Raw genomic sequence first — 113,021 nt, forward strand, 5'->3', positions numbered from 1 at the left:
TGGTGCATGGTTGTCGTCAGCTCGTGTCGTGAGATGTTGGGTTAAGTCCCGCAACGAGCGCAACCCTCGTTCCATGTTGCCAGCACGTAGTGGTGGGGACTCATGGGAGACTGCCGGGGTCAACTCGGAGGAAGGTGGGGATGACGTCAAATCATCATGCCCCTTATGTCTTGGGCTTCACGCATGCTACAATGGCCGGTACAATGGGTTGCGATACTGTGAGGTGGAGCTAATCCCTAAAAGCCGGTCTCAGTTCGGATTGGGGTCTGCAACTCGACCCCATGAAGTCGGAGTCGCTAGTAATCGCAGATCAGCAACGCTGCGGTGAATACGTTCCCGGGCCTTGTACACACCGCCCGTCAAGTCACGAAAGTTGGTAACACCCGAAGCCGATGGCCTAACCACCTTGTGTGGGGGGAGTCGTCGAAGGTGGGACTGGCGATTGGGACTAAGTCGTAACAAGGTAGCCGTACCGGAAGGTGCGGCTGGATCACCTCCTTTCTAAGGAGCTAACCATTATTGGTTGCCCGTGTCTGTGCCCGAGTGTGGTGCAGGCGGGTTGCTCATGGGTGGAATATCAATGGACTCAGTACTGGAAAGCGTGCACGCTGGTGTCATCCCAATGTGGGTGGTGCGTTCGTGTGCGGGGTACTGGCTGTGGCTGCAGGGTGTTTGCGCATCTGCGAGTACGCGTTTGGGGAGTCTTTGGCTTCTTGGGTGCTGGAAAGCGGTGTGCGGGTGTTGTGCGGTTTGTATGGTTTGGCATGCTGTTGGGTTTTGAGGCAACAAGCCTCCGTGCCTGTGGGTTGGGTGTTGGTCGGGTTCTCCGCTTTGTGTGGGGGGTTTGGCTGGTGCGTGGCTTGTGGGTGGCGGGGTTCTTGGTGTTTCGGTGTTTGTCCTGTGTTTGCTGCAGGTGCGCTGGTGTGGTGGCGGTTTTGTGCTGTTGCCCGGGTGTGCTTGCGGGGGTGCGGGGTTGTTGTTTGGGAACTGTATAGTGAACGCGAGCATCTTGCAGATGAGATGAGCTTGGGGTCCTTTTCCTTGGATCCTTGGGTGTTTGAGTCTTGTCTGCGTGATTTTGTTAGATTGTTTTATTGCTCAATTCTGAGAACTTTGATTTGTGTTGAAGTTTTTAAGGGCGCACGGTGGATGCCTTGGCATCAAGAGCCGATGAAGGACGTGGGAATCTGCGATAAGCCTGGTGGAGTCGATAACCGGACGTTGAGACCAGGATTTCCGAATGGGGGAACCCCGCACCATGTTATGTGGTGTGACCTGCAGCTGAATGTATAGGCTGTGTGGAGGGAACGCGGGGAAGTGAAACATCTCAGTACCCGCAGGAAGAGAAAACAATAGTGATTCCGTTAGTAGTGGCGAGCGAACGCGGATGGGGCTAAACCGGTTGGTGTGTGATAGCGGATAGGCGTTGCATCATCGGGGTTGTGGGGTTGACATGTACCAGCGCTATCTTGCTGGTGGGATGAGGTGCAGGCGTATAGGTGAATCGGTTGGAATGCCGGACCAGAGAGGGTGATAGTCCCGTAGGTGTAATGCGTGTCTGCCGTTCTAGTGTTGATACCCGAGTAGCACGGGGCCCGTGAAACCTTGTGTGAATCTGCCAGGACCACCTGGTAAGCCTGAATACTACTTGATGACCGATAGTGAATCAGTACCGTGAGGGAATGGTGAAAAGTACCCCGGGAGGGGAGTGAAATAGTACCTGAAACCGTGCGCTTACAATCCGTTAGAGCCTGGGACTTGTTCCTGGGTGATGGCGTGCCTTTTGAAGAATGAGCCTGCGAGTTAGTGTTACGTCGCGAGGTTAACCCGTGTGGGGAAGCCGTAGCGAAAGCGAGTCTGAATAGGGCGTTTGAGTGGCGTGATCTAGACCCGAAGCGAAGTGATCTACCCATGGCCAGGTTGAAGCGCGTGTAAGAGCGTGTGGAGGACCGAACCCACTTCAGTTGAAAATGGAGGGGATGAGCTGTGGGTAGGGGTGAAAGGCCAATCAAACTTCGTGATAGCTGGTTCTCCCCGAAATGCATTTAGGTGCAGCGTTGCGTGTTTCTTACTGGAGGTAGAGCTACTGGATAGGCGATGGGCCCTACAAGGTTACTGACCTTAGCCAAACTCCGAATGCCGGTAAGTGAGAGCGCAGCAGTGAGACTGTGGGGGATAAGCTTCATAGTCGAGAGGGAAACAGCCCAGAACGCCAACTAAGGCCCCTAAGCGTGTGCTAAGTGGAAAAGGATGTGGAGTTGCTGTGACAACCAGGAGGTTGGCTTAGAAGCAGCCACCCTTGAAAGAGTGCGTAATAGCTCACTGGTCAAGTGATTCCGCGCCGATAATGTAGCGGGGCTCAAGCACACCGCCGAAGTTGCGTCATTCAAATATTTGCCTGGCTTTTGTTGGGCGTTTGGATGGGTAGGGGAGCGTCGTATAGCGGGTGAAGTCGCGGTGGAAACCAGCGGTGGACGCTATACGAGTGAGAATGCAGGCATGAGTAGCGAATGACGGGTGAGAAACCCGTCCGCCGAATGATCAAGGGTTCCAGGGTTAAGCTAATCTGCCCTGGGTTAGTCGGGACCTAAGGCGAGGCCGACAGGCGTAGTCGATGGACAACGGGTTGATATTCCCGTACCGGCGAAGGACCGCCCATACCAAGCTGTGGATGCTAACCATGATGGATCATGGCTGTTGCGGCCTTCGGGCTGCTGGTTGTGTGATGTGGTGGGAACCGATGCAGTGAGGTCAGCGTATTAACAGGTGTGACGCAGGAAGGTAGCCGAGCCAGGCAATGGAATTGACCTGGTCCAAGGGTGTAGGAAGAGTGGTTGGCAAATCCGCCGCTCAGATATTCTGAGACCTGATAGGCGCCCGCTTTGGCGGGTGATTCGGTGATCCTATGCTGCCTAGAAAAGCATCGGCGCGAGGTCCAAGTCCGCCCGTACCCCAAACCGACACAGGTGATCAGGTAGAGAATACTAAGGCGATCGAGAGAATCATGGTTAAGGAACTCGGCAAAATGCCCCCGTAACTTCGGAAGAAGGGGGGCCTGCCTCGTGATCGGCTCTTGCAGCTGTGAGCGGGTGTGGGCCGCAGAGACCAGGGGGAAGCGACTGTTTACTAAAAACACAGGTCCGTGCGAAGTCGCAAGACGATGTATACGGACTGACTCCTGCCCGGTGCTGGAAGGTTAAGAGGACTGGTTAGCACTTTGGTGCGAAGCTGAGAATTTAAGCCCCAGTAAACGGCGGTGGTAACTATAACCATCCTAAGGTAGCGAAATTCCTTGTCGGGTAAGTTCCGACCTGCACGAATGGAGTAACGACTTCCCCGCTGTCTCAACCATGAACTCGGCGAAATTGCAGTACGAGTAAAGATGCTCGTTACGCGCAGCAGGACGGAAAGACCCCGAGACCTTTACTATAGTTTGGTATTGGTGTTCGGTGCAGCTTGTGTAGGATAGGTGGGAGACTGTGAAGCTTGGACGCTAGTTCAGGTGGAGTCATCGTTGAAATACCACTCTGGCTGTACCGGTCACCTAACTTCGGACCATGATCTGGTTCAGGGACAGTGCCTGATGGGTAGTTTAACTGGGGCGGTTGCCTCCTAAAATGTAACGGAGGCGCCCAAAGGTTCCCTCAGCCTGGTTGGCAATCAGGTGTCGAGTGTAAGTGCACAAGGGAGCTTGACTGTGAGAGTGACAGCTCGAGCAGGGACGAAAGTCGGGACTAGTGATCCGGCGGCACCTCGTGGAAGGGCCGTCGCTCAACGGATAAAAGGTACCTCGGGGATAACAGGCTGATCTTGCCCAAGAGTCCATATCGACGGCATGGTTTGGCACCTCGATGTCGGCTCGTCGCATCCTGGGGCTGGAGTAGGTCCCAAGGGTTGGGCTGTTCGCCCATTAAAGCGGTACGCGAGCTGGGTTTAGAACGTCGTGAGACAGTTCGGTCCCTATCCGCTGCGCGCGTTGGAAATTTGAGAAGGGCTGTCCTTAGTACGAGAGGACCGGGACGGACGAACCTCTGGTGTGTCAGTTGTACTGCCAAGTGCATCGCTGATTAGCTACGTTTGGAAGGGATAACCGCTGAAAGCATCTAAGCGGGAAGCCTGCTTCGAGATGAGATTTCCATGCACCTTGAGTGTGAGAGGCCCCCAGCTAGACCACTGGGTTGATAGGCAGGATGTGGAAGCAAGGACTAAAGACTTGTGGAGCTGACCTGTACTAATAGGCCGATGACTTTCAACACACAATATTCACAATATTTTACTGGCATGATCATTATGCTGTTCGCGTTCACTATACGGTTACGAGACAACAACCTCAAACCGAAAAATACATGGCTTTTGCATGACACCGGAAAACATGACCAAGATGATTGGTTTGTGTGCTTCGTGATTGTTACGGCGGTCATAGCGTGGGGGAAACGCCCGGTCCCATACCGAACCCGGAAGCTAAGGCCCACTGCGCCGATGGTACTGCACTCGTGAGGGTGTGGGAGAGTAGGTCACCGCCGGACTTAACTTGAGTTGAATGGTTTGAGGCCCTGGAACACAATGCGTGTTCCAGGGCCTCACCTGTTTAACCCGCAAGACAGGTTGCTGGGATGGCTTGATGGTTGGTGGGGGTTGGGCTGGTGCCTGGCCCCCTTTTCCTGTTTAAGGGAGCAATAACTAGCTGGGTGTCCCTTGACGCTGGAGTTGTGGCGGCTCTAGAGTCGACCCACGCACTGGTGGTTGGCCGAGGAGAATCCACATATGGAGCATCTAACCTTCGCTATCAATGTCACCCTTGATGGCTGTATTGATCATAGAGTGGGGATCGCTGACGATGAGACTCACGAGTACTTCACCGGCTTGATGGACGAGCATGGAGCAATGCTGTGGGGCCGGACTACCTACGAAATGATGGAAGAGTACTGGCCGCTGGTGGCCAGCGGAGAAGTCGAGGCGCCCCAGGCGCTGCTCGATTGGGCACTGAAGTTGCAGGACAAGTCCAAATATGTGGTTTCCGCTCAGCGCGCCGACTTTCCGTGGAATAACAGCCACTATCTCATTGGCAACCTGCGCACGTCGGTTCAAGAGCTGATAGAGCGTGTGCCGGACGGCGTGCTTTTGGGCAGCGGCCAGCTGGCAACAGCATTGGACCAGCTGGGACTGATCGACGAGTACCGCTTTCTGGTTCACCCGATCATTGCCGGGCATGGTCCGCGGCTGTACGATGCGGGGTTGCCTGCTTCGCGCCGACTGGAGTTGGGGGAAACTATGAGCCTGGGCAATGGCGTTATTGCCGCCCACTATCGCCGCGCGCAATAAAGCCGGCCCGCTCGTGCAATGAGGTCACGAGCAGGCCGGCTTTGGCGCAGGTTTTTGATTAGCGGGTGGTGGCTTTCTGGCCTATGAGCTCAGCCAGGGTCGCAAGGGATCCGTGCTCATGCAGGGATTCCAAGGTCTTCAGGTACGGGGCGGTGAAACGCTCATCATCAACCACGTCCCCAAAGAGGTCGCGCTGGCGCAGGAATGCCAACGGGTCGTCGCTGTGATTGGACGCGGCAGCATGCACTTCCTCGGCCAGCCTGTCGACGATGGCGATTGCTTCGCCGGATTCATCGGTGCCCTCGGCATAACGCGCCCAGCTGGCCACGATGGCGGCCGATAAGGTGACGTCCCGATCGGCGGCGAGATTCTCGCGGACCACGGGCATGAGCCACTTGGGGATGCGGTCCGAGGAATCAGCGCACAGCCGTGCCACGGTGTCGGCCACATATTCATTGCTGTAGCGCTCGATGAGCTTGTGCTGGTACGCGTCCAGATCCACGCCGGGCAGCTCGCGCAGGGTCGGTTCGGCCTCGTTTTTCATGTAGCTCAACAAGAAATCGGCGAACAGGGCATTGCGCGCCACATCATGCACCGCACGGTAGCCGGCCAGGTGGCCGAAGTAGCACAGGCCCTGGTGGGTGGCGTTTAGCAGGCGCAGCTTCATCAGTTCATAGGGCACCACGTCATCGACCAGCTGCACTCCGGCTTCCTCGTAGGGCGGGCGGCCGGCCACGAACTTGTCCTCCAGAACCCACTGCTCGAAGTCCTCGCAGACCACGGGCCATCCATCCTCGATGCCGTAGCGCTCGGCGACATCGGCGCGGTCTGCATCCGTGGTGACCGGGGTAATGCGATCCACCATGGAGTTCGGGAAGGATACGTTCTCCTGCACCCAGTCGCCGAACTCGGGGTCCAGCGCCGTGGCGAAGGCGCCGAACATCTGGTGCGCAACCTCGCCGTTGCCCTGGATGTTGTCGCAGCTCATGACGGTGAAGGGGGCGATGCCACGTTCGCGGCGCAGCCTCAGCCCGGCGCTGATCAGGCCGAAGGTGGTGCGCGGGGCCCGCGGGTTGGCAAGGTCTGCGGCGATGGCCTGGTTGCCCAGGTCGAATTCGCCGGTGACCGGGTGCACGTTGTAACCGCCCTCGGTGACCGTGAGCGAGACAATGCGGATCGCCGGGTCCGCCAGTTGCTCAATGGCGGCGTCCAGATCGTCGGGTGCGTAGAGGAAGCCGAGGATCGAGCCGATCACCTCGACTTCACGGGAGCCATCGGGGTTTTTCACCACGAGGGTGTAGAGCCCATCGCTGGCCGACAGCACATCGCGCATGCGCTGATCGGATTCCATCACGCCCATGCCGATAATTCCCCAGTCCAGGGCCTTGCCCTGATTCATCAGCCGATTCAGGTACATGGCCTGGTGGGCCCGGTGGAAACCGCCGACGCCGAAGTGCACAATGCCGGCGGTGGCCTTGTTGCGGTCGTACTGCGGGGTGCCCACCTGCGGATCAAGCTGGGTCAGGGTGCGGTTGTTCAGTTTCATGGTTGATTGCTCCTTGGTCGGCAAGTTCGAGGGTGGATCAGTGTGCTGCGATGGTGGCGGGCTGCTGCACGCCGTGGAAGCCGGGCTGGGTGCCGCGCAGCGCGTGGGACATGATTGCCGCAACCAGGTAGAGCGCCGCGAAGAGGAAGACCATGCCCGAGGCCCCGAGGACGTTGTAGAGCAGGGCCACCAGCAGCGGACCGGCGAAGACGGCGGCGCCAATGCCCAGGTTGTAGGAGGCCATGGCAGCTCCGGGGTGCTCGGGCGCCAAGGAGACGGCGATGGCCGAAAGCGGAACGAAGCCTGCCAGGCCGATGCCGAAGACCGCACCGATAACCAGGGTCAGGGCATAGGCGAAGGAATAGCCGTGATCGACGGCCCAGGCAGGCACGAGGTAGAGCGCTGCCATGGAGATCGCGCAGAGCACCGCGCCAAACCAGACCACCACCTTGGACCAGCCCAGCTTGTCGCCCAGCGCACCGAAGAACAGGTTGAACGGGATGTTCACCGCGTAGATCACCGTGGTCAGGATCAGGAACTGGCCGACGCTCCAGCCGAATCGGTCCACGAACAGTGCCGGGAAGAAGACGGCCATCCCGTAGGTGGGGACGGAGTTGATAGTTCGGGTGAGCATCACCAGCAGCGCCTTGCGATTGCTCGCCAGCAGGCGCAGCCCAAAGCTCATGGTCTTGAAGACTTCTTCCGGGTTGCTGACCAAGGCGGCGCGTCCGGTTTTTTCCTTCACGCCAATCAGCGCGATTGCCGCGCCGATCACAACCAGCGCCAGGGAGACCCAGAGGGTCTGGTAGTAGCTCAGGGAGAAGATTTCCAGGCTGGCGCTGGCGGTCAGCGCGCCGAGGGTAGGAAGCCCGGAGCTGAAGGCCACATAGAACCAGCCGATGGCCACGGCCAGGCGCTTGGCATTGGCGGTGGCTGAAATCCAGACCAGGAAGCCGTAGGCGAAGAAGGGGTAGCCGAAGCCGCGAAGCCCGTAGGCGATGAAGATCAGCGGCATGCTCGAGCTGTGCAGGGCGACACCCAGGAAGAGCAGCTCGAAGACCACCCAGATGCCTGCGCCGATGAACATGACCTTGCGCGGGCCCCAGAGGTCGGAGAGCGAGGCGGAGAGGAAAGCGGCGATGGCCACGGCCACGCCGTAAATGGTGACCAGGGTTCCGGCCAGCGGAATGGAGAAGCCATGTTCGCCAGTCAGGTAGGGGGCGAGGATGTTCGTTTCCACGCCGTCGCCGATCATGAAGATCATCAGGCCCACGAAGCCCCAGAGCAGCGGGCGAGGCAGCCCGAGCTTATCGAGGATCGAGGTGCTCGTGCTCGGTGGTGCAGGCAATGGGTGGGAATTCATGGCGCTCCTTTGCGACGGCCTTGCAGGTGCGATCGATTGAACTAATCTAACACCAAAATAACAAACTCAACAGATTTTTTGTAAAAACTTGAAAAAATGATGTTTTGCAAGTGCGGGTGCAGCATCTATCATCGAAGTTGTGGCATATAACGAATCTGATGTTAAAAACGATGCTCCCGATGCAGTCCAGGGGCTGCCTCCGGAGACCCGCCGCGAGGAAATCACCGGGCATGTGAACAAGTCCCGCAGCTGCCGGGTGGAAGAGCTGGCCGAGATCTTCGGGGTTAGTGCCATGACCATCCACCGCGACCTGGAACAGCTGGCCAAGGAGGGCCGGGTGGAGCGGATCCGCGGAGGAGCCCGGGCCATCACCGCCCGGCTCGCCGAACGCGATGTGCGCCTGCGCCGGCACCTGAACGCCGAGGTCAAGCGCCAGCTCGCGGCCACCGCGGCGCAGCTGATCGAACGCAACTCGGTGATCGCACTGGATGACTCCACCACCATCGGGGCGCTGGGCAGCTATTTGGAAGAGCGCGAACCGTCCACCGTGATTACCCACTCGCTGGCGCTGATGGGCGCGGTTTCCGCGATGGCGCATATCGACATGGTCGGCCTGGGCGGACAGTACTATGCCGAAACCGATTCCTTCCTCGGCTCGATCGTGGTTGAGCAAGCCCAGCGGCTGATGGCCGACGCCGTTTTCGTGTCCACCACGGCCATCAAGAACCAGGCCCTGCTGCACCCGGATGCCGAAGCGGCGCGCACCAAGCGCAGCCTGCTGCAAATGGGCCGGCGCAAGATCCTGGTGATGGACTCCAGCAAATTCGAATCCGCCGGCATCTACCACGTCATGGACCTGGCCGAAATCGACGACGTGGTCATCGACGACCAGCTCGATCAGCGGCTCATGAGCGAACTGCAGGGCCTGGGCCCGCGCATCCACATCGTCCGCACCTCCGCAAAGGAACAGCCATGAAACCCACCTACGTCCTAGGCATCGACTCTTCCACCCAATCCTGCAAGGCCCTGCTGGTCGACGCGCAGAGCGGGGAAGTGGTGGCCGAGCAACGCAGCAGCCATCTGCCGGGAACCCAGATCGATCCGCAACACTGGGTCACCGCGCTGGAAACGGCCACCACGGGACTGCTGGAGCAGGCTTCGGCGGTGTCCATCGCCGGGCAGCAGCACGGCATGGTGGCCCTGGACGAACACGGGCAGCCGGTGCGCGAGGCCATGCTGTGGAACGATACCTCCTCCGCCCAGCAAGCCAAGGAGCTGACCGAGGAGCTCGGCGGCGCGCAGGCCTGCGCCGAGAAGATCGGCAGCGTCCCGGTGGCCTCGCTGACCGTGACCAAGCTGCGCTGGCTGCGCGATCACGAGCCGGAGAACGCGTCGCGCACCACCCAGGTCCTGCTGCCCCACGACTACCTCACCTGGCACTTGGGCGGGCGCAAGGAAGCGGTGACCGATCACGGGGACGCCTCGGGCACCGGGTACTACGATCCGGCCGCGCGCCGCTTCTTGCCCGATCTCGCGGCGGACGCACTGGGGCACAGCGTGCAGCTGCCGCGGCTGGCCCAGGCCAATGAGCAGGTGGGGCGGACCTCCACCGGCGCCGTGATCGGCGCGGGCACCGGGGATAATATGGCTGCCGCGCTGGGGCTCGACCTGCAGCCCGGTGATGTCTGCATCTCCATCGGCACCTCAGGGGTGGCCTCCGCGGTGGTCGAGGACAGCGTGCATGACGGCAGCGGAATGGTGACCGGCTTTGTCGCCGCCAACGGCAAATTCCTGCCGCTGGCCTGCACCCTGAACGGGGCGCCGGTCCTGGACTTCGGCGCACGCATGCTCGGGGTCGGGAAGCAGGAATTCTCCGACCTGGCGCTGGCTGCCGAGCCAGGTTCCGGCGGTGTCGTGCTGCTGCCGTACCTCGGCGGGGAACGCACCCCCAACCGGCCCGAAGCCACCGGCCTGTTGCAGGGGCTGCGCGGCACCACCACCCGCGAGCAGATCGCCCGCGCTTATGTGGAAGGGCTGCTGTGCTCCATGAAGGATGCGGTCGCGGCGCTGGAAGCGAGCACCAAGGTGGCCACGAAGCGGATCCTGCTGATCGGCGGCGGCGCCCAGGCCGAGGCGGTCCGGGTCATCGCCCCGCAAATTTTCGGGGTGGCCGTGGACGTGCCCAGGACTGCGGAATACGTGGCGCTGGGAGCCGCCCGGCAAGCGGCCTGGGCACTGGGCGGCCAGGAGCAACCGCCGGTCTGGGATATCGCCGAGTCAACCCGCTACCAGGCCCGGCCCCGGCCGGAAATCTATGCCGGCTACGCGAAGCTGCGCGATGCCACCGAAGGCTGGAATTAGGGCCGATATCGCGTAGCGTAGGAACCATGGATACGCTCTTTTTCGCCCACCGCGGCAGTTCGCACAAATACTCGGAGAATACCCGGGCCGCCTACCTGCAGGCCATTGACGAGGGCGCGGACGGAATAGAGTGCGATGTCCACCTAAGCAAAGACGGACTAGTCGTTTGCCATCATGATCCCACCGTCGACCGCACCTCTGATTCCACCGGGCTTGTTGCCGAATATACCCTGGCCGAGTTGAAAGCCATGGACTTCACTGGAGTTGTCCCAAGCGTGCTCCCAGCCGGGTACGGTGCGGAAAACGAGCAGCTGCTCAGTTTGGATGAACTCTTCGAGCTAATCGAAGCTCACGGCAAATCAGTAGGCCTGGCGATCGAGATCAAGCACCCAAGCCCATACGGACACCTGCTCGAGAAGACAGTGCTCCAGGTTCTGGCTGCGCACGGCTTCGACCCGCAAACCGGTACGGCAGGATCACGCGGGCAGATTTCCGTAACCCTGATGAGCTTTGAACCGAATTCACTGCGCTATCTGGCCCGTACGGTGAACACGTCGCTGCTGTGCCAGCTGATGACCGAGATCCATCCCGAACGTGTCCAGCAGCTTATCGATTCAGGAGACCTCGTACGAGCAGGGGTTTACGAAGTGCTGTACCGTTCGGTGGCTGAGGGAATCGAACTGATCAATGCCGGGGGAGCAGGCATCATAGGCTGCGGTGTCGCATGGACCCGCGCCAATGAGCATTTGGTGCGACGCTGGCTGGAGCAAGGCTTGAAGGCCCGGGTGTGGACGATAGACCGTCCCGCCGACGCACAATTCCTGGTGGGGCTGGGCGTTGGGGAATTGACCAGCAACCGCCCGGCAGAACTACGCAAAGAACTGGAGCAAGGCTAGAGACCATGAACGATCACGCGATCGAACAGGACAACTTGTACCTGCAAGACACCTACGTTTTCACCACCCGTGCCACCGTCATTGCGACAGGCAGCAGCGAAGATGGCCAGTGGATTGCGCTGAGCCCCAACATCTTCCATCCTCGGGGCGGTGGCCAGCCCGAAGACTCCGGTACCGTGGACGGGCAACCGGTGGCAGTCCAGCGTGACGAAGCTGGGCTGGTGGTCTTGTACGGTGCAGACACCAAGGCCGTAGGTGAAGAAGTCACCGCGGAAATTGACGCCGCATTGAGGCTTTCACACGCCGCGTTGCACACCGCTGGGCATGTACTGGGCTTCGCCGGCGAAGACCGCGGCTGGCAGCATAAGGGCCATTCGCACTTCCCTGGCCAGTCGCGCTTGGACTTCGACCCGGCCAGCGTTGATCTGCCTCTGGGCGATGAGCACGAGCGTGCCGCTGCACGAGAATGGATCCAAGCGCGCGTCAACGAACTCATTGCCGGCGGCGGAGAAATTGCCACCACCACCGATGAGCAGGGGATTCGAACCGTAAGCATCGCCGGGGTGAATGCCGAGCCGTGCGGCGGCACCCACGTGAAGCACCCGAACCAGCTGCGGCAGGTGGAAATCGGTGAGGCCAAGGTCAAGCGCGGGGTCTACAAGGTTAGGTACGATGCCCACGTCGGCTAGCAGGTTCACCCCGGCGACCAAGATGGGCCTGTCCATCGCGTTCGCCACGGGACTGTACGGCATTTCCTTTGGCGCGTTGTCGATCGCTGCAGGGCTGAATTTGTGGCAGACCGTCGCATTGAGTGCGCTGATGTTCACCGGCGGCTCGCAGTTCGCCTTTATTGGCGTGATCTCTGGGGCCGGTGCGCCTTCGGCAGCATTCTCGGCCGCTTCGCTGTTGGGAATCCGCAATGCGGTGTACGGCATGCAGATCAAGCAAACACTGCGCCCTTTGGGCAGGCATGTGCCATGGATGGCCCAAGTGACCATCGATGAATCTACCGCAGTTAGCCTGGGGCAATCGGATCCTGCTGAAAAGCGTCGTGGATTCTTCACTGCCGGGGTGGGTGTCTACGTCTTATGGAATCTCTTCACCCTTGTGGGTGCCCTACTGGGTGAACGCATGGGGGATCCGGCAGCTTGGGGGCTGGACGGTGCCGCGGTGGCTGCCTTCATCGGCTTGCTCTGGCCGCGCTTGAAATCAGTCGAGCCGATCATGATAGCGATTGCCGCCGCAATCCTCACCGCGCTGGCAGTACCGGTAACTTCCCCGGGCTTGCCGATTCTGCTTACTGCAGGGTGTGCAGCAATCTATGCGGTCGCCACCGGCAGGCGTGCGCCAGCCGCAACCGAGCATGGCGATTTGGAAAGCGTTGAAGAGGAGCGAGCATGAGCGAATTGAGCTGGTGGATTCTGGCTGCATGCCTCACCGCCTATGCGCTCAAGCTCTGTGGCTATTTCGTTCCGCGCAAGGTTTTGGATTCTCCGACGATGTCCAATGTCGCCGCGACGCTGACCATCGCGTTGCTGGCCTCGCTGGTGACGGTTAATGCTTTCACTTCGGGGCAGGAACTTGTTATCGATGCCCGAATCGGTGCTCTTGCGGCCGCTATTTTAGCACTTTCCTTCAAGGCTCCCTACCTCGTCGTGGTGGTCACCGGTGCTTTGGCCGCGATCTTATTGCGGGCAACCGGCCTGGCTGCTTAATTATTGGCTGAAGGCAGATGACAAGCCTGAGGAGCAGTGAGACAGTGGAAGCATGATTGTAGCTTTCAGCGTAGCCCCGAGTAATGACAACCCCAATGGTTCGGTCCACGATGCTGTGGCCGAGGCGGTGAAAGTCGTCCGCGATTCAGGGCTTCCCAACCGCACCAGTTCCATGTTTACCGAGATCGAAGGCGAATGGGATGAGGTGATGGAGGTCGTCAAGCAGGCCTCGATGGCCGCTGGACGTTTTGGGTCGCGCGTTTCACTGGTGTTGAAGGCCGACATCCGCCCAGGCTACGAGGGCGAGCTCGACGGGAAACTTCAGCGGCTGGAGAAGGCTATTGAAGATAGTGAGGAGAGAGCGTCGTCATGATCCACCATTCAGCCGACCATCACGCGGCGGCAGTCGACGAATATTTGGAACAGCGCCTGGGACTTCGTATTGATGCCCTGGAAGCAGGCCGCGAGCATGCGCACAATGCCGGGTTGCCGCGGATTGAAGTCAGCCCGGCACAAGGCAAGTTCCTCCAGCTGCTCGTCGAGATCACCGGTGCACGTCGAGTGCTGGAAATCGGAACGCTCGGTGGCTACTCGACCAGCTGGCTGGCCAAGGGTGTTGGAGAATCCGGTACCGTGATCAGCTGCGAATTCGAACCGCTGCATGCCTCGATTGCCCGTGAGAATCTGCAGCGAGCCGGCCTTTCGGAACGTGTTGAAATCAAGCTCGGTGCAGCCCAAGGGTCCATGGAATCGTTGATTTCCAGGAAGAGCGCACCTTTCGACCTGATCTTTATCGATGCGGATAAGCGTAATAACGTGCGCTATCTCGAACTTGCCATGGATCTGGCGCGGCCAGGCACGGTGGTGGTGCTGGATAACGTGGTGCGCAGCGGAGCCATATTGGATGCCGTGGCCGATCATGGGACGCAAGAAGCGGATGTGCGCGGAGTCCAGGATTCATTGCAGTGGTTGCGTGATGACCCGCGTGTTTCAGCTACCGCGCTGCAGACCGTAGGGGCCAAAGGCTGGGATGGGTTCGCGCTGGCACGAGTGCTGTAAGAGGCTAGCGAATCCGGTGATGGTCGTGAAGCTCGATTTCGAGTTCTTCGCTTTCCTCCGGTTTGAACGGCGGAGACTTCATGATCAGGAAGTACACGCCGAGCCCGCAAAGCACGCCTATCGGCGGGCCGACCCACAGGGCAAAGTCGGTATTGCGCACCAGGCCTGCGACTACCGGACCAACGAGCATCGGGATGATGTAGTAGTAATGGTCCGGTTCAGCAGGTCCCCAGAAACGTTCGAATCTGGCCAGAATGCTGAAGCCAGCAGCTAGCAGTACACAACCGAGCAAAATTACCCAGAAGGTCGAAGAAAGGCTGATAGTTAGGGTCAGGGAACCGACTAGGCCACCGGTCAAAGCAGCGTATTTTATATTTCGGTTCAAGCCCGACCCCCTTTTCGCACAATATTTACTACCAGATAAGCATTTTTTCAAACATTTGGAGAGTCCGCAATACTACTTTAGTAGGAGGGCAACCGGGTGCGTTGGAGGAAATTAGCCAAGGCACTGCCGTAGGCTAGAGGTGTGCCGCAAATGAACGACTACCGAATACGACTAGCTGCCGAAGAAGACGTCCGCCCAGCGCTGCAAATGAAATTGCAAGCCTGGCGGGAAGCCTACGCGACACTACGCGATGAATCCTTTTTCGCCCACCACGAAGGCCAGCTTGATGGCCAAGTTGCTTGGTGGGAACGCGGACTGGCCTCCGGAGCGCAATTCTTCATTGCCGAAGACCGCGATGGACGCATCATCGGACTGGCCGGGGGAACACCGGCCATTGAAGAAGACCAAGATGCCGGGGTAGGCATCGAAGTGGGCATGCTCTACGTCCTAGCGGAGTACTACGGTACCGGTCTGGGCAAGCACCTGTTCGATGTGGTGATCGGCGAACAAGATGCGCTGGTCTGGGTCATGCAAGGCAACGACCGGGCCCGTTCCTTCTTTGCGAAGCAAGGTTTCACCCATGACGGAACCAGCGAAGCGCTGGTTGGCAGCTGGCAAGGCTTAATCGAAGAACGAATGGTGCGCGCACGTGGCTAGGGATACCAAGGATTCAATGCTCGGAGAATTTCCGATTGACACCGGGACCGCGATCATTGAGGCAGATGCCTATGGCGCCAGCCGCTATATCCTGAAGGTCAACGGAGTACCGTCCTCCCATGTGGATCTCGAAGACCCGAACTACCTCGACTTCGAATACATGCGCTGGATGGAACCGGTGTTCACCATCGGCATGCCAGCCGAACAGTTCGACGGACGCGCACGCAAGCTGCGGGTGCTCCATCTAGGCGGTGGCGGCTGCTCCATGGCCCGCTGGGTCGCAGCCAATTACGAGAATGCACGCCAGGTCGTGGTGGAATTGGATGCCAAGCTGGCCGAACTGGTCCGCGTGCACTTTGAAATTCCACGCGCCCCGCTGGTGCGCCTGCGCGTAGGGGATGCCGCCCAGGTCCTGCCCACGCTCAGCGATGCAAGCCGCGACGTGATCATCCGCGATGTCTTCGCCGGAAGCACCACCCCGCGCGAGCTGACCACCGTGGCCTACGCCCGTGAAGCCCAGCGCGTGCTGGATGCCGGCGGGGTGTACCTCATGAATTGCGGGGATACCGCAGATCTGGCCGGCGCCAAGGCGGAAGCCGCAACGCTGCTGGAAGTCTTCGAGCATGTGGCAATGATTGCCGACCCGCCGATGCTCAAGGGGCGCCGCTATGGCAACATCGTGTTCTTGGCCAGCGACGAACCGCTCAAGCTCGGCCCGGCATTCGAACGCAGCCTGCGCACCGCACCGCTGCCAGCGCAGCTGGTGGCCGGCGACGCAGTACGGCGCTTTGCTGTCGGTGCCACTGCGATCACCGACTAGTTCTCGCTGCCCTTCCGGTAACCCGACCCGTCAGCGGCGCGCAGCAGCAGGCTGTGGTCCACCATGTAGCGGCGCAGCAGCGCCACATCCGGGTGGAAGACCCGCAGCCGCTCATTAATTTGCTCCTCGCGCAGTTCTTCCTTCGCATCAATGACCGCATTGCGCAGGTAGACCAGTACTTCATGGCGGTCCGCTGGCTTTGCCGGCAGGGTATGCAGCCGGTGCCCGTCGAAGTAGCGGCGGATACCGGTGCGATCGGCCTTCGCAGCCGCGGCGGATGCCAAAGTCTGTTCCAGCAGCTCGTCGTTGAGCACCCAGCCGGAAGGCTCCTGGCGCAAAAGCCCGATGCTGGCCCAGCGCTCCAAGTCCTTGCGTTCGGACTTGCCAGGTGCTTCTCCGGTTCCTTCCCCGCTCAAGACCGCACCCAGAAGCCGGCGCATCGAGGGGTTCTTCAATCCTGCGGCCACCTGGATCCACTGCCCGGTGGTGTTCAGCTGCTGGTTCATACTGCCCATCCTAGCCAGTTCCTGATGGCTAAAATGAAAAACGCTCCGCCGCTGCCGAAGCAGTGGCGGAGCGTTTGACTCGTTTCGAGGCTACTTGACCCCGACCCACATTTCGATCAGGCCGATACCGAAGAACAGCACGAACGCAGCGGAAACAACCCACATCAAGGGGTGGATTTCCTTGGCGCGGCCCTGGGTGGCACGGATGAAGACGTAGGAGATGAAGCCAGCACCGATGCCGTTGGCGATCGAGTAGGTGAATGGCATCAGGGTGAAGGTCAGGAAAGCCGGCAGCGCAATGCCCCAGTCATTCCAGTCGATCTTGGAGACCTGGGTGATCATCATGAAACCGACGACTACCAGCGCCGGGGCGACGGCTTCGAAAGGCACCAGATAGATCAGCGGGCTGAGGAACATCGCTACGATCATCAGCAGGCCGGTGACTACCGAGGCCAGGCCGGTACGTGCGCCCTCGCCGATGCCGGCACCGGATTCCACGAAGATCTGCGCCGAGGAGCTGGAGGTACCGCCGCCGACGATCGCACCGGCCGCGTCGACCAGCAGGACCTTGTCCACGTCGGGGATCTGGCCGTTCTCGTCCATGGAGCCGGCCTCGGAGGCCAGGCCCACCATGGTGCCCATGGCGTCGAAGAAGATCGAGAGCAGGATGACGAAGGCCAGCAGCGACGCGGCGGTGACGCCGATCTTGCTGAAGGCACCGAAGATGCTGACCTGGCCGATCAGCGACAGGTCAGGTAGGGTCCAGTCCGGCATGGAAGGAACCACCAGCGACCAGGAGCGGGACTCGAATTCGCCGATGTGGAAGACGGATTCGAGGATGTTGGCCAGTACGGCCGAGACGACGATGCCGATCAGGATCGCGCCCTTGGTCTTGCGGACCACAAGGGTCATGGTCAGCAGCAGGCCGACGATGAAGACCAGGATCGGCCAGCCGAGCAGCTCGCCGTCAAAGCCCAGTCCCACCGGTACGGTGGTGTTTGCGGCATCCGGAAGGCGCTGCACGAAGCCGGCGTTGACCAGGCCGATGAGCGCAATGAACATGCCGATACCCACCACGATCGCGGTTTTCAGCCCGGCCGGAACCGCATTGAAGACCGCGGTTCTGAAGCCGGTGAGCACCAGTCCGAACATGACCACGCCGGCGATGAGCACCAGACCCATGACATCCGCCCAGGTGAGTTCGGGGTTGGTGGCCACGGTGATCGCGACGAAGGCGTTCACGCCCAGGCCGGTGGCCATGGCAAACGGGTGGCGGGCCCAGATGCCCATGATGATGGTTAGGATGCCGGCCACAAAGGCCGTGACAGCGGCAACGCGCTGGATGCCCAACTCGCCGCCCGAGGAGTCGGCCCCGGAAAGGACCAGGGGGTTGAGGACGACGATGTAGCTCATCGCGAAGAACGTGGCGATGCCGCCGCGGACTTCGGTGGAGAACGTTGAACGCCGTTCCGAAATCTTGAAGTATCGGTCGATGCGTGCGCCCATAGTAGTCCCGGACGCGGTCTTTGTGGAGGAGGACATGGGAAAATTCTATGTCGTTTCAGTTGCCGATTCATATCGGAGCTCGCGGCCAGTAGGCTGTACGCGAAATCTTTAGACCCAACTCACACCAAGAACTGCGGAAGCAAGTACATTGGTGGTAAGGGAAATCATATCCTGTCATACCTGAGGTAGTTGAGGAGCGAGTCTGATGAGTGACGAAGCACCAGTCGCAGCAGAGAAGATTGAAGGAATTGTCGTCGGCGTGGACGGCTCCCAGCAGAGCAAATGCGCTTTGCGCTGGGCCGAACGCGAAGCGGTACGACGCGGGAGCGTATTGAATATCGTCTCCGCCTACACCATCCCGGTATTTGCCGCGTCCTCCATGGACGCGGGCTACTCGACCTTGGATGATGATCTGATCCGCGGGGGAGCCGAAGACATCGTGCGCCAGGCCCGCGCAGACCTGGAAGGCAGCACGGCAACCATCCGCACCTATATCGAATCCGGCGACCCATCGGGGGTGCTGCTGGATCTGAGCCAGGATGCAGAATTGGTAGTTGTCGGAACTCGCGGCCGCGGCGGCTTCGTTGGGCGCCTGCTTGGCTCGGTCTCCTCGGCACTGCCAGCGCACTCCAAGTGCCCGACCGTGGTGGTCCCATTGGCGATGGCCAAGGAGCAGGAAGATGCTGGTGCCGCCGTTGCGTCGGATCGCAACTGCATTGTGGTGGGCGTTGACGGTTCTGATCGTGCTCGTTCAGCCGTGCTGGCGGCCGCGGATGCGGCCATGGCCGGTAGCCTGACACTGCGCTTGATCTGCGCGGTGCCGCCGATGGGAGCAGCGCTGGCGTGGATGCCGGCAACTGTGGACCAAGAAGCCGTCCTTGAAGATGTGCGCTACCAAATGAGTGTGGGCACCAAGTGGCTGGCATCGCACTACCCTGACCTGAAGATGGAAACCGACGTGGTTTCCGGTCCTCCTGTCGAGGTGCTGATCCGCGAATCCGAGCATGCGGTGCTGACCGTGACCGGTTCGCGGGGCCGTGGTGGATTTACCGGGATGCTGCTGGGTTCGACTTCGCAGGGCGTTCTTCACCACTCAAAGGGGCCAGTGATGGTCGTACCAGACTCCGAGGACCCTCGTCTGGAGGACCGCAAGGATTTCGATACGCGGGCGCAGGAGCAGTAGCAGCGCCCTTGCAGGCTGCATGCAAGAAGGCCACACACCCATTGGGTGTGTGGCCTTCTTGCTGAAAGGTCCTGCGCTTAGTAGCGAGCGGCCTTCGGGTAGAGGTTATTGACGTAGCTCAGCGGGGTCACCGAGATGCCGACGCTCGGGTTGCGGGCATGGACTACCTGGCCGTTGCCGATGTAGATGGCTACGTGGTAGAACGAGGAACCGCCGTTGGAGGACGAGAACACCAGGTCGCCTACGCGCAAGTTGCTCAGCGATACGTACTGCGGTGCGCTGGCGAACTGCTGGGACGAGGTGCGCGGAAGGTTGATGCCGGACTTGCCGAACGCCCGCTGCGAGAAGCTCGAGCAGTCAAACGCATCGGGGCCATTGGCGCCGTAGACGTAGTACTTGCTCGGATCCGCTGCGGTGTTCAAGGCCCAGGAGATGGCTGCAGAGTAGTTGCTGGACTGCGGAGCAATCTCAGGCTTCGGCTCTGGCTTCGGAGTTGGCTTTGGCGTGGCCTTAGGGGTGACCTTTGGCTTCGGCTCTGGCTTAGGTTCAGCCGTCTTGGTTGGCTTAGGCTCAGCGGACTTCGTTGGCTTTGGCTCGGCCGTTTTGGTTGGCTTAGGCTCAGCAGTCTTCGTTGGCTTAGGTTCGGCCGTTTTGGTTGGCTCAGGTTCGGCCGTCTTAGTCGGCTTAGGTTCGGCCGTCTTGGTTGGCTTTGGCTCGGCTGACTTAGTCGGCTTAGGTTCGGCCGTCTTGGTTGGCTTTGGCTCGGCTGACTTAGTCGGTTCCACGGACGGAGCCGGCTTAGGCTCTGCAGCTTCCGCTTCGACCTTTTCAGGCTTTGGCTTGACCGATTCCGTTTCAGGTTCGGTCTGCTCCAGCTCCTGCGGCTTTTCAACCGAGAGCGGCTGAACGGAATCTTCAGTTGGCTCCGGAACCTTGGTGGTTTCTTCCTCGGCGATAGCTTCCTTGAGAGCTTCTTCTTGCTCTTGGGCTTCGCGCTTTTCAACGGCCTTGCGAACCTCGGCTTCTTCCTTCTGCTTCAAAGTAGCAAGGTGGCCGATCAATTCGTCGCGCAGCTGCTGCTCAGGTTCAATCGCGGCTTCATAGGTGGACAGGGTGCTGTTCGCGGTCGCTGCTGCGGCATCGTAGTTTGCTGCAGCTTCCTCGGCGGCGCTCTGTGCGGCGTCAGCGTATTCCTGCCAAGCTGAAACGAGGCCTTCGGCTTCGGTAGCGGTGTTGACGGACTGAACTTTCTGCTCGCTCAATGCGTCGATGGTAGCGGCCTTGTAGAACAGGTCGCCTTCTTGATCGTCATCCAGAAGCAGGCTCAGGGTCGAAGTGCCAGCGCCGTTGCGGTAGATGTCGGAAGCGATCGCTCCCAAGTCTTGGCGGCTCTGCTCCAGGTAGGTCTTTGCGTAATCGAGCTGCTCAACGGCCTTCTCGGCTGCGGCGGTGCGCAGATCGCGCTCTTCGCCTGCGGTGAGCAGAGATTCCTGGGCTTGAGCAGCCTCGGTCTCAACGCGCTGCAGTTCAGCGCGGCTGGAAGCAAGCGAAGCTTCGATGCGCGCAATCATCGCGTTAGTCGAAGCCTTGTCCTTCTTAGCTTCCTGAACTTCTGCCTCCGAAGGCAATGCGGAAGAACTTGGTGCGGCGGCGATAGCCACAGACGCAGGGAATGAAGCTGAAGTAGATGCGGAAGCGGGCAAAGCGCCTGCAAGGCAGGACACCGCTAGGGCTAGGGTGCTTGCAGCAACACCGAGCGTGTGGCGAGTAGCCATATCGTTCCTCACTAAGTACTTGGATGACAGGAGCGCTTGAGCCGTGACATTCGCGCGTGCGTAGGTCACGATTCGGATAAGACTCCAAATAGCACATTAGGCCAATTAAGACACGCTTGGCAACACTGTTCACATCAGTCACATGAATCCCATCTATGTAATTCAATGCGGAATTTTCATGGTGATCTGCGCAGATAGTGGTAATTGTGCTCTCGGGTGCCTGATAAATGAGGCTGAAAAATAGCCCAGACTTATTTCTTCTGCTGTTACCGGATCGGTGACGAGCATGACGGTTCGGTAACGCGCAGCAGAGGGTGGAGGAAGGCCTTCAAAACGGTGACTTTAAAAGGTATAGGTTTTCAGCAAGCTGCCGGAGTCGTTTGGGCACTCGATTTGCCTGCTCTCTGGGCCCGCACTTTCGCTCCCGGCGGGGAGCAGGGATCCAAGAACTCGCACGTCGGGTGAATGTGCTTTTGGCAACCGCTCGCTCAGCGGGCCAAGGAGTCGGACTGCGGAGTGCGGCAACGCTAAAGCTTCCAGCAAGGAAGGGTGAAGTGCGTGGCCGGGTGATCCTGTTTCGTCGGTCCGAGAAACGTTCCGCCGAGAATACCCGAAGAAACCCACTATTTTTGTGAGGCAGATCTCAAGACTAATTTTTCTGATTTCGCGGCTATGACCACCCTAAATCATGCAATTTGGCGTCGTCGATGCCGAAGTGATGAGCCACCTCGTGCATCACGGTAATGCCAATTTCTCGCACCACATCTTCTCGAGTTTCGCAGGCCCGGAGGGTCGGATTTTTGAAGATGGTAATCCTGTCCGGCAAGGCGCCGGCGCCCCAGTCCAGATCTCGTTCGGTAAGCGCAATACCCTCGTATAGGCCTAAGATTTCGGGGTTTTTGGGCTCACCGGGAAGCGGTGTGTACTCGTCCTCGATGAAGAAAATAACGTTGTCCATCATCGCGAATGCGGCCTTGGGGATGGCCTCGATAGCCTGCTCCACCAGAGCCTGGAATTCGTCGTCGCCCATCTCGAAAAGCATGCTTCCAGACTAGGCGCGCGCACCCGATTTGGCATGGGTGAAACTCGTCCAGGTGTCGATTTTGCAAAAGCAAAAAACACTGCGTATAGTTATTGGAGTCCGCTACGGAGAGCAAGAAAACGAAGCGAACAACTTAGGCCCCCATCGTCTAGCGGCCTAGGACACTGCCCTTTCACGGCAGCGGCACGGGTTCGAATCCCGTTGGGGGTACAAACAACCATTTATGGTTGTCAGATGGAGAAATCCATTGGCTTGCGAAAGCAAGGCCCTGTAGCGCAGTTGGTTAGCGCGCCGCCCTGTCACGGCGGAGGTCGCGGGTTCAAGTCCCGTCAGGGTCGCTCAATTTACTATTCTAATAGTAAATTTGGTGTCCACTTAGTGGTGCCAGGCTCTGTAGCTCAGTTGGTAGAGCGTTCGACTGAAAATCGAAAGGTCACCGGATCGACGCCGGTCGGAGCCACGCAGGCCCTCGGTTTATCCCGAGGGTTTTACTGTGTGACTTGAATTTATTCAAAACACTAGGCCCTGTAGCGCAGTTGGTTAGCGCGCCGCCCTGTCACGGCGGAGGTCGCGGGTTCAAGTCCCGTCAGGGTCGCTCAATAAACAGAAGCTCCGGTTATCCGGAGCTTTTGCTGTTTCTAGAGCAAGTTAGTTTGCGCGGCCAAGCTGCCGCGGCCCAATCCACCGATTGCTCAGCCTGCGATACGCAGCCGCAGCGCTGGTCATGTCTTCGTCTTCCAACGCCTGAATGCCGTGCATCAGATCGCTCGCGGAATCGTCGGGCCATACGATTTCTGCCAGCAGGCCATAATCCAGTTCAATGAGCGAACGGCTGTCGAAGGCCTCCAGCCAGCTTCCGAGGTTGCCAAGCTCTTCAAAGAGCTGTGATTGGGGCGCGTGGGTTGCCAGGGCCTGAACAGCCCAAGCCAAGCGGTCGATGGCCTGCTCGTAGCTGGCGTAGATCCGAACGGTTTTGAGATGCTCTCCGTTGGGCACCACGTCGTGCTCATCATCCTCGCGGAAGAGGGCAAACCAGCCCAGCGGGATGCCCCAGGATGACGTTCTCGTGTGCAGGTGTGTCAGGTCATTGGCCAGGCGGTCGGTATCGACACGTTGCGAATTGGCCTGCCGTGCGACCGGGGGAACCAAGAGGTCGAATACTTCAGCTCGCATGGCTTCTTCGGCCTGCTCAGCGGCCAGTAAGCTCCGTGCCTGCAGCTGACCCGGGCAGTAGCGAGTGTGCTCGGTGCCTTGGTAGTCCAAGATCTTTGCACTGCGGAAGAACTCTGGCTCGTTGTGCGGGTACGGGTCCGAGACATTGCGCAACGTGCGGCTCCAGAGCCGCTCGTTTTCAAAGGCATCCCACTGCTCGGCGGTGCGTTGCGGGGTGCGCAGAATGATGGACTGGGCCCAATCCTCGAAAGTGTCCAGCGGCTCATAGACGCGAAGGTGCGCTGTGGCGGCGGTCAGCTCTGCGGCGGGCCCAGTCATCTTTGGCGTCATGGCTAGTCGGCCAGCTCCACGATAACTGGCGCGTGGTCGCTGGCGCCCTTTCCCTTGCGTTCTTCGCGGTCGATGCTCGCCCCGATGACGCGTGCCGTTAAGGCAGGTGAGGTCAGCGAGAAATCGATGCGCATCCCTTCACCCTTGGGGAAACGCAGCTGCGTGTAATCCCAATAGGTGTATTCGCCTTCGGTGTGCGGACGCACGACATCGGTGAATCCCAAATCCTCGAAGGCAGCGAAAGCAGCGCGTTCAGGCGCGGATACGTGGGTCAGGTTGTTCTCGACGAAGAAGTCGATATCCCAGACGTCCTCGTTCTTTGGCGCGATATTCCAATCGCCCATCAGAGCAATCTGGGCCTGCGGGTTTTCTTCCAGCCAGCCCGCGGATTCCTTTTTTAGCACATCCAGCCAATTCAGCTTGTAGCCCATATGCTCATCGTCCAAGGCACGTCCATTGGGTACGTACAGGCTCCAGATACGCACTCCGCCGCAGGTTGCGGCAATGGCGCGCGGCTCTTGGATCGGGTTCTTTCCACCCTTGCCGAATTCCGGCTGTCCAGGGAAAGTGCGTTCAACGTTCTCAAGACCGACACGAGAGGCAATGGCAACGCCATTCCACTGGTTGACGCCGAAATGCGCTACCTCGTAGTCGTTATTCTCAAACAATTCCCAAGGGAAATTATCGTCCTTGCACTTCGTTTCCTGAATAGCCAGGACGTCTACATCGGTACGTCGCAGCCAATCCTCAACACGGTCGGCGCGGGCTCGAAGCGAGTTCACATTCCAGGTTGCAATCTTCACTAGTTCAACCTATCAAGTTTGCTGTCTTGTGCCACTTCAATTTAGTTGGAAGTCCGAGTATATTCGACACTAGTAGGTGACCTCAATCACTCAAAGGAGAGCTAGTTGCCTGAGATTTTAACCGAACGCCGGGGGCTTCTAGGGCTCATTACGCTGAATCGTCCAAAGGCACTGAATGCGCTGAATGCAGACATGTGCCGCACCATTCTCGATGCCCTGCTGGAATGGAAAGATGACCCGAATATTGCCCAGGTGGCGGTTATGGGCGCAGGTGAACGAGGACTGTGCGCAGGCGGAGACATCGTGGCGATCCACCGCGATATCTTGGATCGAAGCGGTGCTTCGGCTGACTTTTGGCGCATCGAATATCAGCTCAACGTCATGATTGACGAATACCCCAAGCCCTACATTGCGCTGATGGATGGAATTGTCCTTGGCGGAGGCATTGGCATCTCGGCCCACGGCAGCCATCGAATCGTGACCGAAACCAGCCGCTGCGGCATGCCAGAGGTTGGCATTGGATTCTTCCCCGATGTCGGCGGAACGCATCTGCTGGCTCGCGCACCACATGCTGCCGGCCGCTTGGCGGCGTTGACCGGGATCAAGTTCGGGGCGGCCGACACCATTTCCTTGGGGCTTGCCGACTCCTACGTGCCGCGCGATCGGCTTGAAAGCTTGCTCGCGGACCTTGAAACCCGTCCCGTGGTGGACGTGCTGGCGAACTATGCAGAAATCCCGGAGCCTGGCTTCTTGCAGGAGGAATGGGTGCAGGCCTTCGAAGAGCCAAGCACCCCGGCGGTCTTGCTGGCCCTGGAGCAGTACGGCACTGCGCCAGCGCGCGACGCGCAGCAGGCGTTGAAGGCCGCATGTCCGAGCTCGGTGCGCCTGGTTGAGGAGCTCATGCGCCTTGCTGGAGCGGATTTGCGGACAGATCTGCAACGCGAATACCGCGCGGCCGTGAACCGGCTTGATGATCCGGACCTGGCCGAAGGTATTCGGGCGGCAGTTATCGACAAGGACCGCAACCCGCAGTGGACCGACGCGATTCCCTCAATGAGCCATGAGCAACGCACGCAACGGCATCTGGCACCACTGCCGGGAGCAGAACTGAACTTCGCACTACTCGGTAAAGATCTAGAGGAAAAGAGCCGCTCATGAGCGCAAAACCAGTCATCGGATTCCTCGGCATGGGTCATATGGGCCTGCCAATGGCCATTAACCTGCACAAGGCCGGCTACGTTCTCAAAGGATTTGACGTGGTCCCAGCTGCGGTGCAAGCCGCCCAAGACGCTGGAATCCAGACCGTAGCTACCGGAGCCGAGGCGGCTGTCGACGTGGATATCGTGCTCACCATGTTCCCTTCGGGCAAGCATGTGCTCGATGCTTATCGCGAGTATTTGCTTGAAAGCGCCAAGCCCAACACGCTCTTCTTGGAATGCTCGACCATCGATGTATCCCAGGCGCGCGAAGCTGCTGCGCTGGCAGTTGAAGCTGGGCATCGAAGCGCTGACGCACCGGTGTCGGGAGGCGTGGTTGGAGCTGAGGCCGGGACCTTGACCTTCATGCTCGGTGCCCAAGGCGAGGACCTGGAGGAAATTACCTCGGTACTGGATCATATGGGCAAGCGAATTGTGCACTGCGGCGGCTACGGCGCAGGCCAGGCCGCCAAAGTTTGCAACAACATGCTGCTGGGCATCTCGATGATCGGGGCCGCTGAAGCCTTCGTGCTGGGCGAACGTCTGGGGCTGGAGCATCAGGCTCTCTATGACGTCATTTCCTCGGCTTCGGGGCAGTGCTGGGCGGTAACCACCAATTGCCCGGTACCCGGACCCGTGCCTGCATCGCCGGCCAACCGTGATTACCAGCCGGGGTTTGCCGCGGCGCTGATGGCCAAGGACCTGGGCCTTGCCTCGAGCGCGCTGGAGCATACGGATACCGACGCCCAGCTGGGTTCACTGGCTGCGGCGCTATACCGGAAGTTCAGCGAAGAAGGCAATTCCGGAACCGATTTCTCGGGGATCATCAACGCGATTCGTGATGGGTCGCTATAGGAAATCTCCGGAGGCCTTGCGCAAGCGGGCCAGGATTTCGAAAAGTTCGGTGGCATCAGTGCCAGAGAGATTGCTTTGGGCGAAGAGCTTTTCGTTGAGATCATCGCGTGCCGCAGACAGCACCTGCTGGCCTGCGGCCGTGAGCTCCAAAAGCCGGGTACGCCCGTCCGTTGGGTGCGCGATGCGCCGTACCAGCCCGGTTGCCTCCAGCCGGTCTACCGAGTTGGTCAGACTGGTTGCATGAACCTGCAAGAGTTGGCTGGCCCGGCTCATCGGGAGGGAGCCGCGCTTGGAGAAGCCAAGCAGAGCGAGCACTTCAAACCGGGCAAAAGTCAGTCCGTGCGGCTTGAGGATAGCATCGGCTCGCTGCAAGTAAATTGATGCTGTGCGCATCACCGCGGTAATTGCGGCCATGGAGTCGGCCTCGGCTGTCCAACCATGAGAAATCCACTGTTCTCTCGCTTGCGCGATTGGATCGCGAGGCAGCGGTGAAGTCATTGTGTACCCCCAAAAGAAGACTTAGACCAACAATATACTTGGACTTCCTAATGTTTGGAAGCAAGTTCCTCACCCGCAAGCTAGGCATTGGCAAAAGGTATCCGCAGTGGACGGTCAAGGGAGGGCGTGATGCCTTATGCCTTGAGGGATTGAATTTTCAGGATTGCTGGAATTGGGCACAAAAAGTACTTTCTAAACTGGAAAGTACTTGTTATGCTGGGAGTGTCCGGAAGATTCAAGTCGAAGGAGCAGGACAATGAAAATGTCATTCAACGGGTGGTACTCCGCGATCGTCATTGCCGCAGGTTTGGGTTTCGCGGCGATCGCGTTGACTGCCTACGCCACCGGCCAGAACTTCCTGATTTTCGTCGGCATGGGAATTTTTATGGCGATCTGCATGACCATGACTTCCATTCAGGCCCAGCGCCAGCACAAGCTCCGTAAGGCGTCCGGCAAATGAGTGATGACAAGCAAATGAGTCCAGAGGAGCAGCTGGCCGCACTAGGCATAGCGCAGCGCTCGATGCAGCATGCATCGGAATTCGGGGCCAGGCTGCTGGGTACCTATGTCATTATCTTGGGATTGCTGTTCGGCGCTTTGGCCGCCCTGCTGCAGGTCTATTCTCCTGAGGCGAACTTCGTCGGATTCATGGTCATCACCGCGTTGTTTGTCGTAGGCGTTGTAGCAATGTCCTTGGCCTATGCCCGGCTATACCGTTCATTGCCGAGAGGGTACTCCAAGAAGTACCTCCGCGGATTTATCTTGAGCTTGGTGCTTTATGCAGTCGCAGTGGCTCTGATTGCAGCCGGTCCGATGGGCTGGGGCATGACGGTTCTCATCGGTCTCGTTGTCGCCGCGCCTTTGTGCCTGACCGGAATTGCGATGGTGCGCAAATGAGTGCGCATGCTCGCGAACGGTTGAATGACGATTTCTCAAACCCCGTTCGGCTGTCCCTGATGGGTTCCTTGCACGCGGTGGATGAGGCGGATTTCAAATCGTTGAAAGAAGCCATTGGAATTTCTGACTCCGTGCTATCCCGCCACCTGAGTGCACTGGAAGCTGCCGGTTATGTCCACATCAAAAAAGGGTATGTAGGCAAAAGGCCTCGTACCTGGGCGAAGCTGACTTCATCCGGGCACCAGGCCTTTGCACAACATGTTCAAGCACTGAAGGAAATTACCGGTCTGGTCTAACCGCTAGGAGCGCCACCACTTGTCCCAATACGTTGCCGGAACGGTGCGCTTGTGGCGTGAGCCGGTAAAGCGGCGTTCAATGGCCTCAGCCGCAGCAGGATCAATTTCTCGACCCTCCAGGTAATCATCGATCTGTGGATAGGTCAGGCCCAGCTCGTCTTCATCTGCACGCAGCGGCTGGCCATCAAGCAGGTCCGCGGTGGGTTCCTTGGCCCACAATTGCTGCGGGGCCCGCAGTTCGCGAAGCAGTGCCTGGTTCTGGCGCTTATTCAGCCCTGCCAGCGGCAGGAGATCGGCGCCGCCATCACCAAACTTGGTGAAGAATCCGGTCACTGATTCGGCCGCATGGTCGGTACCCAAAACCAGCATTCCGCGGTCACCGGCCAAGGCATACTGCATGATCATGCGGGCACGGGCTTTGACATTGCCGCGATTGAAATCGCTTAGTGCCTTGTGGCCGGCATCAGCCAAGGCTTCGTCGAAAGCGGCGACAGGCTTTTCGATATTAATTTCGAACTGCTCGTCGGCAGCCACGAAATCCATCGCGGCCTGGGCGTCGGCGGCGTCGCGCTGTTTGCCATGGGGCAAGCGGGCAGCCACAAAGCGGGCATTCCCGCCAGCTTCGCGCACTTCTTCAACCGCCAGCTGCGCCAAGCGGCCGGCCAGCGTCGAATCTATGCCGCCGGAGATGCCCAGCACGAAACCCTTGGCCCCGGTAGCGGCGAGGTAGTCCTTGAGGAAATCGATGCGACGGCGGATTTCTTCGGCGGCGTCGATTTCCGGGCGCACGCCCAGCTCTTCAATGATCTTTGCTTGCAGTTCACGCATGCTTCTAATCCTAGGCATGCGTCATCGCACGAGGGTAGCGCTACGCAGGGGACTCCGCGAAAGTTAATCTGTTCTCAATAATTCCCCGAGGGGCTATTGCTGATCCTGCTCCGGCTCCCAACCCAGGTTCCGGGCGATCTTCTCCAAGGTTTCGACAACCGCGTCATATTCGGAACCATCCAGATCCTGCCCGAACTGCGTGCGGATCTTCTCCACGAGTTCACTGAGCTTGAGCAGTGAGGTGTGGCCTCGATCGGTGATCGAGTACTCGCCATTCTCGGCTGCAATCCAACCGGATTCCACCAGCTCGGCCAAGTGCTCTTTCAATGACTGCGGCTCATCAGGAGATGCGAAGAATGGGGAAAGGCCAGCGCCTAGCTGTGCCTCGGTGGCCGGCTGCTGCTCAAGCAAGTTGAGCACCTGCCACTGCCGGCGTGTCACACCGTGTTCTTCGAGAGTCGCTGCAAACTGCTCGTCAATCAGCGAATCCACCAATTTCAACCAGTAACCCAAGGGGCGTTTTGCGTTCATGAAATCAGCCTAGCCATGATCCCGACTAGAATCGAGGGTATGAGCGAAACCAGCGCCCGTGAGCGACTAAAAGAACTGATCCAAGAACTAGCCATTGTGCGCGGCAAGGTCACCTTGTCCTCGGGCAAGGAAGCAGATTACTACATCGATCTGCGCCGAGTGACCCTGCACCAGGAAGCCTCGGGCCTGGTCGGCGAGGTCATGCTCGACTTGCTTGATGAAGCCAAGCTGGAATTCAGCAACGTTGGCGGTCTGACCATGGGCGCGGACCCAGTGGGTACCGCCATCATGCACACCGCACGCGCCAAGCAGCGCGCTGTTGACGCCTTTGTGGTCCGCAAGGCGCAGAAGTCCTACGGCATGGGCCGCCAGGTCGAAGGCCCGAGCATTGAAGGCAAGGATGTCATCGTGCTGGAAGATACTTCCACCACCGGTGGCTCGGCGCTGACCGCAGTCGAGGGCGTGCGCAAGGCCGGAGGCAACGTGATTGCCGTTGCCGTGATCGTGGACCGCGACACCGGCGCGAAGGAACGCATCGAATCTGAAGCTGGCGTGCCTTACCTGTTTGCCTATGGCAAGGATGAGCTGGGCCTGTAGCCCTTCAGTCCTGGATTTTCACGCAGAAATGCTGCCCTCCACGCATGGAGGGCAGCATTTTTATTGCATTCAGCCGCGGTCAGGTGCGGCAGTGGTCTTGCGCGGAACCAGCACCGCCGGGAATTCGCCCGGAGACTCGACCTCTTCCCCGGCGAGCAGGCCCAGCAGCATTTTCACCGCGTGGGCACCCATTTCGTGCAACGGCTGGCGTACGGTGCTCAGCGGGGGAGTGGACTGCGCGGCGGCCGGGATGTCATCAAAGCCGATGATGGACAGGTCCTCGGGGATGCGCAGCCCGTGCTCGCCGGCCACCTGCAGGGCGGCCAGGGCCGAAAGGTCATTGGCGGCGAAAATGGCCGTCGGCGGATGCGGCAAATCCAACAGGTCATGGGCCGCTAGCACTGCAGCTTCATGCTGGTAGTCGCCGTGGTGGACCAGCTGTTCTTCAATCTCCACTCCGGCATCTTCCAGTGCTTGGCGGTAGCCCTGTTCGCGCAGGTGCGCAGATTGCAGATCCTCGCGTCCGCGAATATGGGCGATGCGGCGATGGCCCAGTTCCAGCAGGTGCGAGGTGGCGGTGTAGGCGCCGCCGTAGTTGTCGACATCGATGGAAATCGGCATATCCGCGCCGGTATGCGGATCAATTGAGATCACCGGGACCGAACTATGCGGGATTTCCACGGTAGGGGTGACGATGATGGCACCGTCGATGAGCGTTCCACCCAATCGGGACAGCGAGCGGCGTTCCCAGCCGGCGTGGCCTTCGGGGCTCAGGTTGCCCGCGTAGGCCATCAGGTCATATTGGGTCCCGCGCAGGGTGGCGGAAATGCCGTTGAGCAATTCCAGGGAGAAGGGCTCGAATTCGGCAACGAGGATGCCAATGATGTTGGTTCGGGTGCTGCGCAGCGAGGATGCCACCAGCGAGGTCTCGTAGCCTAGTTCATTGATGACCTGATGGACTTTGGCGATCGTCGCCGGAGCTACCCCGTACCGGCCATTGACCACCTTGGATACGGTGGACACCGAAACCTTCGCAACGCGTGCCACATCGTTGATGGTTGCGCGCCCGGTCGACGTTTCGACGGGCTTCCGGCCCTGCAAGGTCTGGGCCATCTCGGGGTTTGAGGTCTCAGGGGTCATCACTCGACTAACAGTAGCGCAAACTCTCGCGTAATTCCGGGACATTCAGCGCTCATGACGTTTTATTCAGAGGGTATCGATAACGTTTTCGCAAAGGATTTCGAAAACGTTATCGAAAACGATTGACATGACATGCATCACAGTGCAATTCTTGGTGAAGCCATTCGCCTGCCGCACCTTGTGGACAGGTCATCATCACAGCTGAGGAGCACGAGCATGTTATCCGAAACCCGAGGTGCGCAGATCCTGGCGCTGGCCGCCACCACCGCCTTGCTAGCCACCGGCTGCGCCGCTGGCGCAGGCGGAGGTGAAGGTGAGAAGCCGGCCGATGGAAAGACCACCATCACCTGGTGGCACAACTCCAACAACGGAGATGGCAAGGCCTATTACGGGAAGGTCGCCGCCGACTTCGAAGCCGCCCATGAAGGGGTGGACGTTGAAGTCAACGCCATGCAGCACGAGGACATGCTCACCAAGCTCGATGCAGCTTTCCAGAGCGGCGATGCCCCGGATGTCTACATGGAACGCGGCGGCGGAGAGCTGGCAGCTCACGTGGCCGCCGGACTGACCAAGGACCTGACCGAAGCGGCATCCGAGGAGATCGCCTTCCTCGGCGAGAACGCCGGCGGCTGGCAGCTGGAGGGCAAGACCTACGCCTTGCCATTCTCGCTGGGCGGGGCGGGGTTCTGGTACAACAAGGCACTGTTCAAGGAAGCCGGCATCGACAAGGCTCCACAGACCTTCAGTGAGCTCATTGACGCTACCGAAAAGCTGAAGAAGGCCGGCATTGATCCGATTTCAGTTGGTGCAGGCGACAAGTGGCCAGCAGCGCACTACTGGTACTACGCCGCGGTGCGCGAATGCTCGCAGCAGACCATGGCTGACTCCATCGCCAACCTGGACTTCAGCGACCAGTGCTTCACCAAGGCAGGCGAAGACGTGGACAAGCTGATCAAGGCCGAGCCATTCAACCCCGGATTCCTCTCCACCCCGGCGCAGTCCGGACCGACCTCCGCCTCCGGCCTGCTGGCCACCGGCAAGGTCGCCATGGAACTGGCCGGCCACTGGGAGCCAGGCGTCATGCAGGGCCTGACTGAAGATGGCAAGGGCATGGGCGATGACACCGGCTGGTTCCCATTCCCGGAAATTGAAGGCGGCCAGGGAGACCCTGCTGCCCAGCTCGGCGGCGGCGACGCGTGGGCCGTATCGGAGGGCGCACCGGATGCAGCAGTGGACTTCGTGAAGTACATGCTCTCCGACGAGGTCCAGCGTGGCTTCGCCGAATTGGACATGGGCCTTCCAACCAACCCTGCGGCCAAGGGCGCCATCTCGGATCCTGCCCTGGCTTCGCTGATGGACGTGCGCGATAAGGCCCCATACTTCCAGCTGTACTTCGACACCGCCTTCGGCGCTTCCATCGGCGGCGCGATGAATGACGAGATTGCCCTGCTCTTCGCCGGCCAGTCCGACGCCCAGAAGATCGTCGACGCCAGCCAAGATGCCGCTGACCTGGAGAAGTGATCCCCACCGTGGCCCAAGAAGTAACCTACGCAGCTGACGCATCAGCACGCGGCACAAGCGAGCTGCCGGAGCGTGAACGCGCCAAGGCGGATGCGCGGCAACCGCAAAAGGGCGCGAAGCGCCCACGCAAGCCGGCAGATAAGCGCAAGAACCTGGAGATCTTCTTCTTCGTGTCTCCAGCGCTGCTGCTGATCGCGGTCTTCATGCTCGTACCCATCATCCAGGCCGTGCGCTTCTCGGTGTACAACTGGAAGGGCTTCGGCCCGCTGGTGGACTTCGTGGGCCTCAAGAACTACGTGCGGGTGCTGGGCAATGAGGTGTTCACCGATGCGCTGGTCCACAACCTGATCATCATCGGCGGCTCCATTGCCCTGCAGCTGCCCATAGGGTTGGGCATCGCGCTGCTGCTGAACCGGAAGATGAAGATCCAGTCCCTGCTGCGCACCATCATTTTCGTGCCCTATGTGCTCTCCGAAGCGATTGCCGGCGTTGTCTGGTTCCAGTTGCTGCAGCCGCAGTACGGTGTCATCGACACCATCATGAACAAGCTCGGGATCGACGGGCCGGCCCAAGGGTGGCTGGGCACTCCGGAGCTGGCCTTGTGGACGGTGCTGGCGGTATTGACCTGGAAGTACTTGGGCCTAGCAGTGATCCTGTTCCTCGCCGGGCTGCAGGGCGTGCCCTCCGAGCTCTACGAAGCAGCCGAAATCGACGGGGCCTCCTGGTGGCAGATCCAGCGCAAGATCACCATCCCGCTGCTGGGTCCCACGCTGCGCACCTGGGGGTTCTTGTCCATGATCGGCTCGCTGCAGCTGTTCGACATGGTCTGGATCCTCACCGGCGGCGGCCCGGCCAACGCCACGACCACGATGGCCACCTTCCTGGTTTCGGAAGGGACCAAGCGCCAGAACTTCGGCATTGCCGCGGCCGCCTCGGTCATCTTGTTCGTCGTCGCCCTGGTCCTGGCCATTTCCTACCAGCAGTTCATCCTCAAGCGGGATACGCAGCCAGATGACGAGCGCCCGAAGCAGAAGAAGGTCAAAGCATGAGCGCCAGCTTAGCCACCCGCCCGCAGCACACCCCCGCCCAGGCAAAACGCGCCAAGAAGCGCAATGGCAGTCAGGGCAGAAATGTCCTGGTCTACGCCATCGCCCTAGCAGTCGTGGCGATCACCCTGGGGCCAGTCCTCTACGGAGTGCTGGGGGGATTCCGCACCAATGCGCAGCTGGCCGAGAACCCCGCAGGGCTTCCCGCACCGTGGGTGCTGGATAACTACGCAGGGGTACTTAAGAACCCGGACTTCTGGCAGTACGCGCTGAACTCCACGATGATCGCGGTGATCACCACCGTGGTGGTTGTGGTCTTCGGAATCATGGCCGCCTATCCACTGGCCCGCTACCAGTTCCGCCTGCGTGAACCGATCTTCATGGTCTTCGTGCTCGGCCTGCTGTTCCCGGCGACCGTGGCGATCGTTCCGCTGTTCATCCTGATCTCCCGCGACCTGAACATGGGCAACACCTGGTGGGGCGTCGCCCTGCCCCAGGCCGCCTTCGCGCTGCCGATGACCGTCGTGATCCTGCGCCCCTTCCTGATGGCGCTGCCCCAGGAACTGGAAGAAGCCGCCCAGCTCGATGGCGCAAGCCGCATCGGCTTCTTCTGGAAGATCCTGCTGCCGCTGTCCGGACCGGGAATGGTCACCGTCGGCGTGCTGGCCTTCGTCGGCTCGTGGAACGCCTACCTGCTGCCGCTGCTTTTGCTGCAGGGGGACATGCGCACCTTGCCGCTGGGCGTGGCCGACTACTCCAGCGAGCACTCGGCCGATACCGCCGGCGTCTTCGCGTTCACCGCACTGGCGATGATCCCGGCGCTGATCTTCTTCCTCGCCATGCAAAAGCGCATCGTCAACGGACTGCAGGGCGCAGTCAAGGGCTGATCCGGCCCGCCTGAAGCACTAGACAACTTTGAAGACAAGGAACAGCCATGAAAACCGTCGAGCAAACCTGGCACGACACCTCCCTTCCTGCCGAACAGCGCATCGCCGCGCTCATGGAGGAAATGACCCTGGAAGAAAAAGCCGGGCAGCTGGGCTCATTCTGGATCCGCCCGGAGGACGAGAACCAGGACGGTGAAAGCAATGTCGCGCCGATGGCCGATACCTTCGCCGGCGGCCCCAGCTTCGAAACCGCCATCAAGGACGGCCTGGGGCATATCACCCGCGCCTTCGGCACCGTCCCGCTGACTCCGGCCGAGGGCCGTGAACGCCTCGTGGAGCTCCAAGAACAGGTCATTGCCGCAAACCGGCTGGGCATCCCGGCCATTGCCCACGAGGAATGCCTCACCGGCTTCACCACCCTGGGCGCTACCTGCTACCCGGCATCCATCGCCTGGGGCGCCACCTTCAATCCGGATCTCATCGGCTCCATGGCCCAGCGCATCGGAGCCGATATGCTCAAGATGGGCGTGCACCAAGGCCTGTCCCCGGTCCTGGACGTCACCCGGGACTACCGCTGGGGCCGGGTGGAAGAAACCATGGGCGAGGACCCGCACCTAGTGGGCGAACTGGCCGTGGCCTACGTGCGCGGATTGCAGGATTCCGGGGTGCACGCCACCTTGAAGCACTTCGCCGGCTATGCCGCCTCCCAAGCAGGACGCAACCACGCACCAGTCTCCATGGGTCCGCGGGCGCTGGAAGATACCGTCTTCCCGCCATTTGAACGCGCCGTGCGCGAAGCCGGCGTGAAATCCGTGATGAATTCCTATGCCGACGTGGACGGCGAAGCGCCAGCTGGCAGCCACCGCCTGCTCACCGAGGTGCTGCGCGGCCGCTGGGGCTTTAACGGCACCGTCGTAGCGGACTACTGGTCGGTCAGCTTCCTGCACAGCATGCATGAAGTAGCTGAAGACGAGGACGCGGCAGGACTGCTGTCCTTGGAAGCGGGCATGGATGTAGAGCTTCCCGAGACCACCGCCTTCGCCAACCTCGCCCGGGCCGTACGCTCCGGAGCCCTCGACCAAGAAGTCCTGGACACCGCGGTGCGCCGCGTGCTGGCCCAGAAGCTGCAGATGGGCCTGCTGGATCCTGACTGGAACCCGCGCAAGGCCTGGCTGGGCGAAGACGTGGAACTGGACTCGGCCGATAACCGGGCCCATGCCCGCAAGATGGCCGAGGAATCGATCATCCTGCTGCGCAACGAGCAGATTCTTCCCCTGCGCAATCCTGCACGCCTGGCAGTTATCGGCCCCAGCGCCTCGCAGCCGCGCACCCACCTGGGATGCTATTCCTTCACCAACCACGTCTACTCGCGCTTCGCCGAGCAGCAGGACTATGGCGTGCCGATGGTTTCGATCCTCGAGGCGCTGAAGCAGGAACCTGCGCTCGCCGGTTCGCAGATCGAGTACGCCCGCGGCGTGGACTTCACCGACCTGGATGATTCGGGCATCGATGAGGCCGTCGAAGCGGCCCGCAACGCCGAGGTCGCGGTAGTGACCGTCGGAGACCTGGCCGGCCTCTTCGGCCGGGGCACTTCAGGGGAAGGCTGCGATGTCGTTGATCTGAGCCTGCCCGGGCGCCAGGGCGAGCTGGTGGAAGCCGTGCTGGCTACCGGAACCCCGACCGTGCTGGTGATGGTGACCGGACGCCCGTACTCGCTGGGCAAGTTCGCCGATCGAACCGCCGCCATCATCCAGTGCTTCATGCCTGGCGTAGAGGGTGGGCCGGCGCTGGCCGGCGTGCTGACCGGAGACGTCAACCCCTCGGGCAAGCTGCCTGTGCAGATCCCGAACCATGTCGGCGGGCAGCCGGGCACCTACCTGGCCTCCAAGCTGGCATGGCATACCGAGGGCGTGACCAACCTGGATCCCCGCCCGCTGTACCCCTTCGGCTACGGAAGTTCCTACACCGGCTTCGAAATTTCCGAGCTGGAACTCTCGGAGAAGGAAATCGCCACCGACGGCACGATCCAGATCAGCGCCACCGTAGCCAATACCGGAGCGCGCGGCGGGGCTGAAGTGGTGCAGTTGTACTTGGGTGATGCGGTGTCGCAGGTGGTGCGTCCACGCCGCTGGTTGGCCGGTTTCGCCAAGGTGCAGCTGGAGGCGGGGGAGTCCAAGCGGGTCGCTTTCACGGTCCACGCGGACCGCACCTCGTTTACCGGTCTGTCCGGAAAGCGGATTGTGGAACCGGGCAAGTTCACCGCGCTGGTGGGCTCCAGCAGCGAGGACCTCGCGGCGCGCGAGGACTTCTGGATCACCGGCAAGGTGCGTGAAGTTGCAGAGGGCCGGGTGATGGACACCCCGGTGTCCATGTCCTAGCCGCTAGGCGGTTCGCCGGCGCAATGTCAGCGAGCCGATCAGCAGCGCGGCGGCAATCCATGCGGCGATAAGCAGCATGTTGATTGCCGTCGCCGAATCCGTGGTTCCGGCTGCGGCATCGGAGAGAGCATCGATGGCGGGGGACAGCGGAAGCCAGTCCCCAATGGCTTGCAGCGCTCCGGGCAGCTGTTCTCGGGGCAGGATGATGCCGGCCAGCAGGAACTGGGGGATGACCAGCGCCGGCATGAACTGCACCACCTGGAATTCGGTGTGCGCGAAGGCGCTTGCCATCAGGCCCAGGCTGATGCCCAGCAACGCATCGAGGGCGGCCACTGCGAAGAGCAGCCAGAGCTGGCCTTCGATATGCAAGCCGCAAACCCAGATCGCGAAGCTGACCGCGATGACCGTCTGCACGATGGCAACCAGAGTGAATGCCAGCGTGTAGCCGAAGATGAATTCCCCCTTGGCCATCGGCATGCTCAGCAGCCGTTCCAGGGTTCCGCTGCGCCGTTCGCGCAGCGTGGCGATGCTGGTTACCAGGAACATGACCACGAATGGGAACAGCGCGATCATTGCCGGGCCGATGCGGCTGAAGGCATCGGTCTCGGTGAAAATCCATGCGATCAAACCGATCAGCAGGCTGGGCACCAGGAGCATCAGCGCGATAGTCCGCGGGTCGTGCATCACCTGGGCCAGGACCCGCCCGGCGGTGGCCAGTGTCCTGTTCATCGCTCTTCGCCTCCTGACGTTGCCCGATGCCTCGGCGCGGGCGCAGGCTGCGTTGGGCACCTGCTTGGTTCCGCCAGCGGCGATGAGGGAAACGAAAGCATCTTCGGGATTTTCCGCACCGGTTGATTCCATCAGCGCTGCCGGGGTCATCTGGCCCAGCAGCTTTCCCTCGCGCAGCAGCAGGATCTCATCGCAGCGCATGGCCTCGTCCATGACATGGCTGGAGACGACCAGGCACGAGCCGGTGGCCGCCAGCTGCGAGAACATTTTCCACAAATCCGCACGCAGCACCGGATCCAAACCCACGGTGGGTTCATCCAGGATCACGATTTCCGGGGATCCGAGCAGCGCGATGGCCAACGACACCCGGTTGCGCTGGCCGCCGGACAGGTCCCGGCCCAGGTGGCCAGCTTGGCCGGCCAGATCCGTGGTGTGCAGGACGCGGTCCACTTCAGCTGATGGCTGCCTGAGGATCTTGGCGAAATACGCGATATTCTGCCGGGTGCTCAAATCCTCGTAGATGCTCGCTGACTGGGTCATGTAGCCGACGCGGTTGCGCAAGGACTTGTGCCCCGCTGGTTTTCCGAGAACCGTGACGGCTCCGTCGCTGGTTATCTGGTTGCCCACGATGCTGCGCAGCAAGGTGCTCTTGCCGCTGCCGCTGGGGCCGAGCAAGCCGATGATCCGTCCGGGCGAGAGCTGGAAGTCCACTTGGTCCAGGACCAATGACTTTCCACGTCTGACGTCGAGGCGCTGCACATCGACACAAGTCGATTTATTCATCACATAATGAATTAGAGGCTCATGCCGGCGGCATGTCAATGGTTCAGCGCAGGCAATTCTCCGGTCAGGTAGCGCTGGATGGTGGGAGCCACCAGTTCGATAACCTGCTGGTCCTCCATGGAAACCAAAGGCTCCAAGTCAATGATGTAGCGTGAGACAATTAGGCCGATAATCTGGCTGGCCACCAAGGCCACCCGCTGCTCGGCCTGTTCTTGAGGCAGGCGCGAGCCCAAGCGCGAGAAGATCTGTTCATGCAGGAAAGGGCGGAGCATGTTCGTTGCCCTGCTGCTGGAGATCAACCCCCGGACCATCGCCGTCGCCGCGGTACGGAAGGCCGGCTTGCGCCAGGTATCGAGCAAGGCGCGCGTCAGCGCCTCACCCATCTGATCCAGCGGCGCCGATGCCGCCTCGGCGATGATTCGTCCGGGGTTGATGGGGATGTGCATGCTCTGGACAAACAGGTCGCTCTTGTCCTTGAAATAATGGTGCACCAGCGCAGGATCGACACCGGCCCGGCGCGCAACCGAGCGTAGGCTGGCCGCTTCATACCCGACGTGGGCGAACTCCTTGGACGCGGCCTTGAGGATCATCGTTTTTGCGGCACCAGCGGTGCTGCCCTTGGGGCGTCCGCGTTTCCGTGCGCTAGGGACCTCGGCGGGTGCTTTCTCGTTCACAATTTCAGCATACGTCTGGAATCATGCTTCAACGCCGAAGGCCGGGCACAAAGCCCGGCCTTCGCTGCTGCGTTGGGTGCTACTTCTTGGCTGCAGGAGTTTCGGCCGCAGCCGCGCCCTTGGCAAGTTCCGCATGCAGGTTCGCCACCGAGGGGAACTGCAGGTCTGGACGGAACGGGAAGGCATCCATGTCTTCGCGGGCGGTGATGCCGGTGTAGACCAGCGCGGTCAGCAACCCGGCTTCCATGCCAGCGACGATGTCGGTATCCATGCGGTCCCCGATCATCGCGGTGGTTTCGGAGTGCGCATCGATGCGGTTCAGGGCAGAACGGAACATCATCGGGTTTGGCTTGCCCACCACGTACGGATCGCGGTTGGTGGCACGCGTGATCAGGGCCGCGATGGCACCGGTAGCAGGCATGATGCCCTCGGTGGATGGGCCGGTCGCGTCGGGGTTGGTCGCGATGAACTTCGCGCCGCCCTCGATCAGGCGAATGGCCTTGGTGATGGCTTCAAAAGAGTAGGTGCGGGTTTCGCCCAGCACCACGTAGTCCGGGTTCTGGTCGGTCATGATGAATCCTGCATCGTGCAGTGCAGTGGTCAGGCCGGCTTCACCGATGACGAAGGTGCGGCCGCCTGGACGCTGGCGAGCCAGGAATTCTGCGGTGGCCATGGCCGAGGTCCAGATGTTTTCTTCTGGAACGTCAAGGCCCGAGGCCAGCAGGCGTGCACGCAAGTCGCGCGGGGTGTAGATGGAGTTATTGGTCAGAACCAGGAAACGCAGGTTGTTCTCGCGCCAGTAGTTCAGCAACTCGGCAGCGCCCTTGATGGCCTGGTTCTCGTGAACCAGAACACCATCCATGTCAGTGAGCCAGCATTTGATGTCGTGGACTGTACGCGTACCGCGGATTGATGTAGTCACGAGATGTGGATCCTCCCTAGTGATTGTGTGGTGGGACCTGTCGACGCTGAAAGTTTCCCGTTCTATTAAGAGATTACACAGGCTCACCCGAATGCGCCGTGAACAAGGGCATGAATATAACGAACTAGGCTTAATACCGTGAACGAACAAACCGATGAACCAGTTAATGATCCGAGCATGCAGCACGTCATTGGAGTAGGCCCCTGGGAGGGGGAACTGCCAACCGATGAAAAATACGATCCGCGGCTGCTTGCCGAGGGAGATCGGCGCAACGTCGCGGACAAGTACCGCTACTGGACGATGGACGCCATCATTGCTGATCTTGATGAGCGCCGACACGACTTCCATATCGCCATTGAGAACTGGCAGCACGACATGAACATCGGCACCGTGGTGCGCAGCGCCAATGCCTTCCTGGCCAAGGAAGTCCATATCATTGGACGCCGCCGGTGGAACCGACGCGGTGCAATGGTTACGGATCGTTACCAACACGTGCGTCATCATGCGACGGTGGAGGAATTTGTTGCTTGGGCGCAAGAAGCTGGGTTGACGATCTTGGGGATCGATATCTTCCCGGACTCCGTTCCCTTGGAAACTTATGACCTGCCAAAGAACTGCGTTCTGGTCTTTGGCCAGGAGGGCCCGGGGCTCAGCCCGGAAGTCCATGCCGCCGCCAAGGACACCCTGTCAATCGAGCAATTCGGTTCGACGCGTTCAATCAACGCGGCTTCAGCGGCCGGCATCGCCATGCACGCGTGGGTACGCAGGCACGTGTTCGGGCAAAAAGTAGGTTAACAAGAAATTTGATACTGACGAGTTTAGTCGAGCATCTGGATTAGTTGTAAGTTTCAGCCTACGCTTGGATTTGGTTATGAAAATGTGATCTGGATCTGGGAGAGGGCTGTCGTGAAACGACGTCATCAAGTGAATCGTGACTTGCTGCTGCCGGGGCTGCCTCGACGCAGAAAGCCATTGGTTATCTGGTCGACTTCGGTAATCGCAGCATTGGGACTTACAGCGACCCTTTCGATTCCAATCATGGCGCAAGTGGGCGACTCCCGGCAGGGCGATATTCCTGTGGGCATCGACGCTGTAGCTGATCCGTCGATGTTCAACGGACCGGTATATGTCAGTGCTGACGCACCGCTGAATGCATTCGGCGGTTCCGGCAAAGAACTGGCCATTGATGGCCGTCCCGTCGGCATGATTGACGGTGCTGATGAGGAGTCCGAGTCAACCAGCGAGGACAATGAATCCACCGCTTTGCTCGCGGGCATGGTCGGAGAGCTGGGCAAGCTGCCTGGCGATCTCCAGCTGATGCACCCGGTCAAGACCCGCAGGATTTCCAGCCCTTATGGCTGGCGCTCCAACCCGACTGGCCCGGGCAACCAGATTCACATCGGCCAGGACTACCCAATTTCCTGCGGCTCGCCGGTCTACGCTTCTGAAGCTGGAACGGTGACCGTGTCTGCATGGGCAGGCCACTCTGGCATGCGCGTGACTATTGATCACGGAAGCAATGTCCAAACCGGCTACAGCCATAATTCGAAGCTGATTGCCAAAGTAGGCCAGCGGGTTGAACAGGGTGAATTGATCGCCTTGGCCGGCACCACCGGCAACTCGACGGGTTGCCACGTGCACTTCGAGGTCATCATTGACGGCCGTTGGCACGATCCGCGCAACTACCTGCCAACCATTGCGGGGCAGCGTCAGGCAATGATTAATTCCCAGCGGTTGACGGTTAACGCTGGTACCGCTCCGAAGGGCAACGGTTCGCGAGCTCCAGAACGCACGTCAAGCGGTCCGGATCCAGACGTCATTGTCCCTAAGGATGACACCCCAGTCATTCCTAAGCCGAAGCCGACCCCGTCTGATTCGCAGCGTCCGTCGCCAACCGAGAGCGAGACCCCACGCGGTTCGCAGTCGCCTGATGGTTCTAAGAGCCCTGATGGCTCGAAGTCGCCTGACGGGTCTAAGAGCCCGGATGGCTCGAAGTCGCCCGACGGGTCTAAGAGCCCGGATGGTTCGCAGTCGCCTGATGGCTCTAAGAGTCCTGATGCTTCGAAGAGCCCAGATGAGAACGAATCCACGACCTCTGAATCCCCGGAGGGATCCCAGGAAGACGATACGGTTACTCCAACAGTGCCAGAGTCAACGCCAGAGCCCGCGCCTGAGCCAGCGCCCGTCCCGACCCCGGATTCTTCTAAGTCGTCGTCGTCCGGATCCGAAACCTCGAAAGATTCCAGTAGTTCCGCGCCAGCTCCGAGCACAACTACGAAACTGGTAGCGCCGTCGGGAAGCGCAACCACCGAGTAAATAACTTAACAAGCCAACGGCCAGCCATGATGGGGTAGAACTTCATCAAGGCTGGTCGTTTGCTTTACCGTACGCAGGGTAATTTACCGTGTCACGATACGAGATTTAGAACTTAGTTAGTGACATAGCCGATAGGATGGATGGCGAACCGTCGTCAATGGAGACGCGTAACCTCGCTAATCACCAGGAGTGAAGCATGCCTATCGCAACCCCCGATAAGTACAATGCAATGATCGATGCTGCCAAGGCAGGCGGCTACGCCTTCCCAGCAGTGAACGTGACCAGCTCGCAGACTCTGAACGCCGCAATTCGCGGTTTCGCAGAGGCTGAATCCGACGGCATCATCCAGGTCTCCACCGGCGGCGCGGCATACTGGTCCGGTGCCTCCGTAAAGGATATGGTTATCGGCTCGCTGGGCTTCGCAGCTTTCGCGCGCCAGGTCGCCAAGAACTACGGCGTGAACATCGCGTTGCACACCGACCACTGCCCAGCAGACAAGCTGGACGGTTTCGTGCTGCCCCTGCTTGCCGCTTCTGAAGCAGAAGTTGCAGCCGGCCGCGACCCATTCTTCAACTCCCACATGTGGGACGGCTCGGCTGAGACCCTTGAAGAGAACTTGCGTGTCGCTGCAGAACTGCTGCCGCGTACCGCTGCTGCCAAGCAGATCCTCGAAGTTGAAATCGGCGCAGTGGGCGGCGAAGAGGACGGCGTAGAGAACGCAATCAACGACAAGCTGTACTCCACCGTTGAGGATGCTCTGGCAACCATCGACGCTCTGGGTGCCGGCGAAAAGGGCCGCTACATCACCGCATTGACCTTCGGCAATGTCCACGGCGTCTACAAGCCAGGCAACGTGAAGCTGCGTCCGGAGATCCTCAAGGACATCCAGGCCCAGGTTGGCGCCAAGATCGGCAAGGAAAACCCATTCGACCTCGTATTCCACGGTGGTTCGGGCTCGTCCGAGCAGGAAATCGCTGACGCGGTTGCCTACGGTGTCATCAAGATGAACATCGACACCGACACCCAGTACGCATTCACCCGTCCGGTCGCCGGGCACATGCTGGCCAACTACGACGGAGTGCTGAAGATTGACGGCGAAGTCGGCAACAAGAAGACCTATGACCCACGCGTGTGGGGTGCCAAGGCAGAAGAGTCCATGGCTGCACGCATCGTCGAAGCTGCTCAGCAGCTCGGCTCGGCCGGAAAATCGCTGAAGTAACCATGGTCGGAGAAAATCTGCTGGGCATTCCGGAAACGCTGCTCCCGGAAGAAACCGAAGTGCTGGCACGTTACGAAGCGGGCGATGAGGCCACTGACTTGGCAGCAAAGTTCCCTGCTTCGTCATTGGTTTGGGCATTGCTGGCAAATGAAGCGCACAGTGAGGGCCGCATCGTGGAGTCCTACGCGTTCGCACGTGTTGGCTACCACCGTGGTCTGGATTCGCTGCGCAAGGCCGGATGGCGTGGGCAAGGCCCAGTGCCCTGGCGCCATGAGCCGAACCGCGGCTTCCTGCGTTCGCTGTATGCGCTGGGCCGCGCAGCTGCCGCCATCGGCGAGACCGAAGAAGTCGATCGCATCGGCAAATTCCTGAACGATTCGGATGCTTCCGCCAAGGCTGAAATTGAAGCTGGCAATTAAGTAATCCTTCATTCGCAATCGGCGGCTCTCCTCGCAAAGAGAAGAGCCGCCGATTGTCATTTAATGCGTCGAAAGCGCGCTCATGATAATTAATGCTCGGGTTGGTCGCAGAAGAGACAGTCCCGCCAGACCTCCATCACTTCGTAGTCAGACGCCAAAGTCCCAGTTATGACTCATTAGGCAATATGAGTGCGTTCTCATCTTGCTCTACTTTTGTCTTCATTTCGTTCACCTAAAGTTCATCGTGAAGGAATCATCGCTTCACCACTTTGAAAGGGATAACCATGTTGTCTTTCTGGATGGGACTTGGGTCCAACCTCATCGGCATGACAGTGCTGGTGTACTTCGTATACTTCCGCCGCCACTTCCGCCGCGATCTCGTGCTGGCCTATATCGCTTTGAGCATGGGCATCTTCGCAGTCACCTTGCTGCTCTCGGGCAGCGGCGCAGGCATGGGGCTGGGACTTGGACTCTTCGGCATCCTGTCCATCATCCGCCTGCGCTCCGACACGCTGACCCAGGAAGAAGTAGCGTACTACTTCATTTCCCTGGCCATCGGTCTGGTCAACGGACTGCACCCGGAGCCAGCATGGCTGGCCCCGGCGGCTACCGCAGCACTTGTCTTGGTGATGTTCCTGGCCGATCACCCACGTTTCGCGCCACGCACCGAACGCCAGACCGTCACCCTGGAACGCGCCTACCCGAAGAAGGCTGAGCTGCAGGCCGCCTTGGAAGAGCTGCTGGATGCCAAGGTGCTGCGTACCGTAGTGGTGGAACTGGACATGGTCCGCGACCTGACCATCGTCGACGTGCGTTTCCGCACCCATGCCGTTGCAGGACAGGCTTCGGCCAAGGCCAGCTCATCCGAGAGCTTCTCCGGTACCTACGAATTGGCCAAGACCCCAGCGGCGCCGGCGGCACAGAACGGAGCCAAGCAGGAGACGTGGTCCTGATGACTGCGCTTTCAGCAATCCGTTGCGCAACCGGCACACCGAATGCCCGCGCCGCACTGGAAGCAGCGGTGGCAGCTCGTGCGCCGATCAGCCTTGAAGACGTGATTTCCGAAGCGGCGTTGCAGACACGTGTCGACAAGAAGTTCCTGCTGACCCCAGGAGAGTTCACGGCACTGTCGCAGAAGCTTGGGGACAAGTTCAAGATCATGCAGATCGACGGGTTGCGGACCTTCCGCTACGAGTCGGTATATTTCGATACCGAGGATCTCGACCAGTACCGCGCCCACCGCCAGGGGCGGCGCCGGCGGTACAAGGTGCGTTCGCGGACGTATGCGGATACCGGATTGTCGATGTTCGAGATCAAGACCAAGGGGCTGCGCGGTTCCACCGTGAAGCACCGCGTCGAGCAGGATTTGGATACCGCCAGTGAATTGACCGAGGCGAATCTGGAATTCCTCGAGTCGGTGCTGCGCAGCGAATACGGGCAGGAAGTCCCTGCACTGCAACCGGTCCTGGACAGTGCATACACTCGCGCGACCTTCGTGAACCCCATCGATGGTGAGCGGCTGACCTGCGACATCGAATTGGAGTATGCCAACGGGCACGGGCAGATTGATGGCCCGGACCTGATCGTTGTCGAAACCAAATCTGCCGACGGTCGCGGGGCCTCGGACCAGGCCTTGGCCGAACTGGGGATCCGCGAAGTCTCCATGTCCAAGTACTGCATCGGCATTGCCTTGCTCAATCCGCAGTTGCCGGCCAACCGCTGGAGCCGCCTGCTGCAACGCAGCTTCGTTCCGGATCCGACGTTGCGCTAGATCCGCTACCGGCTTGCTACCGTTCGGAAGCAAGCCGGTAGCCGAAGCCGCGGACGGTTTCGAAGCGTTCCGAGCCCAGCTTGTTTCGCAGGTAGCGCACGTACACATCCACCACATTGGATCCCGGGTCGAAGTCGTAGCCCCACACGCGGGAGAGCAGCTGCTCGCGGCTGAGCACCTGGCCAGGATTGCGCAAGAAGGCTTCAGCCAGCGCGAATTCGCGCGCCGACAGGTCCACTTCGCGTTCGTTGACCGTGACCCGGCGGCGCAGCAGATCCATATGCAGGTTCTCATGGGTCAGTGAAGACACTTCAGGGGCATTGTCTTCGGTGCGCAGCCTCAAGCGGACGCGAGCCAGCAGCTCATCGAAGTGGAAGGGCTTGGCCATGTAGTCATCCGCGCCATTCTGCAGGCCCGCCACGGTGTCTTCGACACTGCCGCGTGCGGTCAGGATGATCACCGGAGTGTCGATCTGGGCTACTCGCAGCCGGCGGAGCACCGAGAAGCCATCTTCATCGGGCAGGCCGAGATCCAAAATGATCAGTTCATGATCGCCTTCGATCGCCAGATTGAAGCCATCTTGGCCGGTTTCCGCGATGGATGAGGTCAGTCCCGCAGCGCGCAGCCCCTTGGCCACGAATGAGCTGATGCGGGGTTCATCTTCAATGATCAGGATCTGGCTCATGCTTCCTTGCTTCCTGTCGATAACGGCATATCAATGTAGAACGTGGAACCCTTGCCATATTCTGAATTGACCCACACGCGTCCGCCGTGGGTCTCGGCAATGGCTTGGACAATGTTCAGCCCCAGCCCAGAACCTGATGAGCGCACCGAGTTCTGGCCACGTCCAAAGCGTTCAAAAATTCTTTCAAGGTCCTCGGCTTGGATGCCGACGCCCGCATCCGATACCCACCAACGCAGCGTGGTGCCGCCGTGGGCGTCGCGAATGATCTCGTTGCCCAAGCCAATGCGGCTGTCCTCAGCAGAGAACTTCACCGCATTGGCGCAGAGCTGGAGCATGGCCTGGGTGGTTCTGATCGGGTCAAGCGCAACGGTGGCTTCGGTGCGATAGTCCACGCGCCACTGGCGCGCACCCAGTCCGCGGGCCTTGTCGAGAATGTCATCAAGCAACTTGCCGACTTCTACCGGCTTCACCTGGAGGAAATCGGTGCGGTTGGATTTTGCCAGCGTGACCAAGTCATTGATCAGCAATGACATGCGTCGCAGCTCGTCCACTGCGATGTCCCGGCTCTGGGCGACGTCCTCAGGATCGTTGGGATCCATCAGTTCCAGGTGCCCATTGATGATGGTCACCGGGGTGCGCAATTCGTGCCCGACATCGTCAAGCAGCTGGCGCTGGGCGCTGAGCGCGCCGTCGAGCCGATCCAGCATTTCATTGACGGTTACCGTCAACTCGGCAAATTCATCATTTCCGGAAACTTCAATGCGCTGGGAGACATCGGTCTCGGAAATCTGCTGTGCCGTAGTTTGCAGGCGGCGAATCGGCTCCAGCATGCGGCCAACTACCAGCCAGGCGGCCAGGGCCGCCACCAGCATCACCGAGCCGCCGACCGCACTGTAGATCATGAAGTTCCGGTCGTTGGCAATGGCCTCGGCCGAGTAGTCATAGGCCAGGACAAAGGCGCTGTGCTCATGATCTGCCGGAAGGCTAACCGGAACAACGACGGCACGGTAGGTCGTGATTTCCGTTTCGACAGTTCCCAAGCGGATGTGGTTGGTCCCCTGGACGCTTTTGGCCCATTCGATGAACTCGGGATCATCTTCCAAACGGGTTTGGACGATGTCTGGAGCGGTCCAACGCACCTTGTCTGCCACCAGGGAGAGCATGCCCTGCTTCGGGGAGGGCAAGGTGCGCTGCATTGCTATGTAGAGCAGGTCTTCGGCGTGCTTGAAGCGGTCCATGGTCCGCGGATCGACACCGGTTTCGGTGAGAACTTCGAATTCCTTGACGGTGCGGATCAGGGACTCATCCAGCCGGTCATTGAGTTCGTGCCGCTGTACCGCGAAGCTGGCGGTACCTGCTGCCACCAGCGCCAGGCCGACTAGGAGCATCATGCCGGTTAAGACTCGGGCACGGATGGACCACCGACGTTCTGGCGCCTTAGTCATCGTCGCCGTCATCGTCGTCATCATCACCGTAGTCGTCATCGTCATCGTCGTCATCGTCATCGTCGTCATCGTCGTAATGCTGGTTGCCCGAAGGCGGCAGCGGAACGACGGTCTTCTTTGGCGGTGCGGGTGCTACAGGCTTGGGCTTGGGTTTGGGCTTCGGCTTAGGCGACGGGGTTGCGCTGGTCTTGGGCTTTTCCGAGACCTCCGGCTTGGCGGACTTGCTCGGGCTGGAGGAGGGCGTTTGCGATTTGGTTGCCGATTCGGAAGGGGAAGGGGTGGGTCCCTTGGGGATGCCGCTGGTGGGAGAGGGTGCTACTTCTTCGAAGATGAACCCCTCCCCGAGGTCTTGGTCGGCTGGTCCTTCCAAGGCTTTGCTGATCCCGAATGCGCCAACTACCACAACTGCGATGACGGCAATCGTCGCGAGCGCGCGGCGCAATGCTTCCTTTCCCATGTGTTTCATTGTGGCCGAAATAAATGAGATGCAGATGAGAGATGCCGCAAGATGACGTACTGCTGGCTTCGCTAGGCCAAGTGCTCGAAGATAATGACCGTCTGGGTGGATGAGAATGCGCGGTTGGAACCCAAATGCGCGGCCACGAAGGTGCGCAGGTCCCCGATGCTTCGGGTAGCCACCCGGACCAGCAAATCCGGGGAACCGCCAAGAACGAACACTTCCTTGACCTCAGCGAGCTCTCTGAGCTGGTGGGCAGAGGAAAGCAAGCGGTCTCGGGCCGTGGAGGAGACGATAACGGAGATCATGGCATTGACGGCAACTCCTAGCAGTTCCTCGTTGATCGCCGCGTGGTATCCGGTGATCACCCCCGCCTTGGACAGGGCCTTGACCCGGCCCAGGCAGGTGGAAGGCGCTAGCCCGACTTTTGCGGCCAGGACATTGTTGGCAATCCGGGCATCCTTGCTCAGCTCGGCGAGGATGGACAGGTCCGTTTCATCCACGCGCACAGGATTCGGCACGGTGTCGCCTTGAACGCTCCACAATGAATCCACCACGGTTGATCAACTCAATTCTTTTGAAAAGTTCGGTATGTCTCGCATGATCTCGTATTCAATTCTACGATGTAAGCATCATGGAGAACTGAATGTTTTCCAGCTTTGAGCTTTGCCTGAACAGGAGACCCCTTGAGCACTGAATTGACCCGAGAGTCCCTTGCCCGGTTGGACGCGGCAGACCCGCTGTCGGCCTTTGGAGAACGTTTCAACCTTCCAGAAGGCGTCATCTACCTCGACGGCAACTCCTTGGGCGCGCTGCCCAAGGGGGCAGCAGAACGTGCAGCCCAGGTGGTGACCGAAGAATGGGGACAAGGCCTGATCCGTTCCTGGAATACCGCCGGCTGGTTTGAGATGCCGCTGAAGCTCGGCGACAAGCTGGGCCAGCTGCTGGGCGCGAAGCCCAACGAAACGGCGATCACCGACACCACGACCCTGAACCTGTTCAAGGCCTTGGCCTCGGCCCTGCGCACGCAGAAGGCCGATTCCCCGCAGCGCCGGGTGATCCTCACCGAACGTGATAACTTCCCGACAGACATCTACATCGCCGAGGGACTGGCCGACCTGGTCAACTCGCTCTCGCAGGAAACAGGTGTGGCCTATGAAGTGAAGCTCATCGATGGCGAGGCGTCGCTGCGCGCTGCACTGGACGAGACTGTCGCCGTGGTTGCCCTGTCGCACGTGAACTACCGCACCGGTTCCATGTGGGACATGGACGAGACCACCGCAGCAATCCACGGCTCCGGAGCCCTGGTGGTCTGGGACTTGGCCCATGCCGCGGGTGCAGTGCCGATTGACCTGAATGCCGCAGATGCAGACTACGCCGTGGGCTGCACCTACAAGTACCTCAACGGTGGCCCGGGCTCTCCGGCTTTCATCTGGGTCAATGCCCGCCACCATGAACGTTTCTGGCAGCCGCTGTCCGGCTGGTGGTCGCACAAGTCGCCCTTCGAGATGGCTGGCAGCTACACTCCAGCAAATGACATTCGCCGCTTCATGTGCGGTACCCAGCCGGTTACTTCGCTGGCCATGATCGAGGTCGGCCTGGATATCGCGCTGGAAGCGGACATGGACAAGGTGCGCGCCAACTCGCTGGAGCTGGTGGACCTGTTCATCGAGCTGGTTGAAACCCGCTGCGCCGGCTACGGCCTGGAACTGGTGACTCCACGCGAACATGCTGCTCGCGGCAGCCACGTCAGCTTCCGCCATGAGCATGGGTACGAAATCATCGCTGCGCTCATTGACCAGGGCGTTATCGGGGACTACCGCGAACCGGAAGTCCTGCGCTTTGGCATCACCCCGCTGTACCTGACGCGTACCGATATCTGGGACGCCGTGGAGAAACTGCGTGAAATTCTGCACACCAATGCCTGGCAGCGCGAAGAGTACGCCGTGCGTAATGCCGTGACATAACGCAAATTCCGCCGCTTTCGGGTCTTGGTGCGCCGAAGCCGGCGAATCTGCGCGAGAGTAACCTTAACAGCAGCACGGCATTTTCAATGCCGTGCTGTTCGCATAGGTCTAAAGGGAGCATCGTTGGGCAAGCAGCCGGTACGCGCCACTGAAGTCGGTTCGGGTTTTAAGAAGTCGTTGACACCAGGGCAGATGTCCATGATCGCCTTGGGCAGTGCCATCGGCACCGGCCTCTTCGCGGGCAGCAAGCTCGCCATTGCGATGGCCGGCCCTTCGGTGATCATCAGCTATCTCATTGGCGGAGCCGTAGCGCTGCTGGTCATGGGCGCGCTGGCGGAAATGACCGTCAAGCAGCCGGTGGCCGGATCCTTCGGGGTCTACGCCGAACGCTACCTGGGCCGTTTTGCCGGATACCTGACCAAATATCTGTACTGGTCCGCGCTGATCTTCGCCGTGGGCACCGAGGTCAGCGCCGTGGGCGAGTACATGCAGTACTGGTTCCCTGAAATCCCCGGACTGCTCTGGATCCTTGTCTTTTCCGCTGCGCTCTTGGGCGTGAACTTCTCCAGCGTGAAGATCTTCGGAACCACCGAATACTGGTTCTCCGCAATCAAGGTCTTTGCCGTCATCGCCTTCATCATCATCGCGCTGTGGCTGGTCTTCCACGACCCGCGCGACGAATTCGGATTCCATAACTATGCAGCCGATGGCGGCTTCTTCTCCAATGGCGTGTTCGGCATGTGGAGCGCGGTCATCGTAGCGATCTTCTCCTACATGGGCATCGAAGCGATCTCCATTGCAGCCGCCGAGGCCAAGAACCCCAAGACCGCGGTGCGCAAGGCGTTCAAGGTCTCCTTCCTGCGCCTGCTGCTCTTCTACGTCTTCACCATGGCCCTGATCCTCGCCATCGCTCCAACCAGCGAACTGGTTTCAGGCGGATCGCCCTTTGTCACCGTGATGTCCCAGATGGGAATCCCGCTTGCCGACTCGGTACTGAACTTCGTGCTCATCGTTGCCGCGCTCTCGGCCACGAATGCCCAGCTGTACGCAGCCACCCGCATGCTGCATTCGCTGGCTGATGCCGGGCATGCACCGCGGTTGGCGCATCGGACCAACAGCGCTGGGGCTCCCGTCCACGCGGTGTGGATGTCCGCCGGAGGCATCGCGGTGGCGGCCCTGGTCTACGCCCTGGTGCCGGAAGGCGGCTTTGGCATCATGATGTCGCTGGCTACCTTCGGAGCCCTGGCAACGTGGTTCATGATCCTGGTAACCCACGTGTCCTTCCGCAAGAAGGTCCGCAGTGAACAAACGACGCTGGAGTTCAAGCTGCCAGGCTACCCTGGTGCCTCGATTCTTGGCGCGGTACTGCTCGCCGGCTTGCTGGTGACCTCGTTCTTCGTGCCGGAATTCAAGTACACGCTGATCTTCGGCGTTCCTTTTGTCATCGTGATGTCGGTGCTCTACAAGCTGGTATTCGCCGGAAAGAGCCAGCGCGCACAGAAGTAGCGGGGACGGGTCCGCGGCGTTGGTTCAGCGAAGAAATCCGGCGCGGGCACTAAGATCGTAAAGGGCCTGCCAGCTGGCAGGCGCAGCAACCTTCAAGGAGCAATGGTGGCCAAGCTGTATTTCCGCTACGGGGCGATGAACTCGGGCAAGTCCACGAGCTTGCTTCAGGCCGCTTTCAACTACGAGGAACGCGGCCAGCGCATCCTGCTGGCCAAGCCCGGGGTGGACACCAAAGGAGAGAACTCCATCGTTTCCCGGCTGGGCATCCAGCGCGAAGTCGACTTCACCGTGGGGCCGCAGGAGAACGTGCGCGAGAAGTTCGCAGCGCATAGTTCCGGCGATGACCCTGATGCCCTGCTGCCGCATGTGGACGCGCCGCCGGTAGCCTGCCTGCTGGTGGACGAGGCGCAGTTCCTCTCGGGTGAACAGGTCGATGACCTGCTACGGATTGCTGTCATGGATGATGTTCCAGTGCTGGCCTACGGGATCCGCACCGACTTCCGCACCCGTGCTTTCCCAGGATCGGCACGCCTGATGGAATTGGCGCACTCACTTGAAGAGCTGAAGACCATCTGCCGCTGCGGGCGCAAGGCCATGTTCAATACCCGCCGGGTAGGGCAGTGTGTGGTGTTCGACGGAGACCAGGTCGCCATTGACGGCGACGACGTATGGTACGAATCGCTGTGCGCCACCTGCTATCTTCAAGCCTCCGGCGGCAAGCTGAGCTAGCCGACCAGGCCGGCCACGGCCCGCTGCAATCCCCAGTCGAAGCCATCGGCCAGCGGTGCGTCCACATCCAGCTGCACGAGGTTCTGGCGGAACGCGACGGAGCCGAGCACATGGTTCAGCAAGAGCTGCTGTCCATGGATGGCATGCTCTGCGGACAGGCCCGCAGATTCCAGCAGCGAGCGCAGCGCCAGCACCGGCTGGAGCTCAGTGGCCTGCATGGCGCTGGCGACCTCGACGACTTCAGGGCTGTCCTGGATGGGCAGCAGGGCAAGGTAGAGCTTGCGCGCCAAGTGCAGGATCGCATCTGCCGGGTCATCGAAGTCTTCTGCCTGCACAGCCAACGCAGGGGTGTTCAGCAGCTTGGCCGCGACCTGGGCCAGCAGCTCCTGCTTGTTCTTCACATGCCAGTACAGCGCACCGACCTGGACATCGAGTTCTTTGGCCAATCGGCGCATCGACAAATCAGCCAACCCGAACTGTTGCAGGATGCCGACCGCGGTGTCCACGACCGTTAACTGAGTCAATGCCATGGTGACAAGTCTAGTCGCAAGACGAGGGCGTGCTCAGGCGCCAAACACGGTGCGGTTCAGGAAGTCGTTGCGGAACTTCCCGGCCGGATCCAAACGCTGGGCCAATCCGATGAAGTCATTGAACTTCGGGTACAGCTCGTGCAGCTGGGCGCTGGTTGCCGCGAAGAGCTTGCCCCAATGCGGGCGTGCGGCAAATGGCGCCAGCGCTTCTTCGATCCGTGGCAGGAGCGCTTCGACCTCTTCTTGCTGCGGCTTCCAGGTGAAGTGCAGGGCAATGCCGTCGCGGCCGTAGTTTCCGCTGAGCCATAGTTCATCCGCGGCAATGGTGCGCACCTCGGAGACCAGCAGCAGGGGCGTGATCGTGGCAGAAAGCCCGCGGATCGCTTCGATGGCCTGAACTGCATATTCGCGCGGTACCAGGTACTCGGTCTGCAGCTCGTCGCCGGCGCTCGGGGTGAAATCCATGCGGAAATGCGCCAAGCGGTCGGACCAGGGTCCGGGCGCTCCGAGCTGTTCGCTGCAGATGGCTCCATCGGATTCGGGCAGCGGGTGCATCGCGGCGGTGGCCGGGAATCCTCCGAACTTGCCCTGGGCAATATCATCCCCCAGTCCGTCGCCGACACAACGCTTCAGCCAAGTCTGGCCCACGTTCTGCCCGCTCCAGTCGGTGAACAGGCTGATGCTGTAGGCAGAAGCCTGGAGCGCATCAAAGCCACCGAGCACCTTGTCCCAGGACAACTGCTCGAATACTGTTTGCTGAACCTCGAAACTCGGCACGATATCCAAGGTGAGATGGGTCAGCACGCCCAGTGCGCCAAGGGACACCACATAGCCGTTGAACTGCGCATCCCCGCGCCGCACCGCATGCAGCGAGCCGTCGGCCAGCACCAGTTCCACCCCGCGCACGGCGGTGGCCAGGTTGCCGTGGGCCTGCCCGGAACCGTGGGTGCCGGTGGAGACTGCCCCGGCCACCGAGATATGGGGTAGGGAAGCAAGATTGTGCAGCGCAAAACCGGCTGCCTGCAGGGTCTCCGCCAAGGCGCCGTAGGTGGTTCCTGCGCTGACTCGCACGCTCATGGCCTGCGCATCGATCTCGATGGTTTCAGGCATCTTGCTCAGGCAAATTAGGGTTGCCTGGGTGTCGGCAATGTCGTTGAAGGAGTGGCGGGAGCCCAAGGCGCGTGCCTTGTCCGATGCGCGAACCTGTTCTGCAAGCTGCTCGATGCTGGTGGGGTAGAGCAGTTCCCGGGCCTGGTAGGAAAGATTCCCGGCCCAGTTCAGTTCCTTGGCTTCCGGTTCCATGGTTAATCCCTACTTATCCAGCCACTGGCTCTTGACCAGTGCGCGGTAGCGTTCTAGTACCTGCGGGGTCGATTCCGCCGCCGGGACCTGCGTGGTGTCCCGGGTCCAGTCCGGGAAGGCTCCGGCCAGCACACCGGCAGCCTGGCGGGCCGCGCCATCGGCGACGTATTCGCCCGGGGCCGGGACCGTAATCGGCAGGCCCAGTACCTGGGCGGCGATCTGCTGGAGGGCGCGGGACTGCGCTCCGCCGCCAACCAAGATGATGCGCTGGGCTTCGACGCCCTGGGCTTCGAGTGCGCGCAGGCCGTCGGCCAGCGAGCAGATGACCGCTTCCACAGCGCTGCGGGCCAGGTTGGCGGCGGTGTAGTTGGCGCGGGTGATGCCGTGCAGCGAACCGGTGGCCTTTGGCAGGTTCGGGGTGCGCTCGCCGTCGAAGTACGGAAGCAAGGTCAGCCCATCCGAGCCGGGGTTGGCCGACATTGCCAAGTCGTTGAATTCTTCGAGATCCACCTGCATCAAGCTTGCGGTGGCATCGAAGATGCGGGTGGCGTTCAGGGTGCACACCAGCGGGAGGTAGTTGCCGGTGGCATCGGCGAAGCCGGCCACCAGGCCGGAGGCATCGGCCGATGGGGTATCGGCAACCGCGAAGACGGTGCCGGAGGTGCCCAGGGACATCACAACGTCGCCCACCTTGGCGCCCACGCCCAATCCGGCGGCGGCGTTATCGCCGGCGCCCGGACCGATGCTGGCCCCTGCCGGGGTGGTGCCGATGGAATCCAGCGGGCCGGCCACGGCAGGCAGGATCGGGATGTGGCCCAGATGCTGTTCGAGCGCTTCGAGGTCGTAGGCGTTTTCGGTGGCGCGGTAGTAGCCGGTGCCCGAGGCATCGGAGCGGTCGGTGGCCAGCGCGGCCAGGCCTTCGGCGCCGGAACCCGGACCGTAGCCGGCCAGGCGCCAGGACAGCCAGTCATGCGGCAGGCAGATGGCGGCGACCTTGGCCGCGTTTTCCGGTTCGTTGTCCTTCAGCCAGCGCAGCTTGGCCAGCGTGATGGAGGAGACCGGGAGGGTGCCGGTGCGCTGCGCCCAGTAGACGGCACCGGCTTCGGCATCGCCGTTGCCGGCGTCGGCGATGATGTCGGTGGCCGCCGCGGCGCTGCGGGTGTCATTCCACAGCAGCGCCGGGCGGATCACGGCGCCGGATTCATCGAGTACCACCATGCCATGCTGCTGCCCGCCCACCGAGATCGCAGCCACGTCGTCCAGGCCTCCGGCCTGGGCAATGGCTTCCTGCAGTGCGGAGAACCAGAACTGAGGATCCACTTCGGTGCCCTCGGGATGCGAGGCGCGTCCGGAGCGGACCAGGGCGCCGGTTGCGGCGTCGCGGATGACCACCTTGCATGATTGGGTGGACGAGTCGATGCCGGCAACGAGCGTCATTGTTCGGGCTGCTTTCTGCGGTGGGTGGGTGCGTAGCGGTTTAGCGGGCGTTGAGCAGGTGCTCGATAGCCAGCTGGTTCAGGCGGATGAACGCGAAGTTGCGCTGCGCCGCGGCGTTGGCGTCGAAGTCGGCGAAGCTGGCGGCATCGTTCATCAGCTGCGCTGCGGTTTCGCCCTCGTCCAGGGTGCTTTCGCCCAGTTCGAAGACGCCCGAGAGCTTCATGGCTTCCTGGACCTCTGGGTCTGCGCGGAAGGCCTGTGCGCGTTCCTTGAGCATCAGGTACATGGACATGTTGGCCTTGGCCGAGTCCCAAACACCGTCGTAGCCGTCGGTGCGCGAAGGCTTGTAGTCGAAGTGGCGTGGGCCGTCGTACTTCGGGCCGCCGGTTGGGAAGCCGTTTTCCAGCAGGTCAACGGTGAAGAATGCGCTGGTCAGGTCGCCGTGGCCGAAGACCAGGTCCTGATCATACTTGATGCCGCGCTGGCCGTTGAGGTCGATGTGGAACAGCTTGCCTGCCCACAGTGCCTGGGCGATGCCGTGGGTGAAGTTCAGGCCAGCCATCTGCTCGTGGCCGGTTTCAGGGTTCAGGCCAACGATGTCGCCGTGTTCCAGCTGCTCGATGAAGGCCAGGCCGTGGCCCACGGTGGGCAGGAAGATGTCGCCGCGTGGTTCGTTCGGCTTTGGCTCCAGCGCGATGCGCAGGTTGTAGCCCTTGTCCTTGATGTAGCCGGCTGCGGTGTCCACGCCTTCGCGCATGCGGTTCAGCGCTGCTGCCAGATCCTTGGAGCCGTCGTACTCGGCGCCTTCGCGGCCGCCCCACATGACGAAGGTTTCGGCACCCATCTGCGCAGCCAGATCGATGTTGTGCAGCACCTTGGACAGTGCGAAGCGGCGGATCGAACGGTCGTTGGAGGTGAAGCCGCCGTCCTTGAAAACCGGGTGGCTGAACAGGTTGGTGGTCACCATTGGGACTTTCAGGCCCGTTTCCTTGAGGGCTGCGCGGAAGTCTGCCAGGATCTGCTCGCGCTGGGACGCGGTGGCGTCAAAAGGAATCAGGTCATTGTCGTGGAAGGTGATGCCGTAGGCGCCCAGCTCAGCGAGCTTGTGGACAGCTTCCACTGGATCCAGGTTCTTGCGGGTTGCGACGCCGAATGGATCGGCACCGGTCCATCCCACGGTCCACAGGCCGAAAGTGAAGCGGTCGGCGGAGGTTGGCTGAAGAGTCATGAGATGCATCCTTGGATCGTTGGGGCGGCAAACGCCATTTAGTTTATGTCCTGAACTATATGGGTGCTGATGCGCTAGAGTCAATAGTGAAACCCGCAAAACCATTCCAAGAATTTCCACGAGGAGAAGGCATGCGCCAAGCAGCGTCGACCGCCCGAGCCGCAACGTCTTCGGCCCCGGGCAACGTCGGGGATGTGCGCAAAGCCAACCTGGCCCGGGTGCTGTCGGTGATTGCCGCCTCCGGGAATGACCAGCGGTTATCGCGTGCCGATATCGCCGGGCTCAGCCAGCTCACCAAGGCCTCGGTCTCCAGCCTGGTCGCCGACCTGCTGGCCGCCGGACTTGTCATCGAAATCGGCGTGCACCGCGATGGGGAGCGCGGGCGGCCGGCAGTAGGGCTCATCTTGAACCCCGCGCGCGTAGTGATGGGCATGGAAGTCAACGTCGACTACATCGCCGCCGGGCTGGTTGACCTTTCCGGCAAGCTGCTGGCCCATGAAATCCAGCCGCACGCCGACCACCGCTCGGCAGCCAAAGAAGTGCTCGCTGCCCTGGGGGAGCTGAGCCGAAGGCTCCAAGATGCCGCCGCGGCCCAAGGCCTGATGATTCTCGGCGGCGGATTAGCAGTCCCCGGTTTGGTCGACGACGAGTCCTTCACCGTGCTGCAGGCACCGAACCTTGGTTGGGTGGAGCAGGACCTCGATGTGGCAGCGCTGCTGCCCGAACCCAAAACCCGCTTCAGGCTCTTTAATGAAGCCAACGCCTCGGCGCTGGCCCAACAGCAATTGATGGATGCCCAAGAGCGTGACTTCCTCTTTGTCTCGGGGGAAGTGGGCATTGGCGGCGGATTGATTATCGACGCTGAACTCTTTGTCGGACCCCAGGGGCATGCCGGCGAACTCGGCCATGTCGTGATCGCCCCCGATGGCAAGAAATGCAGCTGCGGCGGGCGCGGCTGCTTGGAAACCATTGCCGGGCAGGACGCCATTCTTGCCGCTGCGAACCTCGGCGCGGTCGCCGATGGCGCCTCGCGCCAACAGCGGATCAGCCAGCTGTACCAGGCACTGGAAACCGGCACCGAACCGGCAGTCAGCGCGGTAGCCGAGGCTGGAAAATCCCTGGGGATCGCCGTGGCCTCGGCCCTGCGCCTGTACAACGTTTCCACCGTGGTCTTCGGCGGCCACTTCGCGGCCCTGGAGCAGTGGCTGCGCCCAGCGATGGAAGCCAGCCTGAAAGCGCACGCGCCGAGCATCGCCGGCCAGGCGCGCTTGCTGTGCTCGCCGCTGGGCCAAACCGGTGCCCTGGTCGGTGCTGCGCGCAGCGTGGTGGGAGACCTGCTGGAGGCTCCGCACCAGCTGGTGGGCTAGGGGGTGCCTACCGGCTGCTGAAGTTCGGTCACCCAGTCTGCCTGGTCTTCTGAAAGGGCCCGCACATAGACTTCGCGGCACGGACCGGTAGGTAACAAACCACGGGCGAGGACTTCTTCGTGCACGGCCTGCCAGCTTTCATGGATGGAGTCCATTGAGCCAAGGTGCACTCCGCAGATGGCTTCGGGCACCGCGGGAAGCACGATGATCTCGACATCGGCCAGGCTTTGGGCGCTCGTGGCGTATCCGGCAATGACCTCCACTCCATCCTCGGTGCCGTTGTATTGCGCGATGGGCGTAGCAAGGCTTTGGCCCTGAAGGGATTGCGCGATTCTGTCGAAGAGCGGGCCGATGCGACCGGCGATTTCAGGCTGCTCGGCCACCGTGAAGCGTCCGGCCGCCAAGCGCACCGCGGGCAGTGGCTTGTGGATGATTTCAATGTGCGACATGAGGTTCTCCTTGGAGATCAGTTGCAGACGCCGCTGCACGTCGGCCAAGCGCTGCGTGGCAAGCTGGTGCTCGGCCGCAACCTGCGCCTGGCGGATGTGCAGCAGTTCGGCTATTTTTCTTGCAGTTGCGCCCCGATCCAGGATCAAGGAAATCTCTTCGAGCCCGAATCCCAGATCGCGCAGGGCAACAATCTGATGCAAGCGCTGCAGCTGGGAGGGGTCATAGGAGCGATAGCCGCTGGACGGGTCCACCTGGGCAGGGCGCAGCAGGCCGGCAGTATCCCAGTGCCGCAGCATGCGGTGGGTAACCTGGCCGATCTGTGCAAACATCCCGATGGATAACATTCTTCAATTCTCCGCCCTCACACTGTGTCAGGGTCAAGTCTGAGTGAGAATAGCGTGAATATCCATGATTAACCTCGACTCCGTGACGCACAGCTCGAGATTCGCTAATCGTTTCGGTAAACTTTGGTCGTAAGAGCCCCTAACTCTTGCAACGAACCTTCGGGTTCAGTGAGCAGGACAGGGGCATATTTTTTGCCCGGCACCGTGCCGGGACAGCGCTAAGCACGCTGAAACCACTGCTTTAAGCAAGGGGGAGGATCCCATGCCAGCAATCGTGATCGTCGGAGCCCAATGGGGCGATGAAGGCAAAGGAAAGGCTACCGACCTGCTCGGTGGCAAGGTTGACTATGTAGTGAAGCCAAACGGCGGCAACAATGCCGGGCACACCGTAGTCGTCGGCGGCGAGAAGTACGAGCTCAAGCTCCTTCCAGCCGGCATCCTTTCGCCGAACGCCACTCCGATCATCGGCAATGGCTGTGTGGTGAACCTTGAAGCCCTCTTCGAAGAGATCGACGGCCTGGAATCGCGCGGCGCCGACACCTCGAAGCTGCGTGTTTCGGCCAACGCCCACCTGGTGGCTCCATACCACCAGACCATGGACAAGGTCACCGAACGCTTCCTGGGCAAGCGTGCCATCGGCACCACCGGTCGCGGCATCGGCCCGGCCTACATGGACAAGGTCGGACGTTTGGGCATCCGCGTGCAGGACGTCTTCGACGAATCGATCCTGCGCCAGAAGGTCGAAGGCGCCCTGCGCCAGAAGAACGAGCTGCTGGTCAAGATCTACAACCGCCGCAGCGTCGAGGTCGAGGAAATCGTTTCGTACTTCCTGTCCTACGCCGAGCGTCTGCGTCCGCTGGTCATCGACTCCACCTACGAGCTGAACAAGGCTCTGGACGAGGGCAAGGTCGTGCTGATGGAAGGCGGCCAGGCCACCTTCCTGGACGTGGACCACGGTACCTACCCGTTCGTGACCTCCTCAAACCCAACCGCTGGCGGCGCGTCGGTGGGCTCTGGCATCGGCCCGACCCGCATCACCCGCTCCATCGGCATCATCAAGGCCTACACCACCCGTGTGGGTGCCGGTCCGTTCCCGACCGAGCTCTTCGATGACATGGGCCTGTACCTGCAGAAGACCGGTGGCGAATTCGGCGTGAACACCGGCCGCCCACGTCGTTGCGGCTGGTACGACGCCGTTCTGGCTCGCCACGCTTCGCGCGTGAACGGCTTCACCGACTACTTCGTGACCAAGCTGGACGTGCTCACCAATATCGAGCAGATCCCAGTGTGCGTGGCCTACGACGTCGACGGTGTCCGCCATGACGAAATGCCGATGACGCAGACCGACTTCCACCACGCGAAGCCGATCTTCGAGTACTTCCCGGGCTGGACCGAGGACATCTCTGGCGCGCAGACCATGGAAGATCTTCCGGAGAACGCCCGGAACTACATCCTGGCCCTGGAGAAGATCTCCGGCACCCGCATCTCCGCCATTGGCGTGGGTCCGGACCGCGATCAGACCATCGTGCGCCACGATCTGATCCAGAACTAGTTTCCAGATTCGAGGAGCCGCCGCAGTTCATCAACTGATGAATTGCGGCGGCTCCTTTTCGTGCGCACGGTCCTGAGACGAGTCGGCCACCAGCGTCTGTCACGTCAAACGGAATTCCTACCTTGAGCTTCTGCAGGGTTGGCGCGAAGAAGACCGAAAGGAGAATGACTCCGGCGCCTATGGCGACGACGAGCCACATGCCTGAGATGCCCCATTTGTATCCCAGGCCTACGCCGCCAACGGTGGAGGCTCCGCCGAGCACGACTGCAGCCATGGTTCCGGTATACAGGAAAGGCCCGAGGCGACGGCCGGCGACTAGATAGTCGCTGCTGTTTTTGGTTCGGGACTTGCCCCACCAGCCAAAGGCCAGCATGGCCGCAAGATAGATGGCGACAATCGCGCCATTGATGAATTCCATGGAAACCTCGTTGTTCAGTTATCAAAGAATACTTACTGTAAGTAAACTTTTGTTGCTCAAAAGGCCACTAGTGTTGGGGGGGGGGAGTGATCAATGAGTGTTCAGCTTTGCGCTCCCTGGAGTGCCGGCGGGGTCGATATGTGACGAACCATACTGTCTTATTTGATGGAAATTTCTGGACATTTTGTTCTCAAATATGATTAATCGCCTACATGAAGTCACATTTGCGTAGTATTCGCCCGTCAATGTGTGCAATCCGTCCTTGTTTAGTACTGTTTCACGATGACGCAACGATGCATCACCGGCCAAACGGGCCACTTTCCTCGCTGTTGCGTCTGACGATTTTTCGAACCAAGAAAGACGCCTAAAAAATGAGTGAAAATGGTCAGGGTCTGACAAAGAAGTCGGCCGGACATGTCATTGTCGACACGCTTGCTGCGCACGGCGTGGAACGCGCCTACGTAGTGCCGGGCGAAAGCTACCTGGATGTCCTGGATGGACTGCATAATTCGCCAATCGAGACTGTGGTTTGCCGCCATGAAGGCGGTGCCACCTACATGGCTGAAGCTGAAGGCAAGATGCATCAGCGTCCCGGCATTGCCATGGTGACCCGTGGGCCGGGAGCGGCCAACGCCCATGTCGGTTTGCATACAGCTTGGCAGGACTCGACCCCCTTGGTGCTTTTCGTGGGGTTGATTCCATTTGAGCACCGCGAAAAAGAGGCCTTCCAGGAATTCGATCCCAAGGCATGGTTCGGTACCGGTGCCAAGCGCGTCATGATCCTGGACCACGCTGATCGAGCCAGTGAAGTTGTCGCCGAGGCAATGTTCGCTGCCATGTCCGGCCGTCCGGGCCCCGTGGTTGTCGGATTGCCAGAAGACATCATCCGCAACGAAGTTCCCGCCGAAGTCCATCCGGAAATCCCGGTGGCTACCGGCGGCATGACCGTTACGGACTGGAAGGCACTGAATGCTGCCTTGCAGGAAGCAGATAAGCCGCTGTTCATTTTCGGTGGCAATGACTGGTCTCATGAAGGTGCTGCGGATTTCACCCGCTGGCTCGAAGAGCATGACCTGCCGGCCGCCGCAGAATGGCGTTGCGAGGGCACAGTGCCTTTCAACTCCCCATCCTACGTTGGCCCAATCGGCTACGGCCGCCCCAAGCCAACCTACGATCTGTTGGAAGAAACCGATCTGCTGATCTTCGTTGGCACCGTTCCCGGTGACGTCATCACCGATGGCTTCAACGTCAGGCAGAACTGGGACAAGAAAAACTTCCTGGTCACTATCGACCCGTCGCTGCGTGGACGCTCCGGCCCGGTATCGCATCAGATTGTTGCAAAGCCGGATGTGTTCGTCCGCGACTTGCTGCTGATGGATATGCCGGTCAAGGATTCCTGGAAGGAGTGGACTTCCCGGATGCGCGCAGAGCAGGAGAAATTTGCTGAACTTCCTCCGGCTCAGCCTTCCGACGGGCAGGCGAAGATGGCAACCATGATGGCGAACCTGGTCAACTCCTTGCCCGAAGATGCTTTGGTGACCTTTGGCGCTGGCGAGCACACCAACTGGGCCCACCGCTATTTCCCAACCAACGGCTACGCTTCGATGCTCTCGGCGCGTAACGGTTCCATGGGCTACTCGATTCCTTCGGCAGTTGCCGCGTCGCTGAACTACCCGCAGCGCCGCGTCGTCACCATCGCAGGTGACGGCGAATTCTTGATGAACGGCCAGGAGCTGGCTACCGCTGCGCAGTACGGAGCCACACCGCTGGTGATCGTCATGGACAACCAGCAGTACGGCACCATTCGCACCCATCAGGAACGCCAGTACCCGGAACGCGTATCCGGTACCCAGCTGGCTAACCCCGACTTCGCGCTGATGGCACAGTCCTTCGGTGGTTTCGGTGTCCGCGTCGAGAAGGATGCCGATGTCCCCGCCGCGCTGGAAAATGCGCTGAAGGCAATCGACGAAGACAAGAAATTCGCGTTGATCCACCTCGTGGTAGAGCAGGGCGTCAAGGCTTACTAAGGCCTGTAAATGACGCGGACTGGGAACCTCGACCGCGTGATGAAATCAGTGGGCGCCCTTCGGGGCGCTCACTGATTTTTGCGTACGCCCAGCATGGGCATTTACTTGGAGGTGAAAGTCCTCTGGCCGGGAAGATGGTTTAAGGCCTAGCTGAAGGCAACTGCGTCACCGCGAGGTGGGGTGGGAAGGAAGCCGGAGGCAAACCTCTGCACTGAGGAACACGAATCACATGTGAGGCATGTCTGTCGGGGTAAGCCAGCGCAAGATGGTGAAGCCCGCTCCATCGAAACGGAAATTTTCAAGTCAAGTGAGACCAATGAGTGTTAACCAGCTTGCATTTCTTGTCCTTCCAACCGCTTCACCGGCTCATTGATCCACGCCGCTTCGGGCATCTGAAGCTTCTTCGGCAACCTGCGCCGCCCAAAACGCTCAGGATGCTCATCCCAAGCCCTCTGCAATGCAGCCAACCTCTGGTCATCAACATGCCCAGTCATCCCGAAATGAACATCAGCAGGCGTATGGAACCCAATCCCCGAATGGCGATGGTGCCCGTTATACGACTGAACAAACCGGTCCATGAAAGCCCGGGCATCAACAAGTGATCCAAACCGCTGCGGGAATGTCGGAAGATACTTCAAGGTCTTGAACCACGCCTCACTGAACGGGTTGTCATTGCTGACCTTCGGCCGCGAATGCGATTTGAGCACGTCCAAGTCCGCCAACAAAGCCGCCACGGGTTTCGAGGTCATCGAGGTGCCGCGGTCGGCATGCACAACTTTCGGCACCTGGGCTTTGGCGAACACCCCGGCAATGAAATCACGCGCCAGCTCCCCGGATTCACGAGTATGGACCTGGCAACCGATGATATAGCGCGAATAGATATCAATCATCACGTACGCGTCGAAATACACGCCCTTCGTCGGGCCGGCCAGCTTAGTGATATCCCAAGTGAACACCTCTCCAGGCTGATCCGCGACCAGCTCGGGGACCTTTCGTGCTGGATGACGGGCCTGTCGACGGCGTTCAGCCACTTGCTTCGCCCTCCGCAGCAACCGATACATGCTCGATACCGAGCACAGATATGTCCCTTCAGACAGCAGCGTGGCGTGGATCTGCTCTGGGGCTTGGTCCACGAACCGTTCGCTGTTCAGCGTTGCCAGAATCGTGGTTTCTTCCTGCGCGGTGAGCTTGTTCGCTGGTGCCGGGCGAGGAGCGGTAGCCCGCAGTGCTCGCCCTGCGCGGGCAGCGTTTTGGCGGCGGTTCATCGTCGCCCTACTGACCCCGGCCAGCGAGCTGGCCTGACGTGTTGATACCCCGCCGGTGACCAGTTGTTCATAAACGTGGGACAGGAGGTCCTGGGCTGCTATTTGGAATCCGCGCTCTTCGAGATTTGTTCCAAGAGCGCGTGTGCTTTTCCCATGATCTCCAACGCGGTTTGGGTGGTTGCAAGCTTCTGCTCGTTGGCAGCTAGCTGCTTTTTCAGTCGGGCGATTTCCGCTTGTTCCTTGCTCAGCCGGCTACTGGACCGGGCCGGGAAGCTGTTGCTGGTTGAATCTCCGAGGACTCCGGCGTCGCGTAGCCTGCGCCATTCAACGATCTGCGAGGAATACAAGGCGTTGGCGCGCAGGTAGCCTCGGCCCTCGCCGGTTTGGATCGCTTGTTCGTAGCCGTCGAGGTAAGCCAGTTTCTGGGCTGGGCTGATGCTCCTGCGGCGGGGCTGTTCTGGGCGCGAATCGATGGAGTCCATAGTTCCATTCTCCGGCATGTTCCCCGGGGTGGGGTGGATGGAATCGATGCTCATGATGGCGGTTGTACCTGTTCTCGCCCTGTCTGAGGGGAGGTTTACTTGCTATGAATCAGTGGTCTCACTCCAGCCTGACAGACAGGGAAACGGCAGATGTGTATATGTGGCGGGCGCAGGGAGAAAGTGAATGCTCTTATCTGGGGAGGTCTGTCCTAGTGCACCACCTGTCTTCTGACTGAGTGGGGCGGTTCTGGCCGCGAGGTCAGTAACTGATGGGGCAGAAGTCAGCAGAGGTTATAGTACCTGCCTAGGAATCGCGTCGGGTGAGGAACCTGATCGTTTGCCTGAGACCCATTGTGGTTGATGAGGGAGGCAGGGAAGGGCTGAACGCTGGGAATTGATGGACTGAAGCATGAGTTCTCGTGCTCACGTGATTATCGCAGAAAACCCACGGACGTGGTGGGGCAGAGAGGGGATGGTACCGGTGAATCCGGGAGAGTATTTTCTTGCGTGTAGCGTTGAGCCGGCGGCTGATGGGAAAGACATCAGGGATCAACAAGTTGATCTGTGGGAGCAAGTGTTCTCGCGAGGTAATTTGTTGATTGCATTGAAACGTGTTGAGCGGAATAAGGGTTCTGCTGGTGTTGATGGGCTTGAAGCGCATGAATTGCGTGATTGGTGCCGTGAGCATTGGATCGAGACTCGGAAGTCGCTTGATGCTGGAACGTATGCGCCGTTGCCGGTGCGTCAGGTGATGATTCCGAAGCCTGATGGTGGGGAACGGATGCTGGGTGTTCCGTCTGTGTTGGATCGGTTGATTCAGCAGGCTCTCGCGCAAGTGCTTTCCCCGATTTTCGATGAGGGGTTCGCACCGATGTCTTATGGATTTCGGCCGGGCAAAAGCGCCCATGACGCTGCTTCGATGGCTCGTAAGGTTATTGTGAGCTGTCATGATGTTGTGAGACACGCGTATGTAGGAGAATGAGTTCATGTCCAAACGTCAGAAATTCACCCCGGAATTCCGTGCAGAAGCGGTGGAACTGGTGCTTTCCTCAGGAAAAAGCCTGGTCGAGGTTTCAGAATCACTGGGAATCAACGAAGGCACCCTTGGGAACTGGGTTCGCGCCTACCGAACCGAGCATCCAGAGACCGAAACCGAGGAACGCGGACCGGTGGAATGGGCCCAGCACGAGAAGCTGCGCCGGGAATTGGCGGAGGTGAAACGGGAGAACGAATTTTTAAAAGATGTCAGCGCCTATTTCGCCTCGAAGGGCAAGAAATAAGCGCGATCTTCCGATTCATCATGGAACACAGCGCGAAGTATCCGGTGAACTGGATGTGCCAGCAGCTAGAGGTCTCGCGCGCTTCGTATTACCGGTGGTTGAACCCGTCCACTGAGCTCAGCGAAGCCAAGGCCCTGCGGGCTATGCGCACCGTTCTGGTCCTGACCGAGTACGAGGCTTCCAACGGGGTGGCCGGTGCCGGCCAATTAGTGGATTTGATTCGCAACAACCACAAGCAGTACGTGCCGAAATCCACGGTGCTGTCGATCATGAACGAGCACGGGCTCAAGGCTAAACGAGTGAGTGCTTTCAAAGTCACCACGGTGCATGACCAGCAAGCCAGGACCGCTCATATCAAGAATCACATGGTCGATAAGCTCGGCCGCCGTGATTTTCGTTCGTCCCGACCTGGAACCAAGTTGGTGGGCGATATTACCTACTTGCGAACCGGTGAAGGGTGGCTGTATCTGGCGACGGTGATCGACTTGTATTCACGTCAGATCGTTGGGTGGTCAATGGGTGCGAACATGCAAACGCAACTGGTTATCGATGCGATGCAGCTCGCGATGTCGCGTGGTTTCATCAGCGCTGGGACTGTTTTTCATTCAGACCGCGGAACTCAGTACACGTCAGATGCATTTCAAGCGTGGTGCTCTGAGAATGGTGTGCGGCAGTCAATGGGCCGTACCGGAGTGTGTTGGGACAATGCCGTTGCTGAGTCGGCGTTCTCGACGATCAAGAACGAGATGTACCATCATCGGGCGTTTACGAGCCGGGTTGCGGCGCGTACCGCGGTTATGGAGTTCATTGAGATTTGGTACAACAGGAAGCGTCCGCATACGACTAATGGCGGGTTGAGTCCTCAGATGTTGCTCGACTGGTATTGGGAGCAGAATTCTTTGGCTCTCGCGGCCTGAGTTTAATAAGAAAAAATCAAAGTTCGTGTCTCAGAAACTTGACCAGCTCATTGAGCAGGGGTATCGGTGGGTTGTGGAGGTTGATCTGGATGCATTCTTTGATCGGGTGAACCATGACGTGCTGATGTCCAGGATTGCGCGGAAGGTGAAAGACAAGCGGGTTCTGAAGCTTGTTCGGAAGTATTTGACGGCTGGGATCATGGCGCAGGGTGTTCGTCGGGAAACGGCGGAGGGTACCCCGCAGGGGTCGCCTTTATCGCCGTTGCTCTCGAACATCATGTTGGATGATTTTGATCAGGAGTTCTGGTCGAGGGATCACCGTTTTGTGCGGTATGCCGATGACATCAGAATTTTTGTGAAGTCGAAACGTGCTGCCGAACGGGTGTTGGATCAGGCGACGAAAGTCCTTGAACAGCGCCTGAAGTTGAAGGTTAATCGGCAGAAATCAGTGATCAATCCGGCGAGTGTTGCAACGTTGCTGGGTTTTGGTTTCTACTTCGTCAAAGGTTCGAAGGTCAGGATCAGGGTTGCTCCGAAGGCGTGGATACGCATGAAGGAGCGGATTCGGAGGTTGACTTCTCGGCGGTGGAGTGTGTCGATGGAGTACCGTATCGAGCAGTTGAATCGTTTTGTTCGGGGTTGGATGGGTTATTTCCGGTTGTCGATGACGGCGGATAAATTTGCCACACTCGATCAATGGTTTAGACGTCGGTTGCGTCAGATCCGTTGGGTTGAATGGAAGCGTCCTCGTACTCGGGTGGCGAATCTTCGCCGTCTGGGGATTGTCAAGGATAAGGCTTACCAGTGGGGAAACAGTTCACGTGCGTATTGGCGTGTGGCGAAGTCCCCGATTCTTCATCGTGCCTTGCCAACTTCTTATTGGGAGGAGTTGGGTGTGCTGTTCTTTCGCCGTGCTTGGGATCGTTTTCAGTGACTTGGTGAACCGCCGGATGCGGGCCCGCATGTCCGGTGGTGTGAGAGGCGGGGGCTAGACACCCCCGCCTACTCGATGTGTTCTGGCGCGTGGGAGCTTCATAGCATGAACGGGATTTCCAGCATGGCAGTTTCCCAACTTTAAAGATCACAACCCTTTGGGCCGTTCTGTCTTGGCAGGCGCTCGTTGAAGAAATAAGATGAATTGCTACCGAATCCCGTGAGCACTAGAACCCCAACACGAGGTGGATAATCTGATGGCACAGATGAGCGAAGAGCTCATTGAGCAGTGGGCCGACGCAACTGCTGAAATCTACAATGAGTCCCTGACCGGCATCAACCTGAGCCGCTTGCCAGACGCGATGGCCCAGTACGTCGATCTTTTCTCGCAGAGCGAGGACCTGACCTTCAATGCGGATGCCACCCCAACCGATTACTTTGATAATCACCCGTTTCTGGCAGTGACCGCGGTGCTCAACAACCCTGAGGCGATGGAGGTTCTGGATTCCGACGCGCAGGATGCGTTGGATGCAATGGCCGACTTCACCGAGGCCTGGTACAAGTTCGATCTTGAGAATGAACCTGAACTCGGTATCTCCGAAGCAGATGTCGACGACGTAGACGAAGACTGGTAAACCCCAGTATTACTAGAGCCGGCATCAAGCAGACCAACTGCTTGGTGCCGGTTTTGCCATTCCAAACCGCTGGCAGCTATTCCAATTGGGTCCGGGGAGTGGAACGATGCGGGTATGAGCCAGTTCAGTGTTTTTGAAAGCACCGTGGTTATCCATCTTCCGGTGCATCGTGTCTGGGAGTTGCTGACAGACTGGGCAGCAACACCCTTGTGGATCCATGGGATCGGCTCCATGCATTCCGATGACCCCGAACTCAAAGTGGGCACCAACCTCACTTATCGAGTCGCAGGGCATGAACGGTTGTACCGGGTTCATGAGCTGATCGAGAATCGCCTGCTGATTCTGCACACCTCAGAGAATCCCGATGGGCTGTCCTACCGATACGATCTCAAAGATGATGCCGGGCAGACCGAAGTAGTCTTGCAGGTGGCGATCATCAACCCTGATCTCAGCGTCGAGCAGTGCGAAGCGCTAGCCCAGAATATCCGCGAGAGCGAAGGCGACAAGCTCGATCAGCTACGGTTCTATGCCGAACAAGCCCCCTGAGCCATCAGTGCCGGCAGCATGATAGGCAACCGAGTTCTGCAGCTGGCCGGTGAAGAGCTCGTTGACGGTCACCGGGGTATAGCCAGCTGACTTCAGCGCCGCAACAAGGCGCGGGACGAGGTCGATGGAACTTTCATGAATGTCATGCATCAAGATCACCGACCCTGCTCTGGTCTGGTCCGTGGCAGTTCTGAAGGCCTGGTCCGCATCATGGTGCTCCCAATCGCGCGTATCAACATCCCACAGCACCAGCGGGTAGCCGATGAGCGCATCCTGGTGCGGATCGTGCAGCCCATAGGGCGGCCTGAAAACTTCAGGCCATATGCCAGCTGTGCCGGCAATCATGGCACTGCTGCGCTCCAGCTGTTCTGCGAGCTGCGTCTCGCTCAAGGTCCTGATATCCGGATGGTCCCAAGAATGGTTGCCGAGCTGATGCCCCTCGGCAACCATCCGTCGCACAGCTTCGGGATAGGCGCTGACGTTCTGCCCGATCATGAAGAAGGTGGCAACGGCTCCCGCCGCTTTCAGCGCGTCGAGAAGACGATGGGTATATTCGCCCGGCCCATCATCGAATGTCAGCGCAACCAGCTTGTTCATTTTCACTCCGCTCGTTTCACTTCCTGCAGTGCCGGCTCATCGCGCAATGGATGGGCGATCTCATCTTGGGCGAATTTTCCCGCCCGCCAGGCAATGATGCCGAACAGCGGCGACGCGATTCCGGCGATGATGAATATCGCCTGAAGGCTCATGACCTGGGTCAACGGCCCAGCCACCGCCATGGATAGCGGCATCAAGGCCAGTGAAACGAAGAAGTCCAGGCTGGAAATCCGCCCGAGCAGATTGCTTGGCACCCGGCGCTGAAGCAGCGTACCCCAAATGACCATGCCCACCGCGTCGGTGATGCCAAATGCCAGGAGGATGGCAAAGAGCATCCATGCTTCATCGACATAGCCGACGATAGCCAGCGGCAAGGTGCCCAAGCACCAGCAAGCGGTCATCAGGCTCAAATACCGGCGCGGGAATTTAGCAGAGGCGATGAGCAGTGAACCCACCGCTGCCCCGGCACCGAAGAAGGCCAAGGCGAAACTGAAAAGTTTCGCGTCCCCGTGCAGGTTATCGCTGACGATGAAGGGCAAAAGTACTTCGAAGGGGCCGATGAAGGTGAACACCGAAATAACCGAGAAGAGTAAGGTCCATAGCAGCCAGCGGGTGCGCACGGTGTAGCCGATGCCCTCGCGCAATTGGCGGAAGATGCCCGGCTGCGGTTGGCCATCGGCAGCACCCGGCCTGTTGTAGGCCTCGCGCTTCGGGATCCTGCGCAGCATCAGCAAGGCGAGCAAGTGAACCAGCGAAAGCCCGATGATCGCGTGCGCTGGTGACAGGGCGGCCACCAGGAAACCGGCGGTCATTGGGCCCAGCGCCGTGTGGACTACCGGGCGTATGGTTCCTTCCAGGCCGTTGGCGGCCAGCAGCTGGTCGGCTGGAAGCATCTTGGGAAGCAACGCCGAGTATGCGGGGTAGAAAAAGGCCGCCCCGGCGCCAACGAGGAATCCAGCCACCATCAGATGCCATAGTTCCAGGACACCGTTGATGGCCAGGATTGCGGTGGTGCTCATCAGCGCCAAGGAAAAGACTTCCACCAGCACTACGATGCGCCGGCAGGAATGGCGGTCGGCCATGATGCCGCCGAAGAGGACGAAGCACAGCAGCCCCACGGCATTGGCGGTGGCGACCATCGACAGTTCTACCGGTCCGCCGTCCAAGCGGCGCACCTGGTAGACCATAGCCACGGTCCACATGCCAGCGGCAAAGGTCGATAGGACAAGTGCGCTGGCCAGCAGGGCGTAATCGCGGATTGCGAAGGGCTTGATCAGGCGCAGCGCGGTGGTTTTGAGCGCGCTCATTCAAACTCCTACGTTAGTGCGTAGGTATTATCATCCGGCAAGTGATTGACTTCTGTCAATCAGTATTTTCGGACACAAAAACGGGGAACAAGCCTAGGCTTGTTCCCCGAATTTCTTAAGTTAAGAGCTACTCGGCGTCGTGGTCGGTTTCCAAGATAGCTACCAGCTGATCCAGTGCGGCTTCTGCGCCTTCACCCTCGGAACGCAGCACCACGGTGGTGCCGTATTCTGCGCCCAGGCCCATGAGCGAGAGGATGCTCGACGCATCCAGCGCCTCGTCCGCTGGCTCTCCTTCCAGGGCTATGGTGGCTCTTCAGAATTGAGAGTGTAGCCACCTAAACCCAACACCCCGGATCCCGGGCATGTCGTCAATGCATTAAAAAGTCGAGGCCTTCCAGAAGAATGGAAGTTACCACACTAACCATTTCTAGAGACCTCGACTGTGCACCATTCTATCTATACCCCCGCAAATCTCACGACTTTCACCAACCTTGACGGACTGGGACTCACCGCCATCGGGCAGCGCCTCACGCCGAAGAAAGCTGAGATCCTCTGCCAAGTGACCAACCCTGACCCATGGTGCCAAACGTGCGGAACGCCCGGAAATCCACGCGATACCGTCACCCGGCGCCTGGCCCACGAACCGTTCGGATGGCGGCCCACCGTCCTGGTGATCAAGCACCGCCGCTACCGCTGCAACCACTGCCAACGAGTCTGGCGTGAAGACCTCAGCCAAGCGGTAGCGCCACGACAGAAAATCAGCCGGACCGGGCTACGCTGGGCTTTGGCCGGGCTAGTCACCCAGCACCTGTCAGTCTCACGGATTGCCGAAGGGCTCGGTGTCACCTGGAATACCGCCAACGAAGCAGTGCTGGCCGAAGGCCAGCGCCTGCTGATAGATGACCCAACCCGGTTCAACGGAGTCAAAGTGTTGGGAGTTGATGAGCACGTGTGGCGGCATACCAAAAGTGGAGACAAGTACGTGACGGTCATTGTTGACCTCACCCCGGTGAAGGCTGGCACTGGCACCGCACGATTGCTCGACATGATTCCCGGACGTTCCAAGGCCGTGTTCAAGACCTGGCTTGCTGAACGCGGTGAAGCATGGAAAAACAATGTTGAGGTGGTCGCGATGGACGGGTTCACCGGCTTCAAAAGCGCTGCTGCTGAGGAACTGCCCCAAGCCGTAGAAGTCTTGGACCCTTTTCATGTGGTCAAGCTCGGCTCCGAGGCGTTGGACCAGGCCAGACAACGAGTTCAGCGTGAACAATATGGGCGGCGTGGCCGGAAAGATGATCCGCTGTATAAGTGCCGGCGTACGCTGACTACAGGTTTATCGCTGGCCACAGAGAAACAGAAACAGCGCGTTGAAGACCTGTTCAACGTTGCGAAGCACGAGCCTGTGCAATTGGTCTGGAGCGTTTACCAGAGGATGGTTGATGCCTACCGGCAGAAGAAGCCCGAGATCGGGAAGTGGGCCATGGAACAACTGATCAACGAGATCGGTACCAAAGTGCCGAAGGGTTTACCGGAGTTGAAGAAACTCGGTGGTACGCTGCGCAGGCGGAAACCGGATATCCTCGCGTATTTTGATCACATTGGCAGTTCCAATGGGCCTACTGAAGCACTCAATGGGCGGTTGGAGCACCTGCGGGGTATCGCTTTGGGGTTCACGAATTTGACGCACTATATCGCACGGTCATTGTTGGAAACCGGTGGCTTTAGATCGCGTTTACACCCTGAATCCTGAAGAGCCGCTATGGTGACCTCTACCGGAAGTTCTGCTGCGGCTTCGGCGAAGATTGCTGCCGGGCGGGCGTGCAGGCCGACTCGGCTGCCGATGATTGCTGTACGTTCTGCCATGGTGGCTCCTTTGGGATCTAGTGAGCGGTTGCTTGGGGATAAATTCTAATGGCCTACAGGCCGAAACGGTCCAACTCGCCCAGCTCTGCACGCACCGCGCTGCGGGCAAGCTCAGCCGACGGCGCGTCCAAGGCCAGTTTGGCCAAGCGCTGAGCCTTGGCCAGGTCCACGGTACGCAGTACCGCGGAGACTGGGGCCAGGGCCCGCTTGTTCATGGACAGGGTGGTCACACCCAGACCCACCAGCACCACGGCCAGGGCCGGGTCAGCCGCGGCTTCGCCGCACACGCCTACCGGTTTGCCATCGGCGCTTTGGGCGCCGGCGGTGGTCGCGGCCACCATGTGCAGCACGGCTGGCTGCCATGGATCATTCAGCTCGGCCAAGGTACCGAGCTGGCGGTCCGCAGCCATGGTGTACTGGGTCAAGTCGTTGGTGCCAATGGAAACGAAATCACAGCGCTGCAGGATCTGGCCGGCCAGAATTGCGGCCGATGGGACCTCGATCATGGTACCGGCGGTGGCAAAGCCAGCGGCCTTGGCCATCTGCGCGAAGTCTTCCGCCTCAGCCGGGGTGGAGATCATCGGGGCCATGACCCAGACATCTGCCTCATGCTCGCTGGTCGCCTGGGCGATGGCCTTGAGCTGGCGCTCCAGCACACCGGGGCTGGACAAGTCGGTGCGGTAGCCGCGAACACCCAGTGCAGGGTTTGGCTCGCTGGAATCGGTCAGGAATGGCAGTGGCTTGTCGGCCCCCGCATCCAGGGTTCGCACCACGACCTTCTGTCCGGGGAAAGCCGCGAAGACTGCGCCGTAGGCAGAAACCTGTTCCTGGTGGGTGGGTTCTTTTTCCTTGCCCAAGAAGCAAAACTCGGTGCGCAGCAGGCCAACGCCCTCGGCACCGGCGGCGGCAGCCAGCTGCGCGTCTTCGCCACTGCCCACATTGGACAGCAGCGGTACGCGGTAGCCGTCTGCGAGTTCTCCGGTGCCAGAGAAGTCCGGCAGGACCTCTCTGTTGGCGTAGGTGCTTGCCAAGTGCTCTTCGGCTTCGGTGGGATCGGTGATGACCAACCCGTCGATGCCGTCAACAAAAACATAATCGCCGTTGGCCAGTTCGGTGGTTTCCGGCGCAGCCACGATAGCGGGCAGGCCCAGCGAGCGGGCGATGATCGCGGTGTGCGACTGCGGCCCGCCATCGGAGGTGACCAGCGCCAGGACCTTCGCCGGATCCAGGGTTGCGGTGTCCGCCGGGGCAAGATCCACCGCGGCGAGGATGAAGGGCTGATCCGAATCCGGGATGCCTGGGGCAGGCACGCCACGCAGTTCAGCGACAATACGGGCGCGAACATCCAGTACGTCCCCGGCGCGTTCGGCCATGTAACCGCCCAGGGCGGCCAGCTGGGTGGCGACCGCATCGGCAGCTTCCCAGATGGCCGATTCTGCGCAGGTGCCACCGGTGACCAGCTTGGTGGCGGACTTGATCAGCGTGCGGTCGCTGGCCATCAGCGCGGTGGCCTTCAGCACGGCCTGCGCATCTCCGGTAGCCAGCGCTGCGCGCTCCTTGAGCCCGGTGGCCACAGCCTTGGATGCCTCGGCCAGGCGCTGGGATTCTTCCTCTGCGCTCATGCCCTGCGGCAACGGTGCGCCGTCTGCGGGTGGAAGGATTGGTTCGGGCATGCGGCGCACGTGTCCAATGACGCGTCCGGCACTGACGCCTACTCCGGTGAACTTCTTGCTCATGCTGCGACCTTTGCCGGATCAACGGCTCCCACGGGGGCCTTGCGGACGAACTTCTTCAGGACGATCACCAATGCTGCTGAGACCAGAGTACCGATGAGCGTGGCCAGCAGGAACATCGGCCAGGTGTTATCCATGGCGAAGAAGACGAAGATACCACCGTGCGGGGCCTGGCTGATCGCTTGGAAGCTCATGATCAGCGAGCCGGTGATGCCGGCGCCGACCATGGAGGCCGGGATGACGCGCAGCGGGTCGGCTGCGGCGAAGGGGATAGCACCTTCGGAAATGAAGGCGGCGCCCAGCAGCCAGGCGGCCTTGCCGTTTTCGCGCTCGGCCCCGGTGAATAGCTTCGGCGACACCGCGGTGGCCAGGGCCATCGCCAGTGGCGGAACCATGCCCGCTGCCATCACGGCGGCCATGATCATCAGCGGGGCCGGGTTCTCGGCCACCGAACCGGCGCCCAAGCCGGCTACCGCGAAGGAATAAGCGACCTTGTTGATCGGCCCGCCCAAATCGATGGCCATCATCAGGCCCAGGATCAGGCCGAGGATCGCCGCCGCGGTGCCGGACATGCCCGCCAGCCAGCCGTTGAGGGCTTCGGTGAGCTGGGCAATCGGCCCGCCCAGGAACAGGAACATCAGGCCTGAAGCGATGATGGAACCGAGCAATGGCACGATGACCACTGGCATCAGCCCGCGTAGCCAGCGTGGCACGGTCCAGGAATTGATCCAGCGGCAGGCCAGGCCAGCGATAACGCCGCCGACGATGCCGCCAATGAACCCGGCACCCATGAAGCCGGCCACCGCGCCTGCGGTGAAGCCCGGGGCGATGCCCGGACGGTCGGCATAGGCATAGGCGATGTAACCGCCCAGCGCCGGGACCAGGAAGCCCATTGACAGGCCGCCGATCTTGAACGCCACCGCGCCGAGGTAGGCCAGCAAGCCAGCTTCCGGCAGATTGAACAGCGTATTTTCGGTCAAGTACTGGTCTGCTACATCAGTGATGGCATAGCCGCCGAGCAGGAAGCCCAGCGCGATCAGCAGGCCGCCACCGGCGACGAACGGGATCATGTAGGAGACACCGGTGAGCAGCGCGCGCTTCAGTCCAGCGCCGAACCCCTCGGAGGCAGAATCCGTGGAGCGCTCGCTTGCCGTTTCGTTGCCGGCTGGTACCTTGCGGGCCGCCGGATCCTTGGCCGCGGCCAAGGCATCCTTGAGCAGCTTTTCGGGTTCATCCACACCGCGCTTGACCGGAACCTGGATCACTGGCTTGCCGGCGAACCGCGATTGGTCGCGCACGTCGACGTCCACCGCGAAGATCACCGCGTCGGCCTGGGCGATCAATGCCGGATCCAACGGCTTGGACCCGGAGGACCCCTGGGTTTCCACAGCGAAGTCAACGCCGAGTTCTTCAGCGGCCTGTGCCAGGGAATCGGCGGCCATGTAGGTGTGGGCGATGCCGGTCGGGCAGGCGGTGACGGCCACGATCTTCGGCCGCGCCGTGGCAGCGGGTGCTGCTGCTGCTGGTGCAGCTGGTGCGGCGGGGGCATCGGAGAGCACTTCGGAGACCAGTGCGACGATTTCCTCGTTGCTCCTGGCTGCACGCAGGGCCGCGGTGAAGGGTTTCTTCACCAGTGCGCGGGCCAGCTTGGAGAGCAGCTTCAGGTGCTCCTTGTCGGCGCCTTCCGGGGCGGCAATGAAGAAGACCAGATCTGCCGGGCCGTCCTTGGCACCGAAGTCCACCGGGGTGCCCAGCCGGGCCATGGCCAGAGTGGGAACGGTGACCGCTGCTGATCGGCAATGCGGAATCGCGATGCCGCCGGGCACGCCGGTGGCCGTCTTCGCCTCGCGGGCCAAGGCATGCTCGGCCTATTCGGCGGCGCTGGCGGCTCGCCCGGCCTGCGTGATCTGCTGGGCCAGGTACTTGATGACGTCGGTGCTCGTTGAACCTAGATGCGCATCCAGGGTGACGAGCCGGGTTTCGATCAGATCGCTCATGGTCAGGATCCTTGCCTTGGGGTGAGTTCGATGACGCTGACCGCATCGATGCGGAGGTCGGTTGGGGTGGGGATGCCGGAGCCGGGCAGCGAGGCCGCCGCGGTTCCGTAGGCGATGGCCTGGCGCAGCTTGAACGCCGGCAAGTGGCCTGCCGTGTCTGCCAGCAGATAGCCGGCCAGCGAGGAATCGCCGGCACCTACTGTGCTGCGCGGGGTGATCGGCTGCGGCCAGCCGTGCCAGCAGCCCTCGGCAGTGGCCAGTACCGCGCCGTGCGCACCCAGGGTGGTGAGCACCGCGGCCCCGGGACGGCGCAGCAGCTTGGAGCTGGCGCGAGCGGCCAGCCCGGGGTCCGCTTCGAGCTGAGCTTCGCCCAGGTCCTCGCCCAGCAGCTCGGCAAGCTCTTCGGCGTTGGGCTTGACCAGATCCGGGATGTGGATCTCGCCGTGGGCGAAGAGCTGGCGCAGCGGCTCCCCAGAGGTATCAACTGCAATCTTCGGGCACTTCGCGCCGAGCTGCTCGCGCAACGACGCGGTAAGCAGGGCGTAGTAGTTCGCCGGCACACCGGGCGGCAGCGACCCTGCCATGACCAGCCAATCGGCGCCGGCGCAGGAATCGCGCACCAGCTCCGAGAGCTGCTCCAACGTGGCCGCGTCCAGCTCAGGACCGGCCTCGTTGATCTTGGTGGTCGATCCATCCGGCGAGGTCAGCGTCGTGTTGGTGCGCAGCGGAGCATTGATTTCCAGCGCCCGGTAGGGCAACTGGTCGGCGGCCAGGGCGACGATGAGCGGATCGTTTCCGGCTCCGGGGAGTACAGCGAGGGTCCGCTGCCCGGCGGCGAGGATGACCCGCGCAACATTCACGCCCTTGCCTGCGGCCTGCAGGTGGCTGCCAGCGGCCCGCTGCACCGCACCGGGCTGCAATGCGGCGGCCAATTCGATGGTCTTGTCCAGCGCCGGGTTGCAGGTCAACGTCACGATCATGCGACCACCACCTCGACATCGGCCGCGTCCAGGGCGGCAGCGAGTTCGGTTCCGGGCTGCTGGTCGGTGACCAGAGTGTCAATGGCTTCCAGGGAAGCGAAGCGGACCAGGGTTTCCTGGTCGAACTTGGAGCTGTCGGCCAGCAGCACTACGCGGCGGGCACTGGCTACCAAGGCGCGCTTGACCGCTGCTTCCAGCGGGTCCGGGGTGCTCAGGCCGAAACCGGCATGCAACCCGTTGGTGCCGATGAAAGCGATGTCGGCCCGGTACTGGGAATACTCCTGCGCGGTGCGGGCACCGCTGGTGGCCCCGGTCAGGCCGCGGACGCGACCGCCGATGAGCTCCAGGGCGATGTCGGGACAATGGATCAGGGCCGAGGCGATGGGCAAGGCGTGGGTAATGACCACCAGTCCGGAGCCAGCGTTGGCCTTGACCATGCGCTCTGCGAGGATTTCGGTGGTGGTTCCGGCATCGATGATGACCGAGGCGTCTGAAACAGGAAGCAAGCCCAGGGCACGTTGCGCGATCCGGGCCTTGGCGTCGGAGTGGATGGTCGTGCGTACCACGTAGCTTTCCTCGCGGGTGCTGGCTTCGGACGTGGCCACCGCCCCGCCATGGACGCGACGCAGGCAGTTCTCGGATTCGAGCTGTGCCAGGTCGCGGCGGACGGTTTCCCGGGTGATATCGAAGCGCTGCGCGAGCTGGGCGACGGTTACTTTCCCGTCAGCTTCCAGCTGCTCAACGATCAGCCGGTGTCGTTCTTCGGCGAACATTCTTGCCTCCGCAATTCCTCATGACCTGCAACACATTGATCTGTGTTTCCATGACTTTATGCCCGATTGTGTGGCATCGTCAAGTGAAAATGTGGGGAATTTTTGGCTTTATTTGGTTTTGAGTGGGTTTGCTAGGGGTTATGCAGAATCAGCGCTGGGAGATATGCGTAACCAAAGCAGCGTGCGACTCGATCCTGTCCTCCGGAAATCGCCATCCGTGCGGCCTCAGCTGACGGGAAACCGCACCCAGGAGCAAGACCTCGGTATATCAGCTGCCTGCGGGCGTTCCCGGTTGTTCCCGACTCCTTCGCTCGACGCATGGCCGCGTTGGAAGCTCGAGATCCGCACCGCATCAGGACCCGGCGGTTCAGTCCGTGGCGTTTTCGGCAGGTGTTGCGGGTTCCTTGGGCGAGTTGGAGCGCGGGCTGGGGCGCACGTGTGCAGGTGTGCGGGCGGGGCCGGATTTTCTTGTGATCCACCAGATGGTGGCGGTGATGAGAATCAGTACTACGCTGGGGACCAGGTTGGCGATGGAACCTGAAATTTCTTCGCGGCTATTGAGTGCTCCACCGAGATCGACGTGAAGCGTGGTGCCCAGTACGAGCGCTGTGACGTTGTAGACGATGTGAAGGGCGATGGCGGTTTCGAGCCCGCCGGTGCGCCAGGTGGCGATCGCCAATGACCCAAAGAGCACGAGGTAGGAGGTGAGGGTATATGGGTCCAGTGAGCCGTGCATGAGTGAGAAGAGGACAGTGGGGACGATGATGCTGATGAGGGCGCCAGAGCGTGCGCCGCGGGCCCATCCTCCGACGATGCGGAACATGAAGCCGCGGAAGCCGTACTCTTCCCCGGCCGCTGCCAAAGGCGTCAGCAGCATGCCAATCACGAAGTAGGCCACCAAGTCGGCTGCCGTCCACGGAACCTGATCAGCCGGTGCCGCGAGAAAGCCGGCGGCAATGACGAGCAGCAGTGCAGGGCCGAAGGCGAGCAGGGAGCGGGCAAAGATGCCGTATCGGAAGATTCCGGCCACCGAATGCAGCGAGGAGAAGGGGATTCCGTAGAGCAGGCGTTGCAGCAGCATACAGTACGGGATGAGCAAGGCCAGAGAGAGTGCGCCGGCGGCCTGTTGGAGCGGCGTGAAGCCGGCACGCCCGAGGATTTCGGTGTCGATATGACGGGCGCCGAGGAGGGACAGCTGCGCGAAACCTGCAAAGCCCACGAGAAGCAGGGCGATCGCGAGGATCCCGCGCGGGATCCTGCGTTTTTCGCCCGCGTAGACGCGGTGGTATTCGGCGGCGGACGGAACGCGGGAAGCTGATATCGGTTCGTCGATTTGGAGGAGCCAGTTTGAGGCGGCGTTCGGCATAGTTGTTTTCCTTTCGCGGGCTTAGCTGGCGAGTTCGTCGATCCAGCTCGATCGCATCCGCAAGGCTCGTTCTGTGCTGCCAAGGACGGCCCCGAATCCGATGAAAAGGTTGCCCTGGAGCGGGAGTTGCACAGGAGAAGTGAAAGTGCCTATCGAATCGGCGATGGGAGGAATCTGGGATATCGATTCAATGATCTGAGGCACCGTGATGCACAGGCCGGCGAGGACCAGTGCGGTCGAGATGATGCCGATGAATCGGCTCAGGCCCGGAAGCCTGTGATGCAGTCTGGCACGGCGCCCTTCCGCGGATGCGGGATCTGGGGCCAGCTGCAGTTCGCTGCCGCCTGCAGGCATATAGTGGCAGCGCTTGAGTCCGAAGCCGTTGGCAGCGACTTCGATGTGGCCGCCTGGGACCGGGAAGCGCGCGGGCATCTTCGAGTACGAGTGCAACGATCCATTCACATAGAGGCGGGCCCTGATCACGCCATCAGTCATGTCGCCGCCGTGGCGAACATCAACAGTGTAGGTGGATGCTGTCCCATCGGGAGAGGGCAGAGCGATAGTGCGCAAGGACCTGCTGAATATCTGCCACCAGCGCAGGCGCTTCACCGGCTCGCCGGATCCGGCACGCACGCGATGGTTCAGCCACCTTTTGAACTTCATTTTCCGTCCTCGCTTCCAGACTAGTACACCGTAATAGTCAATAATGGGATAGACTAGCACACTGTAATAGTTTTGTAACGAGAGGACGCCATGGTCAGCCAGCCTGATGCATCGAGAGAGGTGGGCACGCGTGAGAAGATCCTGATCGCTGCGGCGACGATGCTCGGCGAGAATCCAACCGCGCGCTTGAGCGTTCGGGCGGTCGCCGCTCGCGCTGAAGTGAGCACGGGTTCGCTGCGGCATTTCTTCCCCACGCAGCGTGCCCTCGTCGACACTGTCATCGCCGGAATCTACGACGTCGACATTCCCGACGATCCGATCAACGATCGGGCTCTCATGCCGGCCGAGCGCCTGACCGCATGTTTGCGGCTGCTCCTCGCGCAATTCGGTGCCGGCGATCGCGCCCGGGAGCAATGGGGATTCTTGTATGAGGCGTACGTAGCCTCCGCACCGTCCGAAGATGAGACGAGAACCTACCTGGCGCTAGAGCGGATGGGGCGTCATCGTGTGGAGCGGTGGTTGGGTGCGCTTATTGAGGAAGGCGCAATTCCCGCCGGCCAGATTGAGCAGCGGGCACGATTCCTCGCGACCGTAATCAGCGGCCTCATGACGGAGCGTGCTTTGCCTTCCGAAGCGGTACGGGTTGAAGCTGAAGCGGAAACGCTCCGTCTTGCCGTACACGCAGTGACGACCACATGGAATGCGGCCTAAGTGGCTCCAGTGCGGGAATGCCTAATCGTCCGCAAGCGGAGCTTCAACAGTGAAGGCGCATGCCTTCGAACAGCCTCTGGCAAGTATCGGAGCTTGGCAAGGCCAGGACTGCCGATTTTGATTGCAGGCTATTGACCGTTGGAATGCAGCCGAGTATTAGCCGCGCCGCGCCATGCACGCCGCCACGATGCTTTGCGGGAGCCTCGATCACATCAGCCGCCGGATCGGAGGTCAACGTGAAACCTGCTTGCCAAGAGCCTCCATCGCCGTGTCATCAGTGGGACGAGCCGGCCACGTGTACACGAGGGCGATGGCCCGGCGATCCAAAGCCGCAGCCAGCAGCAGGCCGGCCAAGAGGTCGTGGCCTGCCGGGTCGAAATAGCAGCCGGTCTCAGCACCGGGGTCATGAGAGCCAGAAGCGAAGTGCTCGGCCAGCTTGGCCGCGCGAATTTCGCCAGTGACGTACGAGAGCGTAGTCCACCACCAGGCCGGTTCTTCCAAGGCAATCGGCAGGGGTTATGCCGGATTGATGGTGGGAGATACGCGCAACCGAAGCAGCGTACGACCCGAGTCTGTCCTCCGTGATTCGCCATCTGTGCGGCCTCAGCTGACGGGAAACCGTACTAAGGAGCAAGGCGTCGGTACGGCAAAGGGCCCGGGGCGAGACTGTCTTGAATTCGACAGGAATCCCAGGCAGCTTCGCGAGTGATTTGCGTCAGGGCAAAATTCCCGGATCCATTCATGCCGCTCTCCGTGCCTGAATGCGTTCGGGCGAGTTGGCTGACATTCAACAGTCCTTTGCGCATTCCTTTTCTCCTCGGATATCACTCTGCCAAAAGGATGGATTCTGCCAGAGCAGCGTGGAAGCGATCCGGGGATTAGTTGGAGTGAGCAAATAAGGTCGGCGTTCGCCATGGTCTCCTTCGTTGGTTCGGCGATTGGCGATGGGATCGTTGATGCGTTCGCCCTTGATTTCGAGTTCCATTCGGGCCAAAGCCACCATGCCGGAGAAAAGTAATGGTTCCGATCGGCAATCTCGTGGTGGGGTCACTGCCGTCGAGGCCAGCGACCCGCAGTTCGAGGTTGTATTCGAGAACTTCTTCGGAGAGCTTGATTGTTTTCTAGTTAGAGCGTCCCGACCGAACCAAGAAAGTAATCACCGGAGTTGCATCGGCGGAGTAGCGCGTCGAGTGCTGTATCGAATTCGGGCCGTCCTACCAGCGCACCGCGCAGCTCGTGATGAATCTAGAGGTCATCGCCGCGGACTTCAGCGACGAGGAAGTCCTGGGCGTGGCGGTCGGTGCCTTAGTCTTGGCCGATCAGCGAACGGATCCGATGAGACTGGTTGTGGAATCCTTGAAAAGCGTCTCGCAACTAGTGGGGCCCGCACGATTCAACGACATTAGTTGCGAGACATAGTTGGGAGATTCCAGGACTGGTGAGTTCTCAAGGATTCTCAGGGAAATAAACGTGATATTCCATTATTTGTTGGTGTAGTCAGAAAAACTCATCGCGACGAACGTTTGAGTCGCACAAAGCTTGATCATCGACCAGCAATTCTTCGACACGCTCTCGTCCGAACACATCGACTTACTGGCACAGCATGGTCGGTCGGGTCCTAGTAGAGTTCACCGAACGCCAAACCGGATCAACGCCTATCAGTGTCACAGTCTAAACATTTTCGACCTGTGCCCAGCCGAGGTCGAGTTCATATTCCACTTCTGGCACACCCTCATAGGCCGCGCGAGAGTCAACACTGACGGCACAACCAACTTCATGTTCAGGGACGGTTGCGAACAGACAGCAAGGGCTCGATGCTCACCCCGCTGATGTTTGTTGCCATTCTGGCTGAGGTTTACCGGCTCTTCAGGATTCAGGGTGTAAACGCGATCTAAAGCCACCGGTTTCCAACAATGACCGTGCGATATAGTGCGTCAAATTCGTGAACCCCAAAGCGATACCCCGCAGGTGCTCCAACCGCCCATTGAGTGCTTCAGTAGGCCCATTGGAACTGCCAATGTGATCAAAATACGCGAGGATATCCGGTTTCCGCCTGCGCAGCGTACCACCGAGTTTCTTCAACTCCGGTAAACCCTTCGGCACTTTGGTACCGATCTCGTTGATCAGTTGTTCCATGGCCCACTTCCCGATCTCGGGCTTCTTCTGCCGGTAGGCATCAACCATCCTCTGGTAAACGCTCCAGACCAATTGCACAGGCTCGTGCTTCGCAACGTTGAACAGGTCTTCAACGCGCTGTTTCTGTTTCTCTGTGGCCAGCGATAAACCTGTAGTCAGCGTACGCCGGCACTTATACAGCGGATCATCTTTCCGGCCACGCCGCCCATATTGTTCACGCTGAACTCGTTGTCTGGCCTGGTCCAACGCCTCGGAGCCGAGCTTGACCACATGAAAAGGGTCCAAGACTTCTACGGCTTGGGGCAGTTCCTCAGCAGCAGCGCTTTTGAAGCCGGTGAACCCGTCCATCGCGACCACCTCAACATTGTTTTTCCATGCTTCACCGCGTTCAGCAAGCCAGGTCTTGAACACGGCCTTGGAACGTCCGGGAATCATGTCGAGCAATCGTGCGGTGCCAGTGCCAGCCTTCACCGGGGTGAGGTCAACAATGACCGTCACGTACTTGTCTCCACTTTTGGTATGCCGCCACACGTGCTCATCAACTCCCAACACTTTGACTCCGTTGAACCGGGTTGGGTCATCTATCAGCAGGCGCTGGCCTTCGGCCAGCACTGCTTCGTTGGCGGTATTCCAGGTGACACCGAGCCCTTCGGCAATCCGTGAGACTGACAGGTGCTGGGTGACTAGCCCGGCCAAAGCCCAGCGTAGCCCGGTCCGGCTGATTTTCTGTCGTGGCGCTACCGCTTGGCTGAGGTCTTCACGCCAGACTCGTTGGCAGTGGTTGCAGCGGTAGCGGCGGTGCTTGATCACCAGGACGGTGGGCCGCCATCCGAACGGTTCGTGGGCCAGGCGCCGGGTGACGGTATCGCGTGGATTTCCGGGCGTTCCGCACGTTTGGCACCATGGGTCAGGGTTGGTCACTTGGCAGAGGATCTCAGCTTTCTTCGGCGTGAGGCGCTGCCCGATGGCGGTGAGTCCCAGTCCGTCAAGGTTGGTGAAAGTCGTGAGATTTGCGGGGGTATAGATAGAATGGTGCACAGTCGAGGTCTCTAGAAATGGTTAGTGTGGTAACTTCCATTCTTCTGGAAGGCCTCGACTTTTTAATGCATTGACGACATGCCCGGGATCCGGGGTGTTGGGTTTAGGTGGCTACACTCTCAATTCTGAAGAGCCGGTTTACCGAGCCAGTTCTTTACAGCGTGGCTAAATGCGGGATCATCAATCTGAGAGACTTCGTTACTCCGTTCACCGACGAGTATGTGGTTTCCCAGCATCCAGGCAAAGATATCCGCGAGGCTTCTTTGCCACCCCAGAAGATTGTTCGAGGCGTTTAGTTCTATGTAGTCCTTTACTACCTGTGAGCCGGCTTCTGATGCATGCAGTTTATAGATCGCGTAGGAATCTCCTCTGCCGATTTGGAATCCAGGTTCCGGGACTACAGTTCTAACGTTCGGGTCCATGCTGGTAATCGAAGACCACAGCCCTTCCAAACGCCCCACGAGTGGCATGAATCCCGAAACCCCACGACGATCTGCAATATCGTCAAATTGTAGTGCTGTGGCATCAATGAACTCATCATTCTCCGTCACTACGATGAAGTGACCGTTGGTGCTGCCATCAGGTTGAGTGACCGGGTCGCTGCTCCCTCGGACCACAGCGGACCAGGAAACATGCAGAGTTGCCGGGACAATCACTGACTTGGTGCCATATTGTGACAGTGCCCCGTGTATCGCTGCTGAAGCCGGGACACACTGATTCGCTCTGTCGCTTGGTGCTGCTAGCAGATAGAAAGTAGCAAGCCCTGCAGATTGCATTTTGCTCGCAGGTATTTTTTGTAGCAAGCTTTCCAGCTCGCTACGGACTTGACTATTCAGCTCGACCATTTGCACCGTTCTTACCCCATTTGCGCCACGTGCGTCGGGAACACGTAGCCGCCTCTAAGTTGTATCTTTTCCGGTTGGAGAGCGTCCAACAGGTGCGCGCTCTCATCCGTGAGCGACGCACTGAAGCGCTCTGTCAGCACATCGTTCACCGCACGCAGGATAAAGCCCACGTCCTCAAACGGAGTATACACAGTGTCGAAGCGTTTAGGATTCCACGGTGTAGGAACTCTCGGGCACACGTCTCTGACTCATCGCTGAGTCCGTGGACGGCCCCTGTTTGGTTGTAGATAGACGTAAGTACGCTCTACTGATCGGCGGATAAGGTTTCATCTCAAGCTCTCGTGCCGCATCGAATATTCGCAATAGATGTTGAACCATCGGGCAATCCTAAATTGCTCGCGTTGCGTATAACTACGCTATTACAGGTTGGGTATTGGCGCCGTCAATCTAGAGTGTTCTCGTTCCTCTGGGATGTGGTTACCTATGTTCCAGTACAGGTCCGCTAAGGCCGTGTTGAGAACATGCTTGGCCTGCACTTGCGAGGTAGTAACTCGAATTTTGAGACTTGCAAGGAACTGAGCATAGCCATCTGGCAGCAGCGCATCATTTGGGGACAGAAAACTTAGTTTATCTGCCCAGATAGGTAGATCTGGATAGACGGTGTAGCCAGTAGCATCGGGGATTCGTTCGGTGTGAGCACTCTGGGTCCTCGCGAGCTCGCATCCAGAGTGTATCGGGCGTCCTCTGGCGCGGCCGGCTGTTGGCCCGGACTTCGTCCGGTCTATTTTCTGTTTTTTGCTGCTGTCCTTCGGAGTGTACGGGCCACCTCCAAACCCACAAGCCGCTCGCTGCGCTTCGGGCGTGCTCCACCAGAAATTCTCGGGGCCGCGCTCCTTCGTCGCTTCTTTCGGCCCAAGATTTTCGTGGAATGCGCACCCCTGTCGGGTTGATGGGTTTCCGGCTGGCCCCGCTTCATTTCATTTCGCGAGCAGGCAGAAAAACAACCGGGGGAGGGCTTCGGCGGGAGGCTGGCAACCTGCCCCTCTTTCCGTGAAGCGAAAGGATGCAAAAACCTACGCAGACCACGACCAAAGACAGCCGCGAAACCGTTACCGTCCCGGCAATTGTCGAGCGCGATATGTACGGCGAAGGGTATGACTGGATGGAATCGCTGGCCGGCACCGGGTGGTACGAAGTTCCAGGGTGGGGACGCGACGGATGGGACCTGGGATCCTGGCCTTACATCATCTTCGCCGCGGCGAAGACGACCGATGAAACCGGGAAGCTGTTCGGATACACCACCTACGTGGAAGGCGACGTGACCGCGCGCTGGTACCGCAGCTGCGAAGCCCGCAACCTGGCCATCAGCAAGGAAGCCTTCTGGTACTGGGCCAGCGGTCAATCGGACGGACCGGAAGCGTTGGAAGGAATGAACCCGCAAGAGTTCAAACAGATCGACGGGCTATGCGAACCATACATCCCGAACTTCGGGAACTAACCCCGCCAGGAGACATGACTGGTCAAAAGAACTAGGCCGTCCGGCAGAGCGCTCCTATTATGGACAAGGGAAGCAACAGCTAGGAAGCCTTTTTGGTTTGCTTGGTAGCAAACCAGCCGGGCAAGCTAATCAGCAGTCCCACGACGCCAACAATCGCCACCACCCAAAGAGCCGGGGCAGGCCATGAGTCCAGGTTGTTCTCATCCATGATGACCCCCATCGAATACAGGGCAATCCCGCTGCATACCAAGGCAATCAAGCTCATCCCGAGGGCCACGGACCATAGGGTTCTTCGATTTGCATCCACTGTCTGCTCCTTCGTATCTCCAGTCGATTGGCGCACTTCCAAGGAGGCTTCTGCTTCCGGAGAATTCTGAATAGTGCGTCAACCCAGAGTACTGTATCCGATGCCTTTTAGCTGGGTGCCGCAGGGGGAATCCTCGCCCAGAGAAATTTCAACTCCGTGCAGCATCGAGGGTGCGGCACCATGCTATTGCGAGATGCTGGAATGTTCTCGGGCCAAGGGAATTGAGTTTTCATATGGCAGTGCGGGCGGGATTTTTTCTTTCGTTCGTGCTCGTAGCGAATCGAACTCGATTCTCCCTGCCTGTTTTAGGGTTTGGGTCGTTTGGCTTTGCGTTGCAGTGCTGTGGTTTGCAGATTTTTCGATCTGTGATTGAACGCGTCGAGCACTTCGGGGCCATACCCACGGCATGCCGTGGGCCAATTGCGTCGACCATGGGTCGGCAGAGGTCTTGTTCTTCCTTCGGAATGCTCCGTCCAAAAGTTCAGCGTCGTTGACCAAACCGGCCATTTCCGGGGAATTGCCGCAGAAAAATGAGTGCATGCAACGCGATGTTGCATGCACTCATTTCTTGCTGTCCAACACTTCCTAGGCGAGCACCTGGCGCTTGGAAGAAATCACGCCGGTGTTGAACCCAGCCAGGCGCAGGCCGCCGTGGAAGCGGGCGTGCTCGATCTTCACGCAGCGGTCCATCACCACGTTCATGCCGGCAGCCTCGGCCCGGTGGGCAACTTCCTCATGCCATGAACCCAGCTGCAGCCACAGGGTCTTCGCGCCTACGGCCAGGGCCTCATCCAGCACGGTGGGCAGGTCGTCGTGCTTGCGGAAGACCTCGACCAGATCCGGGGTTTCCGGAAGGTCGGCCAGCGACTTGTAAACCGGCTGGCCCAGGATCTCATCCAGGACCGGGTTGATGAAGTACACCTTGTACTTGGACGAGGACAGCAGGTAGGTCGCCACGAAATAGCTCGCGCGCGATGGCTTGTTCGAGGCGCCGACAATCGCGATGGTCTTGGTTTGGCGCAGGATCTCCAGACGCTGTGCGGCTCCCGGAGCTTCCCACGTGGTTTCAGCGGCGCTCATTAGTTCGCTCCCTTCGATGCTGCAGGAATGGCGCAGGCAGCGCCGTCATAGGTCGGTGCCGCAAATTCCTCGGTGGCACCAGCGACAGCTTCTTGCGAAGCGGTTAATGCCTGGTCCAGATCCCAGAGGATGTCCTCGAGGTCTTCCAAGCCCACCGATAGGCGGATCAGATCTTCTGGCACACCGGCGGAGACCAGTTGGTCGGCGCTGAGCTGCTGGTGGGTGGTGGAGGCCGGGTGCAGCACCAAGGTGCGGGCATCGCCGATATTGGCCAGGTGGCTGGCCAGCTGCAGTGCTTCGATGAACTTGGAGCCGGCTTCGCGCCCGCCCTTCACCCCGAAGCTGAAGACCGAGCCGACGCCCATGGGCAGCAGTTCCTTGGCTTGGGCGTACTGCGGGTGGGATTCCAAACCGGCGTAGTTCACGTAGGTGACGCGCTCATCGGCTTCCAGCCAGGCGGCTACCTGCTTCGCGTTGGACAGGTGGTTGTCCATGCGCTGCGGCAAGGTTTCCAAGCCCTGCAGCAGCTGGAATGCTGACTGCGCCGGCAGCGAGGGGCCGAAGTCGCGCAGCTGTTCGCTGCGCAGCTTGGTCAGGAAGCCGTATTCACCGAAGTTGTCCCACCAGGAGACGTTGCCGTAGCTGGCTACCGGTTCGGTCATTGTGGGGAACTTGCCGTTGCCCCAGTTGAACTTGCCCGATTCGATGACCACGCCGCCCAAGGTGGTGCCGTGCCCGCCGATGAACTTAGTGGCGGAGTGGATGACGATATCCGCGCCGTGCTCGATGGGACGCAGGATGTATGGGGGAGTGAGGGTCGAGTCGACGACCAGCGGGAGATTGTGGCGGTGCGCCACCTCGGCCAGGCCCTTCAGGTCGGCGATGTCGCCCGATGGGTTGGCCACGATCTCGGTATAGACCGCCTTGGTGTTCTCCTGGATGGCCGCTTCGAAATCGGCTGGGTCATTGGAGGAAACGAAGGTGGTGTCGATGCCGAAGCGCCGCAGCGAGACATCGAGCTGGGTGATGGTGCCGCCGTAGAGCTTGGAGGACGCCACGATGTGGTCTCCGGCCTGCGCCAGCGCGGCGAAGGTAACGAATTCTGCGGCCATGCCTGAACCGGTGGCTACCGCGCCGATGCCGCCTTCCAGCGATGCCATGCGCTCTTCAAAAGCGGCCACGGTGGGGTTGCCAATGCGCGAGTAGATATTGCCGTACTTCTGCAGGGCGAAGAGGTTGGCTGCGTCGTCGGCGTCCTTGAACACGAATGAGGTGCTCTGGTAGATGGGCACTGCGCGGGCGCCGTGCTCGGCATCGGGGGTGCCGCCGGCATGCAATGCGCGGGTGCGGAATCCAAACTTGTGATCTGCCATGATGGCGTACGACTCCTTGTCGATTGGGTGTTCGCGCTCGCCGCACTGCGGGTCGCGATCGAGGCAGGAATCCCGGAATCAATGTCGCTTCCTGCCGTGGGACAACGGGTAAGCGGCTGCATCGTTTCTGGCGGTAGCACCGTTGCCACCGGATGTGGCAGGTTGCTGCGGCGTCAACGAACCAGATCTCTCAGCCGCTCGGGATGGTGTAATAATCTTCGCAACATGACCCTTCGTGACCCAACTATGAGTCGTAACGTTGCGTATTGGGGATATTTTCACAGATTATTCGACCCGCAGCGCCACCACTAAGCTGGAGCCATGGAGACTTCGTTGGCGCTGGTCCGGCACGGGCAGACAGATTGGAACCTTGCAGGACGCCTGCAAGGACGCACAGATATTCCGTTGAACGAGACCGGACGCGAGCAAGCCCGCGCGGTAGGGCGAGCGCTGGCCGGACAGGGCTGGAGCCTGATTCTGGGTTCTCCGCTGGAACGCGCGCAGGAAACTGCCACGTTGATGGCCGAGCAGCTCGGGGCTGCTACCGGCGATGCCGTCCCCGAACTCATTGAACGCGGTTTCGGGCCGTTGGAGGGCCGGATCATGGCCGAGGTGAGTGAAGAAGAGACGGCCGCCGCCAAGGACCAGCTTGAACCGCGCGCGGATATCCTGAGCAGGGCGATCCCAGCGCTATTGGAACTGGCCAAGGCGCACGCCGGGACGAAGATCATGATTGTCAGCCACGGCGCCACTATGCGCAACATCCGTGATGCCCTGGCCGGAACCAAGGAAGCGCGGGGCGTGGAAAACGGTGAAGTGCTGGATATTGACTCGCACCGATTGCAGCAGCTGGCCGATGAACTGGATCTGGTCGCACTCTAGCGCCTGGCTTTGCCACCATCCGGGGGTGCGGGAAAAATTGTGGACACCGGCTCACGGAACCGGCCCGCGGTACGTTTACAGGGTGAAGGCCCACGACGGGCTCCAACTTCCAGGAGAGCCATGCAAGCACCGTTTGAACGGATAGTCCAAGAATATGGGCTCAACGTGCTGCGGGTCTGCCGCGCCCTGCTCGATGAGCACCGCGCGCAGGATGCCTGGTCCGAGACTTTCCTCGCAGCGCTGAAGGCCTATCCGAACCTGCCCGAAGATGCCAACGTCGCGGCCTGGCTGGTGCGCATCGCACACAACAAGGCCATCGACGAGTTGCGCAAGCACAAGCCCGAAAGCCTGGTCGAAATCGATCTGGAAGGCACCTTGGACTCCGGGCCGGGGCCCGGCGCGCAACTGGAAAATCTGCAGTTGTGGCATGAGGTCAACCAGCTGCCGCCCAAGCAACGGCAAGTGATTGCCTACCGGTACCTGGGAGGCCTGAGCTACGCGGGCATCGCCGGAATCATTTCCGGCAGCGAAGCAGCCGCGCGGCGCGCTGGCGCCGACGGGATCAAGAACTTGCGAGCCCGCCTGGGAGAATCCGAACTATGGCGGGAGCAGCCATGAACAAGAGCAAAGCACAAGAACCAGGCACCGAGGATTCCGCGGTCCTTGCCTCATTGGGCCAGAAGCTCGCCGCGCAGGCACACGAGCAGGCGCTGGTGGATGTTGCCTACCGCATTGTCGACAGCCCGCTGGGAAGCCTGCTGCTGGCCAGTACGCAAAACGGCTTGGCGCGCGTCGCCTTCGAATCCGAGGACCATGACCGGATCCTGGAGCTGCTTTCCGAAAAGCTCGGTTCGCGCATCCTGCGCGATGCGAAGCGCCTGGATGCCGCAGCCCGGCAGCTCGATGAATACTTCTCCGGCCAGCGCCAAGGGTTCGAACTGGCCCTGGACCTGACGCTCTCCACCGATTTCCGCCGGCAGGTGCAGCTTCAGCTCGGGCAGATCGCCTATGGGCAAACTTGCAGCTACGCCCAGATGGCGCAGCAGATCGGCAAGCCCAAAGCCGTGCGTGCCGTTGGCTCAGCCTGCGCCACCAACCCGATTCCCATCGTGCTGCCCTGCCACCGGGTGCTGCGCACCGATGGGTCGCTGGGCGGCTACCTCGGCGGGCTTGAGGCCAAGAGCGAGCTGTTGAAACTGGAGAACCCTCACTTCGCTGAACAGGGGGCAACCTTGTTCTAGGCACGAAGACGAATCTTAAACAATGCTGGGCTGGTGCCTTCCCTGCGGAAGGCACCAGCCCAGCATCTGTTACTGCAAGCTAGCAGCTAAGCAGCGGCTACTTGCGGCGCAGCTCGAAGCGGTCCGAGTCCATGACCTTGGCCCAAGCCTGGGCGAAGTCCTTGACGAACTTCGTCTTGGCATCGTCCGAAGCGTAGACTTCGGCGACAGCGCGCAGTTCCGAGTTGGCACCGAAGACCAGGTCCACGCGGGAACCGACCCAGCGGCCGTCCTTCGAGTGGTAGGTCTGCTCGTCTTCGGAAGCGGTCCACCCGATGCCTGGCTCCAGCAGGTTCGCGAAGAAGTCGTTGGTCAACGCACCTGGGTTCTCGGTGAAGACGCCCAAGTTCGAACCGTCCCAGTTGTTGCCCAGCACGCGCAGGCCGCCGACCAGTACGGTCAGTTCTGGCGCGGACAGGCCCAACAGGTTGGCCTTGTCGATCAGCAGGTACTCGCTTGGCATCTTGATGAAGCCCGAGTCGTAGTTGCGCAGGCCGTCGGAGACTGGCTCCAACCAGGCGAACTGCTCCACGTCGGTCTGCTCCTGGGTCGCGTCAACGCGGCCCGGGGTGAATGGAACCTCGATTGGCTGGCCCGCGGCTGCAGCAGCCTGCTCGACACCGACGTTGCCGGCCAAGACCACGACGTCAGCGAAGGAAGCCTTGATCTCCGAGGTGGCGTTGAAGGTATCAACGATCTCTTCCAGCTTGGCGATGACCGGCTTGAGCTGCTCTGGCTGGTTCACGGTCCAGGAGACCTGTGGTTCCAGACGGATGCGGCCGCCGTTGGCGCCGCCGCGCTTGTCCGAGCTGCGGAACGAGGAAGCTGCCTTCCATGCGGTGGAGACCAGCTGCTGGACGGTCAGGCCCGAGTCGTTGATCAGTGCCTTCAGCGCTGCGATCTCCTGGACACCCAGGGTGACCTGCGGAGCTGCTGGCAGTGGATCCTGCCAAGCTAGGTCCTCAGCTGGGACTTCTGGACCGAAGTAGCGGGACTTCGGACCCATGTCGCGGTGGGTCAGCTTGAACCAAGCGCGGGCGTAGGCCTCGGCGAACTCGTCAGGGTTTTCCTTGAAGTTCTTCGAAATCGGGCCGTAGATCGGGTCGAAGCGCAGTGCCAGGTCACTGGTCAGCATGCGCGGTTCGCGGTGCTCCAGGGTGTCGTGGGCAGGCTGGACCAGGCCAGCGCCGCCACCATTGACCGGGCGCCACTGCTTGGCACCGGCAGCGGATTCGAACAGTTCCCACTCGTAGGCGAACAGGATGTGGAAGAACTCGTTGTCCCAGCGGGTTGGGTGGTAGGTCCAGGTAACTTCCAGACCCGAAGCGGTGTTGTTTTCCGCGTTGCCCTCGCCGTAGCCGTTCTTCCAGCCCAGGCCCTGCTCTTCAAGCGGAGCGGCTTCTGGATCTGCACCGATGCGGTCAACGTTGTTGGCGCCGTGGGTCTTGCCGAAGGTGTGGCCACCGGCAATCAGGGCTACGGTCTCGTAGTCATCCATACCCATGCGGCGGAAGGTCTCGCGCACGTCGATTGCCGAAGCCAGTGGATCCGGGTTGCCGTCCGGACCCTCTGGGTTCACGTAGATCAGGCCCATCTGGACTGCTGCCAGGGGGGCTTCCAAATCGCGTTCGCCCGAGTAGCGTTCGTTATCCAGCCAGACCTTTTCAGGACCCCAGTAAACATCGTCATCGGCTTCCCAGACGTCCTTGCGGCCACCGGCGAAACCGAAGGTCTTCAGGCCCATGTGCTCCATGGCGACGTTGCCGGCCAGGATCATGAGGTCGGCCCACGAGATGGACTGGCCGTACTTCTTCTTCACTGGCCACAGCAGGCGGCGAGCCTTGTCCAGGCCCACGTTGTCCGGCCATGCGTTCAGTGGAGCGAAGCGCTGCTGGCCTGCGCCGCCACCGCCGCGGCCGTCGTGCGAACGGTAAGTACCGGCGGAGTGCCATGCCATGCGGATGTACAGCGGACCGTAGTGGTTGAAGTCTGCTGGCCACCAGTCCTGGCGGGTGGTCATGTTCTCGATCAGGTCGGCCTTCAGGGCCTCCATGTCCAGCGCGTTGAAAGCCTCGATGTAGTCGAAGTCCTCATCCAACGGGTTTGAAACCTGCTGGTTCTTTGCAAGGATCTTCAGGTTCAGCTTGTTCGGCCACCATTCGGTGTTGGCGTTGCCCTGGGTCGGGTGAATTCGGCCCTGGCCAACTACTGGGCACTGACCTGCAGTCGTTTCAGACATGTGCTCTTCCTTCCGGTTTTCTAGTGTTTATGCGGTTTGATTCCATCGCGTACAAGCGCGCTTGCGTGCAATGGCAAAACTTGGGTGCTGGTGCTGCGTCGGCTATGCGTTCACAACCTGGCATTGTGGGCAGATGCCCCAGTAGATCACTTCGGCTTCATCGATTATGAAGCCGTGGTGATCGGAGGCATGCAGGCATGGGGCTTCGCCGACAGCGCAGTCGACATCCGCCAGATTTCCGCATTGCCGGCACACCACATGGTGGTGGTTGTCGCCGACGCGGGTTTCGTAGCGGGCGATGTGCCCCTGTGGCTGGATCTGCCGGATGACGCCCAATTTCGTGAAGAGCTTGAGCGAATCGTAGACCGCTTGGTGTGACACGTGCGGGTGATCGCCATGGACTGCCGAAATAATGGTTTCGGTGTCTGCATGGGGGTGCGCGGCGACAGCTGCGAGGACGGCAACGCGTGGTTGGGTCACTCGCATCGATGCTGCCTTGAGCACCTGTTCGATACCGGCTTCTGATGTCATATATCCAGCATGCCCGCTTATTTTGAATCAGTCAAGATAACTTCGGATGTATTTCAGATTGCTTCGACGTAAAACGGGAAAAATCATCTTTTTGCCGCTCAGCAGTAAGTATGCAGATTGTGGAATATTTTCAAACGCGCTTGATCTGCGCGCTCATGGTGCACATGGAGCGTATTTCTACCACGAAATTCCAGATGCGAATGCGAATTTGAGGGAGAGAAATTGTGGCCCATGCCGAGGTTAATTCAGGCTGATTAGGGCATTATTCGCCACTGCGCGAGCAACTTCACAGAAACCAAATCCAGCGCGGAATCATCAGCCTCAAACGGTGTATTGAACGTCGAAACCCGCGGAAAGTCAAAGTTTCAGTTTGACCCGAGGTGATTAGTCGACCATGCTGGACTGGGCATAATTAGGCGTTTATCGCGCGAATTTGGCATTTAAATTCAGTTCCTCTGAAACGTAATTCATGAGGCATCCAAACTGGATAGCTGTTTCATTCAGCCCGCCGCGGCGTGAGAATTACACGCGCAAAACTGACACCAGAAGAGCAACTCGCAATCAATCACACTGCATGGCAATCGCTTCCTTGAGAAACGGTTTCTCGCCAGGTTCCGGGCCGACCTCCGATCCGGAATCTCACCAGTGAAGGAAGAACGCAATGAAGCAGACGGATCAATCGTTTGAAGACCTCGTCGGCCAGCTGCACACAGCTCGGCAACGGCGACCTAAGAAATATTCGCTTTCCGGAACGGACTACTGGGTATTCGGCATTGCCGGCGCTTTGGCGCTGGCATTCATTATCTGGGGTCATTCATTATCTGGGGTTTCATCACCCCGGCCGGTCTGGGCACTGTCTCGACCGCCGCCCTTGACTGGGTCATCACCAATACCGGCTGGCTGTTTGTCATCGCAGCCTCGGTATTCGCTGTTTTCGCTATTGTCGTTGCCGCGAAGAACTTCGGCCGCATCCCGCTGGGCAAGGATGACGAGAAGCCGAAGTTCAGCACTATTTCATGGATCTCGATGATGTTCGCGACCGGCATGGGCATCGGCCTGGTCTTCTATGGGGTTGGCGAACCGCTCTACTTCTACATGTCGCCTCCGCCAGGCACTGTGGAGGGCTCCACGGATGCTGCGCTGAGCACCGCCATGGGCACCACCCTCTTCCACTGGACCCTGTTCCCGTGGGCGATGTACGCCATCGTCGGCTTGGGCATGGCTTATGGAAGCTTCCGCCTGGGCCGCCCGCAGCTCTTCTCCGCCATGTTCACCCCGATCTTCGGTGAACGTGCAGTCCACGGCTGGGGCGGACGAATCATCAACGTCCTGGCAATCATCGCCACCCTCTTCGGCTCGGCCTGCTCGTTGGGCCTTGGCGCACTGCAGATCGGCGGTGGCATCCAAGCCACCGGCATGATGGAAAAGGTAGGCTCCGGCGTACTGGTAGTCATCATTGCGATCCTGACTGCAATGTTCGTTGCTTCGGCAGTGTCCGGCATTGAACGCGGCATCCAGTGGCTGTCCAATACCAATATGGTGCTGGCCTTGATCCTGGCGCTGATCGTTTTCATCGGCGGTCCAACCTTGTTCATCTTGAACGACATCCCGAACGCCGTGGGCGCCTTCATTGGCGATCTGCCGGAAATGGCCTCGCGCACCGCAGCCTCCGGTGACGGCGCGATGTCCGACTGGCTCTCGTCGTGGACCGTGTTCTACTGGGCTTGGTGGATCTCTTGGAGCCCATTCGTGGGTCTGTTCATTGCCCGTATTTCGCGTGGCCGCACCATCCGCCAGTTCGTCACCGGCGTGCTGCTGGTGCCGTCCACCGTGACCTTGATCTGGTTCGCCATCTTCGGTGGCGGCGCAATTGGCATCCAGGAACGCGCAGAGCGTGCCGGGGAAACCGGCCAGAAGCTGGCCAATATGGTCGACGGCGCACCGGATATCAACTTCGACCTGGTGCTCTTCGACCTGCTGGGCAGCTTGCCGGTTGCCAACTGGGTGGCCGTCTTACTGATGGTTGTCACTGTGCTGCTGATCGCGATCTTCTTCGTGACCGGTGCGGACTCGGCATCGATCGTGATGGGCGCGCTCAGTGAACGAGGCGCTGAAAATCCTTCGAAGAAGTCCGTGATCTTCTGGGGCGTGGCAACCGGTGCTGTTGCAGCAGTCATGCTCTTGGCTGGCGGGGACCACCCGGCAGAGGCCTTGAACGGCCTGAAGAACATCACCATCGTCTCGGCATTGCCGTTCGTGATCGTGATGCTGCTGCTCTGCGTGGCGATCTGGAAGGATTTGAGCAAGGATCCTCTGATCCTTCGCGGAAAGGTCGCCCGCGAGGTTCTGGAGCACTCCGTGGTCCAAGGCGTCGAGCGCCATGAGGGCAGCGGGTTCAGCCTGTTGACCACTGAAATCCCGATGGTCGTCGCCGATGAGAAGTCGGGCGAAGCAAAGATCTTCGCCACCGAAGCCACCGTCGATCCGGCCTCCGGCAGCAAGCCGGACGCAGCTGATGGCGACAGCAAGGCAACCGAGCCCAAGAACTCCTAGCCGTTAACGCAATGAGGGACTCTGCCTGAAGGCAGAGTCCCTCATTGCGTCAACCCGTGTAAAGGCTAGTCGCGTGCTCGGCAGACCTCGTTGATCTGCGGGATGCACGGCTCATTCTGCAAGCTCGTGGTGTCCCCGAGCTTAGAGCCTTCGAACAGCTGGGTGAGCAGACGGCGCATGATCTTGCCCGAGCGGGTCTTGGGCACGTCCGGGACCAGCACGACCTCGCGCGGCTTGGCGATCGGTCCGATCTGCGTTGCCACGGTGGAGCGCAACTGCGCAATGAATTCGGCCTGGCGTGCCCCGAGCTGCTCATCTGGGTGCTCGCAGATCAAGCTGGCATCCAGCGGCACCACGAAAGCGGTGGCCGCGTGGCCGGTCTTGGCATCGGCGGTCGGGCAGACGCCGGCCTCGATCACGCCGGGATGGGTGACCAGTGCCGACTCGATTTCAATGGTGGACAGGCGGTGGCCGGAAATGTTGATCACGTCATCGGTGCGGCCCAGGATGTAGATGTCCCCGTCTTCATCGAAGCGGGCCCCGTCACCAGCCAGGAACCAGCCCTGCTGCACGTACTGTTCCCAGTAGCTGGTGTAGTAGCGCTGCGGATTGCCCCAGACGGTACGCGCCATCGACGGTCCGGTCTGGGTGATAACGATATTTCCCTGCTGGTTCGGTGCCACGCTGCGGCCCTCGGCATCGACAATGTCCACTGAAATTCCGGGCAGCGCCCGTGCGGCGCATCCTGGCTTGAAGTGGTCATCGGTGGGCAGCGGGGAGAGGATGGTTGCACCGGACTCGGATTGCCACCAGGTATCGACCATCGGCAGGCCCGCGGCGCTGTCCCGGCCGATCTGCTCGCGGAACCACTTCCAGGCTTCCGGATTCACCGCTTCGCCCACGGTGCCGCCGATCTTGATCGAAGACAGGTCGTACTTGGCCGGCAGGCCCTCGGGGAACCAGCCCATCAGCGAACGGACCAGGGTCGGTGCGGTGTAGTAGCTGGTGACCTTGTAGCGTTCGATGACTTCGAAGTGCCGGCCCGGATGCGGTGCGTTGGGCACGCCCTCGTAGATCACCTGGGTGACGCCGTTGGCCAGCGGCCCGTAGATCTCGTAGGTGTGCGCAGTGACCCAGGCCAGGTCCGCGGTGCACCAGTGCACGTCATCGGCCCGCTGGGATTCATCCGGGTTGGCGAACAGCAGGTTGTAGCTGGCGGCCGCCTGGGTCAGGTAACCACCGGTGGTGTGCACCAGGCCTTTTGGTTGGCCCGTAGTACCCGAGGTGTACATGATGAACAACGGGGTTTCCGAATCAAAAGCCTGCGCCTGATGCTGCGTGGATTGGGTGTCCACGACATCGTGCCACCACACATCGCGGCCTTCGGTCCACGGAATTTCATCGCCGGTGCGGCGGATGACCAGCACCTTTTCGATTTCATTCTCACCGGCAACCGCGGCGTCGGCATTGTCCTTGACCGGGACGGAGGTTCCGCGGCGGAACTGGCCATCGGTGGTGACCAGTACCTTGGCCTTGGTGTCTTCCACACGGAACTTCAGCGCCTCGGCCGAGAACCCGCCGAAGACCAGCGAGTGGATGGCGCCGATGCGGGCGCAGGCCAGGGTGATGACAATGGTTTCGATGAGCACCGGCAGGTAGATCACTACTCGGTCGCCCTTGACCACGCCCAGGGATTCCAAGGCGTTGGCGGCCTGCGAGATGCGTTCTTGCAGGTTCTTGTAGGTCACAGCCACGCGGTCGCCGGGCTCGCCTTCGAAGTACAGGGCTACCTTGTCGCCGTGGCCGGCGGCCACGTGGCGGTCCGCGCAGTTCACCGCGGCGTTCAGCTTTCCGCCCAGGTACCAGGAGATTTGCGGACCGCGTTGGGCTGCTGGATCTGCCGGGAGGATCTGGCTGGTGGTGTGCCAGGGGGTATCCCAGTCAAGGAGGTTTGCCGCTTCGTCCCAGAATTCCTGGCGGGCTGCCTCGGATGCGGCTGCTGAGGTGTGTGCCAATTCGGTGGTCATTGCAAAGTTTCCTTGGGTTGGGTGCGGAAGGTTGTGTGATTTCGGCCGATGCTGCAGGTGGCTTTTAGGTCCAGCGCTTGATGGCCCAGCGTTCAGCCACGGAGAGCAGGGCATCGGTGATCTTGCCGAAGATAGCCAGCAGGACGATGGTCATGATCAGGCGATCCAAGCGGCCATTGTTCTGCGAATCGGTGAGCAAGAAGCCCAGGCCCATGGAGGCGCCGAGAAGTTCGGCGGCTACGAGGAAGAGCCACGCTTGGGCCAATGCCAGGCGCAGTCCGGAGAATATGGCCGGAACCACTGCTGGAAGCTGCACGGTGCGCAGCAGCTTCAGGCCCTTGAGGCCGAAGGAACGGGCGGCTTCAACGAGCTGGGCATCGACATGGCGCAAGGCCAAAGCGACGGTGGTGAAGACCGGGAAGAACGCGCCGATGATCACCAGAGTGACCTTCGAGTCTTCTCCGTATTTCATCCACAAAACCAGCAGCGGGACCCACGCTAGGGAAGGGACCGCGCGCAGCGCACTGATGCTCAGGCCCAAGAATGCGTCGGCCAGCTTGGACAAGCCGACCAGGGCGCCGAAGGCCAGGCCCAGCAGCGAGCCGAAGAAGAAACCGAGCAGGACGCGCTGGGTCGAGATACCGATATGCGGGCCGAGCTCGCCATCTTGGAAAAGCTCAACGGCTGCAGCCGCAACAGAGCCGGGCGTAGGCAGGGTCCACGGGGCAACGATTTCGGTGACGGTCACGTATTGCCACACGGCCAGTGTGAGAATCGGAAGAACCGATGCGAGCAACCACTTCGGTGCGCGCAAGATGGTGGCCGCGATTTCTGATTTCTGTCTGCCCGCGGGCTGGGCCTTGCGGGTTTGAGGCACGGTTGGAGTACTCATCGCTGATTATTCTCCGGAAATCTTTGTTGCATCGGCCTGGGTGGCGAACTGGTCATCGACCAGGGTCGCCAGAGCTTCATCGACCGATTCCTGCTTGGAGACATCGCCGCTGGCTACCAGGGTCGGGCCGATGTTGAGCAGCACGCTGGTGTACTTTTCGCTAGGTGCTGCCGGAACATCGAGGTTGGAGCGTTCTTCGATCACCGTGGTGGCAACCTCAGGCCCCAGGCCGGCCACGTCTGCGAGGATCTCGGCGGTCTCTTCAGGGTTCTCGGTAGCCCAGGCACGCGCCTTTTCGTAGGAGTCGACCACCAGCTGCGCCAGTTCCGGGCTTTCTTCGATGAAGTCTTCGCGGGCATTCAGCGCACCGTAGGTGTTGAAATCAAGGTTGCGGTATACCAGCGAGGCGCCGTCTTCTTCGGCGGCGGCCATGATCGGATCCAAGCCGCTCCAAGCATCAACCGAACCATTGGCCAATGCGGTACGCCCGTCGGCATGCTGCAGGTTCTGCAGCTTGATGTCGTCTTCGCTGAGCCCGGCTTCTTCCAAGCTCTGCAGCAGGAAGAAGTACGGGTCGGTGCCCTTGGTGGCTGCGACGGTCTTGCCCTTCAGATCCTTCACGGAGCTGATCTTCGAATCCTTGCCGATCACCAGCGCGGCCCATTCAGGCTGCGAGTACAACGCGATGGTCTTGATCGGCGAACCGTTGGAGCGGGCCAGCAATGCGGCCGAACCTGCGGTGGAGCCCACGTCGATTGCGTCAGCTCGCAGCGCTTCGTTGGCCTTGTTGGAACCAGCGGACTGGATCCATTCAACGCTGACGCCGGATTCCTTAGCAGCTTCGTCCAGCCAGCCCTTCTCCTTGAGCACCAGGCTCAGTGGATTGTAGGTAGCGAAATCGATGGACAGCGTCTTGTCCGCGTTGGCGGCCGTAGCGTTTTCGCCGGCGCAACCGGCAAGCGCCGAGGTGCCAAGCAGCAGGGCGGCGGCGGACAATGCGGTACGGCGGGTGAAGCGGTTCGAAAGCATAGAAAATCCTAATAATGTGCGTGCAAGTGAGGTGGAAACTAGCCACTTGGGATGAAAACTCCAAGGCGCCGTGAGGCGCATGGGGCTAGTGATTGGTGGGATCGACGCCCAGCAGGCGCAACAGATGTGCGCGGTGTGCGGCAAACTGGCTGTCGGTGTGCCGACGCGGTTGAGCGGCGTGCAAGGACAGGTCCTCGATGACGCTTGCGGCGCCGGTGGTGCCGGCGCGGCCCAGGACAATGACCCGATCAGCGAGCGTCAAGGCTTCATCCACATCGTGGGTCACCATCAAAACGGTGGTGGGGAACGACTTGTGGATGGACAGCAGCAGGTCTTGCATCTTCAAGCGGGTCAGTGCGTCCAGTGCGCCGAAGGGTTCGTCTAGGAGCAGCACTCCTGGGCGGCGGGCCAATGCGCGGGCCAGCGATACCCGCTGGGCCATGCCGCCGGAAATTTCCCGTGGGCGCAGGTGCGCTGCGTGGCTCAATCCGGTGAGCTCGATCAGTTCATCGATGAGCGTCTCGCCGGCGGACTTTTCAGTGCCTGGTGCCAGCCCGAGGGCAATGTTTTCGCGAACCGATCGCCATGGCAGCAATCGCGGTTCTTGGAAAGCGACGGCGCACAGATCGTTGATGCCGTTCACATCGTGGTTGCCCGTGCGGATGGAACCGGTCGACGGGTGGTCCAGGCCGGATACCGAACGCAGCAGGGTGGACTTGCCGCAGCCGCTGGCACCGAGGATCGCGACGACCTGGCCCGCGGTTATCTGCAAGTTGATAGCCGCTAGTACGGTGCGGCTTTCCTTCTTGGTAGTAAAGGTGCGTGAGACGTCGGTGAAGCTGACATCCAATGCACCAGAAGAGGCGGCGCTTGTCCCCGTTGGGGGCGCTGCGTAAGTAAGAGCCATGATTCATCTCCATCGTTCCTGGCGGTAGCACCGGCCTGCGGAGGGTAGTCCGTAGGTGGTTGCTGCGGCGTCGTAGAGCCAGATCTCTCGGCCGCTCGGGATGGTTACTCATCCATTACAGGCATTCGAACGAATTGAACGCAAATCTTGCGTAACATGAAAAATATTCGATAACTACGTCACATGTGGAGGATATTTCGTTATTTATTTCATTAGATGCGTGTTTGGGCGACATTCGCCAATTCTGTGCAAGTCATCTTCGGTCTCACCGGCAATAGGTCGCGCAAGTGCCGTCCAACCCCGTGCGCATCGCGAGACGAAATGTGACTTCGGGGCTTGGAATCGCACGATTGTTACGGCTACAAATGGATACGACCCATCCAGAGCGGCTGAGAGATCTGGCTCGAAGACGCCGCAGCAACCACCCCAAGCGCGGGACGGTGCTACCGCCAGGACCGATGGAAAGAATTGAGAATTTTGATGCCTATTGGCCATTCGCCCAATGCCGACGGACTGGACTTCAACCAGCTCAGTGATCCTTCGCAGGCCACCGCGCTGGAACTGGACAATTTCGAAGAACAGCTTCCGACAAGGCAATTGCTGAAAATTACGCCGGGACCTAGCGCGGATGAGCAGTACGACCGGCTCGCTGGAATTTTCCGTCCGGTGTTCTCCCAGATCGCTGCGAACGCCAAAGACCGCGACCTGAACCGGGTGCTTCCCTTCGAACAGGTGGGATTGCTCAATCGCGAACGCTTCGGCGCGCTGCGACTTCCTGTGGCAGACGGAGGCTACGGGGCCCGGCTGTCAGATGTATTCCGTTTGCTCATCGAGCTGTCCGAGGCGGACTCCCACGTCGGACAGCTGTGGCGTGCGCACATCGCCTTCGTGGAAAACGTGTTGGCGCTGGATGACGAGGCGCTGCGCACGAAATGGATCGCGCGCATTGCCGCCGGCCAGATCATCGGCAACGCCTATACCGAACGCGGGGGCAATGCCCTGGGCACCTTGAACACCGCAGCCAGCCTCGTGGATGGCCGCTGGGTCGTCGACGGCGAGAAGTACTACTGCACGGGCACCATCTTTGCCGACTGGACCACCGTTGCCGTGTCCCACCCGGAACTGGCCGGACGCCAGATTGCGGTAGTCTCCACCCAGCGAAGCGGCGTGAAGATCCTTGATGACTGGGATGGCTTCGGCCAGGGGCTGACCGGAACCGGGACCACCGAGTTCCGCCAGGTCCCGGTGGATTGCTTCATGCCGCAGCAGACCAATGACTCCGAAGCTGCCATCTTCCAGCTGGTTCTCATGGCGGTGCAGGCGGGCATCGCCCGCGCGGCACTGAACGACCTGCGCCGTGCGGTGCAGTCGCGAACCCGCATCTTCACCACCGGTACCGGTGTCCCTGTTTACCAGGAACCCCAGGTGCTGCAGCTGGTGGGCGAAGTATCAGCGGAATCCTTCGCTGCTGACTCCGTAGTCATCGGAGCGGTGCTTGAAGTCGAAGCGGCTCTGGGCGATCCGGGGTTGAACGATGAAGAGCGCTATGCGGTCTGCGAGCTTGCCGCCAACCGCGCGCAAACCGTGGTCCAGCCGTTGGCTATCGGAGTGACCAGCAAGATTTTCGACGGGCTTGGAGCTTCGTCGACCAGAAGCGGCTGCAATCTGGACCGGCACTGGCGCAACGCGCGGACCATTGCCACGCATAACCCGGCGATCTACAAGGCACGCATCGTCGGGGACTACGAGATCAACGGGGTCCAGCCGCAGCGCCTGTCAGTTACCGGCGAAGACTCGACCCATCGGGCCTAGGGCCTGGCACAGACCAGCAACAATTCACTTAACCGATTTACGGGGGCACAACAATGAGCGAGAACAAGCGCGAGATCCTATTCAACGCATTCGATATGAACTGCGTGGTCCACCAGTCACCGGGCTTGTGGCGCCACCCGGATGACAAGGCATCGACCTACAACACCCTGGGCTACTGGACCCACCTGGCCAAGGTGCTGGAAAAGGGCAAGTTCCACGGGCTGTTCCTGGCAGATGTGCTGGGTACCTACGACGTCTACAAGGGCACCAATGTGACCCCGCTGAGCTCCGGCGCCCAGGCACCGGTCAACGACCCGATGATGCTGGTCTCGGCTATGGCCGCCGTGACCGAGAATCTGGGCTTCGGCGTCACTGCCGGCACCGCCTATGAGCACCCGTACGCCTTCGCCCGCCGCCTGGCCACCTTGGACCACCTGACCAATGGACGGGTGGGCTGGAACGTGGTTACCGGCTACCTGCCATCGGCCGCCCGCAACATGGGCCAGGAAGACCAGATGGAGCACGACGAGCGCTACAACCACGCCGATGAGTACCTCGAAGTGGTCTACAAGCTGCTCGAAGGCTCGTGGGAAGACGACGCGGTGCAAAACGACAAGGAAACCGGGATCTACACCGACCCGGGCAAGGTGCACCCGATCAACCACGAAGGCAAGTACTTCAAGGTTCCGGGCATCGCCATCACCGAGCCTTCCACCCAGCGCACCCCGGTGATCTACCAGGCCGGCGCTTCCAAGCGCGGCACCGAATTCGCGGCGTCGAACGCCGAGGCGATCTTCGTGAATTGCCCTACCCGCGACCTGCTCAAGGAAGCGGTTGCCAAGATCCGCGACGCCGCTGAGGCCGCGGGCCGTGGCCGCTACGACATCAAGGTCTTCGCCATGCAGACCATCATCACCGGCGAAACTTCCGAACTTGCCCAGGCGAAATTCGAAGACTACGCCTCCTACGTGGATATCGAAGGTTCGCTGGCACTGCTTTCGGGCTGGACCGGCATCGACATGTCCGTCTACGGGCCAGACGATGTCATCGGTGACGACGTGAAGTCCAACGCCATCCAGTCCTCGGTGGAAACCTTCAAGAAGGCCAGTGGCGATACCGGAAAGCCATGGACCATCCGCCAGCTGGCCGAATGGATCGGCGTCGGCGGATTCGGTCCGGTCTCCGTGGGCTCGGGCGCCGAGGTAGCCGAAAAGCTCATCGACTGGGTGGAGCACACCGACGTTGACGGCTTCAACCTGGCCTATGCCGTCACCCCGGGCACCTTCGAGGACGTCGTGGAGTACGTGGTTCCCGAACTACAGGCCCGCGGGGTCTACAAGACCGACTACGCCGAGGGCTCGCTGCGCAACAAGCTGTTCGGCGAGGGCGATCGCGTGAAGGACACGCACCGCGCCGCGAAGTACAAGGTGGCCAACCGCTTGGCTCCTCAGGCGTAGAAACCTAGCCAAAGAGCACACGGCGGCCTTGGGCAACGCGTTAGATGTTGCCCAAGGCCGCCGTGTGAGTATCTGGCTAGTCGATCGGTTCCAGCACCATCGCTGAACCGCCACCGCGCCGCGAAGGCTCGGCTGCGGCTGTGAGCGTGCCATCGGCAGCGATTTCTACCGCTTCAACCGCACCGATTTCCGCCTGCGGGGTGAAGGAATCCCCGGCCGCAGTGAGCTTGTGGCCAAAGGCTTCCAGAGCTGCGCCGTGCGCGTCGATGAACTCCGGTTCCGCCGTAACAGCTGCCGTATTGCGCTGGGAGGCGCGCGGTGCGGCAATGGCCTGGCTGATGTCCATGCCCAGATCAATGCGGTTCACCAGCGTCTGCAATACGGTGGTGATGATGGTTGAACCACCGGGGGAGCCAATAGCCAGCACCGGCTTGCCATCCTGCAAAACGATGGTTGGCGTCATCGATGAACGCGGGCGCTTGCCCGGATCGATGCGGTTCGGATCTGCCGGATCGTACACCGTGGAGAAATCGGTCAGCTCGTTGTTCAGCAGGAAACCGCGACCGGGAACCACCATGCCCGAACCACCGGTCTGCTCGATGGTCAACGTGTAGGAAACCATGTTGCCCCAGCGGTCAACGACCGACAGGTGGGTGGTGGAGATATTCTCCGTATCCTGCTCTGCCACCGGTTCACCGGTGTCTGCAGGGCATCGGCCATCATAGTTTTCGACATCGCCAGGGGCCACTGGCTTAACCGCAGCCTGTTGCGGATCAATAGCGCACGCCCGATCCGCACCGAACAGCTTGTCGGTCAAGGCCTGGGTGGGGACCTGGACAAATGCCGGATCACCCACGAACTTTCCTCGGTCGGCATAGGCCAGCGCAGTGGCCTCGAAATAAAGGTGCAAGGCATCGGGCTCATCCATCGCTGAGAGGTTGAACTCAGAAAGGATATTCAGCGATTCGCCGATGGTCGTTCCGCCGCTGGAAGACGGGGCCATGCCGAAGACTTCGTAGCCGCGGTAATTCACCGTTGTCGGAGCTTGCTCCACCACTTCGTAGCCGGCAAGGTCCGCGGTACTCAGGGTTCCTGCAGGAACCGGGAGAGTAGTGTCATCGCTGGTGGGCGGCGCCTGAACGCTCTGGGCGATTTCGGTAGCCAATGGCCCTTCGTAGAAACCGTCAAGGTCTTGCTTGGCCAGCATTCGGTAGGTGGCGGCGAGATCTGGATTCTTGAAAATAGTCCCGACCTGGGGAGCATCGCCGCCGGGCAGGAACAATTGGCTGGTGGAGTCGAACGCGTTGAAACGTTCCTTGTTATCCAGCGTCTGTTCGCGGAAAGTCTCGTCAACTACGAAGCCGCGCGAAGCAATCTGCGTTGCCGGGCGCAGGACCTGCTTCAGGTTCTGCGATCCCCAGTTATCCAGGGCGCGTTGCCAAGTGGCCAAGGTTCCGGGTACGCCAACTGCCACGCCGCTGGTAACCAGTTCCGGGGTGAAGTTGTACGGATCGCCCGTTGCCGGGTCGATGAAAGCATCATGGGAGATGCCAGCTGGTGCGGTCTCGCGGCCGTCAATGGTGCTGACCTTGCCGGACTTCGCATCGTAGTAGAGGAAATATCCGCCACCGCCAATGCCCGCGCTGTAGGGTTCGGTGACACCCAGTGCCGCCGCAGTGGCCACGGCCGCATCCACGGCATTGCCTCCCTTGCGCAGAACTTCAATGCCGGCGGCGGTGGCCTCCGGGTCTACCGAGGAAACTGCCCCGCCGGTGCCAATGGCCGTCGAGTCTTTCTGGGTGTGCCGTGGTTCCGCGCTCGCCGGAAGGGCTGAGAAAGCGCCCAGGCCCAAGGCGATAACTGCCGCGCAGGCAACTGACCGTAATCGTGCTCGTGACATACTTTGATCTCCTGGAAAGGTGGGGATGAAGTATGCGCAAATTTACGGGAACGGTATGCCGTGCGTGGTTGTGACACGCAGCACTTGTTATCCGTGCGCTAATTCCGCCCTTGTCCAGCGAATATGTTTGGTTATGACACGTAAAACAGTCGGGCAGCCACCACGGCATTGAATGCCGCGAATGACTGCCCGATTAAACTCTTAGCCCCATGGATTACTTGTCCAGGTTCTCCTTGATGACCTTGCCCAGGGAAGCCGGAGTCCGGCCGATCAGCTTGGCCAGATCGCCGGAGTTGACCTCTAGCGCGCCTTCGCGAACGCGCAGATCGGTATCGACGAGAATGTGGGCGAATGCTGCGGGGACTCCGGCATCCGCATAGATCTTTTCCAGCTGTTCGGGATCCATCTGCTGGTAGGCAACATCCTGTCCGGCAGCAGCGCCAACGGCGCCAGCGAGCTGGGTGAGGGTGAACGGCTTGTCGCTGCCCAGCTCGTAGATCTTGCCACTTTGCTCCTCCTCCGAGAGCAGTACCGCCGCGGCGGCATCGGCGTAATCGGCCCGAGCCGCTGCACTGATCTTGCCCTCGCCGGCGGCACCGAGCACCATGCCGCTGTTGAGGTAGCCCATCAGCTGGTCCGTGTAGTTCTCGATGTACCAGCCATTGCGCAGCAGCACGTAATCGATGCCGGAACCGGCCAGCAGGCGTTCGGTGGCGATATGCTCCTCGGCAAGCTTCATTCCGCCGGTCAAAGCGTTGGCAATAGAGGTGTACGCGATCAGCTGGACATCCACCTTCTTGGCGGCGTTGATGACGTTCTCATGCTGCGCCACGCGCTGGCCTACCTCGCTGGCTGAAATCAACAGCAACTTGTCTACGCCCTTCAGCGCGGATATCAGTGCCTGCTCAACGTTGTAATCAGCAACGCGGGTTTCCAAGCCTTTGCCCGCCAGCGGTTCCAGCTTCTGCGCTGAACGTCCAATGGCAACCAGATCAGCGGCCTTCGCGCCGCGCGCCAGCAGCGCATCGACGACTAGATTTCCAAGCTGTCCGGTGGCTCCGGTCACGGCAATCTTCATGGCAGTCCTTTCAAAAGCAGTCAGTGATTCCAACCGTAGGCCAGCAGCGCGTATTCCCGATGCCGGGCCGGGGCACCAATTGCCGGCGGTTGCCGGAGAAGGCCCCCCGGCTGAGCGCAAATCCGCAGGAGCACCTCCTACTCAAAGGGTCACATGAGGGGCAATGCGACAAATCATGACGCCGAAAATGACGCCGGCAGCCCGCTTTTCCAGTCCGGGGATGACGTGATGTCGCAGTGTTGCGCAACTCTTGGCTCGGTTCGGACATGGAACGCAGACTGGGAACACCTGGCCGCCAAGGCCGGGCAACCCATCCAGAGCGACCGAGAGACCTGGCTCGTTGACGTCGCAGCAACCACCCGAACCGCGGGACGGTGCTACCGCCAGGACCGATGGAGCAGTGGCTGCCACCGGGCCACGCCTGGCTACGAGCCGGCTCAACCTCGGCCCTGGGCAGTCCTTCACGGTGCAACAGCCAAGGAGCACGCAGCACATGATTGAGATCAAGGATCTGCACAAGCACTATGACACCGCGCAGGGGCGCATCGAAGTGCTCAAGGGGATCGACCTGTCGGTGCCGGAAGGCTCGATCACGGCAGTGGTCGGCCCTTCCGGGGCCGGCAAATCGACCCTGTCCCATTGCATCTCGCTGCTGGAGAAGCCCAGCAGCGGGCAGATCCTCATCGACGGCAAGGACCTCGGCGCGCTCTCGGGCAGGGCGCTGCGCGCCGAACGCCGCGCCATCGGCACGATCTTCCAGAACTCGGCCCTGCTGAGCCGGCTGAGCGTCGCCGAGAACGTGGCACTTCCGCTGCGGAACCTCGGGGTGGTCCACCACGAAATGCAGCAGCGGGTGGCCCAGCTGCTGGACCGGGTCGGGCTGCTGGAGAAGGCGGACGCCTATCCCGGGCAGCTCTCCGGCGGCCAGCGGCAACGCGTCGGCATCGCCCGGGCCCTGGCCCTGCGGCCGCGGCTGCTGCTCTCCGACGAAGCCACCTCGGGCCTGGATCCCGAATCCACGCACCAGGTGCTGGGGCTGCTGGATTCGCTGCGCAGCGACCTGGGCCTGTCCATCATCCTGATCACCCATGAGATGGATGTGGTGCGGCATGTGGCCGACGAGGTCGCCCAGCTGGCCAGCGGGCGCATTGCCGAGCACGGAGCCCTGCATGAGCTGGTGGCCTCGCCTGGCTCGGCGACCGGGGAGAAGCTGCTGCCGCTGCGGTCCGAGGAACTGCCGGCAGGCTTCGACTATGCCGTGACGGTGGCCTACCGCAAGGACCGGGTCGATCCCGGCTGGATCTCCCGCCTGGGCATCGAGCACGGGATCGCGGTGGCCCTGCTTGGCGGCGCCGTCGAGGCGCACCATGAGGGGACCTTGGGCCGAGTGCGCTTGGGCGTGCAGGGCGCGACCCCTCAGGACCTGCTCCGGTTGCTGGACGGGTGGGGCCTGCAGGCCGACCCGGGCAGCCTGGCCCGCAACAATCACGAACTGGTGGAGGCCAACGCATGAGAATCCCATTTGAAAGCGCAGCCGTGGGCACCGACACTCCGTGGCAGCAATTGCCCGCGTTGATGCTGCCGGCCTACGGCCAGACCTGGGCCATGGTCGGAATCGTCATGGCCCTGGTCATCAGCCTCGGAGGACTGATGGGCATCGCGCTATACAACACCGATCGGCAGGGGCTCTTCCCGAGGGCGCGCCTCCATGCGGTGCTCAGCTGGATCGCCAACATGGGGCGCTCCCTGCCGTTCCTGGTGCTGATGGCAGCGATCATACCGTTCACCAAATGGGTCACCGGCACCACCATCGGCATTGCCGCGGCCGCCGTGCCCATGACCATTGCCGGCATCCCGTTCTTCGCCCGGCTGGTGCAGAACGCGCTGAACGACCTGCCGAGGCACAATCTGGCCGTAGGGCTGGTGACCGGCGGTTCGGCCGCGCAGATCATCGGCACCACGCAGATCCGCGAGGCGCTGCCGGCCCTGGCTTCGGCCATCACGCTGAACACCATCTCGATGATCGAGTATTCGGCCATCGCCGGGACCATCGGGGCCGGGGGCATCGGCTATCTCGCCGTGACCTACGGCTACCAGCGCTTCGACATGAACGTCATGCTGGCGACCATCGTGGTGCTGATCCTGACCGTGCAAATTGTCCAATTCCTCGGCGACCGCATCGCCCGCGCCCTGGCGCGTCCCTGAACACCAACGACGAACGAACGAGCGAGACCATGACTACACCGCACACCGGGCACGACCACGGCTTCACGCTGCGCAAGAACCGCAATGCCCTTCCCTGGACCATCGCCGCTCTCGCGGCCGTGGCCGCCCTCATCCTCGGCGTGCTGCTGGGCCAGCAGCGCTCCGCCCCTGCCGCCGCTTCGGCCGCCGGAAACCAGACGAAGTTCACCGTCCACTTCGAACCGGCCATGGCCGGGGAGGAGAAGATCCTGGATTTCGTGGCGCAGCAGATCGCGCCGGACTACGGCATCGAAATCGAGAAGGTCGGGCTGCAGGATCCGATCCAGGCCAACCAGGCGGTGGCCAGCGGCCAATTCGATGCCACGATTTTCGAGCACCAGTGGTACATGAAGCAGTCCGCTGAGGCTGCCGGGGTCGAGCTGGAACCCACGGTGGAGCTCTTCCAGTGGGGTTTCGGGCTCTATTCGAACCATTACGACTCGGTCGAGGACATCCCGCGTGGCGCCTCGCTGCTGTTGCCCAATGATGTGGCCAACCAGGGCCAGGCGCTGTGGCTGCTGCAACGCGAGGGCCTGCTCGGCCTGGACCCTGACATCGAACCGCGCACCGCGAAGATCCCCGATGTCATCGATAACCCCCGGGGCTTCGAATTGAAGGAAGCCGACCTGCTGGCGATGCCGCGCATGCTCGACGACGTCGGTGTGGCGATCGGCTACGTCTCCCAGTTCGATGCGGGCAAGGTCGACCGCGAACAGGGGATCTTGTTCCCCGAGCCGCCCAAGACCTTCGCCTCCCGCCTGGTCATGGGCGCGGAGTACGCCAAGAGCGCCGATGCGCAGAAGCTGGTGGAAGCATTCTCCGATCCGCGGCTGCAGGAGTACCTGGCCACGACCGAGGATCCGCTGGTCCAGGGAGTGCTCACCCCGGTCTCCGGTTCCTGACGGAACTGCCATTGCGCCGTGCGGATCGGCGAGCGCGAAGCGGCTCGGCACCGACAGGTGCCGAGCCGCTTCGCGCTCCAGATGGCACATTTTCTCCGCCGAGGCTGGCAGTGTCAAGGATTTTCCGTCAAGATGCTTAACCCTTGGACTTGTGACGGTGCATTACGCCCAATATGACGAACATCGGGCATTTCAGGATGCGTTGTGTGACTTCATGACCGCTGTCTTACGTAACGCTTGTCTGCTGAATTCACGGGTTGCAGACTTGAATTGTTCGGCCGGTACAGCCGGACACCCCATCCAGAGCGACCGAGAGACCTGGCTCGTTGAAGTCGCAGCAACCACCCGTAAACGGGAGCGGTGCTAAGGCCGGGACCGATGGAGATTGCTAATTTTCACGACGGTCTGCAGGGAGAAACTCGCCAAGAGTATTCCCCCAAATCATGGCAGAACGTGCAGCGAATCTAGGCGTAATCCTCGGGTCACCAACCGAGAGGACATTTGAAATCATGCGTACAGCACATTTTGGACTGAAGACCACTGCGATTCTTGCCGTTCTGGGCTTGTCGCTCACCGCGTGCGGAGGCAACGCCACTAAGACTGGCGCAGCGCAAGCAGCAGCCGATCCAGAGACTCCGGTTGAAGGTGGCACCTTCACCTTCGCTGAAGTTACCCCTATCAACAATTGGCAGACTCAGGCAGCACGCTTCTATGAGAAAGCGAATGTTCTGAACTCAGTGCTTGATCGCCTGACCTACTACGATGTGGAAGCCGGCAAACTGGTTGGCTGGATCGCCAGCGAATTCGAAGCCAATGAAGACCAGACGGAGTTCACCTTCACCATTCGCGACGGTGTCACTTTCTCAGACGGCTCCACGCTGGATGCTGAGGCTGTGAAGCTGAACCTGGACGCCCTTGGAAAGGGAATCAAGTCTGCCCAGATTGCGCCAAACGTTGACTTTGCTGCCTATAAGTCGGCAGAGGTCGTAGGGGACAACAAGGTAAAGGTTACGCTCAAGCGGCCAGATGCCAATTTCCTTAGATCGACTTCCTCCGTAACTGCTGGTTTGGTGTCCCCGAAGACCCTTGAACTGGACAATGCCGCGCAGTCTTCGATCTCCAAGATTGTTGGCTCCGGCCCATTCGTCTTCGAATCGGAAAAGCCTGATGAAGAAGTCGTTTTCAGCAGCCGGGATGACTACGCCTGGGCGCCAGAAACTGCCCCGAACCAGGGCGATGCCTACCTGGATACCCTGGTTATCAAGTACCTTCCAGAGGTCGCTAGCCGTGCCGGCGCCGCCCAGTCCGGGCAGGTGGATCTCGTCCGAGGATTGCAGCCGGTAGACGAACAGGTGCTGGCCTCCAGCGGCGGCAAGGTTTATGCCGCCGAAGGGGTGGACCTGACCACCAACCACGCGGCCGTGCGCATTGGCTCGGGAAAGCTGGAAGACGTCAAAGTCCGCCAGGCACTCCAGGTTGCAATCGACCGCCAGGCCATCAAAGACACCGTTCTCTCGGATAGCTATGTCATTTCGGGATCGATCCTCAACCACAAGGCACCAGGGTTTGTAGAC

Annotated in this window: 100 protein-coding genes, 4 tRNA genes, 3 rRNA genes, 4 pseudogenes and 5 riboswitches (2 of these 116 cut by a window edge); of the genes and pseudogenes, 59 read left to right on the forward strand and 52 right to left on the reverse strand. The window is 60.5% G+C overall.

Annotated elements, in window-relative coordinates:
* The 4 genes from AARI_RS01170 to AARI_RS01185 form a co-directional block, all read left to right on the forward strand.
* A 16S ribosomal RNA gene (locus AARI_RS01170) occupies nt 1-501 on the forward strand (it extends 1,025 nt beyond the left edge of the window).
* 621 nt (nt 502-1,122) lie between these two features.
* A 23S ribosomal RNA gene (locus AARI_RS01175) occupies nt 1,123-4,256 on the forward strand.
* Nucleotides 4,257-4,409: 153 nt separating this feature from the next.
* Nucleotides 4,410-4,526 (forward strand): 5S ribosomal RNA (rrf, locus tag AARI_RS01180).
* The 16S, 23S and 5S rRNA genes sit together here, the layout of an rRNA operon.
* Before the next feature lie 238 nt (nt 4,527-4,764).
* Complete coding sequence (locus tag AARI_RS01185; protein ID WP_013347557.1) at nt 4,765-5,322, forward strand: dihydrofolate reductase family protein; 558 nt, start codon at nt 4,765-4,767, stop codon at nt 5,320-5,322.
* Nucleotides 5,323-5,380: 58 nt separating this feature from the next.
* Here the strand turns inward: AARI_RS01185 and AARI_RS01190 are convergent, their stop codons facing one another.
* Together AARI_RS01190 and AARI_RS01195 are read right to left on the reverse strand one after the other, a co-directional pair.
* Complete coding sequence (locus AARI_RS01190; protein WP_013347558.1) at nt 5,381-6,868, reverse strand: mannitol dehydrogenase family protein; 1,488 nt, start codon at nt 6,866-6,868, stop codon at nt 5,381-5,383.
* Nucleotides 6,869-6,905: 37 nt separating this feature from the next.
* On the reverse strand, nt 6,906-8,231 hold the full coding sequence (locus tag AARI_RS01195) for an MFS transporter (RefSeq protein ID WP_013347559.1): 1,326 nt from the start codon (nt 8,229-8,231) through the stop codon (nt 6,906-6,908).
* A gap of 139 nt (nt 8,232-8,370) precedes the next feature.
* Here AARI_RS01195 and AARI_RS01200 point away from each other — a divergent pair, with 139 nt between their 5' ends.
* From AARI_RS01200 to AARI_RS01235, 8 genes are read left to right on the forward strand one after another with little or no spacing between them, the layout of a single operon-like run.
* On the forward strand, nt 8,371-9,207 hold the full coding sequence (locus tag AARI_RS01200) for a DeoR/GlpR family DNA-binding transcription regulator (RefSeq protein ID WP_013347560.1): 837 nt from the start codon (nt 8,371-8,373) through the stop codon (nt 9,205-9,207).
* The gene (gene xylB / locus AARI_RS01205; RefSeq protein ID WP_013347561.1) at nt 9,204-10,592 is read left to right on the forward strand and encodes a xylulokinase; all 1,389 of its coding nucleotides are present in this window, start codon (nt 9,204-9,206) and stop codon (nt 10,590-10,592) included. Before AARI_RS01200 ends, xylB (AARI_RS01205) begins: the two co-directional genes overlap by 4 nt.
* Nucleotides 10,593-10,618: 26 nt before the next feature.
* Entirely contained in the window at nt 10,619-11,488 is an 870-nt protein-coding gene (locus AARI_RS01210; protein ID WP_013347562.1) for a glycerophosphodiester phosphodiesterase, read from the forward strand.
* Between the two features lie 5 nt (nt 11,489-11,493).
* The gene (locus AARI_RS01215) at nt 11,494-12,177 is read left to right on the forward strand and encodes an alanyl-tRNA editing protein (RefSeq protein WP_013347563.1); all 684 of its coding nucleotides are present in this window, start codon (nt 11,494-11,496) and stop codon (nt 12,175-12,177) included.
* Nucleotides 12,161-12,889, forward strand: a complete 729-nt coding sequence (locus AARI_RS01220) for an AzlC family ABC transporter permease (RefSeq protein ID WP_197535088.1) — start codon at nt 12,161-12,163, stop codon at nt 12,887-12,889. Before AARI_RS01215 ends, AARI_RS01220 begins: the two co-directional genes overlap by 17 nt.
* Nucleotides 12,886-13,203: an AzlD domain-containing protein gene (locus tag AARI_RS01225; RefSeq protein ID WP_013347565.1), complete on the forward strand. Its 318-nt coding sequence runs from the start codon at nt 12,886-12,888 to the stop codon at nt 13,201-13,203. The genes AARI_RS01220 and AARI_RS01225 overlap by 4 nt, the downstream gene beginning before the upstream one ends.
* A 52-nt stretch (nt 13,204-13,255) precedes the next feature.
* Nucleotides 13,256-13,576, forward strand: coding sequence for a thiamine-binding protein (locus AARI_RS01230; protein WP_013347566.1), 321 nt, complete (start codon nt 13,256-13,258; stop codon nt 13,574-13,576).
* Entirely contained in the window at nt 13,573-14,262 is a 690-nt protein-coding gene (locus AARI_RS01235) for an O-methyltransferase (protein WP_013347567.1), read from the forward strand. The genes AARI_RS01230 and AARI_RS01235 overlap by 4 nt, the downstream gene beginning before the upstream one ends.
* 4 nt (nt 14,263-14,266) lie before the next feature.
* On the opposite strand, the gene AARI_RS01240 is transcribed toward AARI_RS01235, so the two are convergent.
* Nucleotides 14,267-14,647 (reverse strand): hypothetical protein, encoded by a 381-nt coding sequence (locus AARI_RS01240; RefSeq protein ID WP_157867063.1) that lies wholly within the window; start codon nt 14,645-14,647, stop codon nt 14,267-14,269.
* Nucleotides 14,648-14,797: 150 nt separating this feature from the next.
* Between AARI_RS01240 and AARI_RS01245 the strand changes: the two genes are divergently transcribed.
* Together AARI_RS01245 and AARI_RS01250 are read left to right on the forward strand one after the other, a co-directional pair.
* Nucleotides 14,798-15,304 (forward strand): GNAT family N-acetyltransferase, encoded by a 507-nt coding sequence (locus tag AARI_RS01245; protein WP_134781244.1) that lies wholly within the window; start codon nt 14,798-14,800, stop codon nt 15,302-15,304.
* Nucleotides 15,305-15,320: 16 nt separating this feature from the next.
* Entirely contained in the window at nt 15,321-16,124 is an 804-nt protein-coding gene (locus AARI_RS01250; RefSeq protein WP_013347570.1) for a spermidine synthase, read from the forward strand.
* Here the strand turns inward: AARI_RS01250 and AARI_RS18355 are convergent.
* Complete coding sequence (locus AARI_RS18355; protein WP_013347571.1) at nt 16,121-16,630, reverse strand: DUF2087 domain-containing protein; 510 nt, start codon at nt 16,628-16,630, stop codon at nt 16,121-16,123. The two genes, AARI_RS01250 and AARI_RS18355, sit on opposite strands and share 4 nt — an antisense overlap.
* A 90-nt stretch (nt 16,631-16,720) precedes the next feature.
* Nucleotides 16,721-18,172, reverse strand: coding sequence for an NCS2 family permease (locus AARI_RS01260; protein WP_013347572.1), 1,452 nt, complete (start codon nt 18,170-18,172; stop codon nt 16,721-16,723).
* A gap of 169 nt (nt 18,173-18,341) precedes the next feature.
* On the opposite strand from AARI_RS01260, the gene AARI_RS01265 reads away from it, so the two are divergent.
* The gene (locus AARI_RS01265; protein WP_013347573.1) at nt 18,342-19,319 is read left to right on the forward strand and encodes a universal stress protein; all 978 of its coding nucleotides are present in this window, start codon (nt 18,342-18,344) and stop codon (nt 19,317-19,319) included.
* Between the two features lie 77 nt (nt 19,320-19,396).
* On the opposite strand, the gene AARI_RS01270 is transcribed toward AARI_RS01265, so the two are convergent.
* Nucleotides 19,397-21,094 carry an NlpC/P60 family protein gene (locus tag AARI_RS01270; RefSeq protein ID WP_013347574.1) on the reverse strand — a complete coding sequence of 566 codons (1,698 nt, stop codon included), beginning with the start codon at nt 21,092-21,094 and terminating at the stop codon, nt 19,397-19,399.
* 670 nt (nt 21,095-21,764) lie between these two features.
* Entirely contained in the window at nt 21,765-22,124 is a 360-nt protein-coding gene (locus tag AARI_RS01275; protein ID WP_226910694.1) for a metallopeptidase family protein, read from the reverse strand.
* A 149-nt stretch (nt 22,125-22,273) separates the two neighbouring features.
* On the opposite strand from AARI_RS01275, the gene AARI_RS01280 reads away from it, so the two are divergent.
* The 4 genes from AARI_RS01280 (at nt 22,274) to AARI_RS01295 (ending at nt 22,731) form a co-directional block, all read left to right on the forward strand.
* A tRNA-Glu gene (locus tag AARI_RS01280) sits at nt 22,274-22,346 on the forward strand.
* Nucleotides 22,347-22,400: 54 nt separating this feature from the next.
* Nucleotides 22,401-22,474: transfer RNA gene (locus AARI_RS01285), tRNA-Asp, on the forward strand.
* Between the two features lie 49 nt (nt 22,475-22,523).
* Nucleotides 22,524-22,596: transfer RNA gene (locus AARI_RS01290), tRNA-Phe, on the forward strand.
* A gap of 61 nt (nt 22,597-22,657) precedes the next feature.
* Nucleotides 22,658-22,731, forward strand: a tRNA-Asp gene (locus AARI_RS01295).
* A gap of 53 nt (nt 22,732-22,784) precedes the next feature.
* On the opposite strand, the gene AARI_RS01300 is transcribed toward AARI_RS01295, so the two are convergent.
* A complete protein-coding gene (locus AARI_RS01300) occupies nt 22,785-23,627 on the reverse strand; it encodes a hypothetical protein (protein WP_065763540.1) in 843 nt (280 codons plus the stop codon).
* A gap of 14 nt (nt 23,628-23,641) precedes the next feature.
* Entirely contained in the window at nt 23,642-24,442 is an 801-nt protein-coding gene (locus tag AARI_RS01305) for an exodeoxyribonuclease III (RefSeq protein ID WP_013347577.1), read from the reverse strand.
* 105 nt (nt 24,443-24,547) lie between these two features.
* On the opposite strand from AARI_RS01305, the gene AARI_RS01310 reads away from it, so the two are divergent.
* Both AARI_RS01310 and mmsB read left to right on the forward strand, forming a co-directional pair.
* Complete coding sequence (locus AARI_RS01310) at nt 24,548-25,600, forward strand: 3-hydroxyisobutyryl-CoA hydrolase (protein ID WP_013347578.1); 1,053 nt, start codon at nt 24,548-24,550, stop codon at nt 25,598-25,600.
* Nucleotides 25,597-26,493 (forward strand): 3-hydroxyisobutyrate dehydrogenase, encoded by an 897-nt coding sequence (gene mmsB, locus AARI_RS01315; RefSeq protein WP_013347579.1) that lies wholly within the window; start codon nt 25,597-25,599, stop codon nt 26,491-26,493. Before AARI_RS01310 ends, mmsB begins: the two co-directional genes overlap by 4 nt.
* Here the strand turns inward: mmsB and AARI_RS01320 are convergent.
* Nucleotides 26,488-26,991, reverse strand: a complete 504-nt coding sequence (locus AARI_RS01320) for a MarR family winged helix-turn-helix transcriptional regulator (protein ID WP_013347580.1) — start codon at nt 26,989-26,991, stop codon at nt 26,488-26,490. The two genes, mmsB and AARI_RS01320, sit on opposite strands and share 6 nt — an antisense overlap.
* Nucleotides 26,992-27,247: 256 nt before the next feature.
* On the opposite strand from AARI_RS01320, the gene AARI_RS01325 reads away from it, so the two are divergent.
* From AARI_RS01325 to AARI_RS01335, 3 genes are read left to right on the forward strand one after another with little or no spacing between them, the layout of a single operon-like run.
* Nucleotides 27,248-27,451: a hypothetical protein gene (locus AARI_RS01325; protein WP_013347581.1), complete on the forward strand. Its 204-nt coding sequence runs from the start codon at nt 27,248-27,250 to the stop codon at nt 27,449-27,451.
* Nucleotides 27,448-27,888 carry a hypothetical protein gene (locus AARI_RS01330; protein ID WP_013347582.1) on the forward strand — a complete coding sequence of 147 codons (441 nt, stop codon included), beginning with the start codon at nt 27,448-27,450 and terminating at the stop codon, nt 27,886-27,888. Before AARI_RS01325 ends, AARI_RS01330 begins: the two co-directional genes overlap by 4 nt.
* The gene (locus tag AARI_RS01335; RefSeq protein WP_013347583.1) at nt 27,885-28,184 is read left to right on the forward strand and encodes a winged helix-turn-helix domain-containing protein; all 300 of its coding nucleotides are present in this window, start codon (nt 27,885-27,887) and stop codon (nt 28,182-28,184) included. Before AARI_RS01330 ends, AARI_RS01335 begins: the two co-directional genes overlap by 4 nt.
* 3 nt (nt 28,185-28,187) lie before the next feature.
* On the opposite strand, the gene nadE is transcribed toward AARI_RS01335, so the two are convergent.
* Complete coding sequence (gene nadE, locus AARI_RS01340; protein WP_013347584.1) at nt 28,188-29,012, reverse strand: ammonia-dependent NAD(+) synthetase; 825 nt, start codon at nt 29,010-29,012, stop codon at nt 28,188-28,190.
* Between the two features lie 93 nt (nt 29,013-29,105).
* Entirely contained in the window at nt 29,106-29,543 is a 438-nt protein-coding gene (locus tag AARI_RS01345) for a MarR family winged helix-turn-helix transcriptional regulator (protein WP_013347585.1), read from the reverse strand.
* Between the two features lie 39 nt (nt 29,544-29,582).
* On the opposite strand from AARI_RS01345, the gene pyrE reads away from it, so the two are divergent.
* Entirely contained in the window at nt 29,583-30,140 is a 558-nt protein-coding gene (gene pyrE / locus AARI_RS01350) for an orotate phosphoribosyltransferase (protein ID WP_013347586.1), read from the forward strand.
* A gap of 69 nt (nt 30,141-30,209) precedes the next feature.
* Here the strand turns inward: pyrE and AARI_RS01355 are convergent, their stop codons facing one another.
* Entirely contained in the window at nt 30,210-31,280 is a 1,071-nt protein-coding gene (locus tag AARI_RS01355; RefSeq protein ID WP_013347587.1) for a LacI family DNA-binding transcriptional regulator, read from the reverse strand.
* 216 nt (nt 31,281-31,496) lie between these two features.
* Between AARI_RS01355 and AARI_RS01360 the strand changes: the two genes are divergently transcribed.
* The 4 genes from AARI_RS01360 to AARI_RS01375 are packed head-to-tail and all read left to right on the forward strand — an operon-like array spanning nt 31,497 to nt 37,112.
* A complete protein-coding gene (locus AARI_RS01360; protein ID WP_013347588.1) occupies nt 31,497-32,801 on the forward strand; it encodes an extracellular solute-binding protein in 1,305 nt (434 codons plus the stop codon).
* Nucleotides 32,802-32,809: 8 nt separating this feature from the next.
* The gene (locus AARI_RS01365) at nt 32,810-33,850 is read left to right on the forward strand and encodes a carbohydrate ABC transporter permease (protein WP_013347589.1); all 1,041 of its coding nucleotides are present in this window, start codon (nt 32,810-32,812) and stop codon (nt 33,848-33,850) included.
* On the forward strand, nt 33,847-34,734 hold the full coding sequence (locus tag AARI_RS01370) for a carbohydrate ABC transporter permease (protein WP_013347590.1): 888 nt from the start codon (nt 33,847-33,849) through the stop codon (nt 34,732-34,734). Before AARI_RS01365 ends, AARI_RS01370 begins: the two co-directional genes overlap by 4 nt.
* Before the next feature lie 47 nt (nt 34,735-34,781).
* Nucleotides 34,782-37,112 carry a glycoside hydrolase family 3 N-terminal domain-containing protein gene (locus AARI_RS01375; RefSeq protein ID WP_013347591.1) on the forward strand — a complete coding sequence of 777 codons (2,331 nt, stop codon included), beginning with the start codon at nt 34,782-34,784 and terminating at the stop codon, nt 37,110-37,112.
* A 3-nt stretch (nt 37,113-37,115) separates the two neighbouring features.
* Here AARI_RS01375 and AARI_RS20340 read toward each other — a convergent pair whose 3' ends face one another.
* The 3 genes from AARI_RS20340 to AARI_RS01390 form a co-directional block, all read right to left on the reverse strand.
* The gene (locus AARI_RS20340) at nt 37,116-38,567 is read right to left on the reverse strand and encodes an ABC transporter ATP-binding protein/permease (protein ID WP_322786095.1); all 1,452 of its coding nucleotides are present in this window, start codon (nt 38,565-38,567) and stop codon (nt 37,116-37,118) included.
* A 92-nt stretch (nt 38,568-38,659) separates the two neighbouring features.
* The gene (locus AARI_RS01385; RefSeq protein WP_013347593.1) at nt 38,660-39,298 is read right to left on the reverse strand and encodes a TetR/AcrR family transcriptional regulator; all 639 of its coding nucleotides are present in this window, start codon (nt 39,296-39,298) and stop codon (nt 38,660-38,662) included.
* A gap of 79 nt (nt 39,299-39,377) precedes the next feature.
* Nucleotides 39,378-40,220: an HAD-IIA family hydrolase gene (locus tag AARI_RS01390; RefSeq protein ID WP_257997987.1), complete on the reverse strand. Its 843-nt coding sequence runs from the start codon at nt 40,218-40,220 to the stop codon at nt 39,378-39,380.
* Between the two features lie 177 nt (nt 40,221-40,397).
* Here AARI_RS01390 and AARI_RS01395 point away from each other — a divergent pair, with 177 nt between their 5' ends.
* The 6 genes from AARI_RS01395 (at nt 40,398) to AARI_RS01420 (ending at nt 45,945) form a co-directional block, all read left to right on the forward strand.
* Entirely contained in the window at nt 40,398-41,015 is a 618-nt protein-coding gene (locus tag AARI_RS01395) for a TrmH family RNA methyltransferase (protein ID WP_049862697.1), read from the forward strand.
* A gap of 129 nt (nt 41,016-41,144) precedes the next feature.
* On the forward strand, nt 41,145-42,536 hold the full coding sequence (locus AARI_RS18360) for a M23 family metallopeptidase (RefSeq protein WP_102598722.1): 1,392 nt from the start codon (nt 41,145-41,147) through the stop codon (nt 42,534-42,536).
* Nucleotides 42,537-42,732: 196 nt separating this feature from the next.
* Entirely contained in the window at nt 42,733-43,755 is a 1,023-nt protein-coding gene (fbaA, locus tag AARI_RS01405) for a class II fructose-bisphosphate aldolase (protein WP_013347597.1), read from the forward strand.
* A 2-nt stretch (nt 43,756-43,757) separates the two neighbouring features.
* Nucleotides 43,758-44,174: a DUF3151 domain-containing protein gene (locus AARI_RS01410; RefSeq protein WP_013347598.1), complete on the forward strand. Its 417-nt coding sequence runs from the start codon at nt 43,758-43,760 to the stop codon at nt 44,172-44,174.
* 284 nt (nt 44,175-44,458) lie between these two features.
* Nucleotides 44,459-45,127 carry a DUF4956 domain-containing protein gene (locus AARI_RS01415; RefSeq protein WP_013347599.1) on the forward strand — a complete coding sequence of 223 codons (669 nt, stop codon included), beginning with the start codon at nt 44,459-44,461 and terminating at the stop codon, nt 45,125-45,127.
* A complete protein-coding gene (locus tag AARI_RS01420; RefSeq protein ID WP_013347600.1) occupies nt 45,127-45,945 on the forward strand; it encodes a polyphosphate polymerase domain-containing protein in 819 nt (272 codons plus the stop codon). The genes AARI_RS01415 and AARI_RS01420 overlap by 1 nt, the downstream gene beginning before the upstream one ends.
* A 16-nt stretch (nt 45,946-45,961) precedes the next feature.
* Here AARI_RS01420 and AARI_RS01425 read toward each other — a convergent pair whose 3' ends face one another.
* From AARI_RS01425 to AARI_RS01440, 4 genes are all read right to left on the reverse strand, one after another.
* Nucleotides 45,962-46,630, reverse strand: coding sequence for a response regulator transcription factor (locus AARI_RS01425; protein ID WP_013347601.1), 669 nt, complete (start codon nt 46,628-46,630; stop codon nt 45,962-45,964).
* Complete coding sequence (locus AARI_RS01430; RefSeq protein WP_226910696.1) at nt 46,627-48,075, reverse strand: sensor histidine kinase; 1,449 nt, start codon at nt 48,073-48,075, stop codon at nt 46,627-46,629. Before AARI_RS01430 ends, AARI_RS01425 begins: the two co-directional genes overlap by 4 nt.
* Nucleotides 48,068-48,532 (reverse strand): hypothetical protein, encoded by a 465-nt coding sequence (locus AARI_RS18365; protein ID WP_013347603.1) that lies wholly within the window; start codon nt 48,530-48,532, stop codon nt 48,068-48,070. The genes AARI_RS01430 and AARI_RS18365 overlap by 8 nt, the downstream gene beginning before the upstream one ends.
* 71 nt (nt 48,533-48,603) lie before the next feature.
* Entirely contained in the window at nt 48,604-49,053 is a 450-nt protein-coding gene (locus AARI_RS01440; RefSeq protein WP_013347604.1) for an Lrp/AsnC family transcriptional regulator, read from the reverse strand.
* A 165-nt stretch (nt 49,054-49,218) separates the two neighbouring features.
* Between AARI_RS01440 and kynU the strand changes: the two genes are divergently transcribed.
* The 3 genes from kynU to AARI_RS01455 all read left to right on the forward strand — a co-directional run bounded on the left by kynU (nt 49,219) and on the right by AARI_RS01455 (nt 52,734).
* A complete protein-coding gene (gene kynU, locus AARI_RS01445) occupies nt 49,219-50,499 on the forward strand; it encodes a kynureninase (RefSeq protein ID WP_013347605.1) in 1,281 nt (426 codons plus the stop codon).
* Between the two features lie 123 nt (nt 50,500-50,622).
* Nucleotides 50,623-52,005 carry an amino acid permease gene (locus tag AARI_RS01450; protein WP_013347606.1) on the forward strand — a complete coding sequence of 461 codons (1,383 nt, stop codon included), beginning with the start codon at nt 50,623-50,625 and terminating at the stop codon, nt 52,003-52,005.
* A gap of 105 nt (nt 52,006-52,110) precedes the next feature.
* Nucleotides 52,111-52,734 (forward strand): thymidine kinase, encoded by a 624-nt coding sequence (locus AARI_RS01455; protein WP_013347607.1) that lies wholly within the window; start codon nt 52,111-52,113, stop codon nt 52,732-52,734.
* On the opposite strand, the gene AARI_RS01460 is transcribed toward AARI_RS01455, so the two are convergent.
* The 4 genes from AARI_RS01460 to xylA are packed head-to-tail and all read right to left on the reverse strand — an operon-like array spanning nt 52,731 to nt 57,231.
* Nucleotides 52,731-53,264: a TetR/AcrR family transcriptional regulator gene (locus AARI_RS01460; protein ID WP_013347608.1), complete on the reverse strand. Its 534-nt coding sequence runs from the start codon at nt 53,262-53,264 to the stop codon at nt 52,731-52,733. The genes AARI_RS01455 and AARI_RS01460 overlap by 4 nt on opposite strands.
* Nucleotides 53,265-53,297: 33 nt before the next feature.
* Nucleotides 53,298-54,566, reverse strand: a complete 1,269-nt coding sequence (locus AARI_RS01465) for an FAD-binding protein (RefSeq protein WP_013347609.1) — start codon at nt 54,564-54,566, stop codon at nt 53,298-53,300.
* Nucleotides 54,567-54,575: 9 nt separating this feature from the next.
* Entirely contained in the window at nt 54,576-56,003 is a 1,428-nt protein-coding gene (gene xylB / locus AARI_RS01470; RefSeq protein ID WP_013347610.1) for a xylulokinase, read from the reverse strand.
* Nucleotides 56,004-56,043: 40 nt separating this feature from the next.
* Nucleotides 56,044-57,231 (reverse strand): xylose isomerase, encoded by a 1,188-nt coding sequence (xylA, locus tag AARI_RS01475; protein ID WP_013347611.1) that lies wholly within the window; start codon nt 57,229-57,231, stop codon nt 56,044-56,046.
* A gap of 131 nt (nt 57,232-57,362) precedes the next feature.
* On the opposite strand from xylA, the gene AARI_RS01480 reads away from it, so the two are divergent.
* A complete protein-coding gene (locus AARI_RS01480; protein ID WP_013347612.1) occupies nt 57,363-58,598 on the forward strand; it encodes an ROK family protein in 1,236 nt (411 codons plus the stop codon).
* Here the strand turns inward: AARI_RS01480 and AARI_RS01485 are convergent.
* A complete protein-coding gene (locus AARI_RS01485) occupies nt 58,595-59,377 on the reverse strand; it encodes a MerR family transcriptional regulator (protein ID WP_231849421.1) in 783 nt (260 codons plus the stop codon). The two genes, AARI_RS01480 and AARI_RS01485, sit on opposite strands and share 4 nt — an antisense overlap.
* Nucleotides 59,378-59,654: 277 nt before the next feature.
* Between AARI_RS01485 and AARI_RS01490 the strand changes: the two genes are divergently transcribed.
* Complete coding sequence (locus AARI_RS01490; RefSeq protein ID WP_013347614.1) at nt 59,655-60,944, forward strand: adenylosuccinate synthase; 1,290 nt, start codon at nt 59,655-59,657, stop codon at nt 60,942-60,944.
* A gap of 118 nt (nt 60,945-61,062) precedes the next feature.
* On the opposite strand, the pseudogene AARI_RS20010 reads toward AARI_RS01490, so the two are convergent.
* Nucleotides 61,063-61,362 (reverse strand): annotated as a pseudogene (locus tag AARI_RS20010) (sodium:solute symporter); the annotation flags it as partial.
* Nucleotides 61,363-61,733: 371 nt separating this feature from the next.
* Here AARI_RS20010 and AARI_RS01495 point away from each other — a divergent pair.
* Complete coding sequence (locus AARI_RS01495) at nt 61,734-63,389, forward strand: thiamine pyrophosphate-dependent enzyme (RefSeq protein ID WP_013347615.1); 1,656 nt, start codon at nt 61,734-61,736, stop codon at nt 63,387-63,389.
* Between the two features lie 323 nt (nt 63,390-63,712).
* Here AARI_RS01495 and AARI_RS01500 read toward each other — a convergent pair.
* A protein-coding gene (locus AARI_RS01500; RefSeq protein WP_102598715.1) for an IS3-like element ISAar44 family transposase occupies nt 63,713-65,190 on the reverse strand; the annotation gives its coding sequence in 2 pieces (ribosomal slippage) (nt 63,713-64,800 and nt 64,800-65,190; 1,479 coding nt in all).
* Between the two features lie 355 nt (nt 65,191-65,545).
* Here AARI_RS01500 and AARI_RS01510 point away from each other — a divergent pair.
* The 5 genes from AARI_RS01510 to AARI_RS01535 all read left to right on the forward strand — a co-directional run bounded on the left by AARI_RS01510 (nt 65,546) and on the right by AARI_RS01535 (nt 69,447).
* Nucleotides 65,546-66,118 carry a reverse transcriptase domain-containing protein gene (locus tag AARI_RS01510; protein WP_231849422.1) on the forward strand — a complete coding sequence of 191 codons (573 nt, stop codon included), beginning with the start codon at nt 65,546-65,548 and terminating at the stop codon, nt 66,116-66,118.
* A 4-nt stretch (nt 66,119-66,122) separates the two neighbouring features.
* A protein-coding gene (locus AARI_RS01520; protein WP_076611951.1) for an IS3-like element ISAar37 family transposase occupies nt 66,123-67,333 on the forward strand; the annotation gives its coding sequence in 2 pieces (ribosomal slippage) (nt 66,123-66,369 and nt 66,369-67,333; 1,212 coding nt in all).
* 25 nt (nt 67,334-67,358) lie between these two features.
* A complete protein-coding gene (locus AARI_RS01525; RefSeq protein WP_231849423.1) occupies nt 67,359-68,267 on the forward strand; it encodes a reverse transcriptase domain-containing protein in 909 nt (302 codons plus the stop codon).
* A gap of 256 nt (nt 68,268-68,523) precedes the next feature.
* Entirely contained in the window at nt 68,524-68,901 is a 378-nt protein-coding gene (locus AARI_RS01530) for a hypothetical protein (RefSeq protein ID WP_013347620.1), read from the forward strand.
* A gap of 114 nt (nt 68,902-69,015) precedes the next feature.
* Complete coding sequence (locus AARI_RS01535; RefSeq protein WP_013347621.1) at nt 69,016-69,447, forward strand: SRPBCC family protein; 432 nt, start codon at nt 69,016-69,018, stop codon at nt 69,445-69,447.
* On the opposite strand, the gene AARI_RS01540 is transcribed toward AARI_RS01535, so the two are convergent.
* The 3 genes and pseudogenes from AARI_RS01540 to AARI_RS01550 form a co-directional block, all read right to left on the reverse strand.
* A complete protein-coding gene (locus AARI_RS01540) occupies nt 69,418-70,044 on the reverse strand; it encodes a polysaccharide deacetylase family protein (protein ID WP_049862530.1) in 627 nt (208 codons plus the stop codon). The two genes, AARI_RS01535 and AARI_RS01540, sit on opposite strands and share 30 nt — an antisense overlap.
* 2 nt (nt 70,045-70,046) lie before the next feature.
* Nucleotides 70,047-71,351 (reverse strand): MFS transporter, encoded by a 1,305-nt coding sequence (locus tag AARI_RS01545; RefSeq protein ID WP_013347622.1) that lies wholly within the window; start codon nt 71,349-71,351, stop codon nt 70,047-70,049.
* A gap of 127 nt (nt 71,352-71,478) precedes the next feature.
* Nucleotides 71,479-71,658 (reverse strand): annotated as a pseudogene (locus AARI_RS01550) (HPr family phosphocarrier protein); the annotation flags it as partial.
* Nucleotides 71,659-71,793: 135 nt separating this feature from the next.
* On the opposite strand from AARI_RS01550, the gene AARI_RS01555 reads away from it, so the two are divergent.
* Entirely contained in the window at nt 71,794-73,101 is a 1,308-nt protein-coding gene (locus AARI_RS01555) for an ISL3-like element ISAar23 family transposase (RefSeq protein ID WP_013347623.1), read from the forward strand.
* 2 nt (nt 73,102-73,103) lie between these two features.
* Here AARI_RS01555 and AARI_RS20015 read toward each other — a convergent pair.
* The 7 genes and pseudogenes from AARI_RS20015 to AARI_RS01585 all read right to left on the reverse strand — a co-directional run.
* A pseudogene (locus AARI_RS20015) lies at nt 73,104-73,214 on the reverse strand (HPr family phosphocarrier protein); the annotation flags it as partial.
* Nucleotides 73,215-73,267: 53 nt separating this feature from the next.
* Nucleotides 73,268-74,950 (reverse strand): phosphoenolpyruvate--protein phosphotransferase, encoded by a 1,683-nt coding sequence (gene ptsP / locus AARI_RS01560; RefSeq protein WP_013347624.1) that lies wholly within the window; start codon nt 74,948-74,950, stop codon nt 73,268-73,270.
* Nucleotides 74,947-76,944 (reverse strand): annotated as a pseudogene (locus AARI_RS01565) (PTS fructose transporter subunit IIABC). The gene ptsP and the pseudogene AARI_RS01565 overlap by 4 nt, the downstream one beginning before the upstream one ends.
* Nucleotides 76,945-76,946: 2 nt before the next feature.
* Entirely contained in the window at nt 76,947-77,924 is a 978-nt protein-coding gene (locus tag AARI_RS01570; RefSeq protein WP_013347625.1) for a 1-phosphofructokinase family hexose kinase, read from the reverse strand.
* Entirely contained in the window at nt 77,921-78,697 is a 777-nt protein-coding gene (locus tag AARI_RS01575) for a DeoR/GlpR family DNA-binding transcription regulator (protein WP_013347626.1), read from the reverse strand. Before AARI_RS01575 ends, AARI_RS01570 begins: the two co-directional genes overlap by 4 nt.
* Nucleotides 78,698-79,064: 367 nt before the next feature.
* Entirely contained in the window at nt 79,065-80,063 is a 999-nt protein-coding gene (locus AARI_RS01580; RefSeq protein WP_013347627.1) for a CPBP family intramembrane glutamic endopeptidase, read from the reverse strand.
* Nucleotides 80,064-80,084: 21 nt separating this feature from the next.
* Complete coding sequence (locus tag AARI_RS01585; RefSeq protein ID WP_013347628.1) at nt 80,085-80,726, reverse strand: hypothetical protein; 642 nt, start codon at nt 80,724-80,726, stop codon at nt 80,085-80,087.
* Nucleotides 80,727-80,816: 90 nt separating this feature from the next.
* On the opposite strand from AARI_RS01585, the gene AARI_RS01590 reads away from it, so the two are divergent.
* Nucleotides 80,817-81,437, forward strand: a complete 621-nt coding sequence (locus tag AARI_RS01590) for a TetR/AcrR family transcriptional regulator (RefSeq protein ID WP_013347629.1) — start codon at nt 80,817-80,819, stop codon at nt 81,435-81,437.
* Between the two features lie 231 nt (nt 81,438-81,668).
* Here AARI_RS01590 and AARI_RS01595 read toward each other — a convergent pair whose 3' ends face one another.
* From AARI_RS01595 to AARI_RS01615, 4 genes are all read right to left on the reverse strand, one after another.
* Nucleotides 81,669-81,938: a hypothetical protein gene (locus AARI_RS01595; RefSeq protein WP_041648296.1), complete on the reverse strand. Its 270-nt coding sequence runs from the start codon at nt 81,936-81,938 to the stop codon at nt 81,669-81,671.
* Between the two features lie 286 nt (nt 81,939-82,224).
* On the reverse strand, nt 82,225-82,422 hold the full coding sequence (locus tag AARI_RS19520; protein ID WP_146041009.1) for a hypothetical protein: 198 nt from the start codon (nt 82,420-82,422) through the stop codon (nt 82,225-82,227).
* 881 nt (nt 82,423-83,303) lie between these two features.
* Nucleotides 83,304-84,611 (reverse strand): ISL3-like element ISAar23 family transposase, encoded by a 1,308-nt coding sequence (locus tag AARI_RS01610; protein ID WP_013347623.1) that lies wholly within the window; start codon nt 84,609-84,611, stop codon nt 83,304-83,306.
* A 119-nt stretch (nt 84,612-84,730) separates the two neighbouring features.
* Nucleotides 84,731-85,456, reverse strand: a complete 726-nt coding sequence (locus AARI_RS01615; RefSeq protein ID WP_041648300.1) for a hypothetical protein — start codon at nt 85,454-85,456, stop codon at nt 84,731-84,733.
* A gap of 1,063 nt (nt 85,457-86,519) precedes the next feature.
* Between AARI_RS01615 and AARI_RS01625 the strand changes: the two genes are divergently transcribed.
* Nucleotides 86,520-86,954, forward strand: a complete 435-nt coding sequence (locus AARI_RS01625; RefSeq protein ID WP_013347632.1) for a hypothetical protein — start codon at nt 86,520-86,522, stop codon at nt 86,952-86,954.
* 79 nt (nt 86,955-87,033) lie between these two features.
* Here AARI_RS01625 and AARI_RS01630 read toward each other — a convergent pair whose 3' ends face one another.
* The 3 genes from AARI_RS01630 to AARI_RS01640 all read right to left on the reverse strand — a co-directional run bounded on the left by AARI_RS01630 (nt 87,034) and on the right by AARI_RS01640 (nt 89,714).
* Nucleotides 87,034-87,261, reverse strand: coding sequence for a hypothetical protein (locus AARI_RS01630; protein WP_013347633.1), 228 nt, complete (start codon nt 87,259-87,261; stop codon nt 87,034-87,036).
* 585 nt (nt 87,262-87,846) lie between these two features.
* Entirely contained in the window at nt 87,847-88,341 is a 495-nt protein-coding gene (locus tag AARI_RS01635) for a CoA-binding protein (RefSeq protein ID WP_013347634.1), read from the reverse strand.
* Nucleotides 88,341-89,714, reverse strand: a complete 1,374-nt coding sequence (locus AARI_RS01640; RefSeq protein WP_013347635.1) for an O-acetylhomoserine aminocarboxypropyltransferase/cysteine synthase family protein — start codon at nt 89,712-89,714, stop codon at nt 88,341-88,343. The genes AARI_RS01635 and AARI_RS01640 overlap by 1 nt, the downstream gene beginning before the upstream one ends.
* Nucleotides 89,715-89,829: 115 nt before the next feature.
* Nucleotides 89,830-89,924: riboswitch (SAM riboswitch) on the reverse strand.
* Nucleotides 89,925-90,035: 111 nt separating this feature from the next.
* On the opposite strand from AARI_RS01640, the gene AARI_RS01645 reads away from it, so the two are divergent.
* The 3 genes from AARI_RS01645 (at nt 90,036) to AARI_RS01655 (ending at nt 91,837) form a co-directional block, all read left to right on the forward strand.
* Nucleotides 90,036-90,596 carry a histidine phosphatase family protein gene (locus tag AARI_RS01645; protein ID WP_013347636.1) on the forward strand — a complete coding sequence of 187 codons (561 nt, stop codon included), beginning with the start codon at nt 90,036-90,038 and terminating at the stop codon, nt 90,594-90,596.
* A 120-nt stretch (nt 90,597-90,716) separates the two neighbouring features.
* A complete protein-coding gene (locus AARI_RS01650) occupies nt 90,717-91,214 on the forward strand; it encodes an RNA polymerase sigma factor (RefSeq protein WP_013347637.1) in 498 nt (165 codons plus the stop codon).
* Nucleotides 91,211-91,837 carry a methylated-DNA--[protein]-cysteine S-methyltransferase gene (locus AARI_RS01655; protein ID WP_013347638.1) on the forward strand — a complete coding sequence of 209 codons (627 nt, stop codon included), beginning with the start codon at nt 91,211-91,213 and terminating at the stop codon, nt 91,835-91,837. The genes AARI_RS01650 and AARI_RS01655 overlap by 4 nt, the downstream gene beginning before the upstream one ends.
* Before the next feature lie 97 nt (nt 91,838-91,934).
* Here the strand turns inward: AARI_RS01655 and katG are convergent, their stop codons facing one another.
* Entirely contained in the window at nt 91,935-94,115 is a 2,181-nt protein-coding gene (gene katG / locus AARI_RS01660) for a catalase/peroxidase HPI (protein WP_013347639.1), read from the reverse strand.
* Nucleotides 94,116-94,217: 102 nt separating this feature from the next.
* Nucleotides 94,218-94,646 carry a Fur family transcriptional regulator gene (locus tag AARI_RS01665; protein ID WP_013347640.1) on the reverse strand — a complete coding sequence of 143 codons (429 nt, stop codon included), beginning with the start codon at nt 94,644-94,646 and terminating at the stop codon, nt 94,218-94,220.
* Between the two features lie 846 nt (nt 94,647-95,492).
* Here AARI_RS01665 and AARI_RS01675 point away from each other — a divergent pair.
* Nucleotides 95,493-97,199, forward strand: a complete 1,707-nt coding sequence (locus AARI_RS01675) for a BCCT family transporter (RefSeq protein WP_407637061.1) — start codon at nt 95,493-95,495, stop codon at nt 97,197-97,199.
* A 65-nt stretch (nt 97,200-97,264) separates the two neighbouring features.
* Here AARI_RS01675 and acs read toward each other — a convergent pair whose 3' ends face one another.
* From acs to AARI_RS01695, 4 genes are all read right to left on the reverse strand, one after another.
* Entirely contained in the window at nt 97,265-99,340 is a 2,076-nt protein-coding gene (acs, locus tag AARI_RS01680) for an acetate--CoA ligase (protein ID WP_081461068.1), read from the reverse strand.
* A complete protein-coding gene (locus tag AARI_RS01685; protein ID WP_013347643.1) occupies nt 99,291-100,118 on the reverse strand; it encodes an ABC transporter permease in 828 nt (275 codons plus the stop codon). The genes acs and AARI_RS01685 overlap by 50 nt, the downstream gene beginning before the upstream one ends.
* A gap of 6 nt (nt 100,119-100,124) precedes the next feature.
* Nucleotides 100,125-101,147: an aliphatic sulfonate ABC transporter substrate-binding protein gene (locus AARI_RS01690; protein ID WP_013347644.1), complete on the reverse strand. Its 1,023-nt coding sequence runs from the start codon at nt 101,145-101,147 to the stop codon at nt 100,125-100,127.
* 85 nt (nt 101,148-101,232) lie between these two features.
* Nucleotides 101,233-102,054, reverse strand: coding sequence for an ABC transporter ATP-binding protein (locus tag AARI_RS01695; RefSeq protein WP_013347645.1), 822 nt, complete (start codon nt 102,052-102,054; stop codon nt 101,233-101,235).
* A gap of 6 nt (nt 102,055-102,060) precedes the next feature.
* Nucleotides 102,061-102,161: riboswitch (SAM riboswitch) on the reverse strand.
* A 266-nt stretch (nt 102,162-102,427) separates the two neighbouring features.
* Nucleotides 102,428-102,519, forward strand: a riboswitch (SAM riboswitch).
* Between the two features lie 15 nt (nt 102,520-102,534).
* Here AARI_RS01695 and AARI_RS01700 point away from each other — a divergent pair.
* Nucleotides 102,535-103,866 carry an acyl-CoA dehydrogenase family protein gene (locus AARI_RS01700; protein ID WP_013347646.1) on the forward strand — a complete coding sequence of 444 codons (1,332 nt, stop codon included), beginning with the start codon at nt 102,535-102,537 and terminating at the stop codon, nt 103,864-103,866.
* 53 nt (nt 103,867-103,919) lie between these two features.
* A complete protein-coding gene (locus AARI_RS01705) occupies nt 103,920-105,323 on the forward strand; it encodes an LLM class flavin-dependent oxidoreductase (protein ID WP_013347647.1) in 1,404 nt (467 codons plus the stop codon).
* A 76-nt stretch (nt 105,324-105,399) separates the two neighbouring features.
* Here the strand turns inward: AARI_RS01705 and ggt are convergent, their stop codons facing one another.
* Both ggt and AARI_RS01715 read right to left on the reverse strand, forming a co-directional pair.
* Nucleotides 105,400-107,223, reverse strand: coding sequence for a gamma-glutamyltransferase (ggt, locus tag AARI_RS01710; RefSeq protein WP_013347648.1), 1,824 nt, complete (start codon nt 107,221-107,223; stop codon nt 105,400-105,402).
* A gap of 214 nt (nt 107,224-107,437) precedes the next feature.
* Nucleotides 107,438-108,301: an NmrA family NAD(P)-binding protein gene (locus tag AARI_RS01715; RefSeq protein WP_013347649.1), complete on the reverse strand. Its 864-nt coding sequence runs from the start codon at nt 108,299-108,301 to the stop codon at nt 107,438-107,440.
* 307 nt (nt 108,302-108,608) lie between these two features.
* Nucleotides 108,609-108,700, forward strand: a riboswitch (SAM riboswitch).
* A gap of 94 nt (nt 108,701-108,794) precedes the next feature.
* On the opposite strand from AARI_RS01715, the gene AARI_RS01720 reads away from it, so the two are divergent.
* From AARI_RS01720 to AARI_RS01735, 4 genes are all read left to right on the forward strand, one after another.
* On the forward strand, nt 108,795-109,814 hold the full coding sequence (locus AARI_RS01720; protein ID WP_013347650.1) for a methionine ABC transporter ATP-binding protein: 1,020 nt from the start codon (nt 108,795-108,797) through the stop codon (nt 109,812-109,814).
* On the forward strand, nt 109,811-110,506 hold the full coding sequence (locus tag AARI_RS01725) for a methionine ABC transporter permease (protein WP_013347651.1): 696 nt from the start codon (nt 109,811-109,813) through the stop codon (nt 110,504-110,506). The genes AARI_RS01720 and AARI_RS01725 overlap by 4 nt, the downstream gene beginning before the upstream one ends.
* A 29-nt stretch (nt 110,507-110,535) precedes the next feature.
* A complete protein-coding gene (locus AARI_RS01730) occupies nt 110,536-111,447 on the forward strand; it encodes a MetQ/NlpA family ABC transporter substrate-binding protein (protein WP_013347652.1) in 912 nt (303 codons plus the stop codon).
* Nucleotides 111,448-111,740: 293 nt separating this feature from the next.
* Nucleotides 111,741-111,832: riboswitch (SAM riboswitch) on the forward strand.
* Between the two features lie 124 nt (nt 111,833-111,956).
* Nucleotides 111,957-113,021, forward strand: partial view of an ABC transporter substrate-binding protein gene (locus AARI_RS01735; RefSeq protein WP_041648309.1) — the 5' portion only. 567 nt of this gene lie beyond the right edge of the window; the window shows 1,065 of its 1,632 coding nt (coding positions 1-1,065); the start codon lies at nt 111,957-111,959; its stop codon lies off the right edge, out of view.

It is taken from the genome of Glutamicibacter arilaitensis Re117, from assembly GCF_000197735.1.
Classification (GTDB): Bacteria; Actinomycetota; Actinomycetes; order Actinomycetales; family Micrococcaceae; genus Glutamicibacter; species Glutamicibacter arilaitensis.

Excerpts from the sequence above, each read along its gene's own strand:
- AARI_RS01335 (WP_013347583.1), top strand. The coding sequence starts at position 27,885 with ATGAGTGCGCATGCTCGCGAACGGTTGAATGACGATTTCTCAAACCCC.
- AARI_RS01215 (WP_013347563.1), top strand. The coding sequence starts at position 11,494 with ATGAACGATCACGCGATCGAACAGGACAACTTGTACCTGCAAGACACC.
- AARI_RS01230 (WP_013347566.1), top strand. The coding sequence starts at position 13,256 with ATGATTGTAGCTTTCAGCGTAGCCCCGAGTAATGACAACCCCAATGGT.
- AARI_RS01530 (WP_013347620.1), top strand. The coding sequence starts at position 68,524 with ATGGCACAGATGAGCGAAGAGCTCATTGAGCAGTGGGCCGACGCAACT.
- ptsP (WP_013347624.1), bottom strand. The coding sequence starts at position 74,950 with ATGAGCAAGAAGTTCACCGGAGTAGGCGTCAGTGCCGGACGCGTCATT.
- AARI_RS01330 (WP_013347582.1), top strand. The coding sequence starts at position 27,448 with ATGAGTGATGACAAGCAAATGAGTCCAGAGGAGCAGCTGGCCGCACTA.
- AARI_RS01235 (WP_013347567.1), top strand. The coding sequence starts at position 13,573 with ATGATCCACCATTCAGCCGACCATCACGCGGCGGCAGTCGACGAATAT.
- AARI_RS01275 (WP_226910694.1), bottom strand. The coding sequence starts at position 22,124 with ATGGGCGACGACGAATTCCAGGCTCTGGTGGAGCAGGCTATCGAGGCC.
- AARI_RS01545 (WP_013347622.1), bottom strand. The coding sequence starts at position 71,351 with ATGAGCGCGCTCAAAACCACCGCGCTGCGCCTGATCAAGCCCTTCGCA.
- AARI_RS01725 (WP_013347651.1), top strand. The coding sequence starts at position 109,811 with ATGAGAATCCCATTTGAAAGCGCAGCCGTGGGCACCGACACTCCGTGG.
- AARI_RS01720 (WP_013347650.1), top strand. The coding sequence starts at position 108,795 with ATGATTGAGATCAAGGATCTGCACAAGCACTATGACACCGCGCAGGGG.
- AARI_RS01495 (WP_013347615.1), top strand. The coding sequence starts at position 61,734 with ATGAGTGAAAATGGTCAGGGTCTGACAAAGAAGTCGGCCGGACATGTC.
- AARI_RS01355 (WP_013347587.1), bottom strand. The coding sequence starts at position 31,280 with ATGACCCCTGAGACCTCAAACCCCGAGATGGCCCAGACCTTGCAGGGC.
- xylA (WP_013347611.1), bottom strand. The coding sequence starts at position 57,231 with ATGACTCTTCAGCCAACCTCCGCCGACCGCTTCACTTTCGGCCTGTGG.
- AARI_RS01685 (WP_013347643.1), bottom strand. The coding sequence starts at position 100,118 with ATGAGTACTCCAACCGTGCCTCAAACCCGCAAGGCCCAGCCCGCGGGC.
- AARI_RS01270 (WP_013347574.1), bottom strand. The coding sequence starts at position 21,094 with ATGGCTACTCGCCACACGCTCGGTGTTGCTGCAAGCACCCTAGCCCTA.
- xylB (WP_013347561.1), top strand. The coding sequence starts at position 9,204 with ATGAAACCCACCTACGTCCTAGGCATCGACTCTTCCACCCAATCCTGC.
- AARI_RS18355 (WP_013347571.1), bottom strand. The coding sequence starts at position 16,630 with ATGAACCAGCAGCTGAACACCACCGGGCAGTGGATCCAGGTGGCCGCA.
- AARI_RS01585 (WP_013347628.1), bottom strand. The coding sequence starts at position 80,726 with ATGAAGTTCAAAAGGTGGCTGAACCATCGCGTGCGTGCCGGATCCGGC.
- AARI_RS01690 (WP_013347644.1), bottom strand. The coding sequence starts at position 101,147 with ATGCTTTCGAACCGCTTCACCCGCCGTACCGCATTGTCCGCCGCCGCC.
- AARI_RS01465 (WP_013347609.1), bottom strand. The coding sequence starts at position 54,566 with ATGGAACCGGAAGCCAAGGAACTGAACTGGGCCGGGAATCTTTCCTAC.
- AARI_RS01415 (WP_013347599.1), top strand. The coding sequence starts at position 44,459 with ATGTTGTCTTTCTGGATGGGACTTGGGTCCAACCTCATCGGCATGACA.
- AARI_RS01645 (WP_013347636.1), top strand. The coding sequence starts at position 90,036 with ATGGAGACTTCGTTGGCGCTGGTCCGGCACGGGCAGACAGATTGGAAC.
- AARI_RS01370 (WP_013347590.1), top strand. The coding sequence starts at position 33,847 with ATGAGCGCCAGCTTAGCCACCCGCCCGCAGCACACCCCCGCCCAGGCA.
- AARI_RS01510 (WP_231849422.1), top strand. The coding sequence starts at position 65,546 with ATGAGTTCTCGTGCTCACGTGATTATCGCAGAAAACCCACGGACGTGG.
- nadE (WP_013347584.1), bottom strand. The coding sequence starts at position 29,012 with ATGCGTGAACTGCAAGCAAAGATCATTGAAGAGCTGGGCGTGCGCCCG.
- AARI_RS01320 (WP_013347580.1), bottom strand. The coding sequence starts at position 26,991 with ATGACTTCACCGCTGCCTCGCGATCCAATCGCGCAAGCGAGAGAACAG.
- AARI_RS01705 (WP_013347647.1), top strand. The coding sequence starts at position 103,920 with ATGAGCGAGAACAAGCGCGAGATCCTATTCAACGCATTCGATATGAAC.
- mmsB (WP_013347579.1), top strand. The coding sequence starts at position 25,597 with ATGAGCGCAAAACCAGTCATCGGATTCCTCGGCATGGGTCATATGGGC.
- AARI_RS01260 (WP_013347572.1), bottom strand. The coding sequence starts at position 18,172 with ATGTCCTCCTCCACAAAGACCGCGTCCGGGACTACTATGGGCGCACGC.
- AARI_RS01300 (WP_065763540.1), bottom strand. The coding sequence starts at position 23,627 with ATGACTGGGCCCGCCGCAGAGCTGACCGCCGCCACAGCGCACCTTCGC.
- AARI_RS01430 (WP_226910696.1), bottom strand. The coding sequence starts at position 48,075 with ATGACTAAGGCGCCAGAACGTCGGTGGTCCATCCGTGCCCGAGTCTTA.
- AARI_RS01395 (WP_049862697.1), top strand. The coding sequence starts at position 40,398 with ATGCAGCACGTCATTGGAGTAGGCCCCTGGGAGGGGGAACTGCCAACC.
- ggt (WP_013347648.1), bottom strand. The coding sequence starts at position 107,223 with ATGTCACGAGCACGATTACGGTCAGTTGCCTGCGCGGCAGTTATCGCC.
- AARI_RS19520 (WP_146041009.1), bottom strand. The coding sequence starts at position 82,422 with ATGGAACTCGAAATCAAGGGCGAACGCATCAACGATCCCATCGCCAAT.
- fbaA (WP_013347597.1), top strand. The coding sequence starts at position 42,733 with ATGCCTATCGCAACCCCCGATAAGTACAATGCAATGATCGATGCTGCC.
- AARI_RS01695 (WP_013347645.1), bottom strand. The coding sequence starts at position 102,054 with ATGGCTCTTACTTACGCAGCGCCCCCAACGGGGACAAGCGCCGCCTCT.
- AARI_RS01210 (WP_013347562.1), top strand. The coding sequence starts at position 10,619 with ATGGATACGCTCTTTTTCGCCCACCGCGGCAGTTCGCACAAATACTCG.
- xylB (WP_013347610.1), bottom strand. The coding sequence starts at position 56,003 with ATGACGCTCGTTGCCGGCATCGACTCGTCCACCCAATCATGCAAGGTG.
- AARI_RS01540 (WP_049862530.1), bottom strand. The coding sequence starts at position 70,044 with ATGAACAAGCTGGTTGCGCTGACATTCGATGATGGGCCGGGCGAATAT.
- AARI_RS01245 (WP_134781244.1), top strand. The coding sequence starts at position 14,798 with ATGAACGACTACCGAATACGACTAGCTGCCGAAGAAGACGTCCGCCCA.
- AARI_RS01225 (WP_013347565.1), top strand. The coding sequence starts at position 12,886 with ATGAGCGAATTGAGCTGGTGGATTCTGGCTGCATGCCTCACCGCCTAT.
- AARI_RS01375 (WP_013347591.1), top strand. The coding sequence starts at position 34,782 with ATGAAAACCGTCGAGCAAACCTGGCACGACACCTCCCTTCCTGCCGAA.
- AARI_RS01360 (WP_013347588.1), top strand. The coding sequence starts at position 31,497 with ATGTTATCCGAAACCCGAGGTGCGCAGATCCTGGCGCTGGCCGCCACC.
- AARI_RS01730 (WP_013347652.1), top strand. The coding sequence starts at position 110,536 with ATGACTACACCGCACACCGGGCACGACCACGGCTTCACGCTGCGCAAG.
- AARI_RS01700 (WP_013347646.1), top strand. The coding sequence starts at position 102,535 with ATGCCTATTGGCCATTCGCCCAATGCCGACGGACTGGACTTCAACCAG.
- AARI_RS01590 (WP_013347629.1), top strand. The coding sequence starts at position 80,817 with ATGGTCAGCCAGCCTGATGCATCGAGAGAGGTGGGCACGCGTGAGAAG.
- AARI_RS18365 (WP_013347603.1), bottom strand. The coding sequence starts at position 48,532 with ATGGGAAAGGAAGCATTGCGCCGCGCGCTCGCGACGATTGCCGTCATC.
- AARI_RS01640 (WP_013347635.1), bottom strand. The coding sequence starts at position 89,714 with ATGGCAGATCACAAGTTTGGATTCCGCACCCGCGCATTGCATGCCGGC.
- AARI_RS01490 (WP_013347614.1), top strand. The coding sequence starts at position 59,655 with ATGCCAGCAATCGTGATCGTCGGAGCCCAATGGGGCGATGAAGGCAAA.
- AARI_RS01250 (WP_013347570.1), top strand. The coding sequence starts at position 15,321 with ATGCTCGGAGAATTTCCGATTGACACCGGGACCGCGATCATTGAGGCA.
- pyrE (WP_013347586.1), top strand. The coding sequence starts at position 29,583 with ATGAGCGAAACCAGCGCCCGTGAGCGACTAAAAGAACTGATCCAAGAA.
- AARI_RS01425 (WP_013347601.1), bottom strand. The coding sequence starts at position 46,630 with ATGAGCCAGATCCTGATCATTGAAGATGAACCCCGCATCAGCTCATTC.
- AARI_RS01410 (WP_013347598.1), top strand. The coding sequence starts at position 43,758 with ATGGTCGGAGAAAATCTGCTGGGCATTCCGGAAACGCTGCTCCCGGAA.
- AARI_RS01220 (WP_197535088.1), top strand. The coding sequence starts at position 12,161 with ATGCCCACGTCGGCTAGCAGGTTCACCCCGGCGACCAAGATGGGCCTG.
- AARI_RS01715 (WP_013347649.1), bottom strand. The coding sequence starts at position 108,301 with ATGAAGATTGCCGTGACCGGAGCCACCGGACAGCTTGGAAATCTAGTC.
- AARI_RS01195 (WP_013347559.1), bottom strand. The coding sequence starts at position 8,231 with ATGAATTCCCACCCATTGCCTGCACCACCGAGCACGAGCACCTCGATC.
- AARI_RS01625 (WP_013347632.1), top strand. The coding sequence starts at position 86,520 with ATGCAAAAACCTACGCAGACCACGACCAAAGACAGCCGCGAAACCGTT.
- katG (WP_013347639.1), bottom strand. The coding sequence starts at position 94,115 with ATGTCTGAAACGACTGCAGGTCAGTGCCCAGTAGTTGGCCAGGGCCGA.
- AARI_RS01190 (WP_013347558.1), bottom strand. The coding sequence starts at position 6,868 with ATGAAACTGAACAACCGCACCCTGACCCAGCTTGATCCGCAGGTGGGC.
- AARI_RS01615 (WP_041648300.1), bottom strand. The coding sequence starts at position 85,456 with ATGGTCGAGCTGAATAGTCAAGTCCGTAGCGAGCTGGAAAGCTTGCTA.
- AARI_RS01325 (WP_013347581.1), top strand. The coding sequence starts at position 27,248 with ATGAAAATGTCATTCAACGGGTGGTACTCCGCGATCGTCATTGCCGCA.
- AARI_RS01480 (WP_013347612.1), top strand. The coding sequence starts at position 57,363 with ATGCGCCAAGCAGCGTCGACCGCCCGAGCCGCAACGTCTTCGGCCCCG.
- AARI_RS01580 (WP_013347627.1), bottom strand. The coding sequence starts at position 80,063 with ATGCCGAACGCCGCCTCAAACTGGCTCCTCCAAATCGACGAACCGATA.
- AARI_RS01265 (WP_013347573.1), top strand. The coding sequence starts at position 18,342 with ATGAGTGACGAAGCACCAGTCGCAGCAGAGAAGATTGAAGGAATTGTC.
- AARI_RS01665 (WP_013347640.1), bottom strand. The coding sequence starts at position 94,646 with ATGACATCAGAAGCCGGTATCGAACAGGTGCTCAAGGCAGCATCGATG.
- AARI_RS01345 (WP_013347585.1), bottom strand. The coding sequence starts at position 29,543 with ATGAACGCAAAACGCCCCTTGGGTTACTGGTTGAAATTGGTGGATTCG.
- AARI_RS01650 (WP_013347637.1), top strand. The coding sequence starts at position 90,717 with ATGCAAGCACCGTTTGAACGGATAGTCCAAGAATATGGGCTCAACGTG.
- AARI_RS01460 (WP_013347608.1), bottom strand. The coding sequence starts at position 53,264 with ATGGCATTGACTCAGTTAACGGTCGTGGACACCGCGGTCGGCATCCTG.
- acs (WP_081461068.1), bottom strand. The coding sequence starts at position 99,340 with ATGCCCTGCTCTCCGTGGCTGAACGCTGGGCCATCAAGCGCTGGACCT.
- AARI_RS01655 (WP_013347638.1), top strand. The coding sequence starts at position 91,211 with ATGAACAAGAGCAAAGCACAAGAACCAGGCACCGAGGATTCCGCGGTC.
- AARI_RS01420 (WP_013347600.1), top strand. The coding sequence starts at position 45,127 with ATGACTGCGCTTTCAGCAATCCGTTGCGCAACCGGCACACCGAATGCC.
- AARI_RS01485 (WP_231849421.1), bottom strand. The coding sequence starts at position 59,377 with ATGTTTGCACAGATCGGCCAGGTTACCCACCGCATGCTGCGGCACTGG.
- AARI_RS01570 (WP_013347625.1), bottom strand. The coding sequence starts at position 77,924 with ATGATCGTGACGTTGACCTGCAACCCGGCGCTGGACAAGACCATCGAA.
- AARI_RS01185 (WP_013347557.1), top strand. The coding sequence starts at position 4,765 with ATGGAGCATCTAACCTTCGCTATCAATGTCACCCTTGATGGCTGTATT.
- AARI_RS01635 (WP_013347634.1), bottom strand. The coding sequence starts at position 88,341 with ATGAGCGCCGCTGAAACCACGTGGGAAGCTCCGGGAGCCGCACAGCGT.
- AARI_RS01535 (WP_013347621.1), top strand. The coding sequence starts at position 69,016 with ATGAGCCAGTTCAGTGTTTTTGAAAGCACCGTGGTTATCCATCTTCCG.
- AARI_RS01575 (WP_013347626.1), bottom strand. The coding sequence starts at position 78,697 with ATGTTCGCCGAAGAACGACACCGGCTGATCGTTGAGCAGCTGGAAGCT.